The 115,343-nt window shown below is 37.9% G+C and carries 96 protein-coding genes (2 of these 96 cut by a window edge); 87 read left to right on the forward strand and 9 right to left on the reverse strand.

The genetic code is table 11. From position 1 onward, the window contains the following. Positions 1-945 carry the 5' portion of a citrate:proton symporter gene (locus tag ACWF5P_RS10220; RefSeq protein ID WP_402942134.1) on the reverse strand. 420 nt of this gene lie to the left of the window's left edge, so 945 of the gene's 1,365 nt are visible here — the first part of the coding sequence; the start codon lies at positions 943-945; its stop codon lies off the left edge, out of view. A 936-nt stretch (positions 946-1,881) separates the two neighbouring features. Here ACWF5P_RS10220 and ttdA point away from each other — a divergent pair. Continuing rightward, positions 1,882-2,793: a L(+)-tartrate dehydratase subunit alpha gene (gene ttdA, locus ACWF5P_RS10225; protein ID WP_230176523.1), complete on the forward strand. Its 912-nt coding sequence runs from the start codon at positions 1,882-1,884 to the stop codon at positions 2,791-2,793. Then, on the forward strand, positions 2,790-3,401 hold the full coding sequence (gene ttdB, locus ACWF5P_RS10230; RefSeq protein ID WP_101221665.1) for a L(+)-tartrate dehydratase subunit beta: 612 nt from the start codon (positions 2,790-2,792) through the stop codon (positions 3,399-3,401). Before ttdA ends, ttdB begins: the two co-directional genes overlap by 4 nt. 166 nt (positions 3,402-3,567) lie before the next feature. Here the strand turns inward: ttdB and ACWF5P_RS10235 are convergent, their stop codons facing one another. After that, positions 3,568-4,359 carry a GntR family transcriptional regulator gene (locus ACWF5P_RS10235; RefSeq protein WP_137024611.1) on the reverse strand — a complete coding sequence of 264 codons (792 nt, stop codon included), beginning with the start codon at positions 4,357-4,359 and terminating at the stop codon, positions 3,568-3,570. An 878-nt stretch (positions 4,360-5,237) separates the two neighbouring features. On the opposite strand from ACWF5P_RS10235, the gene ACWF5P_RS10240 reads away from it, so the two are divergent. The 7 genes from ACWF5P_RS10240 (at position 5,238) to ACWF5P_RS10270 (ending at position 14,168) form a co-directional block, all read left to right on the forward strand. Beyond that, the gene (locus tag ACWF5P_RS10240; protein WP_452444833.1) at positions 5,238-6,836 is read left to right on the forward strand and encodes a long-chain-fatty-acid--CoA ligase; all 1,599 of its coding nucleotides are present in this window, start codon (positions 5,238-5,240) and stop codon (positions 6,834-6,836) included. Between the two features lie 94 nt (positions 6,837-6,930). Further along, positions 6,931-8,199 carry an MFS transporter gene (locus tag ACWF5P_RS10245; protein WP_452444834.1) on the forward strand — a complete coding sequence of 423 codons (1,269 nt, stop codon included), beginning with the start codon at positions 6,931-6,933 and terminating at the stop codon, positions 8,197-8,199. Positions 8,200-8,294: 95 nt separating this feature from the next. After that, on the forward strand, positions 8,295-9,467 hold the full coding sequence (locus tag ACWF5P_RS10250) for an acetyl-CoA C-acyltransferase (protein ID WP_434169283.1): 1,173 nt from the start codon (positions 8,295-8,297) through the stop codon (positions 9,465-9,467). A gap of 137 nt (positions 9,468-9,604) precedes the next feature. Continuing rightward, positions 9,605-10,753 carry an acyl-CoA dehydrogenase family protein gene (locus ACWF5P_RS10255; RefSeq protein ID WP_230176518.1) on the forward strand — a complete coding sequence of 383 codons (1,149 nt, stop codon included), beginning with the start codon at positions 9,605-9,607 and terminating at the stop codon, positions 10,751-10,753. 69 nt (positions 10,754-10,822) lie between these two features. After that, positions 10,823-12,007 carry an acetyl-CoA C-acyltransferase gene (locus ACWF5P_RS10260; protein ID WP_434169284.1) on the forward strand — a complete coding sequence of 395 codons (1,185 nt, stop codon included), beginning with the start codon at positions 10,823-10,825 and terminating at the stop codon, positions 12,005-12,007. A gap of 86 nt (positions 12,008-12,093) precedes the next feature. Continuing rightward, entirely contained in the window at positions 12,094-12,498 is a 405-nt protein-coding gene (locus ACWF5P_RS10265; protein WP_434169285.1) for a hotdog fold thioesterase, read from the forward strand. A 62-nt stretch (positions 12,499-12,560) separates the two neighbouring features. Continuing rightward, on the forward strand, positions 12,561-14,168 hold the full coding sequence (locus tag ACWF5P_RS10270; protein WP_434169286.1) for an AMP-binding protein: 1,608 nt from the start codon (positions 12,561-12,563) through the stop codon (positions 14,166-14,168). A 92-nt stretch (positions 14,169-14,260) separates the two neighbouring features. Here ACWF5P_RS10270 and ACWF5P_RS10275 read toward each other — a convergent pair whose 3' ends face one another. Then, complete coding sequence (locus tag ACWF5P_RS10275; protein WP_434169287.1) at positions 14,261-15,013, reverse strand: hypothetical protein; 753 nt, start codon at positions 15,011-15,013, stop codon at positions 14,261-14,263. A gap of 435 nt (positions 15,014-15,448) precedes the next feature. On the opposite strand from ACWF5P_RS10275, the gene ACWF5P_RS10280 reads away from it, so the two are divergent. From ACWF5P_RS10280 to ACWF5P_RS10305, 6 genes are all read left to right on the forward strand, one after another. Further along, positions 15,449-16,471 carry a substrate-binding domain-containing protein gene (locus tag ACWF5P_RS10280; RefSeq protein ID WP_434169288.1) on the forward strand — a complete coding sequence of 341 codons (1,023 nt, stop codon included), beginning with the start codon at positions 15,449-15,451 and terminating at the stop codon, positions 16,469-16,471. A gap of 100 nt (positions 16,472-16,571) precedes the next feature. Beyond that, positions 16,572-17,237: a deoxyribose-phosphate aldolase gene (gene deoC, locus ACWF5P_RS10285; RefSeq protein ID WP_410200452.1), complete on the forward strand. Its 666-nt coding sequence runs from the start codon at positions 16,572-16,574 to the stop codon at positions 17,235-17,237. 60 nt (positions 17,238-17,297) lie between these two features. Beyond that, the gene (fucP, locus tag ACWF5P_RS10290) at positions 17,298-18,644 is read left to right on the forward strand and encodes an L-fucose:H+ symporter permease (RefSeq protein ID WP_137018013.1); all 1,347 of its coding nucleotides are present in this window, start codon (positions 17,298-17,300) and stop codon (positions 18,642-18,644) included. Positions 18,645-18,722: 78 nt separating this feature from the next. Next, on the forward strand, positions 18,723-19,736 hold the full coding sequence (locus tag ACWF5P_RS10295) for an aldose 1-epimerase family protein (RefSeq protein WP_434169289.1): 1,014 nt from the start codon (positions 18,723-18,725) through the stop codon (positions 19,734-19,736). 13 nt (positions 19,737-19,749) lie between these two features. Next, the gene (gene rbsK, locus ACWF5P_RS10300; protein WP_434169290.1) at positions 19,750-20,664 is read left to right on the forward strand and encodes a ribokinase; all 915 of its coding nucleotides are present in this window, start codon (positions 19,750-19,752) and stop codon (positions 20,662-20,664) included. A 549-nt stretch (positions 20,665-21,213) separates the two neighbouring features. Beyond that, positions 21,214-21,789: a hypothetical protein gene (locus tag ACWF5P_RS10305; protein WP_452444835.1), complete on the forward strand. Its 576-nt coding sequence runs from the start codon at positions 21,214-21,216 to the stop codon at positions 21,787-21,789. Between the two features lie 153 nt (positions 21,790-21,942). On the opposite strand, the gene ACWF5P_RS10310 is transcribed toward ACWF5P_RS10305, so the two are convergent. Continuing rightward, on the reverse strand, positions 21,943-22,359 hold the full coding sequence (locus tag ACWF5P_RS10310) for a PaaI family thioesterase (RefSeq protein WP_137018010.1): 417 nt from the start codon (positions 22,357-22,359) through the stop codon (positions 21,943-21,945). Between the two features lie 848 nt (positions 22,360-23,207). Here ACWF5P_RS10310 and ACWF5P_RS10315 point away from each other — a divergent pair. The 32 genes from ACWF5P_RS10315 (at position 23,208) to ACWF5P_RS10470 (ending at position 59,509) form a co-directional block, all read left to right on the forward strand. Further along, positions 23,208-24,062: a MurR/RpiR family transcriptional regulator gene (locus ACWF5P_RS10315; protein WP_427572883.1), complete on the forward strand. Its 855-nt coding sequence runs from the start codon at positions 23,208-23,210 to the stop codon at positions 24,060-24,062. Between the two features lie 34 nt (positions 24,063-24,096). After that, positions 24,097-25,227 (forward strand): amidohydrolase, encoded by a 1,131-nt coding sequence (locus tag ACWF5P_RS10320; protein ID WP_452444836.1) that lies wholly within the window; start codon positions 24,097-24,099, stop codon positions 25,225-25,227. 27 nt (positions 25,228-25,254) lie between these two features. Next, positions 25,255-26,739: an amino acid permease gene (locus ACWF5P_RS10325; protein ID WP_452444837.1), complete on the forward strand. Its 1,485-nt coding sequence runs from the start codon at positions 25,255-25,257 to the stop codon at positions 26,737-26,739. A gap of 143 nt (positions 26,740-26,882) precedes the next feature. Further along, positions 26,883-27,713 carry a GNAT family N-acetyltransferase gene (locus tag ACWF5P_RS10330; RefSeq protein ID WP_260357294.1) on the forward strand — a complete coding sequence of 277 codons (831 nt, stop codon included), beginning with the start codon at positions 26,883-26,885 and terminating at the stop codon, positions 27,711-27,713. Positions 27,714-27,809: 96 nt separating this feature from the next. Then, entirely contained in the window at positions 27,810-28,925 is a 1,116-nt protein-coding gene (gene menC, locus ACWF5P_RS10335; RefSeq protein WP_452444838.1) for an o-succinylbenzoate synthase, read from the forward strand. A 322-nt stretch (positions 28,926-29,247) separates the two neighbouring features. Beyond that, entirely contained in the window at positions 29,248-29,598 is a 351-nt protein-coding gene (locus ACWF5P_RS10340) for a YkvA family protein (RefSeq protein ID WP_452444839.1), read from the forward strand. A 221-nt stretch (positions 29,599-29,819) separates the two neighbouring features. Beyond that, complete coding sequence (locus ACWF5P_RS10345) at positions 29,820-31,874, forward strand: BglG family transcription antiterminator (protein ID WP_434169295.1); 2,055 nt, start codon at positions 29,820-29,822, stop codon at positions 31,872-31,874. 22 nt (positions 31,875-31,896) lie between these two features. Then, positions 31,897-32,361 (forward strand): PTS sugar transporter subunit IIA, encoded by a 465-nt coding sequence (locus tag ACWF5P_RS10350; RefSeq protein WP_157830959.1) that lies wholly within the window; start codon positions 31,897-31,899, stop codon positions 32,359-32,361. 25 nt (positions 32,362-32,386) lie between these two features. Continuing rightward, a complete protein-coding gene (locus tag ACWF5P_RS10355; RefSeq protein ID WP_072272825.1) occupies positions 32,387-32,668 on the forward strand; it encodes a PTS sugar transporter subunit IIB in 282 nt (93 codons plus the stop codon). Positions 32,669-32,724: 56 nt separating this feature from the next. Continuing rightward, positions 32,725-33,006 (forward strand): PTS sugar transporter subunit IIB, encoded by a 282-nt coding sequence (locus ACWF5P_RS10360; protein WP_101221691.1) that lies wholly within the window; start codon positions 32,725-32,727, stop codon positions 33,004-33,006. A gap of 5 nt (positions 33,007-33,011) precedes the next feature. Beyond that, positions 33,012-34,385 carry a PTS galactitol transporter subunit IIC gene (locus tag ACWF5P_RS10365; protein ID WP_101221692.1) on the forward strand — a complete coding sequence of 458 codons (1,374 nt, stop codon included), beginning with the start codon at positions 33,012-33,014 and terminating at the stop codon, positions 34,383-34,385. Between the two features lie 110 nt (positions 34,386-34,495). Further along, the gene (locus ACWF5P_RS10370) at positions 34,496-35,524 is read left to right on the forward strand and encodes an alcohol dehydrogenase catalytic domain-containing protein (RefSeq protein ID WP_452444840.1); all 1,029 of its coding nucleotides are present in this window, start codon (positions 34,496-34,498) and stop codon (positions 35,522-35,524) included. Between the two features lie 20 nt (positions 35,525-35,544). Continuing rightward, entirely contained in the window at positions 35,545-36,378 is an 834-nt protein-coding gene (locus ACWF5P_RS10375) for a class II aldolase (protein ID WP_427672805.1), read from the forward strand. Positions 36,379-36,402: 24 nt separating this feature from the next. Further along, positions 36,403-37,911 (forward strand): FGGY-family carbohydrate kinase, encoded by a 1,509-nt coding sequence (locus ACWF5P_RS10380; protein ID WP_202190539.1) that lies wholly within the window; start codon positions 36,403-36,405, stop codon positions 37,909-37,911. A gap of 87 nt (positions 37,912-37,998) precedes the next feature. Further along, positions 37,999-39,042, forward strand: a complete 1,044-nt coding sequence (locus ACWF5P_RS10385) for a galactitol-1-phosphate 5-dehydrogenase (RefSeq protein ID WP_101221696.1) — start codon at positions 37,999-38,001, stop codon at positions 39,040-39,042. A gap of 486 nt (positions 39,043-39,528) precedes the next feature. Next, on the forward strand, positions 39,529-40,560 hold the full coding sequence (locus ACWF5P_RS10390; RefSeq protein ID WP_434169297.1) for a zinc-binding dehydrogenase: 1,032 nt from the start codon (positions 39,529-39,531) through the stop codon (positions 40,558-40,560). A 223-nt stretch (positions 40,561-40,783) separates the two neighbouring features. Next, the gene (locus ACWF5P_RS10395; protein ID WP_434169298.1) at positions 40,784-41,050 is read left to right on the forward strand and encodes a phosphocarrier protein HPr; all 267 of its coding nucleotides are present in this window, start codon (positions 40,784-40,786) and stop codon (positions 41,048-41,050) included. A 472-nt stretch (positions 41,051-41,522) separates the two neighbouring features. Continuing rightward, positions 41,523-42,710 carry a hypothetical protein gene (locus ACWF5P_RS10400; RefSeq protein WP_095390129.1) on the forward strand — a complete coding sequence of 396 codons (1,188 nt, stop codon included), beginning with the start codon at positions 41,523-41,525 and terminating at the stop codon, positions 42,708-42,710. Between the two features lie 17 nt (positions 42,711-42,727). Then, positions 42,728-43,954, forward strand: a complete 1,227-nt coding sequence (locus tag ACWF5P_RS10405; RefSeq protein ID WP_434169299.1) for a Zn-dependent hydrolase — start codon at positions 42,728-42,730, stop codon at positions 43,952-43,954. Between the two features lie 2 nt (positions 43,955-43,956). Beyond that, positions 43,957-45,132, forward strand: a complete 1,176-nt coding sequence (locus tag ACWF5P_RS10410) for a M20 family metallopeptidase (RefSeq protein WP_434169300.1) — start codon at positions 43,957-43,959, stop codon at positions 45,130-45,132. 896 nt (positions 45,133-46,028) lie between these two features. Then, a complete protein-coding gene (locus tag ACWF5P_RS10415) occupies positions 46,029-46,802 on the forward strand; it encodes an electron transfer flavoprotein subunit beta/FixA family protein (protein WP_434169301.1) in 774 nt (257 codons plus the stop codon). 14 nt (positions 46,803-46,816) lie between these two features. After that, positions 46,817-47,794, forward strand: a complete 978-nt coding sequence (locus tag ACWF5P_RS10420) for an FAD-binding protein (protein ID WP_434169302.1) — start codon at positions 46,817-46,819, stop codon at positions 47,792-47,794. Between the two features lie 39 nt (positions 47,795-47,833). After that, the gene (locus ACWF5P_RS10425) at positions 47,834-49,921 is read left to right on the forward strand and encodes a heterodisulfide reductase-related iron-sulfur binding cluster (RefSeq protein WP_434169303.1); all 2,088 of its coding nucleotides are present in this window, start codon (positions 47,834-47,836) and stop codon (positions 49,919-49,921) included. Between the two features lie 64 nt (positions 49,922-49,985). Continuing rightward, positions 49,986-51,071, forward strand: coding sequence for a CoA transferase (locus ACWF5P_RS10430; RefSeq protein WP_434169304.1), 1,086 nt, complete (start codon positions 49,986-49,988; stop codon positions 51,069-51,071). 128 nt (positions 51,072-51,199) lie between these two features. Next, positions 51,200-52,612 carry an OB-fold domain-containing protein gene (locus ACWF5P_RS10435; RefSeq protein ID WP_434169305.1) on the forward strand — a complete coding sequence of 471 codons (1,413 nt, stop codon included), beginning with the start codon at positions 51,200-51,202 and terminating at the stop codon, positions 52,610-52,612. Position 52,613: 1 nt separating this feature from the next. Continuing rightward, positions 52,614-53,798 (forward strand): acetyl-CoA acetyltransferase, encoded by a 1,185-nt coding sequence (locus ACWF5P_RS10440; protein WP_101221706.1) that lies wholly within the window; start codon positions 52,614-52,616, stop codon positions 53,796-53,798. A gap of 21 nt (positions 53,799-53,819) precedes the next feature. Further along, positions 53,820-54,233, forward strand: coding sequence for an FAS1-like dehydratase domain-containing protein (locus ACWF5P_RS10445; RefSeq protein WP_452444841.1), 414 nt, complete (start codon positions 53,820-53,822; stop codon positions 54,231-54,233). An 11-nt stretch (positions 54,234-54,244) separates the two neighbouring features. Then, on the forward strand, positions 54,245-54,631 hold the full coding sequence (locus ACWF5P_RS10450) for a MaoC/PaaZ C-terminal domain-containing protein (protein ID WP_427572859.1): 387 nt from the start codon (positions 54,245-54,247) through the stop codon (positions 54,629-54,631). Positions 54,632-54,995: 364 nt separating this feature from the next. Then, positions 54,996-56,174: an acyl-CoA dehydrogenase family protein gene (locus ACWF5P_RS10455; protein ID WP_101221709.1), complete on the forward strand. Its 1,179-nt coding sequence runs from the start codon at positions 54,996-54,998 to the stop codon at positions 56,172-56,174. Positions 56,175-56,186: 12 nt separating this feature from the next. Next, the gene (locus tag ACWF5P_RS10460) at positions 56,187-57,002 is read left to right on the forward strand and encodes an SDR family NAD(P)-dependent oxidoreductase (RefSeq protein WP_101221710.1); all 816 of its coding nucleotides are present in this window, start codon (positions 56,187-56,189) and stop codon (positions 57,000-57,002) included. 345 nt (positions 57,003-57,347) lie between these two features. Then, positions 57,348-58,352 (forward strand): MBL fold metallo-hydrolase, encoded by a 1,005-nt coding sequence (locus ACWF5P_RS10465; RefSeq protein ID WP_434169307.1) that lies wholly within the window; start codon positions 57,348-57,350, stop codon positions 58,350-58,352. Positions 58,353-58,729: 377 nt separating this feature from the next. Beyond that, positions 58,730-59,509: an SDR family oxidoreductase gene (locus ACWF5P_RS10470; protein WP_434169308.1), complete on the forward strand. Its 780-nt coding sequence runs from the start codon at positions 58,730-58,732 to the stop codon at positions 59,507-59,509. A gap of 164 nt (positions 59,510-59,673) precedes the next feature. Here the strand turns inward: ACWF5P_RS10470 and ACWF5P_RS10475 are convergent, their stop codons facing one another. After that, positions 59,674-59,805 (reverse strand): hypothetical protein, encoded by a 132-nt coding sequence (locus ACWF5P_RS10475; RefSeq protein WP_421162147.1) that lies wholly within the window; start codon positions 59,803-59,805, stop codon positions 59,674-59,676. A 589-nt stretch (positions 59,806-60,394) separates the two neighbouring features. Here ACWF5P_RS10475 and ACWF5P_RS10480 point away from each other — a divergent pair. The 4 genes from ACWF5P_RS10480 to ACWF5P_RS10495 all read left to right on the forward strand — a co-directional run bounded on the left by ACWF5P_RS10480 (position 60,395) and on the right by ACWF5P_RS10495 (position 67,000). Further along, on the forward strand, positions 60,395-61,582 hold the full coding sequence (locus ACWF5P_RS10480; protein ID WP_318290850.1) for a CaiB/BaiF CoA transferase family protein: 1,188 nt from the start codon (positions 60,395-60,397) through the stop codon (positions 61,580-61,582). A 359-nt stretch (positions 61,583-61,941) separates the two neighbouring features. Next, positions 61,942-63,210, forward strand: coding sequence for an MFS transporter (locus tag ACWF5P_RS10485; protein WP_434169309.1), 1,269 nt, complete (start codon positions 61,942-61,944; stop codon positions 63,208-63,210). Between the two features lie 1,458 nt (positions 63,211-64,668). Further along, a complete protein-coding gene (locus ACWF5P_RS10490) occupies positions 64,669-65,940 on the forward strand; it encodes an MFS transporter (RefSeq protein WP_434169310.1) in 1,272 nt (423 codons plus the stop codon). A gap of 88 nt (positions 65,941-66,028) precedes the next feature. Next, a complete protein-coding gene (locus ACWF5P_RS10495) occupies positions 66,029-67,000 on the forward strand; it encodes an NAD(P)H-dependent flavin oxidoreductase (protein WP_318290852.1) in 972 nt (323 codons plus the stop codon). Between the two features lie 290 nt (positions 67,001-67,290). Here the strand turns inward: ACWF5P_RS10495 and ACWF5P_RS10500 are convergent, their stop codons facing one another. Further along, positions 67,291-67,419, reverse strand: a complete 129-nt coding sequence (locus ACWF5P_RS10500) for a hypothetical protein (RefSeq protein WP_286141254.1) — start codon at positions 67,417-67,419, stop codon at positions 67,291-67,293. Between the two features lie 318 nt (positions 67,420-67,737). Between ACWF5P_RS10500 and ACWF5P_RS10505 the strand changes: the two genes are divergently transcribed. Genes ACWF5P_RS10505 through ACWF5P_RS10515 form a run of 3 tightly spaced genes read left to right on the forward strand, consistent with a single transcriptional unit; the run spans position 67,738 to position 70,792 of the window. Next, a complete protein-coding gene (locus tag ACWF5P_RS10505) occupies positions 67,738-68,895 on the forward strand; it encodes an acyl-CoA dehydrogenase family protein (RefSeq protein ID WP_434169312.1) in 1,158 nt (385 codons plus the stop codon). Next, positions 68,888-69,979, forward strand: coding sequence for an acyl-CoA dehydrogenase family protein (locus ACWF5P_RS10510; protein WP_434169313.1), 1,092 nt, complete (start codon positions 68,888-68,890; stop codon positions 69,977-69,979). Before ACWF5P_RS10505 ends, ACWF5P_RS10510 begins: the two co-directional genes overlap by 8 nt. Continuing rightward, on the forward strand, positions 69,980-70,792 hold the full coding sequence (locus ACWF5P_RS10515; RefSeq protein WP_434169314.1) for an enoyl-CoA hydratase-related protein: 813 nt from the start codon (positions 69,980-69,982) through the stop codon (positions 70,790-70,792). Between the two features lie 87 nt (positions 70,793-70,879). Here the strand turns inward: ACWF5P_RS10515 and ACWF5P_RS10520 are convergent, their stop codons facing one another. After that, positions 70,880-73,039, reverse strand: a complete 2,160-nt coding sequence (locus ACWF5P_RS10520) for a sigma 54-interacting transcriptional regulator (RefSeq protein ID WP_452444842.1) — start codon at positions 73,037-73,039, stop codon at positions 70,880-70,882. A 777-nt stretch (positions 73,040-73,816) separates the two neighbouring features. On the opposite strand from ACWF5P_RS10520, the gene ACWF5P_RS10525 reads away from it, so the two are divergent. The 30 genes from ACWF5P_RS10525 (at position 73,817) to ACWF5P_RS10670 (ending at position 107,894) form a co-directional block, all read left to right on the forward strand. Then, on the forward strand, positions 73,817-74,404 hold the full coding sequence (locus ACWF5P_RS10525) for an enoyl-CoA hydratase-related protein (protein ID WP_434169317.1): 588 nt from the start codon (positions 73,817-73,819) through the stop codon (positions 74,402-74,404). A gap of 114 nt (positions 74,405-74,518) precedes the next feature. After that, the gene (locus tag ACWF5P_RS10530) at positions 74,519-74,923 is read left to right on the forward strand and encodes a hotdog fold thioesterase (RefSeq protein ID WP_434169318.1); all 405 of its coding nucleotides are present in this window, start codon (positions 74,519-74,521) and stop codon (positions 74,921-74,923) included. A gap of 178 nt (positions 74,924-75,101) precedes the next feature. After that, positions 75,102-76,682 carry a long-chain-fatty-acid--CoA ligase gene (locus tag ACWF5P_RS10535; protein ID WP_434169319.1) on the forward strand — a complete coding sequence of 527 codons (1,581 nt, stop codon included), beginning with the start codon at positions 75,102-75,104 and terminating at the stop codon, positions 76,680-76,682. Between the two features lie 152 nt (positions 76,683-76,834). Further along, on the forward strand, positions 76,835-78,040 hold the full coding sequence (locus tag ACWF5P_RS10540; RefSeq protein ID WP_434169320.1) for a CoA transferase: 1,206 nt from the start codon (positions 76,835-76,837) through the stop codon (positions 78,038-78,040). A gap of 1,865 nt (positions 78,041-79,905) precedes the next feature. After that, on the forward strand, positions 79,906-80,793 hold the full coding sequence (locus tag ACWF5P_RS10545) for an enoyl-CoA hydratase-related protein (protein ID WP_434169321.1): 888 nt from the start codon (positions 79,906-79,908) through the stop codon (positions 80,791-80,793). A gap of 41 nt (positions 80,794-80,834) precedes the next feature. Next, positions 80,835-81,632 carry an enoyl-CoA hydratase-related protein gene (locus ACWF5P_RS10550; protein ID WP_434169322.1) on the forward strand — a complete coding sequence of 266 codons (798 nt, stop codon included), beginning with the start codon at positions 80,835-80,837 and terminating at the stop codon, positions 81,630-81,632. 154 nt (positions 81,633-81,786) lie between these two features. Then, on the forward strand, positions 81,787-82,962 hold the full coding sequence (locus ACWF5P_RS10555; protein ID WP_434169323.1) for an acyl-CoA dehydrogenase family protein: 1,176 nt from the start codon (positions 81,787-81,789) through the stop codon (positions 82,960-82,962). 17 nt (positions 82,963-82,979) lie between these two features. Beyond that, positions 82,980-83,837: a hydroxymethylglutaryl-CoA lyase gene (locus tag ACWF5P_RS10560; protein ID WP_421162157.1), complete on the forward strand. Its 858-nt coding sequence runs from the start codon at positions 82,980-82,982 to the stop codon at positions 83,835-83,837. A gap of 30 nt (positions 83,838-83,867) precedes the next feature. Beyond that, complete coding sequence (locus tag ACWF5P_RS10565; protein ID WP_434169324.1) at positions 83,868-85,061, forward strand: acetyl-CoA C-acyltransferase; 1,194 nt, start codon at positions 83,868-83,870, stop codon at positions 85,059-85,061. Between the two features lie 102 nt (positions 85,062-85,163). Then, positions 85,164-86,450 carry an acetyl-CoA hydrolase/transferase C-terminal domain-containing protein gene (locus ACWF5P_RS10570; protein WP_434169325.1) on the forward strand — a complete coding sequence of 429 codons (1,287 nt, stop codon included), beginning with the start codon at positions 85,164-85,166 and terminating at the stop codon, positions 86,448-86,450. 164 nt (positions 86,451-86,614) lie between these two features. Further along, positions 86,615-87,526, forward strand: coding sequence for an SDR family NAD(P)-dependent oxidoreductase (locus ACWF5P_RS10575; protein WP_101221728.1), 912 nt, complete (start codon positions 86,615-86,617; stop codon positions 87,524-87,526). Between the two features lie 296 nt (positions 87,527-87,822). After that, entirely contained in the window at positions 87,823-89,385 is a 1,563-nt protein-coding gene (locus tag ACWF5P_RS10580) for an AMP-binding protein (protein ID WP_434169326.1), read from the forward strand. Positions 89,386-89,465: 80 nt separating this feature from the next. Beyond that, positions 89,466-90,638 carry an acyl-CoA dehydrogenase family protein gene (locus ACWF5P_RS10585; RefSeq protein WP_434169327.1) on the forward strand — a complete coding sequence of 391 codons (1,173 nt, stop codon included), beginning with the start codon at positions 89,466-89,468 and terminating at the stop codon, positions 90,636-90,638. Between the two features lie 1,491 nt (positions 90,639-92,129). Beyond that, the gene (locus tag ACWF5P_RS10590) at positions 92,130-92,957 is read left to right on the forward strand and encodes a MerR family transcriptional regulator (RefSeq protein ID WP_101221730.1); all 828 of its coding nucleotides are present in this window, start codon (positions 92,130-92,132) and stop codon (positions 92,955-92,957) included. Between the two features lie 129 nt (positions 92,958-93,086). Then, complete coding sequence (locus ACWF5P_RS10595) at positions 93,087-94,574, forward strand: UbiD family decarboxylase domain-containing protein (protein WP_434169328.1); 1,488 nt, start codon at positions 93,087-93,089, stop codon at positions 94,572-94,574. 47 nt (positions 94,575-94,621) lie between these two features. Beyond that, positions 94,622-95,197 (forward strand): non-oxidative hydroxyarylic acid decarboxylases subunit B, encoded by a 576-nt coding sequence (locus ACWF5P_RS10600; protein WP_101221732.1) that lies wholly within the window; start codon positions 94,622-94,624, stop codon positions 95,195-95,197. Between the two features lie 35 nt (positions 95,198-95,232). Then, on the forward strand, positions 95,233-95,694 hold the full coding sequence (locus tag ACWF5P_RS10605) for a pyridoxamine 5'-phosphate oxidase family protein (protein ID WP_434169329.1): 462 nt from the start codon (positions 95,233-95,235) through the stop codon (positions 95,692-95,694). A 276-nt stretch (positions 95,695-95,970) separates the two neighbouring features. Continuing rightward, positions 95,971-96,804, forward strand: a complete 834-nt coding sequence (locus ACWF5P_RS10610; protein ID WP_230176500.1) for an alpha/beta fold hydrolase — start codon at positions 95,971-95,973, stop codon at positions 96,802-96,804. Positions 96,805-97,045: 241 nt separating this feature from the next. Next, positions 97,046-97,732, forward strand: coding sequence for a cyclase family protein (locus tag ACWF5P_RS10615; protein ID WP_434169330.1), 687 nt, complete (start codon positions 97,046-97,048; stop codon positions 97,730-97,732). 14 nt (positions 97,733-97,746) lie between these two features. Next, the gene (locus ACWF5P_RS10620; protein WP_452444843.1) at positions 97,747-98,466 is read left to right on the forward strand and encodes a carboxymuconolactone decarboxylase family protein; all 720 of its coding nucleotides are present in this window, start codon (positions 97,747-97,749) and stop codon (positions 98,464-98,466) included. A gap of 21 nt (positions 98,467-98,487) precedes the next feature. Continuing rightward, on the forward strand, positions 98,488-99,177 hold the full coding sequence (locus ACWF5P_RS10625) for a 3-oxoacid CoA-transferase subunit A (RefSeq protein ID WP_434169332.1): 690 nt from the start codon (positions 98,488-98,490) through the stop codon (positions 99,175-99,177). Continuing rightward, entirely contained in the window at positions 99,170-99,802 is a 633-nt protein-coding gene (locus tag ACWF5P_RS10630; protein WP_101221736.1) for a 3-oxoacid CoA-transferase subunit B, read from the forward strand. The genes ACWF5P_RS10625 and ACWF5P_RS10630 overlap by 8 nt, the downstream gene beginning before the upstream one ends. Before the next feature lie 20 nt (positions 99,803-99,822). Then, on the forward strand, positions 99,823-100,938 hold the full coding sequence (locus tag ACWF5P_RS10635) for a muconate cycloisomerase family protein (protein ID WP_260357306.1): 1,116 nt from the start codon (positions 99,823-99,825) through the stop codon (positions 100,936-100,938). A gap of 75 nt (positions 100,939-101,013) precedes the next feature. Next, positions 101,014-101,352, forward strand: coding sequence for a DUF3870 domain-containing protein (locus tag ACWF5P_RS10640; RefSeq protein WP_048687694.1), 339 nt, complete (start codon positions 101,014-101,016; stop codon positions 101,350-101,352). Positions 101,353-101,356: 4 nt separating this feature from the next. Then, entirely contained in the window at positions 101,357-102,550 is a 1,194-nt protein-coding gene (locus ACWF5P_RS10645) for an acetyl-CoA C-acyltransferase (RefSeq protein ID WP_434169333.1), read from the forward strand. A gap of 27 nt (positions 102,551-102,577) precedes the next feature. Continuing rightward, positions 102,578-103,390, forward strand: coding sequence for a dioxygenase family protein (locus tag ACWF5P_RS10650; protein ID WP_434169334.1), 813 nt, complete (start codon positions 102,578-102,580; stop codon positions 103,388-103,390). Between the two features lie 195 nt (positions 103,391-103,585). Next, positions 103,586-104,953, forward strand: coding sequence for an MFS transporter (locus ACWF5P_RS10655; RefSeq protein ID WP_101221740.1), 1,368 nt, complete (start codon positions 103,586-103,588; stop codon positions 104,951-104,953). Positions 104,954-105,170: 217 nt separating this feature from the next. Further along, entirely contained in the window at positions 105,171-106,517 is a 1,347-nt protein-coding gene (locus ACWF5P_RS10660) for an MFS transporter (RefSeq protein ID WP_260357312.1), read from the forward strand. A gap of 21 nt (positions 106,518-106,538) precedes the next feature. After that, a complete protein-coding gene (locus ACWF5P_RS10665; protein WP_157830963.1) occupies positions 106,539-107,345 on the forward strand; it encodes a sugar phosphate isomerase/epimerase family protein in 807 nt (268 codons plus the stop codon). A 147-nt stretch (positions 107,346-107,492) separates the two neighbouring features. Then, positions 107,493-107,894 carry a YybH family protein gene (locus ACWF5P_RS10670; protein ID WP_434169335.1) on the forward strand — a complete coding sequence of 134 codons (402 nt, stop codon included), beginning with the start codon at positions 107,493-107,495 and terminating at the stop codon, positions 107,892-107,894. 227 nt (positions 107,895-108,121) lie between these two features. Here the strand turns inward: ACWF5P_RS10670 and ACWF5P_RS10675 are convergent, their stop codons facing one another. Continuing rightward, positions 108,122-109,555 (reverse strand): aldehyde dehydrogenase family protein, encoded by a 1,434-nt coding sequence (locus tag ACWF5P_RS10675; protein WP_434169336.1) that lies wholly within the window; start codon positions 109,553-109,555, stop codon positions 108,122-108,124. A gap of 28 nt (positions 109,556-109,583) precedes the next feature. Further along, positions 109,584-111,218 carry an acetolactate synthase large subunit gene (locus ACWF5P_RS10680; protein WP_434169337.1) on the reverse strand — a complete coding sequence of 545 codons (1,635 nt, stop codon included), beginning with the start codon at positions 111,216-111,218 and terminating at the stop codon, positions 109,584-109,586. A gap of 476 nt (positions 111,219-111,694) precedes the next feature. Here ACWF5P_RS10680 and ACWF5P_RS10685 point away from each other — a divergent pair, with 476 nt between their 5' ends. From ACWF5P_RS10685 to ACWF5P_RS10695, 3 genes are all read left to right on the forward strand, one after another. After that, positions 111,695-112,072, forward strand: coding sequence for a hypothetical protein (locus ACWF5P_RS10685; RefSeq protein ID WP_434169338.1), 378 nt, complete (start codon positions 111,695-111,697; stop codon positions 112,070-112,072). Between the two features lie 853 nt (positions 112,073-112,925). Then, on the forward strand, positions 112,926-113,849 hold the full coding sequence (locus ACWF5P_RS10690) for an alpha/beta hydrolase (RefSeq protein ID WP_427572812.1): 924 nt from the start codon (positions 112,926-112,928) through the stop codon (positions 113,847-113,849). A 77-nt stretch (positions 113,850-113,926) separates the two neighbouring features. Beyond that, a protein-coding gene (locus ACWF5P_RS10695; RefSeq protein ID WP_434169339.1) for a nitrilase-related carbon-nitrogen hydrolase crosses the window boundary here: on the forward strand, positions 113,927-115,343 show its 5' portion. It continues 353 nt past the right edge of the window; the window shows 1,417 of its 1,770 coding nt (coding positions 1-1,417); its start codon is at positions 113,927-113,929; its stop codon lies beyond the right edge, outside the window.

Genomic DNA, 115,343 nt, shown 5'->3' on the forward strand with positions numbered 1-115,343 from the left:
TGCCAAAGCTGGTGCTAAAGCATCTGCCGCTAAGTCATCAATTCGTTTATTAATAAGACTTGTAGACTTATAGTTTACCGTAAGGGCAATTGCTGCACCTATACCAAATAAAACACCGCCATGTGCAACATCCATCACAAGCATAACTAAAATAGCTAGCGTTAAAATCAAATTAAAAGCATATAGTTTAGGTCGCTTTAATTCAGGATCTTTTAGACGAATAGCGTTTAACATACTTTCCAATTGCTCTGGAGAAATATCTTTAGCTGTCTTAGGATCAAAGTTTAAGCGTTTTCTTTCTTTTATTCCGATAAAATAAGCCATAAAAATTGCAAATACTTCAGCAACTAGCATTCCTGGCAATAAATCTTTAAACAATTCGCTAATACTTACACCCATTGCTGTGCTTGCAGCAATTGTTGGGCCTCCCCATGGTAACTGATTAAAAATTCCAATAGGGGTAACGATAATTACTGCTAAATAAATTAGCTTAATATTCATTTGTTTATAAAGTTGAAGGAAAGCAGCAACACAAATGATAATAGTTGTAGTAGTATCACCATTCATAGTGACTACTGTCGCAGTTAAAACGGTTGCCATTGTAACTTTCAATGGGTCCCCTTTTGCTTTTTTTATAAAGAATTCACATAAAGGGTCAAACAAACCGACATTAAGCATTAAACCAAAATACAACACCGCAAATAAGATAACGATAGCAGGTGAAATAACCCCAGTAGAAACCTTTCCTGTTTCTTCATCTACACTAAATAAAATACCTTCTTTAATCCATTCAAACAGATCCAAAAAGGAAGCGCCCGTTACAAAGGTTGCAATTGCTCCAAAGACAAATGGAATAATTGTTAATGCCCCGAAAACAGATAATTTATTTTTTGAGAGAAGTACAATGAATACAATGATCATTAATAATGCTAGGAATGTTAACATACAAACCAGCTCCCGTATAAAGTATGAACCTAAGTTTTTTGTAATTTTAAATAGTTAAGTATATGACTACGAAATTAAGCTTTGAATATATTTATCTTTTATCCAGAACCTTATCAGAAGGGCCAACTTTAAATGAGGTTCTAGGTTCTTTTTCATTTATTTGATGAAACTAACTCGCTAGCAATGGAAGCGTATACAAAAATGTTCATCACTTATGATAATACGAAAAAACAAATCGTGGATGTAGGAGAATACATTGGTAGGGCAATGTTATTAAACGTTCTCTTTTTTTACGTACACCCCCATTTCTTTAATCTTTGAGTGACAGGACTTTTTTCTAAAATCTAAGTTCTCCAGATTAAGAATGATTACAAATGGAAATTTTGTTTAAAAGCGCAACCAATAATATCACTCCTTGTATTTCTAAATTTGATTGTATGTTAATGTATACGTTAATGTCAACTAAATTTTTAGAATATTCAACCTTTTTAATATGAGATTTATAAAATAATGTAGAAAATACATAATATATTGGAGAAGTTACGTTTTTACCCGGAAATTAATTTTAATAATATGAAATAAAAACATTGACTTTAATGTATACGTTATTTAATAATTAGCTCATAAGATATTTACATTACTCTGGTTCACATGCAAGAGATGTGAATAGTGGTAGGAGAGCTAGCAATGAAGGAAAAACCTTTTTTCGCATCTATCCCTGATGAAGAAATTTGATTCCTCCCTTTGAGGTTGTGGGTATATCGAAAATGGGCATATGGTGGATGCTAAGGGATTTAGAAAAGCTTTACTTAGCAATTGATATAGCTGGAGCCGGAGTTTTGATGTCGGAATATTCTTACATTGAGCTTTGAAGACAGTTACCGATTTTCTTCTCTTTCTACACAAAATATTAAAGATAAAAAAAGGAGAGTTATTATGAGTGTTATTATGGAAAAGTTACAGCAAAAAGAAAAGATGACTGATTTGATGGCAAGGTTTGTCTCCCTTGTCAGCTACAAACTTCCCGATGATGTGGAAAATAAACTGAAAGAACTAAGTGAAGAGGAAGATAATAAGCTTGCAAAAATCATTTACAAAACCATGTTTGATAATCAAAAGCTGGCTTATGAGTTAAAGAGACCTTCATGTCAGGATACAGGTGTTCTCCAGTTTTTTGTTAAGTGCGGACAGAACTTCCCCCTGATTGGACAGTTAGATAGTATTCTGAGGGATAGTGTGTATAAGTCAACTCAAGAAACTCCATTGCGACACAATTCTGTAGAAACATTTGATGAGTACAATACAGGAAAGAACATCGGTGACGGTTCACCAAGCATCTTCTGGGAAATTGCAGAAGACAGTGATAAAGTGGAAATCTATACTTATATGGCAGGAGGAGGTTGTACCCTTCCTGGAGTCGCGACGGTTCTAATGCCGGGTGAAGGCTATGAAGGTGTGGTAAAGTTTGTTCTCGATCGGATGACTAGTTATGGAATTAATGCCTGTCCTCCACTTCTTGTTGGTGTAGGCGTTGGTACTTCTGTAGAAACAGCAGCTATGAACTCTAAAAAAGCTCTTATGAGACCTGTTGGAAGTCGTAATGAAAATGAAAATGCTGCTAAGATGGAAAAGCTTCTTGAAGATGGAATTAACGCAATTGGCCTTGGACCTCAGGGGCTTAAGGGATCTAAATCTGTCATGGGTGTAAATGTTGTGAATACGGCAAGGCATCCTTCTACTATTGGTGTGGCAATTAATACAGGGTGCTGGTCCCATAGAAGAGGAAAGATCACCTTTGACAGTAATTTGAACTATGAAATTAGTACTCACGAGGGGGTAACACTATGAGTAAAAAAGTATTAACCACACCTATAAAAGATGAGGATCTTAAGGACATAAGAATTGGAGACATTATCTACCTATCAGGTACACTGGTTACTTGCAGAGATGTTGCCCACAGGAGACTTATAGAAGAGAAGATCCCTTTACCTGTAGATCTTAAGGGCAAAGCCATATTTCACGCAGGTCCCATTGTTAGAGATCTTGGAAAGGAACAGTACGAAATTGTTTCTATTGGTCCAACAACGAGTATGAGAATGGAAAAATTCGAAAAGGAATTTATCGAAGAAACAGGTGTTAAACTTATTGTTGGAAAAGGTGGAATGGGGAAGAACACTGAAGAAGGATGCAAGAATCATAAAGCGCTGCATCTCGTCTATCCAGCCGGAAATGCAGTTTATGCGGCAACAAAGGTTGAACAGATCAGAGAAGTACACTGGAAAGACCTTGGGATGCCAGAATCTCTTTGGGTATGTGAAGTGAATGAGTTCGGTCCTCTTATCGTTTCCATTGATACAGAAGGAAATAACATCTTTGAAGAAAATAAGGTGGAGTTCAATAAAAAGAAGGAAGAACAATATGAGTTAATCAGTAAACAAGTAAGATTCATCAAGTAAGTTATGGAGTAAAAATCTATCATTATTAATAAATTAAGGCTGTAGAGATTTCACAGAAATCAACTACAGCCTTTTTTAATATTATGGAATTTCCATAATGGGTTAGTTTATGATGATAAACCAAATATCAAAACTGATTTATCAATATTAAGTACGACTGTCTAAATCATGGAAAAGTCTCGTTATTTCCCGTTTCTTCCGGTAATGGAGGCATAGATTGAAGAGCATCTAGAATTTCGTTACGCGCTCTATAGCGATGAGATTGCAACATAGTTCGTACAGCTTCAGGCTCTCCTGCTCGCATTACTGCTAAAATCGCCTTATGTTCAGTCACTGATCGTGTTGGCTTTGGTCGAAGCCCAATTGTGTATAAGCGTGCGCGATAGAGTTGGTCAGACTGACTATCAACAATCCCTCTTAGGCGTGGGTTTTGAGCTAAATCAACAATATAATTATGAAATTGATCATCGAGTTCTGTCCATGCAAGTAGATCGTTTAGTTCTAGTGCCTTTTCTTGTTCTTCAATCAGATGTTCAAGTTGGTTTAACTCTTGGTGAGTAGCACGACCGGTAGCGAGTCTGCCAGCAACACCATCGAGCGCTTCCACCACTTCATAAATCTGTTGAAGATCATCTGCTACAAGTGGTGCAACAATAAAACCACGACGCGGTATGAGCCGTACCCAGCCTTCCGTTTCCAAACGGACAAGTGATTCACGTACAGGTGTCCTGCTCATGCCCAGGATTTCTGCCATTTCCCTCTCTAGTACAGTCTGTCCAGGCGGCAATTGAAGGTGGCGAATCGCATGTCGAACAGCTAGATAAGCACGTTGTGGCAATCGTGACTCTCCATTTACATCTAAATTAGATAAAAATGAACGAACAGCTAGAGAAAGGTCAGACTGATCCAGTCTTTTAACATTAGAATCAGGTGTTTGAGGTGTTTTTTGATTATTCATTTCCTTATCACTCATCCCGACAAATTTCAAATTTTATGTAATACATAACCAAATAATGTTGAGTAGGTTATGATTAACAAGGTTATATTATGACTTTACAAGTAAATCATAACAGAAAAACAATCACTCTCTCAATTGGTAAAATTGAAAAACAGATAATCTTGGTAAAGGTCATAAGTGATGATTATCTTATTATTCACAAAAAAACACTCTATATCCAGAGGATTTGAGGGAGCTTTCGTTAAACAACGGGGTTGCTGCGGCAGCCCCTTTACTTAATCGACACATAGTTTATATGAATTGTTCATCAAACATACGCTAAGAGAGATACTAAAAGTGAAAGAACGAGATATTAGGTCTTAACAGGATGGTCCGATCGATTGAACCAGTTATGTGGCTTGGGTGAGTCTTGGATTCAGCGCTGGAAAAATCAGTCTGCGAATGTGCATACGCTAAAAAGTCTTGGAATGGAGATTGAGTCTATAGATTTTTTTATTTAATACACTCGTAAGCAAAGTTTAAATAAATATTACACTTGCCCATCCTTAGCTGGATGGGCTTTTCATTTAATACAGCATGGATAAGGTCTAAATCACGATTTGTAAGTAGTTATAATCTATAATATGGAAAAAACCTACTTTTTAAAATCGTTAGAAAACCAATAAGAGCCTGTTAAAATTCAAAAATGAATTATTGGCATTTCGATGAATCCCCTATAGAAAGGCATTATATGCTAATAAAATTCATTAATGAATTGAATGTTTTTGATACTAAGCGATTTTACACAAAAGTAGGACTTGGCATGCAAGTTGCATAATCATATAAGTATAAAATAAACATGCACGATATGAAATTCGTTTATGTGTGGAGGGATAATGGTGCGAAAAACGATAAATAAACCATGGGAGCAATGGTATGTTGAAAGTATGAAATCTATGAAGCTACCGGAAATATCCGTCTATTCACTGCTTGATATAACAGCAAGTAAGTTTCCACACCATACAGCCATCATTTATGAAGACCAGTCAATGGATTATAAGAATTTAAAATTGCAGGTAGACAAACTTGCTGGTAAATGGAGAGAAATGGGCTTTGTTAAAGGTGAACGAATTGGTCTGATGATGGCCAACCATCCTTATTTCATTATCAGTTATTACGCTGCCCAGGCACTAGGCCTGTTGGTTGTACAAATTAATCCCATGTATAAACCGCGGGAACTATTGCAAATTTTAATAGACTCAAATACAAAGAATATCGTATTTGACAATACGGCCGCAGTTACAATCGAAGAAACGAAAGCGATATTTGAATTTGATGTTTGCATTGATACGGAAAAAGATCAAAACGGCTCTTATTCCCTTCAAACGATGATTAAGACCGGTGACGCCATTAAGAAGCCCGTAATGATAAACCCGCATGAAGATACTGCAGTCATCCAATATACTGGCGGCACCACTGGGAAAATGAAGGGTGTCATGCTCACTCACCATAATTTAACCTCCAATGTCGTGCAGAGCTTTGAAATGTATGGGGATTCCTTGAAACCTGGCGAAGAAATCGTTTTGGCAGCTACGCCCCTTTACCATGTTTATGCCATGACAAGTGCAATGAATCTAGGTATCTATATTGGAGCTGCCATCCTCTTATTTCCTAAATTCGAACTTGAAGAAGTACTTGCAAAAATAAAAAAGCATCGTCCGACATTCTTTCCAGGAGTTCCAAAAATGTATAATGCATTTGTCAATCATCCTGGAATTGAAAACTATGGACTGAATTGTTTAAAAAGTTGTTCTTGTGGATCGGCGCCCCTGCCAGTTGAAGTAATTAAGCGATTCGAGGAGCTGACCGGTGCCAAAATCGGAGAGGGTTTCGGTTTGTCGGAGGCCTCACCATCCACTCATCGTAATCCGCCTTTCGGAAAAAGGAAAATAGGAAGCATTGGCATCCCTTTTCCAGGCACTGACTGTATGATCATTGACGATGAAAATAATGAAGTGCCTAACACATGCGTTGGGGAGTTGCTCATAAAAGGTCCGCAAATCATGAAGGGTTATTGGAATAACGAAGCCGAAACCAAAAAGGCCTTACAGAATGACTGGTTATATACTGGCGATCTTGCTGTGATGGATGACGAAGGTTATTTCTATATTGTCGGCAGGAAAAAAGAAATGATCATCGTCGGCGGATTCAATATTTACCCGCAGGAGGTAGAAGGGGTTCTGTATGAACATCCGGCAGTTAAAGAGGCAGCTGTGGTGGGCATCCCCCATAAAGAAAAAGGCGAAATAGTAAAAGCATTCATCGTACCTAAAGAAAGCGCTTCCGTGGATCTTGAAGAAATAGAAGGATATTGTTATTCCCAATTGACGCCTTATAAGGTACCAAAAGTATTTGAATTGAGACAAGAACTTCCGCGAAATACAGTGGGAAAACTTTTAAAAAGATTGTTAGTTAAAGAGGAATTAGAAAAGGATTGAAAGGGGGGGGAATGTGGTTCCAACATATAAGTTGAAGCTTAAGTTGGAAGGCATGCCAGATTGTGAACAAAAATAATGAAGAGGAGGGATTCATATGCGTTGGGTTGTTCTCATTCTATTATTCTTTGGAGCCGTCATCAATTTTGCAGATAAATCGATCGTAGGTCTCGCAGCTGTTCCCATCATGAAGGAATTCGATCTTACCTATGCGGAGTGGGGTCTTGTTGGAAGCAGTTATTATTGGCTCTACCCAGTAACAGGGATTTTTGGGGCAGCATGGGCCGATCGGCTGGGGGCTAAAAAGGTACTGGGATTCATCATGCTGACATGGACCGTTTTGCAATTTGGGGTCTTAGCCATCACCGCACTTCCATTATTAATTCTATACAGGATTTTGCTGGGAGCATTCGAAGGGCCTTATAGCCCGATTGCTTACAGTCATGCCGATAAGTGGTTTCCGCCGAAACTGAAAGGCTTTGCCAATTCGGTGGTGGTTGGCGGAGGGACCGTTGGTGCGATGATCGTGGCACCGATCCTCGTTTCCTTAATTACGATATTCGGCTGGAAGGTTGCCTTTGCAGCACTTGGTGCAGCAAGCCTTGTTTGGTTCTTCTTCTTTCAATTTTTAACAAAGGAAAATCCAGTTGAAGTATATGAAAACGTACAAAAGAAAAAGAAACAAAAACTTGAAAAAATAAAAGTGAAAGACTTTTTACTGCTACTGGCCTCACCTACTGCTTTGTTTACTACACTAGCTTATTTTTCAACATATATTTTAGTTGTTTGGTTTTCAGTTTGGCTCCCGATTTATTTAGTGGAAGCCGTAAAAATGACTCCAGGTCAAATGGGAACAAGTGTTGCGGTAATCGGAATCGTTTCCGTATGTATTTATATGGGTGTTTCGATGGCGTCCGATCATTTATTCAAGAAGAATCAGAATTGGCGATCATCAAGGGTATTCGTCGTCGCGGGCGCCATGATTCTTGGTGCATTGTTCTTTTCCTCAATCATGGTATTTCAAAATCCAATCTGGGTGATAGTCGCCATGTGTTTAGCAAAGGGCCTTACATATGCCATTTTACCGATCGGACCAACGATCATGATCAATGAAATGCAGGAGCGGGGGGGATTGATGACAAGCATCTTAACATCATCAGGAAATCTAGCGGGAATTGTTGCACCTCTATTAACTGGCTATATCATAAGTCTAGCTGGAGGAAATCAACTATTGGGTTATAATCTATCGATATTGTTCATGGCCATCCTTGTCCTGGCTTTTGGCATCCTGTTTGCCATATTCGTTAAACCGGCCGGGAAACTTAAAAATAAAAGTTCTGATAATTTTGACCTTAAGTCCTCATAAGCAGGGTCGAACCTGCTTACATTCAATGAAACTAGTGAAGAGAAGGAATGCCTTCAAATAATGGAGTGAATAAAAGGAAAAGGAGCGGATGGGACATGAATAGAGAAGCCGTCATAGTTTCTGCAGTTCGAACAGCAATTGGAAAGCAGGGAGGTGCACTTGCATCGGTTCCTGCCCATGTATTTGGAGCAGAAGTGATGAAAGAAGCCTTGAAACGAGCGAATGTCGAACCTCGAATGATAGATGATGTAATCATGGGGAATGTGTTAAGCGGGGGTGGAAACATTGCCAGGTTAACTGCACTGGAAACTGGCCTCTCAATTCATCTTCCGGGACTGACTGTCGATCGTCAATGCGGCTCGGGAATAAATGCTGTCAACTTGGCTGCACAAGCGATCCGGGCTGGCGAAGGAGATGTCTATATCACCGGTGGGGTCGAGAGCATGAGCAGGGCGCCATACTTGATGGATCGTACGGAAAAAGCATACAGTGCAAAGCCGCCACAGTTCAGAAAGTCACGGTTGTCCCCGAAGGCGATCGGCGATCCCCCGATGGGAATCACTGCTGAAAACTTAGCGGAAAAATATGAGGTCAGCAGGGAAGAACAAGATGAATTCGCTCTACAAAGCCAAAAAAATATGGCCAGAGCCGTGGAAGAGGGCCGTTTCAATGAGCAAATTGCGCCTATTTACATTCCCGTCAGAAAAGGTGACGATATTGAATTTAAATTGGATGAACATCCACGACCGCAAATAACGAAAGAAGGGCTAGCCAAATTATCGCCTGCGTTTTTAGAAGGCGGGTCCGTGACTGCAGGCAATAGTTCGGGATTGAATGATGCAGCATCAGCATTGGTCATCATGTCGAGGGAAAAAGCGGTGGAATTGGGGATTAAGCCTTTAGCGACGATCAGGGCACAGGCCGTTGCAGGGGTAGATCCAAATTATATGGGAATAGGACCTGTTCCCGCTATAAGAAAGGTAATGGAGAAATCAGGGCTTTCCTTAAATGAAATGGACATCATTGAAATTAATGAAGCATTCGCTGCTCAAGTCATTGCTTGCAATCGGGAGCTTGATATGAATCCCGTCAGAGTGAATGTGAATGGGGGAGCCATAGCACATGGACACCCACTAGGTGCGACGGGTGCCATCCTCATTACGAAAGCGGTTTATGAATTGAAGCGTTCTGCCGGAAGGTTTGCTCTTATTACGGCTTGCATTGGAGGCGGACAGGGAATTGCTACGATAATTGAACGTGAAGCTTGATTTTGTAAGTGTGTTTAGCAGAATACATTGAATTCCGTTAAATGGTTAGATGACACAGCATTCAGCTCTATATGCCCTATTAAGAAAATTTGTACAATGGCTGCTATACATGAACAGACCTAAGGAGGAATAAACTCATGACAATCACTTTAACTAAGGAAATGCAGCAAATGAAGGAAATGATCCGTAATTTTGTTGAAAGGGAAGTGGAGCCCTACGCCTTACAAATTGAAGAAGAAGATGCCATCCCTGAGCATTTGGTGGAAAAAGCAAAAGACCTTGGCTTATTCGGGATAAGCATTCCCGAACAATACGGTGGAATTGGCTTAAATTCGGTGGGAAAAGCTACCGTATTAGAGCAGTTAGGAAGGACCCATAATGGTTTTGTTTCTTTAATAAGCGCTCACACCGGGATTGGAAGTACAGGTTTGGTTAAGCTTGCATCCGAACATTTGAAAAATAAATACTTGCCAGAAATGGCAGCAGGCACGAAAATTGGTGCCTTTGCTTTATCTGAACCCGGAGCGGGATCGGATGCAACCAATTTGGCAACAAGTGCAGAAAAGAAGGGTGATTACTGGGTGATGAACGGGACGAAACATTTCATCACGAATGGGCCGATTGCTGATGTTTATACAGTATTCGCTCTAACGGATAAAGATAAAGGGGCAAAGGGGGGGATTACCGCTTTTTTAGTAGAAAGAGATTTTCCCGGTTTGACTGTCGGCAAAAAGGACAAAAAAATGGGGTTGAGGGGATCATATACCTCACAGGTCATTTTCGAGGATTGTATCATACCTGAAGAAAATGTTATCGGCGAAGTCGGAATGGGATATATCTCTGCCCTGAAAATTTTAGGTGAAGGGCGTGTAGGTTTGGCTGCAAGAGCAGTGGGGTCAAGCGGTAAATTAATTGAATTATCAGCCAAATATGCAAAAGAGCGCATTCAATTCGGTAAACCAATCGCAGACAACCAAGCGATCCAATGGATGCTTGCTGATATGGCAACCGAAACGGAAGCCGCAAGGGCATTGACGATGATGGCGGCACAAAAGATTGATGAAGGAAAAAAAGTGATCAAGGAAGCATCAATGGCAAAATTGTTCGCTTCAGACGTTTTTAATCGGGTGGCGGATAAAGCGGTTCAAATTCATGGAGGAATGGGATATATGGCCGAATATCCAGTTGAACGTTTTTATAGGGATGCCCGCATTACGAAGATATATGAAGGAACGAATGAAATCCAACGTTTAATCATTGCTAGGAATGTCTTGGAAGAGTGTTAAGTGTTTACTGTTTTTTTCGGGCAGGTTCTCTTTTGCCCAGGTATCCGGATTTTAAGGGGGAGGAACGAAATGGGAGAAGATATCGTGATCGTGAGTGCTGTACGAACACCAATTGGAAGGTACGGTGGAGCATTTAAAGAGATCAGTTCCGGTCATTTGGCGAGCATTGCCATTAAAGAAGCGATCAAGAGGGCGAATATTGCAGCTGAACAAGTGGATGAAGTCATTTTCGGGGAGGTTAGGCAAACGACCGAATCCTCGAATGTAGCCAGAGTTGCAGCACTGCGCTCAGGAATTCCCGATTCGGCACCGGCTTTTACGGTAAACCGCTTATGTGCATCCGGAATGCAGGCCATCACCTCAGCAGCACAGCAAATAAGCTCAGGTCAAGCAAATATAGTCGTTGCCGGCGGTACGGAAAGCATGAGCCGCGCACCGCTTTATTTAAGAAGTGCCCGTTTTGGGGGAGACCGGACAAGGCTAGTGGATTCTAATACTGAAGCTGGACAGCAGCCTCAAGAAATTTATGGAAAAAGTTTAGGGATGGGAATTACCGCTGAAAATGTCGCACAGCGATACAACATTTCCAGGGAAGAACAAGATGCCTTTTCAGTGGAAAGTCAACGAAGAGCGGCGCAAGCGATAAAAGAAGGAAAGTTCAAGGATGAGATCGTTCCTGTCCAGGTCTCTGACAGGAAGGGTACGGTTACAATTGAAACGGATGAATATCCACGCCCCGATACCACAATGGAAAAGCTTGCAAGCTTAAAACCGGCATTCAGGGAAAACGGAACCGTCACTGCAGGGAATGCTTGTGGCCGTAATGACGGGGCAGCTGCATTGGTATTAATGAAGGCCAGTGAAGCGGAACGGTTGCAAGTACAGCCAATCGCAAAGATCGTCGATTGGGCGACTGCCGGAGTTTCTCCTGAAGTGATGGGAATTGGTCCAGTACCAGCCGTTGGAAAACTTATGGAGCGCACCGGGAAAAAAGTTGAAGAAATTGGGCTTTTCGAATTAAATGAAGCGTTCGCTTCACAAGCATTGGCAGTAATCAGGGATTTATCGCTAGATGAAAACAAGGTGAATGTAAACGGAGGCGCCATTGCACTTGGGCACCCAGTCGGATCGACGGGCGCAAGGATCGTGACAACGCTAATTCATGAACTGATTCGCAGGAAAGAAAGATATGGAGTTGCTACACTTTGTGTTGGCGGCGGACAGGGAATGGCTATCATGATTGAAACGATTTAGGCCAACGATAAAGGAGTGGAAACCCTATACGTTTCTGCTCCTTTCCGTATATAAGTTGTATCGCGCATAAGTGAGGGGGAGAAAGATTGCCAGTTGAAGTGGAGGATATTCGGAATCAATTCGAAAGTAGTGCATTCTTTTCACATATAGGGTTTGAAATCATTCAGTTTGAAGAAGGGAATGTAACAATAAAGCTAAACATTGAAGAACATTTACTTAATGTTAATGGATCACTGCACGGGGGCATTCATGCCACCATGCTGGATACCATTCTAGGAATGGTGACTCGTTCCGTTACCAAATCTAAAGTTGTGACGACAAGCTTAACTGTACATTATTTAGCCAGCATATCAAGCGGGGAACTATTCGCGGAAGCAAAAGTCCTTCAAAAAGGATACAAAATTGCCTTTACTGAAGGAGAAATAAAAGATACTGAAGGCAACATCATTGCAAAGGGCACAGGAATTTTTAAAATCATTCGTGATAAATGAGGCAAGGATATCAAGTCGGCTGATAAGTGACTATGCTCCATTTTACTAGAAAAGAATGAGGTGTGAAAAAATTGACTAGAGCTTGGCATGGATTTTATCCGAAAGAAACTCCTGCTGAAATTGATATTCCAACATTGTCATTATATGGACTCCTTGAACGTTCAGCCCAACTTTACCCAACCTGCAAAGCCGTAATAGATGGGGATCGGGAAATGACATATATGGAATTAAAGGATGCCTCAGATCGTTTTGCTGTGAATTTAGACAAACGAGGATTTCAAAAAGACGATCGCATAGCAATCATGCTGCCAAATTGTCTAGAATATATCATTGCCTATTATGCCATTCATCGTTTGGGAGGTATGGTCGTTCAAGTGAACCCGCTATATCGGTCTAGTGAATTGGATTATATATTACGGGATTCAGAAGCCAATTGGTTCATTGGGCGTGAGGAACAAAGGGGAAAATTAGTGCTAACAAGTTTTTCTGATAGATTAACGTTCATATCTGCCGAGGAATTAATAGAAACTGGAACGGATTTATCAAGGAAAGATAAGGAACTTCCTGCCCTGGCTATCGACCCCAAGGAGGCTGTGGCTGTTCTTCAATATACAGGAGGGACTACAGGGAAATCAAAAGGGGTCATGCTTACGCATTTTAATTTGATCTCGAATGTATTCCAAGACTATGCCTTCACGGCGAATGCACTTCATCTCCAAAGGCCTGGCGAACGGATGCTTGGCTTGACCCCATTATTCCATGTGTTTGGTAATGGACGATTGAATAGTGCCATATATGCCGGATCAACTTATATCACATTAGAGAGATTTGAAATAGATAAGGTAGTGGATTTGATTCGAACACATAGGCCAACCATTTTTCCTGGTGTCCCGACCATGTATATTGCTTTACTGAATCACCCGGATATAACGGCTGACGATTTAAGTTGCTTTAAGTACTGCAGCTGTGGCTCTGCGCCGCTCCCGATAGAAATCATTCATCAGTTCGAAAAAAAATTCCGGGTTACCATATTGGAAGGTTTTGGAATGTCAGAAACATCTCCCACTACCCACCGCAATCCAGTCATAGGACAGAAAAAACCAGGAAGTATCGGAATTCCGTATCCCAATACCGATGCTAAAATCGTCGATCTGAAATCAGGTGTTGATGAATTGCCAGCAGGAGAAACAGGCGAACTGATCATTAAAGGTCCGCAAGTAATGATGGGATATTGGAAAAATCCAGAGGAAACGGCAACAGCTTTGCGAGATGGATGGCTTTACACTGGGGATATCGCGACGATGGATGAAGACGGATATTTCTATATCGTAGGCAGGAAGAAAGATATGATCATTGCAAGTGGTTATAATGTTTATCCAATTGAAGTCGAGGATATTATTTATCAGCATCCAGCCGTAAAAGAGACTTGTGTGTATGGAGTACCGGATTCATACCGTGGGGAAACGATAAAAGCGGTTATAGTCTTAAAGAAAGGTAAGTCAGTCTCGGAGCAGGAAATCAGGGAGTTTTGCATGCAACGATTGGCCAGATATAAAGTGCCGCGAAGTTTTGAGTTCAGGGAGCAACTGCCAAAATCAGCTGTCGGGAAAATATTGCGCAGAATATTAATGGAGGAAGCAACGCAGAGTCCTATTGCCGGGGAGAGATAAGCATATCAGTTATCAGTGAGTTCAGATGAAACCTTAAATAAGTGAAACCTTTTTTCGAGGTTCCCCTTATTTAGGGTTTATAGACTATAAAACTACTTTTCTTTTAGGGGAATTTCAAATGAAGTCCCATCCACCAGTAATTCATGAGACTCACCATCCGCTATATCATCGGTAGTGAATGAAAAGGAATCGAGCCGATCTAATTTTGCCTCTGGATCAACCAATAAACCAATTGTGCCTTTTCTCAATTCTCCTGGTTGGTAATCTGATCGACTTACTTTTTTTGTCCCTATAAAAGTATCCCCGGAATGGATGAAATTTTTAGAAGGCACATCATATGTAAGGTCATCATTGAAAGTAACATTTTCCATGCTGAAGAACTGAAGTTCCTTCGAATCTTTATTTTCAATAGAATAAGTTATCTCTAGATAAGAAAACTCTTCATCGATATCCGTTTTAGACAACGCCGCCTGTTGATCGATTTCCTCCATGGATAAATTCTCTTTATAATATAACGAATAGGCCTCTTCAAAACTCAATCCTGTATAGGACTTGAGCTCCTCCTTTGCTTCATCTGTGAGTGATGATAATTGAATCCTGCGGATATCCTTGACTGTGATGACCATCGGTGCCAATTCAAATGACTCATTAATAGACTTCGATTCTAGTAATGTGAATGATCCCCAATTTTTTTGGCGAACCTTATCGCCGACTTTTTTAAGATGGATCCCGCCATATTCCTCCACCTCAGGAATTTTGGATTCCTTGGCTTCCGCATTTTTCCCTTTTTCAGTTTTATCGCTCCCGAAATAATTGTAGGCAATTACACTTATACAAATAAGCAATAACCCAACTATTGTTGAAATGATCCATCTTTTACGGATACTTCATCACTCCTTATCTTAAACCGTTGATGTCAAAGTATAATATACCATTTTCTTTGCAAAAGAAGGAAAGGGGAGTACCCAAAGGTCCATCTTGTGCGGATTAACTTAACCCATTATAAAAAAAAGAATGAAAATTAAAGGGCTAAGCGGAAAAAGGAAGTAACCTAGAAAAGGTAAAAAAGACGTGAAAGTAAATCATCCAAGTGACTTGGTAAAAAAATTCCATGTAACCGCATACAAAAAAACTTGCTATTACACAAACAACCTGGTAATCTAATTTCAAGAATAATCTAAACGTTTACATTTTAAATGTAATTAATTTTATGATTTTTACTTGTTTTATATTCATTTTTTTAAAAAAATCTAAACGTTTACATTTTGAGGTGTTAAAAGATGGAGTCAAAGCCAAATATTCAGGATGTTGCAAACCTTGCAAACGTTTCTATTGCAACTGTATCCCGGGTCATTAATAACCAAGGAGGCGTTCGGAAAGTAACGGAAGAGCGTATTCTAAAGGCCATTGAGGAACTGGGCTATATTCGCAGTGCTGCAGCAAGGACAATGAAGCGAAAAGAAACGAATACAATCGGGGTCATTGTACCTGATATTATGAACCCGTTCTTTCCGCTTGTTATGGCAGGGATTGAACAAAAAGCTCGTGAAAAAGAATACTTTACTATTTTAAGCAGTACAAATGAATCCCCAAAAATCGAGGAAGAGATTGTGAGAAATTTTATTGAGCGAGGTGTGGATGGTGTGATTATCACTACGGCCAATGAAGATGGTGAGCACCTAAAACTGCTTGAAGAACAGGGAATTCCTGTAGTAGCAGTTGATCGAAGCATCAAAAAATTTGAAGTGGATACTGTTCTTGTTGATAACAAGAAGGGGGCCTATCAGGCTGTCCAGCAATTGATTCTTCAGGGGCATGAAAAGATAGCGATTATATGCGGTCCACAGAACACGACCCCTGGGCTAGAACGGTTCTTGGGTTATAAACATGCCCTAGAGGACTACAACATTGAATTGGATGAACGATATGTCATTAATGGAGATTTCGGAGAGCAAAGTGGCTATCAGTGTACTGAAAAGCTGTTTGAGCTTGATGATAGGCCAACTGCTATTTTTTCTTCCAACAATATGATGACTATCGGCTGTATGAAAGCACTGGCCGATTTAAACTGGAGGCTTGGCAGCGAGGTGTCATTTATAGGTTTTGATGATGTGGATATAGCGACATTTTTGAGCCCGAAACTTAGTGTAGTTGCAAGGCCAATGAATGCTATAGGAGAGATTGCCTTTATGCTTTTGCATGAGCGGATTTGTTTCAAAGGAGAGCTTCCGAAGCGGGAGTATCTATTGTCTCCAGAGCTTAAAATCAGGGATTCTTGCCGGTCAGTGGATCATACATTCTGATTATATGAAAAGGGGACTAGGAGTTTAACCTCTGGTCGCCCGATACCTTTTTATATATTGAAAGCGTTTTATTTTAACTAGAGAAAGAGGAGAGATTAAAATGAGTACTGCAAAAATGATTGACCATACCTTTTTAAAGGCTGAGGCAACAAAAGAACAGATAGTGAATCTTTGTGAAGAAGCTAGAGAATATGGCTTTGCTTCCGTTTGTGTAAACCCAGTCTGGGTGAAAACGGCAGCAGAGAAGCTAAAAGGAAGCGATGTGAAGGTATGTACAGTCATTGGTTTTCCTCTAGGAGCGTCAACGACTGCAGTAAAAGTGATTGAATCAGAGAATGCTATTCAAAATGGCGCCGAAGAAGTGGATATGGTCATAGCGATTGGTTTATTGAAATCAGGCGAATATGAGGAGGTTGAAGCTGACATTCGTGCAGTGGTTGATGCTGTTAAAACAAGGGCACTTGTCAAAGTGATCATCGAAACATCACTGCTTACTGAAGAAGAGAAGGTTCTTGCTTGCGAAATTTCACTTCGTGCAGGCGCCGATTTCGTGAAAACATCTACTGGATTCTCAACAGGGGGAGCAACGGTAGAGGATGTTGCATTAATGCATAAGATTGTTAAGGATAAGGCTGGTGTAAAGGCATCCGGGGGAATTCGTGATTTAAAAGATTTGAAGTCGATGGCTGAGGCTGGCGCTACTCGTGTCGGTGCAAGCTCGGGCGTGAGGATTATGAAAGGTGAAGCAGTATTGGATGGATACTGATTCTGATTAAGAATTGCATAAGCGCTTAAAAAAACTATAGACACAAGGGGATGTTAGATAATGAAAAAACAAAACATAATTCAGCTGCCAGATGGTTATTTGAATCGTACACCTTTTTTTCAGTTTATCCTGTTGTCTTTGCTTTTTCCTTTATGGGCGGTAGCTGCCAGTTTGAACGATATTTTGATTGCACAGTTCAAACATGTGTTTGAGTTAAGTGATTTTGCGAGTGCTTTAGTACAGAGTGCTTTTTATGGAGGATATTTTCTGATAGCTATACCTGCTTCAATGGTAATAAAGAAAACTAATTATAAGTTTGCCATAATTACAGGCTTGCTTTTCTATATTGTGGGATGCTCATTGTTTTACCCAGCTTCGCATATGGCTACCTATACAATGTTTTTATTTGCTATTTTTTCCATCGCAATTGGCTTAGGTTTTCTTGAGACAGCTGCAAATACATATAGTTCCATGATTGGCCCGCGCAAGTATGCGATTCTTCGATTGAATATTAGCCAAACATTTTATCCAATTGGTGCGATTTCAGGAATTTTACTTGGGAAATACCTTGTTTTCCAGAAAGGAGCAAGTCTTGAGGCGCAATTGGCGACTATGTCTCCTGCGGAGGCACAGGCTTTTGGATTGAAAATGCTTGAAAATACTCTAGAACCCTACAGATATATGATTTTTGTCCTTATCGGTATACTTGTACTGTTTATTTTCACTAAGTTCCCGTCCTGTAAGCCGGAAGTGAATAGCAGCAAAGTTACAGGGAAAACACCTGGAATCATAGAAACACTGAAATACTTAGGTGGAAACAAACGCTTCCGGAACGGAATTGCTGCACAATTTTTATACGTCGGTATGCAAGTAACGGTTTGGTCATTTACCATTCGGCTTGCGCTCGATTTAAATCCTGACATCAACGAGCGTACAGCTTCAACCTTTATGGTATATAGCTTTAGTGCTTTCTTTGTAGGTAAGTTCATAGCCAATTTCTTGATGACCCGCTTTTCTCCATCTAAGGTATTGGTTAGCTACTCCATCATTGGTTCAGCTCTTCTTGCGTATGTGGCTTTTGTTCCGAACATGACGGCAGTGTACGCTGCAGTTGCTGTCAGCATGCTGTTTGGACCATGCTGGGCGACGATTTATGCTGAAACACTTGAAGTTATTAAAGAGAAGAAATATACAGAAACGGCAGGAGCAATCCTCGTCATGGCTATTGTAGGCGGAGCGGTCATCCCTGCAGTTCAAGGGTTTGTATCTGATTTCTTCGGTTCCATGCAATTAGCATTTCTTGTATCGATGGCATGCTTTATCTACGTCGGTTGCTATTTCTTCGGTGAAATGAAAAAGCAAAGTGCATCGGTCCAGCCTTCAGAAAAGCCAGTGGAATCAGTCTAATTTAGAAAATTGTCATCTGACCAGGACAGTTAAACTTTGCTGTCCTTTTTGGATATAATTAGGAAAGGGATGGAAAGCATGATGGGAACAATTGAACTGCAACGGGACTATTTTAAGGAGAACAAAACAGTCTTTTTTACCAACAATGAATTCGGTGTAAACTTATTCCGCTATCCATCAGGTATTGAAGCGATTGAGCTAACAAATTCACGAGGAAGAATGGTTGTCCTCCCATATATGGGTCAGATGATTTGGGATTTGGAATTTGACGGTGTAGATCTTAAAATGAAGAGCATGTTCTCTCAACCTAAAAAGGTTGAGAGGATCGTAGATACATATGGATGTTTTGCCTTTCATTCTGGATTAATCAGCAATGGCTGTCCGGGATCGAATGATGACCATGAAATGCATGGAGAAATGCCATGTGCCGAGATGGATAGAGCTTGGATTGATGTAACGGATATTGGTATAAAAGTAATTGGTCAGACAGAGTATGTCAAAGGGTTCGGTCACCATTATCTTGCCACTCCGAGTGTTGAAATGTTCAAAGAAAAAGGTTTTATTAAAATGAGCATGAATGTAAAAAATTTATCGGGTGCAGAAATGCCACTTCAGTATATGTGCCACACCAACTATTCATATTTAGAAAATGCCGTTATGAAGCAGAACATTCCAGACGGTGTTTTCAAGCTTAGAGAATCGATTCCAGGCCATGTAAAGCCGACAGAAAAATGGTTGGTTTATAATAAGAAGATGCTAAATGGCGAAGAATCGCTCACAGTATTAAACAATCCGGAAATGTATGATCCAGAGATCGTATTTTTTGGGGATGAGCTGAATTTATATCAGGAAGAAGTTGAGTTTGAAATGGCTTCTCCCGATGGAGTTACTTTCTTTACAAGTTTTTCAACAGCGGAATTGAATTATGCCACAAGGTGGGTATTACATAATGCAAATCAGCAAGTTGCATCATTCGTGCTGCCTGCAACATGCCGTCCAGAAGGCTTCAATGCGGCAGAAAAAGCTGGAACATTGATTACGCTCGGAGTAGGGGAAGAGAGGTCTTTCACAATTATAACCGGGAAGAAATAAGGGGGAAAAGGAAATGGATATAGCAGTAATTGGATCTAACATGGTTGATTTGATCTCATACATTGATAAGATGCCGAAAGAAGGAGAAACACTTGAGGCGCCTGACTTTAAGATTGGATGTGGGGGGAAAGGAGCAAATCAGGCAGTGGCAGCTGCCAAAATGGGCTCAAAAGTTATGTTGGTAACAAAGGTTGGCGATGATCTCTTTGCCGATAACACCATTCAAAACCTCGAAAACCACGGAATAGATACTGAGTTTACCAATAAAGTCAGCGGCATATCAAGCGGTGTTGCACCGATTTTTGTCGATCAAGAATCAAAAAATCGCATCCTGATTATTAAGGGAGCAAACCAACACCTGAAGCCGGCAGACGTGGAGCGAGCAACTGATAAACTTAAGACAGCCTCGTTAATTGTTCTTCAGCTGGAAATCCCGCTTCCAACCGTTTACCGTGCAATTGAATTTGGTTATGAGCATGGCATTCCGGTCATTTTGAATCCTGCACCGGCATCAAAAGAACTTGATTTTGATTATGTGTGCAAAAGTGACTTTTTTATTCCGAATGAGAGCGAATTGGAGATTTTAACAGGAATGCCTGTGGCCTCTGAGGCCCAAATTAGAGAAGCAGCGTCCGGGTTAATTAAAAAAGGAGTAAAAAATGTCATTGTGACAATGGGAAGCAAGGGTGTCATGTGGGTAACAAAGGAAAAAACTCAAACTGTCGAGTCACATAAAGTAACTGCGAATGATACTACTGGCGCTGGAGATGCATTTATAGGATGTTTTGCACATTTCTTTGTGAAAAATGGCGAAGTACTTCATGCTATAAAAATGGCTACAGCATATGCTGCTTTAAGTGTCACTAAACGTGGTACACAGTCTTCTTATCCAACTTCTGAAGAATTAGAAGAGTTTTTGAATAAGTGAGATAAATTAATGTATGTGATCAAAAATGCGCTTTTGTAAGCCGAACATAACCCTTGTGTGAACTCACAGCTTTAGGATTGAAGTATAAAGAGGATGTTTAAGTTTTTTAGTTGATCTTCATACGCACTTTTAAAAAAATTTAATTTTTATTAATTCTAAGTCGAAGTAAAGTATAGCTGGACAGATGGCAAACTATTTGTCATCTGTCTTTTCATATCTTTTGTTAAAGGAAAACGGACTTTACTATAATTCAGCTGCTCTTTCTTAAGGTATAGGAAGGTGAATCAACGGATGGGAAGAGTTGGACACATTGGGATACCAGGGCATTCTTGTTGTATGTTAATTTCTCAGTAATTGTACAAGCCATTTTTCATAAATATCATATCTTGTTACGAAGAGAGATTCGTAAGAAACTGGGTAATAGTGGTTTGTTTTCAGAAAATGTTCAAAACACAATCTTTTACTTATTATCGTATCTTCTTATTGTAACAGCTCACTGGAAACCCATCTCTCTAGTAATAAATCTTAAAAAAAGGAGACGTTTAGGGAATGTTGTGGCCAATTAACAATGGTAAGGAAAGGTTACATCAGCCGAATAAAAGTGCAATGCTGTCCATGCAAGAGATACAAGCCATTGAGTCATGGATATCTCAAATAGGGAAATTCCAAATTTATATAACCGCTGGACAATTAGTATCTACCGCCAGAAAAACGCTAAAGTTCAAGTATAAAATGATCGGGTATGGTTTTAATCGGGTCGTCTATGATTTAAATAATGGCTATATTTTAAAAATTGCATTGTCACAAGTAGGACTAATAAGCAATGCAAATGAAGCTTATATCTATAATAACTGTAATGAGGCAGTCAAAAAGGATATTTGTCCGGTTAAGGAGCATGGGACGGGCTGGATTATCATGAAGAAGGTAGACACGAAAGTGCCGTTTGCAATCAAGGAATATACGAAACTGATCAGTTTGGAATTAAAATTCCTGAGGCACGGTATTATCCCAATAGATTTGCGTTTAGATAATGTCGGATATAACGAGAATGATGAAATGGTCGTCATTGATTACGGTCTATTCACCATGGATCTCCAAAGCCCTGTGCTGCGATGGCTTGTTTGATGAGGTGTCTATCCAAAGAAAATATAAAATTGATTTACAATGAGGTGATTAGGCGAAGCGGTGAATCTTGTGCTCTCTTGATTTTATCGAATGTCTAAATGAAAGAAGCATGTTACGAAGGGCTTTTTTGTGCAACATGCTTTTTTTTATGGTTTAAAGGATCATAACTGATGACACAACGCTTGCCACTTTTTTATCATTTTGAAATAAATCTGCAAGTACATAAGCTGTTTTTTTTCCGATTCGGTCTACTTTTGCTTCAACTTGTACGTCTCCTAATCTTACTGGTCGATGAAAGGTAGTATGTAAATCAATCGATGCGAAGGATTGTCCGATGCTTAATTTAGATGATATCGCATAAGCCATCATAATATCTGCTGCAGAAGTGACAAATCCACCCATTGCTACACCAATTCCGTTAATAAACTTTTCATCTACTTTCCATACACCTCTCGCAATTCCATCCTGGGCATAATTTGCTTCAATCTGTAACGTTAAATCACAATTCGGAGGCTGTTTCCCTTCCGTTATAACTTGTAAAAGTTCGTGTCCTTTAGATGATTCCCCCATTAAATAGCCCCCCTTGAATAAGTTGAAACTACAGAATATTCTAACATATATCTTAATGTCAATGAAGTTATTGATTTTACAAATAAAGTAATTAGAGACCCGAACCAAGAAATGTAATATGGTGGTGGATTTGATTTCCACTTCAGGTACTCGCTTTCCGCGGGCGGTCTGGGGAGCCTCCTGGGGTCTCCCCTAGACACGTTTTTCCCGCAGGAGTCTCGCACCTTCCGATCCAATCAAATTTGTATAAAAAATTCAGATAGATACCCTTTGTCTAAAAAGGTGGTTCGGGAATGGTCACACCACCAACCAAGAAATGTAATTTGGTGGTGGATTCGATTTCGACTCCAGGTACTTGCTTTCCGCGGGAGGTCTGGGGAGTCTCCTCGGCTTCCGTCTGCGGGGTCTCTCCTTGACACGTTTTTCCCGCAGGAGTCTCGCACCTTCCGATCCAATCACCGGGAACGTTTTTTAAATAAAAACTGCCAGGCTGGTCCATTCCGAACCAAGTTTAAGACTGGATTATCCTTCATGTTTTTGTACAGTAATCCATATTAGGTTGAAGAAATTTGCGACACTCCTGCCGAAAAACTGGCTAGTCTAGACCCCACAGACGCTTGGGTCGAGGAGGCTTGGCAGACAGTCGGCGGAAAGGGAGCGGATTTGGGAAATCTACGGGAATATTATTTTATAAAAAACTGTAGGGAAGTTCGAAGTTAATAATTATCAAAAAAATCAAAAACTTCTTCTTTTTCTAATTAAATTGTGATAGTGTATAAAACAAAGAAGTATTAACTTCATTATTTTATTAAAAAGAAGTATTTGATTCACCAGAAAGGAGTGATATTGTGGAAAATCTACCATTTAAATTATTAGTGAAAGAAAGATTTGACCATCTATCGACAGGTCAAAAAAAGGTTGCCGCTTACCTGATTGAAAATTTGGATCAAGCTGCCTTTAAAACGGCTTTTCAAATTGGGCGGGAAGCTGAGGTTAGTGAAACAACGGTCATTCGGTTTTCCTATTCATTGGGATTTGAAGGGTTTAGTAAAATGCAGGATAGAATTCAAAAACAGCTGCTGCACCAAAACCAAACGGATATATCCAATAGTGATTCCACTCTTAGCATTGATGACAAGCAAGATCCATTTACCAAAGTGATAGAAAACGAAGTTCATATTTTAAGACATCTATTAGATCATACGAACGTTCAGGATATATGGAAAGCGGTCGATGTCTTGATCAAGGCTGACCAAATATTAATTGCAGGGCATCGTATTTCCCATGCCGCCGCCTATTGGTTCTCCTATACGTTAAGTTCATTAAGGGAAAATGTAAGTTTATGTTCACCAACAGGCGACTTCTATGAAAAGTTTTGTAACCTCACTAACAAATCTGTGATAGTTGTTTTTTCCCTTCCAAGATATGCGAATGAAACATTAAAAGTTGCGGAGTGTGCAAAAGAACAAGGAGTTTGTTTAATTTCAGTTACAGACCGCCTCCTGTCACCTGTTGGCCGTATCTCTGATATTGCACTGACAACTGAAGAAAACGCAGAAACCGGAACGAATTCAATCGCTTCCGTCATTAGCTTATTGGACTTGGTTATTGCAGGCATACATCAAAAAGACGCAAAACGGATATATACCCATCAGCAAAAATTAGAAAGGCTATATTCAAGTTATGAAGTGTTTAATGAATGAGTTTAAATTCATGTAAAGGGGGAGGTGCATCATTATGAACCCGATTCAATATATTGATCAGCATCAAGAATTATTATTGAAGTCCTATCATGACCTGCATTCCTTGGCTGAGCCAAGCTGGCAGGAGAAAAGAACGTCTAGCTATATTTTAAAATGTCTTAGGGACGCGGGAATAACCGTAAAAACATTTCAGAGCCATTTTGGAATTATTGCCGAGATTCCAGGCATCTCAAAAAAGATTGTGGCATTAAGGGCTGATATGGATGCGCTTGTTCAGGAAGTAGATGGAGTTGTAAAGGCAAATCATTCATGTGGACACGACGCACATAGCACAATGGTTTTATATACAGCATTGGCCATTGCCTCCTGCGGAATCCGGCCTAAACACACTCTCCGATTTATATTTCAGCCTGCGGAAGAAAAAGGGGAAGGCGCTCTTCAAATGATCAATGATGGCGCGTTGGAGAATGTTACATATTTATTCGGGATTCATGTAAGACCCAGTACGGAAGTTCCTTATATGAAGGCTTCCCCCGTCATTGTCCATGGCTCAGCCGAAACAATAAGGGGAACAATCAAAGGCATTCAGGCCCATGCTTCCCGTCCGCAAGATGGAATAAATGTAATCGAGGCAGCAGCTTTGCTTGTCCAAAAATTACAGCAGCTTAATCTGGAAACCGAAACTCCTTATTCCATCAAAATGACTCAATTTGAAACAAACAACAAAGCATCAAACGTCATCCCGGAAACAGCTTTCTTTGCTATTGATGCCAGAGCGCAGTCTAATGATGTAATGAATGAACTGAATCGCTTAACGAAGGATGCTATTGACCAGACAATGGAACAAACTGAAACATCCATCTCCTGGTCAGCCGAAGAATATGTCCCCGCTGCAACCTTGCATGAAAAAGCGATAAAGCTGGCTGAGGCCGTAATAGAAGATATCCTTGGGGCGGAAAATGTCGTTCCGGTCTGTGTTTCTCAAGGAGGCGAGGATTTTCATTTTTATACAGCCAAAAATCCTGAATTAACAGCAACCATGATAGGGTTAGGCTGCGATCTAACGCCTGGTCTGCACCATCCGGATATGATGTTCAATTTAAAAGCACTTATTTATGGAACGAAAATTTTAATTAACACAGTATTGATGACGGCAGGAGAATAACTTAGAAAATTAATGAAGGGGTGTTTTATGGAAAATACCGCACTATCATCACAAACCGGGGACCAAACGGCTGCTGAAGAAAAACAACTGGAGCGAAAACTCAAACCAAGGCATCTTTCAATGATCGCAATCGGCGGAACCATTGGAACAGGGCTATTTTTAGCAAGCGGTTCCATTATTCATACTGCGGGTCCGGGAGGAGCTGTAGCCGCCTATATAATTGCCGGAATCATGGTTTTCTTCCTGATGACAAGCTTAGCCGAAATGGCTGCCCTTATTCCTATTACAGGCTCTTTTAGTACATATACATCAAGGTTTGTCGATCCGGCTTTAGGATTTGCGATCGGCTGGAACTATTGGTATAACAATGCAATCGTAGTCGCATTGGAATTAGCAGCTTCCTCCCTTATTATGAAATATTGGCTGCCTTCTGTTCCGGGCATCATTTGGAGCGCATTATTTCTTGCACTCATATTTGGCCTTAATATTTTATCGGTAAAAGGATATGGAGAATCAGAATTCTGGTTTGCCATTATAAAGGTTTTGACGATTATCATCTTTATCGCAGTAGGGTTATTAATGATTGTAGGAATCATGGGAGGGGATGCTGTAGGTTTTGAAAATATCACCAAAGGGGAGGCACCGTTTAAAGGAGGCTTTTTATCCGTTATAAGTGTCTTTATGGTGGTCGGGTTTGCCTTTCAAGGCACCGAGTTAGTAGGAATTGCAGCCGGCGAGAGTGAAAACCCAAGAAAAAATATACCAAAGGCCATTAAGCAAATTTTCTGGAGACTGCTCTTGTTTTATGTATTGGCAATAATCGTGATTGGATTTTTAATAAGCTATAATGATCCGCGTTTGTTAAGCTCGAATATTGAAGATATTGCGGTAAGTCCCTTTACACTAGTTTTTCAAAACGCAGGGCTAGCCATCGCTGCCTCTGTTATGAATGTTGTCATTCTTACTTCCGTTCTTTCTGCGGGCAATTCGGCCATGTACGGAGCTTCTCGCGTGCTTTGGGTGCTGGCGAAAGAAGGCAAAGCTCCTTCGTTTCTAAAAAAGGTGAATTCAGGCGGCATTCCAGTGAATGCTGTGTACTTTTCTACCATCGTTGGGATGGCAGCTTTCCTGACCTCTTTCTTCGGTGAAGGTACGATTTACAATTGGTTACTGAATGCTGCAGGTTTATCCGGCTTTTTATCCTGGTTAGGAATTTCGATTACACATTATCGATTCCGGAAGGCATATATAGCACAAGGAAGAGATTTAAAAGATTTGCCGTATGTATCAAAATGGTATCCTTTTGGTCCGATATTAGCGACATTTTTATGTGTTACGGCTATCCTGGGGCAAAATTACTCTGCATTTTTCGGTCCTGAGATTGACTGGTATGGAATTTTAATTTCTTATATCGGGCTTCCTTTATTTTTCCTGGCTTTTCTAGGTTATAAAATCGTAAAGAGGACAAAAGTGATTCCATTGCAAGAGGCTGATTTCAGTAAAGTGGAATAACAAATAAGAGAGTATTTCGTAAACATAAAGTATTTAAAAGATAGCTCCAGCGCCTTGCAAGATAAGCCGTCAGCTGTGGAACTTACTTGTCCATCTTATGTTGGGCCGATCAAGGCGCTTGTGCTTTTCATAGGAGGTTTACCATGACGAATACACATGAAATTGCAATTCGTTCTCTTCATCGAATTGAAGAGCTAGAGGAAGTAAGAAAGCTAGAATCCGCCATTTGGGGAGAAACCGACTCAATCCCTTCACACCAAACCATAACTGCTGTGAAAAACGGAGGTTTGGTTATAGGAGCTTATTGCGAGGAGAAGCTGATTGGATTTCAATACAGCTTTCCGGGATTCAATGGGCAATCAGCCTATCTTTGTTCACATATTCTAGGAATTGATGAGCAATTTCGCAACAAAGGTATAGGGGAAAAGTTAAAGTCAGCACAACGTGACGAGGCGATAAAGCTCGGCTATTCCCTAATTACCTGGACATACGATCCATTAGAAAGTGTTAATGGGTATTTAAATATAGCCAAGCTTGGCGGGGTATGTTCCACCTATATACCAAACTGCTATGGTGAAATGGAAGATCTATTAAACAGCGGAATTCCTTCTGACCGCTTTCTTGTCGAATGGCATATTGGTAAAAAGGAGAAAACGGATTCTAACGGACAAGGATTACCGTTGGACTTTGTTATAGAAAACTCGCTTATCCAATGGGATGCCATTGATGAGGGAGTGCCTGTTCCTTCTTTCACTCTTCCGCTGCCTGAACAAGAATGTGATACAGCTTTTGTGGCCATTCCAAAGGACTTCCGAACAATAAGAGCCACAAATATTCAAGCGGCTAATGAATGGCGGATGAAAACGAGGGACATTTTTAGTGATTTATTTCAGCAAGGATGGCAGGTAACAGATTTTATGAAGAATTCCATGACGGAAATTCCCGTTCAGTTTTATGTGCTATCAAGGAAATAAGCAGGTTTATATTTAAATATGAATTAACAATATGCTGCTGTCAGCTATTAAAAAGACTGGGGCAAACAGTTTTATCCCCAAAAGGAGAATCTACTAGTGAAAATTAAACAAGTTATTTTAAGGCATCTGAAGCTTGACTTGCTTCACCCCTTTACAACTAGCTTTGGGACGGAATACAATCGGGATTTTATTCTTGTGGAAGCAAAAAGTGATGATGGCATTTCGGGTTGGGCTGAATCGGTTGCGATGCTCGACCCTTTGTATAATGAAGAGACTTTAAAAACGAACTGGCATATACTCGAAGATTATCTAATTCCAATTATCCTTAAAAATGAAATCAAGCATCCTGATGAAATTTCCGAAAAATATTTCACCCATATTCGCGGCAATTACATGGCAAAAGCCGCTTTAGAGGGTGCTGTTTGGGATCTGTATGCTAAAAAACAGGGTGCTTCTCTTTCAAATGCGTTAGGTGGAACAAAAAAGAAAATTGAAGTGGGGGTAAGCATCGGTATACAGGATTCGATTGATTCGACACTAGATATAATAGAAGCTCGACTCGGTGAAGGCTATAAACGCTTTAAACTAAAAATCAAACCCGGCTGGGATGTTGAATTAATAGACAAGGTCAGAAAAGTATATCCTGATATCCCGCTCATGGCAGATGCAAATTCAGCTTATACCTTACAAGATATAGACGGGTTATCCGCCTTGGATGATTTTAATTTAATGATGATTGAACAGCCGCTTGCCTATAATGATATCATTGACCATGCAGATTTACAGTCAAGGTTAAAAACACCTATTTGCCTGGATGAAAGCATTCACTCATTAGCGGATGCAAGGAAAGCTATTAAATTGGGCAGCTGTAAAATTATTAATATCAAAATTGGCCGTGTCGGAGGTTTGACTGAATCCAGGAAAATCCATGATTTATGTCTTGAACATGAAATTCCGCTTTGGTGTGGGGGTATGCTGGAATCAGGCATCGGAAGAGCACATAATATTGCAATCACTTCACTGCCTAACTTCACGCTTCCCGGCGATACCGCAGCTTCCTCCCTCTATTGGGCAGAAGATATTACTGACCCTGACGTAACAGTGGAAAACGGAATAATCAGTGTTCCAGAATTGCCCGGTATTGGCTTTGAACCAAGCATGGAAAAAATCAATAAGTATACTATACAAAGTCAAACCTATCATTTAATTTAGAATGTTGATAGAAAAGGCTAGTTACTTCCTGCAACATCTATTTTCCTTACATAAAGGCATGATTCCCGAAAAAGGGAGCATGCCTTTTTTTGAACACATAATGATTGGAATTACTTGCAATACATCTATAAAGGTAAAGACAGCGTTTCGATAAACAACTATCCTAGAGGAGTAATGCTGATCTTAAATAGATAATGGTTAATGAAATGGCTATCAATCGTAAGAATTCAAGAGCAAATCGTGATTAGTTTTTTGAGGGAGGTTAGTGTAAATCCTATTTGTTATAATGGAATTAAATTCTTAACTATAATTAGGAGATAAAATGTTTATGAAAATTAAGACTTGGACGGGAAATTTAAAAAGACAGATTTTTATCCTTTACTTTGCTTGTAAAGATGAACGGGTGCCTTGGTATGCAAAAGTTTTTACGGCTTGTGTTGTAGCTTATGCATTCAGTCCTATAGACCTAATACCTGATTTCATACCTATTCTTGGTTACTTAGACGATGTAATTCTTGTTCCATTAGGAATAATTATTGCATTAAAGATGATACCAAAGTCAGTATTAACCGAATGTGAAAGTAAGGCAGAAGAAATGATGAAAAACGATAAGCAGAAGTATTGGATAGTCGGTTCGATAATAGTCTTAATCATCTTTCAGGGATCTTACTAGCTTGCGTCAAATAACCAACTCATTCTGATTGTGATGTGAAAATTCTTCCGCAATACAAAACTAGTAATAGTTTTACTTGACGTAAAGTTTTTTAAAATAATTTAATATTAAAACAACATTTTTATGTGAATCAATGCACATACAAAAAGAGGGGATGAAATAGTGTATACCGACAATGATGCTAACGCTTACAATAAAGTCAAGGAGGAGGTGAGTATTAAGTGATTGATGAAAGAAGCATGAAATTATTACAAGAAATTTTAAATAATCAAAACACAACATTATCGGTTTTAGAGAGCAAACTTGGAATTAATCGGCGTCAGATTAATTATAGCTTTGAAAAGATCAATAATTGGTTAAGCAGTTTAGACCAAACAAAAATTGAAAGAACGAAAACTGGAAATTTCATTGTTTCTTCGTCATTAAAGCATATACTCCCAATTGATAATGATGATAATGATGTGGAGATATATATTTTTTCTGAGAATGAGCGTATTGCCGTTATACTTCTCATGCTACTTAGTAGAGACGAGGAATTGTCATTAATTCATTTGGTCTCAGCGCTTGGAGTTGGTAAGAATACTGTATTAAGGACAATAAAGGCAGCTCAATACGAGTTGGAAAAATATCAGCTTAAAATTATTTACTCACGCCAAAGCGGTTACAGAATTCAAGGTAAAGAGTTTGATAAACGACGATTACTAATTACGGTCATCCAGTCGATAGTCTCATTCTATAAAGGGGAAAAGGTTCTACTACAGTATTCCTCTTTTAAGGATAGAGAGGTGGAAACTCTTCGTAAAAAACTTGAGCAGATTGAAGTTCACTTAAGTATAAAATTTACGGACGAGAGGTTAGTGACACTACCTTATATTATTGCTGTTTGGATAAATAGAGTGAAACAAGGGAAAATCCTTGAGCCTAATTTTAATATTGATTTCTCTGATCTTAAAGAAACTAAAGAATATCATGCCGTAACAAAAGTTTTCTCTGAACTTGAGGTTATACCACCTAAGGAATTACTTTTTCTTACTTTGCAGCTTTTAACTATGAATATATCTTCATCTCAAGTTCTGAATGATAATAAGTTGTCAGACTTAAAGAGCTCACTATTTGAGATGGTTAAAATTATTGAAAATATTAGTGCTATTGATATTCCAAACAAACAGGAATTGATAGATAAGTTATTCCTTCATGTAAAGCCGGCCTATTATAGAATCAAATATAATTTAGGTTTGATGACGTCAATGTTTATTAAGTTCGATGAGAAATTAGAGGATCTACATGAGATTGTCAAGGTATCTGCTAGTCCTATCGAATCCTTAATGGGCTGTCCCATCCCTGAGAGTGAGAGTACCTTTTTAACCATGATTGTTGGTGGATGGTTGACTCAACATGGTGTTCAACTAAACCACAAGAAAATTGCAGCTGTTGTCTGTCCTAATGGTGTATCAGTATCAAAATTACTGCAAGTTAATTTAAAATCCCTATTTCCTGAGTTTATGTTCCTTGAGTCTATGTCCCACAGAGAGTTTTCTAATTATAAGGGAAAAATTGATGTCTTATTTACTACACAAAGATTACCTACTGATATTAAACAGTATATTGTTCCATCTTTAATAAATGAGAGAGAGCAAAACGAGATTAGGAAAACTATACTTCATGAAAAATATGGGCTTGTACCTAACAATGTAGATTTAAACGAACTTATACAAGTCATTAGTAAACATGCTGAGGTCAAAGATTCCAGTGGGTTATTGAAAGGTTTAAGTAGTTTTTTTAATAAAAATAGCTTTGTAAGTGCTACGAATGTTGAAACAAAATCAAAATTAACGCTTAAGGACCTGGTATATGATGAAACAATCAACATCCGAGATAAGGTGAAAGATTGGAAAGAAGCTTTATGGTTTGCTTCAGAACCTTTGTTAAAAAACAATTGTATTGGTCATAACTATGTGGAGGCAATGATCGAACAATATCAAAACGATAGTACATATATTATGTTAGCAAAAAATATTGCCATTCCCCATTCCAGACCAGAAAACGATGTTTATCAAGTAGGTATGAGCTTTTTAAAGTTGAATGAACCAGTGGAATTTGAAGGTGGGAATTTTGTAAAGCTTATTTGCGTTATTGCTGCAGTGGATAAGGAACAACATATTCGCCCTATATTACAGCTTAGAAGAATGGCAGAGAGCCAAAAAGATATACAAAAAATAAAAGATGCAGAAACAAAGAAAGAAATATTCTCGGTTATTGAGAAGTTTTCTAAATGAAAAAAGCGAAAGGAGCGAGAAAATGTCCAAAATTATTATCTCAGAAAAATCTATTTTCACTGATCTAGAAGTATCCAATAAAGAGGAGGCATTAAGGATACTGGCAGACTCACTTTTAGATCAAGGGTTTATCCATGATAGTTTCTATGAAAGCTTGATAAAAAGAGAAAAAAATTTTCCAACGGGCTTGGAAACCTATGACATGGGAATTGCCATTCCCCACACTGAACCCCAACATGTTAAGCAAGATTCTATTGCTGTAGCTGTTTTGGATAAACCAATATTATTTCAAGATATGGTGGATAAAAACAATAGTATTAATGTGAAAGTCATTTTTCTACTAGGTTTGTCGAAAAGTACAAAGCATTTAAATATTCTAAAACAAATTTTTGAGTTAATTAAAGAAGAAGGGTCTCTAGGTGAAATTTCGAGTATGTCTAAGACCCATCTTTATAGTTATCTAGAAGAGAAATTGACTGCAGAGTAAAATAATAAATCAGGAGGAATTCAAAATGAAAAAAAATGTTGTATTTGCGTGTTCGAGTGGGATTGCAACTTCAACGGTAGTAGCAGAGAAAGTAGTAGAACATTGTAAAGACCATGGGATTGAAGTCGTGTATCAACAGGCAATCATAGGGGAATTACCTTCACTAGATAACTCAGCTGATTTAATTGTAGTAACTTCACAAGTAGAAACAAAATTAAATACACCTCTTGTCAACGCATTACCTATTATTACAGGCGTTGGGGAAGAAGAATTGCTCGATAAAATTATTACATTGTTAAAAGGGTGAACTAAATCGGACAACAGATTTGCTGATCAATAAATAATAATTGGGGGATTTTCAAAATGAAAAAAAATATTGTATTTGCGTGTTCGAGTGGGATTGCAACTTCAACGGTAGTAGCAGAGAAAGTAGTAGAGCATTGTAAAGGCCATGGGATTGATGTCGTGTATCAACAGGCAATCATAGGGGAATTACCTTCACTAGATAACTCAGCTGATTTAATTGTAGTAACTTCACAAGTAGAAACAAAATTAAATACACCTCTTGTCAACGCATTACCTATTATTACAGGGGTTGGAGAAGAAGAGCTGCTTGATAAAATTATTAAACTGTTGAAGGGGTGAACTAAATGGGACAACAGATATTAGAAGCATTCCAGTACATTCTTAGTTTTGGACCTACGGTTATGTTGCCAATTGTTGTATTTATACTAGCGATCTGTTTTCGAGTTAAACCAGCGAAGGCTTTAAGATCCTCTGTAATTATAGGTATGGGTTTTGTTGGAATTTTCCTAATATTTAATCTACTGATTGAGAGCGTTGGACCTGCAGCTCAAGCTATGGTGGATAGAACAGGAATTGATTTACCAGTGGTCGACACTGGATGGCCGCCACTTGCTGCAATTGCTTTTGCATCACCAATCGCACCGTTTGTAATTCCTATGGTTGTTTTACTAAACATTGCCATGATAATGCTTCGTTGGACAAAAACTGTCGATATTGATTTATGGAACTACTGGCATTTTGCCTTTGCAGGGGCGCTAGTTTATAGTGCAACAGGTAACTTTTTCTTAGGATTGCTTGCTGCCGCCATAGCTACAGTCACAATTCTTAAAATGGCTGATTGGTCTGCTCCATATATACAGAAACGATTTAATTTGCCTGGTATTTCCCTTCCCACATTATCGGCAGTCATATTTTTTCCAGTTGGAGTATTAGGAAATAAAATTATTGGTTCCATACCTGGGGTAAGGAACTTAAAAGCTGATCCAGATTCAATTCAAAAACGCTTCGGAGTATTTGGTGAACCGATGATGATCGGTCTGATTTTGGGAATTATTATTGGAATTCTCGCAGGATACGATGCGGATGGAGTATTGAAATTAGGAATGAACTTGGGAGCAGTTATGCTTATTATGCCTCGTATGGTTCGTATCCTTATGGAGGGTTTAATCCCACTGTCTGATGCAATTCGTGCCTTGCTAAAAAAGAGATTCCCTGATCGGGATGATATTACCATCGGACTTGATATTGCAGTTGCGATTGGTAATCCGGCAGTTATTTCAACAGCCTTATTGATGACACCAATTACAATATTGCTAGCTGTTATTCTTCCAGGAAATAAGATTATTCCACTAGGTGATTTATCAACTTTAACTGTGCCAATGGCAATGATTGTTCTTGCTTGCGGAGGTAATATTATACGATCAATTATTATTGGTATACCAGTTATTATCGCAAACTTATACATCGCTTCTTATCTGGCTCCACTTGTTACGCAAGTAGCAAAAAGTATTAATTTCCAATTCCCAGAAGGGGCATCAGAATTGGTGAACAGCTTCTTAGACGGCGGTAATCCATTCCGCTATTGGATGGTCATGTTATCCCAAGGGAATATCTATGCTATTGGAGCCATTCCAGTTGTAGGTCTTGTTATTTGGTCGGCATATAAAATAACCAAAAAAGATTTTGATGAGAATGGTAAATTGAAGGATGTTTCTTAGACTATCTGAAGTTAGTTTATTAAAGATAAGGAGGTACTTGCTTGCTAACTAAAGGGACAATGCTTTTAGTAAGGTACCTCGCCTCTTATTCTTAAAAAGGAGATCTAATGATGAGAGCTATTGCATTTCACGATGTTAATGATTTTCGAATAGAAGAAGTTGAAGATCCAAAAATTGGTTTCGGAGAAGTACTCTTGAAGTTAAAAGCCTGTGGATTATGCGGGACGGATATTCACAAAGCAATTCATAAAACCGTTAATCCAGGGACTGTTCTTGGGCATGAATATGCAGGTGAGATTGTTAAGGTAGGGGAAGGTGTTACGAAATTTAAAATTGGAGACAGAGTTGTTGGTGCTATCCATGTTCCCTGTTTCACTTGTCATTATTGTCAACGACAGCATTATACACTTTGTCCTGAATTTAGAGAAACGAATATTGATCCTGGCGGCTTTGCAGAATATATCCGATTATCTGAAAAACATGTACGCCATTTACTTTTTGGAATTCCTGACAGTATGAGCTACCAGCACGCATCTTTAGCAGAACCAGTAGCTTGTTGTATTCATGGACAAAAAGCTGCAGAAATACGTCCTGGAGATAATGTTTTAATTATGGGGGCAGGACCGATCGGGGTGATTCATGGCCAACTCCTAAAACATAAGGATGTAAGTAATGTAATTATTTCTGACGTTTCTTCGTATAAGCTGTCAAAAGCTAAAGAGTTTGGTATCGATTACACAGTAAATATTAAAAATGATAGTCTCAAGGATGTTGTTGATAAGGTTACTGATAATCAAGGTGTAGATATTGTTATCATTGCTGCAGGTGTTTCCTCTCTGTTACCAGAAGCAGTACAACTGCTAAGACGCGGCGGACGAGTAATCTGTTTTTCTCCCTTTGAAAAGTATCCTGAAGTGACTATTGATGCAGGAAGATTCTTTAAGGACGAAATATCAATAGTCGGTACCTACAGTGTATCCCCATATGAATTTGAGGAAGCTATTTTAAACATATCAAATGGAACAATAGATGCAGAAAAATTGATTACACATGAAATGGCCATTGATCAAGTAGGCGAAGCGATTACATTTGCCGCAAGTCCTGATGAAGAAGTTATGAAAGTAGTTATTGTAGATTAAATTATAAGGAGAGATTTAGTATGCCATTAGTAAATATGAAATCGTTCTTACAATTATTAGAAGAGAAAAATCTTATTGCTCCAGCCTTTAATACTACCAATTTAGAAATGACACTGTCTATTATCAGGGGAGCAGAAGAGGCAGGGCTTCCAGTTATTGTCCAAATTGCTCCTACAAACGTTAAGCTGTCTGGATACGATTACATTGCCAATATTGTAAAATCTGCTGCGGAGAAAGTAGAAGTGCCTGTAACTTTACACTTAGATCATGGCATGACCTTTGAGGATGTAAAAAATGCCGTAGAAGCTGGTTTTAACTCTGTCATGATTGATGCTTCAAAATTACCGTATGAAGAAAATATTCAATTTACTAGAGAAGTTGTAGAGTATTGCCATGCTCGAGGAGTTTCGGTAGAAGCTGAATTAGGAGAATTAAGTGGCAAAGAAGATGATCACGAGAGTGATGATTCGGCACAAACAGATCCTAACCTTGCAAGAGAATTTGTAGAGCGTACAGGAATCGATCTTTTAGCTGTATCCGTAGGAAATATTCATGGTTTAGATGAACAACCAAAAATTAACCTGGAATTACTTCGTGAAATAGCAGATACTGTTGAGATTCCATTAGTCATTCATGGAGGCTCTGGAATTCCTGATGATATATTAAAGCAATTAAAAAATTACAATGTACGCAAAATAAATCTTGCGAGTGATCTTCGTAAACGATTTATTGCGTCTGTCGGTAAACGGTATGAACAAAACCCAAATGAATATAACCTTATTAGCGTATTGCTAGAAGCACAATCTGAGGTTAAAGAAGTAGTTATTAATAAATTTAGCACTTTAAATAGATAATGTTTCTAAAGGATGGGGTTGAAGATGTATGTAATTGGAATTGATATTGGAACAACTAACGTAAAACTTTGTCTATTTCAATTACCAAATTTCGAATTAGTGGAAGTGTATCGTTTTTCTACTCCTACTAAATGGAATGAAAAAGAATCAGAGTTTGAAATGGATAAAATTTGGGAGGGTGTGAAGGAAGGGCTTTACGTTCTCTCAAAAAAAATTAAAAACCCAAAAGAGATAAAAACTATTTCGATAGCCAGTGCAGCTCAAACTATCGTTTTATTAGACGAACATAATCAAATCTTAGAACCCACCATTACATGGTATGATCCTCGCTCTAAATCTGAAGCTGAACTAGTCAACAATATTGTTGGAAGGGAAGAAATATATAAGATTACTGGGATAGTCTCTCACAGTAATCATAGTCTTACCAAGCTACTTTGGATTAGAGATCATTTTCCTGATCAATATCTAAAATTTAAAAAATGGACATGCTTGTCAGGTTTTATTGCTTTTAAGCTATCTGGAATATACGCGACAGATGTGAGCCTTGCATCCAGAACGTTACTGCTAGATATGTCTACCCGAAAATGGTCAAAACATTTAATTGAAGACTTTGAACTGGAAGTTCAAACGTTTCCTACTATTGTTGAGTCTGGTACAGCTATTTCTTTTCTTAAAGATTCTCTGGCTATTGAGGTTGGATTAAGTCCCAATACAACTATTTCAATAGCTGGTCACGATCATATGGCAGGATCAATAATTACTAATTTGGATGTGGATAAGGAACTGCTAAACTCAACTGGAACAACAGAAGGATTACTTTTATTGAAAAAAGAATCATTTTTAAATAGTGACTTTCAGCAAAATGCTATTTCAAATGGTTTATATGTAAAAGACAATTTGTTCAGTCTCTATGGATCAATGCCAACAGCTGGTTATAGTATAAATTGGTTTACAAGAAATTTTTTATCCTCTCTTGATGAATTAACTCAAATGAGTGATGGATTATATAAAGAATACCAGAAAAACTCGAAGGAGTTTATAGAAAATTTGCTGGTTTTTATTCCACATTTAAGAGGAAGTGGTCCCCCTCATCGTGATTCTCATTCTAAAGGAATCTTATATGGAATACAGGACCAAACAGAAAAGAGAGATATTTTATACTCGATTTTTGCTGGCCTATGCTTCGAATTGAGAAATTTAAAAGACGCATATATAGATCTAACAGATCAAGATATCAAGAGTATTAAAGTTATTGGCCCGGCCACATTAAACCCATTATGGCTACAGTTAAAAGCAGATATTCTTAACTGCGAAGTACTTTCTTATAAAACAGAGGAAGCTGTTTCAAAAGGCGGCGCCATGTTAGCAGCATTAAAGCAAAACTTTATTGACCAGATACACGTTAATTCATTTGATAGGTATCTTCCATCACAAGAAAATTTTAAACTGTATGATGAGTACTTTAACAGGATGTATACTCCACTCTCAAAAATAAAAAGAGAATTTGATTTATATAAGTCGACGGAGATTTGATGCTTAACACATGAAAGCTTTAAGAAAAGCAGCTGATGCTGTAATTAAATTTTATGGGATGCAGTAAGTACGGAGGTGGTATTGGAAATGGAATCATTATGTTTCTATGGAATTCAGGATTTGAGATATGAAGAGTCTCCTCCGCCAACAATTGAACAGAACGATGAAGTTATTATTAGAGTAAGAAATGCAGGTATCTGTGGTTCAGATATTTCTCGTTATAAAAAATTGGGCCCTGTGACTCCCGGTAACATTTGGGGACACGAATATGCTGGTGAGGTAGTTGAATTTAGCGATAATGTAACGGATTTGCATGTGGGCGCTCGAGTGGCTGTATGTCCTGCGCTTTATTGTGGAAAGTGTGAGTATTGTCGTTCAGGCTACTTTGCAGCATGTCCTGAATTACTTGTAACAGGCGCAAAAGTCCCCGGCGGATTTGCTACATACGTGAAGGTTCCAAGAGAAAATGTTATCTGTATCCCAGATAGTGTTTCTTTTGAAGAAGCTGCCTTTGTCGAGCCATCTGCAGTTGCGCTTCATGGACTTTTTAAAACAAACATGCAGCCAGGATACTCTGTTGCTGTTATGGGATGTGGAACAATTGGATTACTTGTAATCCAATGGGCAAAAATTTTTGGTGCAGAAAGAGTATATGCTATTGATATTGAAAAAGAGAAATTAACCTTAGCTAAACAAGTTGGAGCCGATGTATTAATAAATCCGAAAGATAGAAATACATTTGAACAAATCATGACATTTACTAACGGGCATGGAGTTGATTTGGCAGTTGAATCTGCCGGATCTCCCATTACTTCTGCTCAAATATTCGCCTTACCAAAAAAAGGGGGAGAAGTAGTTTTTATGGGTATTCCGTATGCTGATGTGCCGATTGACCGTTTCTATTTTGAAAGAATAGTTCGTCGAGAGTTACATGTTTATGGGTCATGGAACGCCATATCCTCGCCTTTCCCCGGTAGGGAGTTTCATGCAACCATTCACTGTATGAATACAGGACAATTACAAGTAAAACCTCTTATATCTCATCGTGTTCCCCTTGAGATGGGACCAGAAATGTTTGAACGGATCATAAGTAATAAAGAGGTATTTACAAAGGTTATGTTCGAACTGTAAATTATTGAAATTGTTTACAAGAGTGTCTTATAAGGCGTAACATTGAAATTTTGTGTTTTTGAAAATTCTCACGCACAAAACGTGCTTTGTTCACCTAGCACGCACAATTGCCCATAAAGTAAGCGTTGACGACCGGGACGAGAAATATATTGCGACTTTAAAACGGTTTATTTATATCTCCAAAAAGAACTTAAACAACAATGGATGGAAAATGCTATTTTAAGCAAGCTCCATCCTCTCTGAGATCCCCTTCTAATAGACAGATAAAAAAGAACTTTATCTTCTAATCGAGAAGGGGATTTTCTATAGGTATATATCAAAAAACATAGAAAATTTACTTTTAAAAAAATGGAAGAATTAATCTTATAAAATTAATCTCTTATAGATAAAGACTCAAGGAACCCAGACAGTCTTCAAACAGGATTATTAGCCGTGAACAATCTTATGGCAAGGCGTAAATATTTGCAAGAGAGGAGTGAAGGTACAATGAAAGCAGTAGTGAAAGCAGAACCAGGTTATGACAATATGTCGCTAGTAGAAATTCCAGAACCAGAAGGAATAGGGGATTTAGTTAAAATTAAAGTTGCTTACACTGGAATTTGCGGTACGGACATTCATACATTTACCGGAGAATATAGAAATTCAAAAACTCCCGTTGTTTTGGGGCATGAATTTTCCGGAGTTGTTGTAGAAGTTGGAGACGCAGTAAAAAATATTAAGGTAGGGGACAGGGTTACAAGCGAAACCACATTCACAACATGCGGCTTGTGCGAATACTGCTTAGAAAAAGATTATAATTTATGCTTTTCCCGTAAAGGAATCGGAACTCAAGTAAATGGCAGTATGTCTGAATATGTAGTTTCTCGCGAAGAAAGTGTTCACGTTTTATCTGAGAATATAAGCCTTGAAGCAGCAGCCCTAACTGAGCCGTTAGCTTGTTGTGTACATGCGGCTTTAGAAAAAACAACTATTAATAAAGGCGACAAAGTTCTTATTTTTGGACCAGGACCAATTGGTCTACTCCAATGCCAAGTTGTGAAAGCACAAGGTGCGTTTGTCATTTTAGCAGGCATCACAAAGGATAAGCAGCGCTTAAAATTAGCTAAATCATTTGGTGTAGACGTAATTGTCGATGTTCAAGAAGAGAGTTTAGAAGAAGTTATCATGAAACATACCGATGGTTATGGAGTTGATATAGTGTTTGAATGCTCTGGTGCAGTGCCAGCGCTTAATCAAGGCTTGCCATTGGTAAGGAAAAAAGGAACATTTGTACAAGTGGGTATTTTTGCGAATAAAATGAACCAGCTGGATCAAGAATCGATTGTTCAGAGAGAATTAAAGTATCTTGGTACACGTTCCCAAAAACCTAGCTCATGGCACATAGCTTTACAACTTCTAGAAGAACAAAAGATTGATACAGACATAATGATTACAAAAATTGTTCCTTTAGAAGAATGGCGCGAAGGATTTGAGGCAGTAATGGCTGGAAGCCAAATTAAGGTTATTATTGCGTCATAATCTCATAATTTCTATGCTATGAACTGAATCATTTCGTACCCTTTTTGAATCCTAGTCTCTTTTCCGTTACTTAACAAAACATCCTTTCAAAGCATCTCGATTCATAGTTCAACTTATATAACATTCTAGGATATTAATTCGTGTACCACACATATAACCCTAACAAATAATAAAAATAGTTTAGCTTGATTTTAATTAATATTAGATAAAAGGAGATTTAAAAATGACAGAAAAAACATTTACCATAATTGAAAAAACGGGTATCCATGCCCGCCCAGCAACAACATTAGTTCAAAACGCTAGCAAATTTAACTCGGAAGTAAACCTTGAATACAATGGCAAAAAGGCCAATTTAAAGTCTATCATGGGGGTTATGTCACTTGGTATTGCCCATGGAGCTCAAATTAAAATCATAGCTGAAGGAACTGATGAAAAGGAAGCGATCCTGTCTCTTGAAGACACCATAATAAAAGAAAAACTGGGTGAATAAAAACACAATTGCCTATAAACTTTTAGACAGTTTTATTCTAAAAAAGTTGAACTAATTGATCTGGACCATCATTTTCGAGTATACACAAAGGAAAAACTTGCTAGAGGATGAATCCGAATGAAACAAGAACTGTTTTACAGTAAAAAGTAAACAGGATATTAATTACTAATTAATCTGAGCTGTCCTTAGACGGCTTTTTCTTTTTGAAATAATAGGTTTAGATTAGTTTGTGTTAGTTGTTTTAGTCACTATCGAGATAAAGAGGTATCCAAAGAAAAATTATTTTGATATACCCAACCATATAATTATTTGAGAATATTTGGTGTTTTAAATCAGAAATAAAACACTTACATTTCCTATTATCTGTGTACATTTACCTGAATATATTAAATTATCTTTAAATTTAGATTATTCAATGTTATTATTTTATAAGAATATTCAAACTATTAATTTGGAAGGTGAGGGAACTCATATGTCACAGATGTTGGCTTTGGTTATTGTTATTCTGATTTTATTTGTAGGGGACATAGTGGCGGTTCGAACAAAAGCCTGGGTACCTTCCGTTTTTATTTCGGCGATTCTATTTCTATGTGGTTATTGGACATTCTTTCCGCAAGACATCGTTTCAATAGCAGGTGTTCCACCGGTAGTGGCAACCATGATGATGTACCTATTGATCACGAATATGGGGACATTGCTTTCAATAAGGGAATTGGTGAATCAATGGAAGACGATTGTCATCTCCTTATCTGGCATTCTTGGAATTGTTGCACTATTATTCGGAATTGGCATCTTTATTTTTGATCTGCAAACTGTCCTTGTAGCGGTTCCACCTTTAGTGGGAGGTATGGTTTCTTCAATAATCATGTCAGAAGGAGCGGCAGATGCAGGACTTACGAGCTTGTCCGTTTTTGCCATTGTTATTTATGTAATGCAAGGCTTCGCTGGATATCCTTTAACTTCAATTGTCTTGAAGAAAGAAGGGAAGAAGCTTTTGGGGCAATACCGCAATGGAAAGTTAACGGTAAAAAAGGATGAAACTGCATCCGCTGCAGAAGGTATGACGGAACTTAAGCTGTTCAAGAAACTTCCTGAAAAATATAATACGGAATATTTCAAATTTTTAAGACTTGCAGTTGTTGCTTTACTTGCTTACCTAGTTTCGAGTGGATTAGAGCCGATTATATCTATAAATGCATTTGTTCTTTGCTTACTATTCGGGGTTATCGGAAAAAGTATCGGTTTCTTGGAAAGACAGACACTGCAAAAAGCAAATGGATTTGGATTTGCGATCATGGCTCTTATGCTTTTCGTCTTTGATGGATTGAAAAATGCAACACCAAGTATGATGATGGAGATTCTTTACCCACTTGTTGTTTGCATTATCTTAGCTGTGATAGGTATGTATATATTCTCATTCATAGCAGGGAAATTGTTAAAAGTCAGCAAAGAAATGGCCTTTGCTGTATCTTTAACAGCATTATACGGATTTCCAGCTGATTACATTATCACCAATGAAGTCGTAAATTCATTAACAAAAGATGAAAATGAAAAAGAAGCATTGCTAAGCCATATGCTGCCGCCGATGCTTGTTGGCGGATTTATATCGGTAACAATCGTGTCGGTTATTTTGGCAGGAATATTCGTACAATTCTTGTAAAATAGGAGGGATTCTAAGTGAGTCTTAGCGAACGTATAGAAAAGCAAATAAGTGATTTGGGCGAATTTACATCAACACCCGGAGAAGGGACTACCCGGCTTACGTATAGCAAGGAAGACTTGCTTACACGTAATTATATAAAAAATAAAATGATGGATTACGGCCTGAAAGTACAGGAAGATGGATTTGGAAATATTTTTGGAAAGCTTGAGGGTACTTTAAAAGATGCACCAAGCGTTCTGTTAGGTTCACATTTTGATTCCGTACCAAATGGCGGTGCGTATGACGGACCAGCAGGTGTAATTGTCGCACTTGAAGTGGCTGCCCTATTTTCAGAAAATCAATTAACACCTAAATATCCATTGGAAATCGTTGCCCTGATTGAAGAAGAAGGAGCTCGTTTTGGCGGAGGGCTAATGGGGTCGAGAGGAATAGTGGGAACGCTTAGTGAGGAAAGTTTTAAAAATTTAAAGGATAAAGATGGTATCACAACCATTGAAGCGATGTCAAAAGTTGGACTGGATTTCTCTCTTCCGAAAAGAAGAAATCCCAATAGCATTAAAGCATTTCTCGAATTGCATATAGAACAAGGACCAATCCTTGAAGAGAAGAATATCCCCATTGGTGTTGTAGAAGCTATTGTTGGTTTAACTCAATTTGAAGTAACCATTGAAGGAAAGGCAGGACATGCAGGCACAACCCCAATGGATCGCCGTACGGACGCATTGGTTGCTGCCGCTCAAATTATTTCTCAATTACCGAGCTTTGCAATTGAGGAAGGAGAAGGAACGGTTATAACGACAGGACGACTAGATGTTTTACCAAATGGAGCAAACGTCATACCGAATAAAGTGGTATTTTCGGTAGATATTCGATCAAGCAAGGAAGAACATATTAACAATGTCATCAGGCGGATGAAAGAATTAATCGAATCCTATCAGGTACAGGGGATCCATACAACGGCGGAACAGCTGTTGTATATGCCGCCAAAGATATTGAGTAATGAGATTAAGGATTTATTAAAAGATAAAAGTTCTGATTTGGAAATTCCATACTGTTCCATTGATAGTGGAGCAGGTCATGATGCGATGGTTTTTTCAGATGTGACTGATGTTGGCATGCTTTTTGTTCCAAGTAAAGCAGGACTAAGTCATTGTCCAGAGGAATGGTCTGATGCACGTCATTTGGCAAATGGAGTGCAAATATTTTACGAAGTGGCTAAATGTTTAACGGAGGTAGAATAAGAATGATTAATCAAACGATAAAAGAAGCGATTCAAAATTATAGTGATGAATTAACAGAAATACGCAGAAAACTTCATAGCGAACCTGAGTTATCATGGGAAGAAGAAAATACAACTGCCTTTGTTTGTGACTACCTTGAAAAATTAGGAATTACTTATCGAAAAGCGGAACCAACAGGTGTCATTGCAGAAATTAAAGGCGGTAAGGCAGGAAAGACGGTAGCATTAAGAGCAGATATGGACGCCCTTTCTGTTGAAGAATTAAATAAAGACTTGCCGTATGCTTCAAAAGAAGAAGGGAAAATGCATGCATGTGGTCATGATGCACACACATCAATGCTATTAATTGCAGCGAAGGCACTAAACGTAATAAAAGAAGAATTACCTGGGAATGTGAGATTAATATTTCAACCAGCTGAAGAAGTGGCAACAGGTGCAAGGGAAATGGTTAAACAAGGGGCTGTTGAGGGTGTTGATAATGTTTTTGGCATACATATTTGGTCGCAAATGCCAACAAACACGGTTGCTTGCACTCAAGGACCTTCATTCGCTTCAGCAGATATCTTTACAGTAACGTTTAAAGGAAGAGGGGGACATGGTGCAATGCCACAGGATTGTATCGATGCTACTATAGTTGCCTCTTCATTCGTCATGAACGTACAGTCTGTCGTATCAAGAACGGTCGACCCCCAAAATCCCGCTGTTTTGACAGTTGGAAAAATGGTCGTTGGCACACGATTTAATGTCATTGCAGAAAATGCCGTCATTGAAGGGACTGTCCGTTGCTTTGATCCTAAAACACGTGACCATATTGAAAAGCAGCTCCAGATTTATGCTGAAAATGTTGCGAACATTTACGGTGCGACCGCAAAGGTTGAGTACTACCGCGGAACACAAGCTGTCATCAATGATGAATACAGTGCAAAATTAGTGCAAAAAGTTGCCTCAAATGCGTTTGGCGATGACGCAATATATAATGAAAAGCCAACAATGGGTGGCGAAGACTTTAGCTTCTATTTAGATGAAGTACCTGGAAGCTTCGCTTTAGTTGGATCAGGAAATCCTGAAAAAGATACGGAATGGGCACACCATCACGGAAAGTTCAACATCGACGAAGAAGCGCTTGCTACCGGTGCAGAACTTTATGCCCAATATGCATGGGCATATTTGAACGTATAATTGTCTGAATAAAAGAGGGAATCCGGTATTACTAAAGGGTGTTTGAATGTCAGAAGGCCGCCAATTGGCGGCCTTCTGGCGTTAAGGGTTAAATTTCACTTATGCATCATATCAAGTGATCCGTCTAGAGGAAAAGAGAAGGATAATGTGTGATTGGAAATTCCTTAAGATCTTGTTCTGGACTCTCATTAATTTTAAAAAATTGTTATAGCTGTTAAGAAAAAGTATGTTTCCCATTGAACTTGAAATCCTGATTATGGTTATCAGCAGAATGAGCTTTTGTTAGAGAAAGAACAATATTAGGGAACAAATATAATAAATAAACAATGATATGATTGTATATCTGTATAAGTACGAAGCGGGCCCGGGAAAATGACTATAAGTCTAAATTCCTGGGTTATTTGCGATCCGGAACATTCGAAAGTTGATATTTCCATCAAAACCTCCTTTATTATTTCTCACAAGTATTGTTGTCTTGAGTTGGGCTTAGGAATAGATTCTATATCCAATCTCTATTTGCAAAGGAATCGATTGAGTGACTGAACACTAAATTGTCCATTGTAAAGTATTACTGTATCCAAATAGATACAGTTGTATTGTGTTTTTTCGATTGTATGTATGTAGAAACAATCAAGGGAAGCGCTTTAGCATGTGATTTCCTTAGTGGAATATAAATTGGCACAATAATTGCATTGTAAATTAGTAAGAGAAATACTTCTTTACATAAAAATAATGAAGGGGTGGGTGGGGATATTATACAAATATATGCTTTTTTAATCCTTATGGATTCTTGATAAATCATGAAGGATGAGGGGATAAGAATGCTTTAGGGGATTTTACTGTTTGATTTAAGAATCAATAAAACAATAAATTCTATAAAATGGGGAGAATTAACAATGAATATTTATGTCCTTTTAAAAAGAACGTTTGATACTGAGGAAAAAATAAACATAACAAATGGAGTAATTGATGAGGGAGGGGCAGAATTCATCATAAATCCGTATGATGAGTATGCAATCGAAGAGGCGATTCTATTAAAAGATAAACATGGTGGAACTGTTACAGTTGCCACAATTGGCAATGAAGAGGCTGAGAAACAATTGCGGACAGCACTTGCCATGGGGTGTGACCAAGCTGTTTTAATCAATACAGAAGATGACCTTGAAGAAAGTGATCCAGTTACAACCTCTAGCATTCTATCAAAATATTTTAATGAAAATGAATTTGACTTAATTTTAGGAGGAAATGTTTCAATTGATAAAAGTTCCGGTCAGGTCGGTCCGCGTCTGGCTGAATTGCTAGACATTCCATTTGTAACAACCATTACGAAAATTAATATTGATGGCAAAACAGTTGTCATCGAGCGTGATGTAGAAGGAGATAGTGAAGTAATTGAAACTGCGCTCCCATTACTTGTGACGGCACAACAAGGATTAAATGAACCACGTTATCCATCATTGCCTGGCATTATGAAGGCGAAGAAAAAGCCACTTGAAGAATTGGAACTAGATGACCTTGATCTTGAAGAAGCCGATGTAGCTCCTAAATCTAAAACGATTGAGGTTTATCTTCCACCGAAAAAGGAAGCAGGAAAAATTCTGGTAGGCGAGCTTGAAAATCAAATAAAAGAACTAATAAATCTACTTCATATAGAAGCTAAAGTAATTTAAGGGGAGGAATCATAATGACTAGAAAACTTTTAGTAATAGGTGAAATTCGTGATGGTATTCTTCGAAATGTATCATTTGAAGCGATTGCAGCAGCAAAAACAGTTTCTGAAGGCGGTGAAGTTGTCGGTGTGCTTCTAAATGCTAATGTCTCAGACCTTGCACATGAAATGATCGCATATGGTGCTGATCGAGTAGTTTTAGTTGAAAATGAAAAGTTGAAATCTTATACATCTGATGGCTTTGGACAGGCATTGCTTCAGGTCATTGAGGCTGAAAAGCCTGAAGGAATAATCATGGGGCATACGGCTTTTGGAAAAGATCTTTCACCAAAAATTGCCGCAAAAATCGATTCGGGATTAATTTCCGACACAATTGCTGTTGAAGTAATAGGTGATCAAGTCGTATTTACTCGCCCGATTTACTCCGGAAAAGCATTTGAGAAGAACGTCATTACCGATGGAATTACATTTGCAACCATTCGCCCAAACAATATTGCTGCACTCGAAAAAGACGAGACGCGCTCTGGTGAAGTAAGCTCGTTTGAAGCTGAAATAAAAGACCTTCGTACTGTTATTAAAGAGATCGTACGAAAATCCTCTGAAGGAGTGGATTTATCAGAAGCAAAAGTGATTGTTGCCGGGGGTCGAGGTGTTAAGAGCGAAGATGGATTCAAGCCTTTACAGGAACTTGCAAACGTATTGGGTGGTGCCGTAGGAGCATCACGTGGTGCTTGCGATGCTGATTATTGTGATTATTCACTGCAAATCGGTCAAACTGGAAAGGTTGTGACACCTGATTTATACATTGCTTGCGGAATTTCTGGAGCCATTCAACATTTGGCAGGAATGTCAAATTCAAAAGTCATTGTTGCCATTAACAAAGACCCAGAGGCTAACATTTTCCAAGTTGCAGACTATGGTATTGTGGGAGATATATTTGAGGTAGTTCCTCTTTTAACAGAAGAATTTAAAAAAGTTCTGGTTTCTGTTTAATATAGAATACTGAATTATTCACAATGGAGGAGGAACAAGATGCTATCACTGTTAAATTTACTAGCTTTTTTAGCACTGTCAGGATATGCAGTTTTCTTGTTTGTCCAGCTTTTATACACCCGCTATTTGTTTGTGAAACTGGGCAAAAAAGTTGAATTTGAACCAAGTTTTAAAGAGCGCATCAATGCTGTGTTAGTGAATGGATTCGGACAGCGAAAGTTGTTTAAAGACAAGAAAAGCGGGATGATGCACTTAATATTATTTTACACCTTCTTTATCATTCAAGTAGGACTTATTGAACTCATCATAAAAGGGTTTATTAAAGGGTATGAATTTCCTTTTGGTGATGGGCATAAATATTTTAGTCTTCTGCAGGAGTGGGCGACATTCCTTATGCTGTTGGCGGTCGTATATGGATTCTTCCGTCGCTATGGGGAAAAGTTAAATCGATTACAATGGAAGCGTGATGGCAAAGCTGCCTTTGTCTATATAGCTTTATGTACTTTAACTTTATCAATCCTGGTTACATTAGGATTCGAAGCGATTATGTTAGATCATAAACCTAATCTGACCTACGCCCCATTTTCTGGTGCTATTACGTTATTGTTTTCCGGTATTGGATCAACGGTAGGGACTGTGTTGTTCTATATATTTTGGTGGGTGCATATGATAACCGTCTTTTCTTTCATGGTATTTGTGCCACAGTCTAAACAAGCACACGAGCTATTCGCTATGTTCAATATCTTTTTTAAGAAAGTTGGTCCTATTGGGAAATTAAAGAAAATTGATTTTGAGGAAGAAGAAGTAGAGGAATATGGCGTCGGGAAAATACAAGATTTTAGCCAGCAGCAGCTGATTGATTTATATGCATGTGCAGAATGTGGACGATGTACAAATATGTGCCCGGCTTCGGTAACGGGGAAGATGCTTTCTCCGATGGATTTGATTGTTAAGCTGAGAGACCATTTAACGAATACAGGGGCTGCGGTTACGTCCAAATCGCCATGGGTGCCAGGATTTGCGTTTGCTGGCAAACAAGGGAATCAACTTGCAATGATGTCGAGATCTAGTGGTGCCAAAGAAGTTGCGGCAACTCTTGATTATTCTCCAAGTCTTATTGGCGATGTGATCACAGAAGAGGAAATTTGGGCATGTACAACTTGCCGTAATTGTGAAGATCAGTGTCCGGTTATGAATGAGCATGTGGACAAAATCATTGATCTTCGTCGTTACCTCGTATTAACAGAAGGTAAGATGGATGCAGATGCACAGCGTGCGATGCAAAATATTGAACGCCAAGGAAATCCATGGGGGCTTAACCGTAAAGAGAGAGAAAATTGGCGTGAGATACGAGAAGATGTCTCTATTCCTACTGTAAAGGAATTAAAGAAACAAGGAGAGGAATTTGACTATTTATTTTGGGTGGGTTCTATGGGTTCCTATGATAATCGAAGTCAAAAAATTGCCTTATCTTTTGCAAAACTTTTAAATGAAGCAGGCGTAAAGTTTGCCATTTTAGGAAGCAAAGAAAAGAACTCGGGGGATACAGCAAGGCGTCTAGGAAATGAATTTCTATTCCAAGAACTTGCAACGAAGAACATTGAAGAATTTGAAAAAAATGACGTGAAGAAAATTGTAACTATTGATCCTCATGCTTATAATACTTTCAAAAATGAGTATCCAGACTTTGGCTTTGAAGCGGAAGTGTACCATCATACTGAACTCCTTGCAGAGCTTATTAAAGAAGGTAGACTAGTGCCGAAAAACGAAGTGAATGAGACCATTACATTCCATGATTCATGCTATTTAGGAAGGTACAATGAGGTATATGATCCACCAAGGGAAATCTTAAAATCGATTCCAGGTGTAAAGCTTATTGAAATGGAACGCAGCCGTGATACGGCGATGTGCTGTGGTGCTGGTGGTGGGCGTATGTGGATGGAAGAAGATACGGGGACCCGCGTCAACGTGGCAAGAACTGAACAGGCCATTGCAACTAAGTCCTCTACCATCTCAAGTGGATGTCCATACTGTTTAACCATGCTTAGTGACGGAACGAAAGCAATGGAAGTGGAAGGTGACATTGAGACCATGGACATCGCCGAAATTTTAGAATTAGCGATCTAATTAAGAATTTTACAGTGAAGCTTATTAATGATAATGGATAGGGTTAAGAAAGGAGAAATTATTAATGCTTGAAGGAATGCGTGTCATTGACTTTTCCCAATATCTCCCTGCACCCCATACAACATTACGTTTAGCCGATTTAGGAGCCGAGGTTATAAAAGTAGAATCACCAATGGGGGATCCCTCGCGTGTATCATATAGAAAAGAAATGATGGGATTTGTTTTTCAAGCCCAGAACCGTAATAAAAAAAGTATAGTACTTAATTTAAAGAAACCAACAGATAAGCAGACTGCTTTAGAATTAATTGCCTCTGCTGACATAGTGATTGAAAGTTACCGACCTGGTGTAGCAAATCGTCTAGGCATAGGTTATGAAGAAGCCGCTAAAGAAAAACAAGACATCATTTATTGTTCGCTTTCAGGTTATGGGCAAACAGAAGCTATGCGCCATTTAGGAGGGCATGACCTCAACTATATGTCAATTAGCGGTTTACTTTCTCAATTAAAAGATGAGAAGGGGCGACCTATTCATCCTAGCGCACAAATTGCTGATTTTATCGGTGGAATAACAGCAAGTGAAGCGATATTAGGAGCGGTGGTGAAGAGAGAAAGAACTGGAGAAGGGACATTCCTTGATGTCTCAATTACGGATTCACTATTGCCATTAATGTCTAACCATATTCTAATTGAGGGTATCACAGGGGAGCAGTATGGTATAGCAAAGTTACAAAGTAAGCACGTTTGCTATTTTATTTATGAAACCAAAGATAGCCGGTTTGTGAGTTTAGGAGCATTAGAGCCGAAGTTTTGGAGGAATTTCTGCAATGCATTAAAAAGGGAAAATTGGATTTCAGAACATTTTTCGCCTGCTCAGAATGAAAATCCAGTTTTCTTAGAAATGAAAGAGTTATTTGCTAGCCGAACAATGGCAGATTGGACTCAGTTTTCGTTGGAAATTGACTGCTGTCTAGCTCCCGTACTTGAAACAGGTGAATTGTTTAATCATCCATTAATTAAGAATAGAGGTTACATTATTGAAAAAGAAGGTATCCGCTACACAGCAACAAGGTATGATGATAATATCCAAAGTTGTATCGAACCCCCACCAGAACTTGGACAACATTCGAATGTATTCAAGCAACTAAAATGAAAAACTATTTTTAGGAAATAGTACCTAATTTGGAAAATATTTTCTATCTAATTATATAAATATGAATCTAGTTTCATCAAAAATGACTTGTTACATCATAATGATTGAAATTGAGAGGAGGAAAAAGTATGAAAGGAATTATTTCTTACGGAGCTTATATTCCATATAATCGGCTCCAAAGAAAAAAAATCGGAGAGTTTTTTGGCAAACCTACGTTTGGTGGTGAAAAAGCTGTTGTTGGGTATGATGAAGACAGTGTTTCTATGGGAGTTGAAGCAGCACTTGATTGCTTACAAGGAGTTAATACCCAAAATGTTGATGCTATTTATTTTGCTACAACAAGCGCTCCATACAAAGAAAAAGGATCGGTTCCAACGATAGCCACTGCATTAAATTTAAATGAAAGTGTACGGGGAATCGAAGTAACCTCTTCACTAAGAAGCGGAACCTCCGCTATTTTAGCTGCTAACGAAAAGGAACAAACACTTATCATTACCTCAGATTGTCGGACGGGTGCGCCAACTGGACAAAATGAACAATGGTTTGGTGATGGGGCGGCTTCTATCTTAGTCGGCAGCGGAGCGGATGTCATTGCAAATATCATTGATGGAGGAAGTGTCCAGGGTGAAATCCTCAGTCATTGGCGTAGCCAATCTGACCTATTCACCCAAAACTGGGATGAACGATTTGGATCCTTTGTATTTATAAAACAAGTAAAGAATGCAATTGCTCCTTTTCTGGAAAAAAATGATTGTACTGCTGACTCGATTACTAAGGTTATTATTTCGGGACTTGGAACACGTTCCCATTTAGAAGCTGCCCGTTTACTAGGATTCCAAAGTAATCAAGTGCAAAATCCTTTGTTTGATATGGTTGGTTCAACAGGAACTGCTCATGCACCCATGATGCTCGTCTCTGCGTTGGAAGATGCCAAACCTGGAGATAGATTGCTAGTCGCTGCGTTTGCAGAAGGGATAGATTTCATGTTGTTTGAAGTAACAGAGGCAATTTCCGAACTTGGTAAACGCAAAGGAGTTCAGGGCTATTTGAATGTAAAAAACGATCAAATTTCTTACAGTGACTATCTGAAATGGAGAAATTTAATAAAAACTGAAGCGCCAAGAAGACCAGAAACAGATCGACCATCAGCTCCTGCATTATATAGAAACTATCATCAAAACCTTGGATTTACTGGTTCAAAATGCCGTAATTGTGGCACACCCCAATTTCCAAAACAACGTGTATGTGTACAGTGTCAAGCCAAAGATGAGATGGATGATTATCGCTTTGTTGGTCAATCTGCCAAAGTGACTACCTTTACACTAGATTATCTAGCAGCATCTCCTGCGCCTCCAATGATTGTAGCTGTTGTTGACTTTGAAGAAGGAGGACGAATTATATGTGAGGTAACCGATTGTAATATGAAGGAAATTGAAATTGGCATGAATGTAGAAATGACATTCAGACGCCTGTATGAAGCAGGGGGCATCAGTAATTATTTCTGGAAAGCGCGGCCTATTAGGGACAAGGAGAGTGACTGATTTGAGCAAAAAAGGAATTTGTGATCAAGTTGCCGTTATTGGAATGGGATGTACAAGGTTTACTGAGCATTGGGATAAAAGTGTAGATGATTTATTAGTAGACGCAGCCTATGAAGCATTCGCTGATGCAGGGATTGAACCAACGGATGTTGAAGCTGCTTGGCTTGGAACGATGATTTCCGGGTATGCAGGTATCACGTTATCAGGTCCATTAAAAACACAGTTTATTCCAGTCACAAGAGTCGAGAATATGTGTGCGACAGGATCTGAAGCATTTCGTAACGCCTGTTATGCAGTGGCTTCAGGTGCCTATGATATTGTCCTTGCAATTGGAGTGGAAAAACTAAAGGATTCAGGATTTAGTGGTCTAAATTCACCAAAACCACCAAGTGATGGGACAGCACCAAATTATTCTGCACCCGCTTCCTTTTCATTCCTGGCACCGGCATACTATAAAAAATATGGATTAACCCCTGAACAAGGAAGAGAAGTATTATCACGAATCGCCTGGAAAAATCACTATAATGGCTCTTTGAATCCAAAAGCCCAATATCGAAGTGAAGTTTCGATGGATAAGATTTCTAAATCTCCAATGGTAGCAGCACCGCTTGGAATCATGGATTGTTCAGGAGTCGCAGATGGGGCAGCAGCTGCAATTATTGTGCGTACAGAAGATGCTCATAAATATAGAAAAGACCCTATGTATGTGAAAGCGTTATCTATTGCTGCAGGCCCTGGAGATGGGCGATTACGCCAGGACTATGACTTTACGACCTTTAAAGAGAATGTAGCAGCCTCCCAGGCAGCCTATCGACAAGCAGGTATAAAAAACCCAAGAAAAGAAATCAGTATGGCCGAAGTACATGATTGTTTTACTCCTACAGAATTAGTTATATATGAAGATTTAGGATTCAGCGAACGTGGGCAAGGGTGGAAGGACGTCTTAAATGGTGTGTTCGAATTAGGAGGTGAATTACCAGTTAATCCAGATGGAGGATTGAAGTCTTTTGGACATCCTATTGGGGCAAGTGGTTTGAGAATGCTTTATGAAATGTATTTACAATTCCAAGGTCGTGCAGGGAAAAGGCAATTGGATAATCCTAAGATCGGTTTAACCCATAATCTTGGTGGAACTCCTATGCAGTGTGTCTCTTTCATATCAATTGTAGGGAAAGAAATTTCGTAAAAGATCGAAAAATGGGGAGTGATGATTTTGAGTACAGCATTAGAAGAAAAAATCGGTATGAAATTAGAATCCTTTACCTTCAAAGTTGAAAAAGGGAAAATAAAAGAACTTGCATTAGCGATTAGTGATCTTGAAGAAGATTACCTAAAAGGAGAAATGATTTTACCCACTTTTCCGACTGTTATAGACTTCTGGGGTGGGGGAGCTTCCACATCTGAGCTTTTAGGATTAAACGTTAAGAAAGTACTTCATGGAGAACAAGAGTACGAATATATAGGAGAAATTAAGCCAGGTGATGTGATTACTGTAAACAGTGAAGTTGAAAATGTATATACGAAATCATCCATGAATTTTGTGGTTCTAAAAAAAGAATATCTAAACCAAAATGGCAAAACGGTATTAATTAGCCGTTCAACCGTTATTGAAAGACACTAGGGGGGAATAGGATGGAAGTTGGTTATCGTTTTGAGCCGTTGCAAAAAGAAGAAATTACTCATTCACAGCTCGTTCAATATGCAGGAGCATCGGGAGATTTTAATCCTATACACACGGTTGTACCATTTGCGGAGTCAGCGGGATTAGGTGGAGTGATTGCGCATGGCATGTTGATTATGGGGTTTGTTGGTCAGGCAATTGGTCAATGGTTCTCCGTAAAAGACCTTGCAAAATTTTCTGTTAGATTTCGAGCTATGACAAGACCTGGAGAAAAAATCACAGTTAAAGGCAGCATTGTAAATGAAACCAAAGATCGATGGATTTGTGAAGCTTCAGCTATTAACGAAGAAGGGCAGGTAAAAGTAAAGGCTAAATTTGAAGTCAAAAAAACTAAATAATTTTAAATGGACTAATGTTTAAGAAAGCGCGTAAAGTCGCTAGATTACTACAATTTAAATATAACATACAGACATATAATATCATTCAGTTTAACTGTTTCGGTAAGTGATCGAGGTTTTGCCATAATTAAATAATCAAGTTAAAGGCGAGAATTTACTTAATGAAGATTATTCGATATTTGAGAATTTTCAATTGGAGCGGGCAGAGCCGGCGGATTAACCAACTGTGGAATAAATCTTCTAGATGTTATGAATCAGAGGCTGTTGCTGATTGATTTTGCTTTGAGACAAAAATTTAAAAAAGGAGTTGTATCCTTATTTTTAAATGAAAGTTCCCAGTTTTTATAAAAATGGAGGTATTAAAATGACAAAAACTGCAGTATATGATGTCCAAAAATCAGAACGTCCTTATTTTTCCGAAGAGCATTTAATGTTTCGAGATTCGCTAAGAAAATTTTTGGAAAAGGAGGCAATCCCTTACTTTGAACAATGGGAAGAAGATCGATTGGTTCCCCGCTCATTTTGGACAAAATTAGGTCAAAATGGCTTCCTATGTCCCTATGTATGCGAGGAGTATGGTGGAGTGAATGGAGATTTTGGTTTATCTATTATTCTGACTGAAGAATTAGGCAGGGTTGGGGCAGGACTTGCAGGACCAGGAACACATAGTAATGTCATCGTTCCTTATTTAGATTCATTTGGTACAGAAGAGCAAAAAAGAAAATACCTTCCTGGATGTGTTAGTGGGGACATTATTACAGCTATTGCCATGACAGAACCAGGAACAGGTTCGGATTTAGCTAATATTCGTACAACAGCTATTAAGGATGGCGATTCTTACATTATTAATGGCCAAAAAACATTTATTACAAATGGTATACATTCTGATTTAATTGTAGTGGCCTGCAAAACAGATCCAACGGCTAATCCTCCTCATAAAGGAGTCAGTCTATTACTGGTAGAAAAAGACACACCAGGTTTCTCGAGAGGAAGAAAACTGAAAAAAGTTGGAATGCATGCTCAGGATACCTCCGAACTTATATTTGAAGATGTCAAAGTGCCGGCTACCAATCTACTTGGTGAAGAAGGCCAAGGCTTTAAATATTTGATGTCTAAGCTCCAACAAGAACGAATATTAGCAGCAATTGGTGGTCAAGTTGCTGCAGAGGATATGCTTGATATTACGCTTCAATATGTTAAGGAAAGAGAAGCTTTTGGCCAGTCTATTAGCAAATTTCAGAATACTCAATTTACTATAGCGGAAATTGCAACGGAGGTTCAGCTTGGACGTACATTTATAGATCAGTTAATAGTAAGGCATCAAAATGAAGAGGAAATCGTTACAGAGGTTTCGATGGCAAAATGGTGGATTACTGATATGGCTAGAAGGATTTCCTCTAAATGTATGCAACTCCATGGAGGTTATGGTTATATGGAGGAATATAAAATTGCCCGCCGTTATAGAGATATTGCAATCTCACCAATTTTTGCGGGCACGAATGAAATTATGAAAGTTATTATTGCAAAAAAACTGGGAATGTGAGGATGGAAGGTGATGAGTGAAATGTTAAAAAATCAAGTTGCAATTGTTACTGGATCTGCTCGAGGTATTGGACGGGAAGTTGCTCAAATGTTCGTTGATCATGGTGCAAAAGTGGTCATCACGGATAAGGATGAAGCCCCTGCTGCAGAAGCGGTTACAGCCATACGGGAAGCAGGTGGTGAAGCCATTTCTTTCTGCGGAGATGTAACGGCACCCGATTTTGCAAAAAATATTATCCATACAACCATAAAGAATTTTGGGAGATTAGATATTCTTGTGAATAATGCCGGATATACAGCTGATAATTTAGTTCATCGATTAACGGATGAACAATTTCAGGAGATGCTTGACATACATTTAATTGCTCCATTTCGATTAATTCGTGAGGCAACTCCATACATGCGTGACGTTGCAAAAAAAGAAATTGAAAACGGGGTAACTAATTACCGGAAAATAGTTAATGTTTCCTCTATGTCGGGAGTTAAAGGAAATGTTGGCCAGGCAAATTACGCAGCAGCTAAAGCTGGTTTACTAGGATTAACCAAGACAATTGCTTTAGAATGGGGACAATTTAATATTAACTGTAACTCTGTTGCTTTTGGATTTATTGATACACGTCTAACTCGACCGAAAGAGGAAGGAGGAAGCGTGAATGGAGCTCAGGTTGGAATTCCAACTAAAGTGAGAGATGCGATTATCAACAAAATCCCGCAAAGAAGGGCTGGAGAAGCTAAAGAAGCAGCCTCTTCAATTTTTTACCTTTCCTCTCCACTTTCAAACTATATAAACGGACAGGTACACTTGGTAAACGGGGGCTCATATAGTTAATATTCGAGAATAAATCATCAGCGACTAGACACTATATTTACCTATATTTTGGCAATTTCGTGAATATGATCGATCCTTTCTGTTAAAAAAGGATCGATCTTAACAATATTGTCTAGTCCCAATCAACTCCCTTCATATGTGACATTTCTACTAAGGCGATACACTTATTCACCTCATTCTTTACTCTTTCCTCCAGTTGTTTTCAATACTGGATTATGAAAGAAGGAGTAAATGGAACACCTCCTGGAAAGGTGTAGAGATATGGGTTTATGGACTATTTGACGCTGCTGAAAATTCTGGTGATACAGAAGCCCCAATAAGTAGATTAAGAGAGTAGGAATGAGAATGAACTACCGAAAAATAGGTCCTGTGGAAATTATCATGGGTGAAAATAATAGCCATGTTCCATTCTCAACATCACTAATTATCAGGGGACAAGAACATTCAACCCTTATAGATTGTGGTGCAGGCCGAAAAGCATTTAATTACTTGCAAAAAGAACACAATGTGAAGCAAATTTACTTGACCCACCATCATGTTGATCATATTTGGGGGGCACAACTATTTACCGAAGCTGAAAAATTTATTAACCCATTTGATATCAAAAAGGTATCTGATATACATGAGATCTTAAAGTCTGAAGGTTTTTATGCTGTTTTTGGTAAAGAAGACATTAAAGAATTGGTTCAGAAACAGCAGAATAGAGAATATCAAGATCATATTATTGGTAAGAGAACGCTAGATGTTCATAGTACTTATTCATATGATTTAAATATGAAGTTGTCGGATACCAATGTTATTATGATACATTCTCCTGGCCATACAGAAGGGTACTGTTGTCCTTATCTCACCGACTACGGAATCCTTTTTGTAGGAGACTTTGATTTAAGCTCTTTTGGACCCTTTTACTGTGATGCGGAAAGTAATATTGACAACTTTATAGAGTCCGCACGAAAAACATTAGATCTTGAAGCAAAATATTTCGTCACTTCACATCATAAAGGAATTTTTCTTAAAGATGAATATAAAAAAGAACTGAACCATTATTTGGATATTATTGAAAGAAGGGAAGAAAAAATTAAGCGCTTTATAAAAGCAGGATATTTACCTCGGGAGTTAGCGAATCAAGAAATTTTTTATTACAAGAATCAATACAAACGAAGTCCATTATTTATAAAGAGTGAAAAAATAGGAATAGTCAAACATTTAGTTCGGCTTATCAAGAACGGAGAACCATTTAAAGATTTTTTAACGGACTTTATTCTCGCTTTCAACATGAGTATGGAAAACACTGAGTATAAATCTGAAATTAATGACTCCACTCCTTGCCGTAACTATTATTGTGGTTGATTGTATGTTTAATTGAAAATAACGACTCCTATCGTATGTAAATCTATACTTGGTTATTATTTAAGTAAAACATTGTGACCATGTGTAACCTGCGTTAAACGATGGGAACCGTTCGTTCGTTAAAGACACAAACGATATACTTAATGATGAACAAGGGAAAACAAGCAGTGAGTGGGGGATATACCCAATATTTCATTTTTAAAAATTCATATCACCTGTCTTATAAAAAATAACATTATAGTCAGCTAGTGTCTTTTATTATTGACAACCTCTATACAGGGTAGCGTCAGGTAAATGCAGATTTACAACGATAAGCATTTTGATAAGTACAGAATAATACAATTTTTAATATTATTATTTTAAGAAAGGAGCTTATTATGGAATTAGGGTTAAACGGAAAGGTTGCGCTAATCACTGGTTCAAGTAGAGGGATTGGCTTAGAAACGGCACTATATTTAGTAAAAGAAGGAGCCGAGGTAACCATTTGTGCAAGAAATAAAAACCGTTTAAAAGAGGCCGCTGCTTATATTTTTGAACAAACAGGTAAAGAAGTATTTTTTATAGAAACGGATGTTACAAACGAAGAGGAGTGTCAAAAGATAGTTTCTGCTACAGTTGAAAAATATGGGCGTTTAGACATTTTAGTCAATAATGCTGGTACATCTCAAGCCCATCCATTTGAAGAAGTAGGAACTGAACTTTGGCGGAAAGATCTTGATTTAAAACTATTCGGTGCCATTCATTGTTCTCGTTATGCCATACCACATATGCGACAAGTTGGTGGAGGCGCGATCATCAACGTAACAGCTGCAGTTGGAAAGACACCTCCTGCAGCATCATTACCTACTTCAGTCAGCAGAGCAGCAGGTATGGCCTTAACAAAAGCAATGAGTAAAGACTTTGGCCCAGACAATATTCGTGTGAATACCGTATGTATTGGTTGGATTCGAAGTGAACAGATTGAAAAAAGGTGGAAAAATCAGAACCCAGGACTATCATGGGAACAATTTTCTAGTAAAGAACGTCAAATTCCACTTGGACGTATTGGAAATACGGATGAGGCAGCTAAAGTGATTACATTCCTTGTTTCAGATGCTGCTTCTTATGTTACAGGTACATCAGTTAATATTGACGGTGGTATGGTAGGCACTTTATAAAATTGTTAATTGAATAAAGGTTTTTTATCAAGAGAGAGTCTGATGGTATGCCCAATGATTCTTAAGCAGGAATTGGTTTATGTTAAACAGTTAAAGTGTAAAAGAGATTATGAAGTTTTCTACTTAAACTATATCGTGCGTTAGTAAAAAAATAAACCCAAATTTTATCTTTGTATCTCATAGATAAAATTTGGGTTTTTATAATAGGGAATTCTTAACGTTGTAAATCCGCATTTTCCTGAACCTGCCCCTAAATATAAAGGTTTATTTTGTGCAGTAGAATCTTTATATATCATTCCCTACCCCCTTTATCAAAATCTTCTTCCAGTTAATAGTAAAATAACAATTTATAGATAAAAAAGATAACCTCGCTTTTACCTCATTAGTTGATAATCATGGCATGATTCTTGCATTTAATTTTAATAACTCTCTAAGTGAAAAGTTTAAAGAATTTTGTAGAACATCCGAACAGGAAGTAACCAATTAATTAGAGTCAATCAAATATTTTGATTGATGCATCAGAGAATATATTCCTCGTGTAGTAAGTTTATAATCCTTACCTGAAGGGGGGTGAGTTTAATCCGTGCTTTATCACTGGAATTCGCGAAATGTAACAATAAATGTATTTCTCAAAGTTTAATTGAAATTCCCTAGACTTGTGATGTTCATGGACGTTTAATGAAGGAACAGACAACCCTAATCATTAGAACAGCCTATGAATTTGTAAATTCTGTTTTGTTTTTTCTAAGGAGGAAGCTCGAAATACTATTGGGCAAGAGATTCACTTAGATGGTGGTAAAAGCTTAGGAGCAAGAAAGGTACTAATCTATAGAATGAAAAAAAACGCTAATTACCAAAAATTAGACTGATAAGGAGAAGATAAAAATGCAATCATCCTTGGAAGGTATTAAAGTACTTGATTTATCAAGAACACTAGCTGGTCCATTTTGCACCATGTTGCTTGGAGACATGGGAGCAGATGTGATAAAGGTAGAGCAGCCTGGGATGGGAGATGAGTCAAGACGCTTCACTCCTCCAACATGGAACGGTGAAAGCTGCTATTATCTTACATCAAACCGAAACAAACGAAGTATTACGGTTGATCTAAAAAGTACAGAGGGAAGGGAAATCATATATAAATTAGCAAAAGATGCGGATATTTTAGTAGAAAACTATAGAACAGGAACACTTGAAAAGCTCGGTTTAGGTTATGAAACATTAAAAGAAATAAATCCCCGTTTGGTGTACTGTTCAATATCGGGATTCGGTAGAACAGGCCCAGAAAGGTTTAGAGCGGGCTATGACCTTCTGTTGCAAGGGTTTGGAGGACTAATGAGTATTACAGGTGATGCTGACAGGGCACCCGCAAAAGCAGGGATGTCCATAGTGGATTTGACAACGGGTATGTTTGCTGTTTATGGAATTCTAAGTGCATTATTCTCTACACAAAAAACAGGAAAGGGACAGTTTGTCGATGTAAGTTTGCTTGATGGGCAAATTGTTTTGTTAAATCATTTGGCAACCGGATTCATGGCAACAGGCAGCCCTGCTGGAAGAATGGGATCCGCTCATCCTTCAATTGTTCCTTATCAATCGTTCAGGACTAAGGACATGGATATCATATTGGCAGTAGCCAATGATGGGTTATGGACTAAATGTTGCCATGCTTTAGAGTGGATGGATTTACTGGCAGATTCCCGTTTTACAACAAATGTCAATCGAGTTACCCATCGCACAGAACTCGTAAAAATCATTTCTGAGAGAATGATTACGATGGAAAGCAAAGAGGTTTTTGAAAGGCTAAACAGAGCCGGGGTTCCGTGCGGTCCTATACACACCATAGAACAAATTCTCAATCACCCTCATGTTCATTCAAGGGAAATGTTGATTGAAATTGAACATCCTATTGTGAAAAATTTGAAAGTTCCCGGATTCCCGGTTAAATTATCAAATACACCTGCTAACCTTCGACGTTACCCGCCTTTGCTCGGGGAACATACAGAAGAAGTATTGGATGAACTTGGATACTCTACAACCCAAATTAAAAAACTAAAAAGCGGGAAGGTGATTTGACTTAGAATTCAAAACTAAAGTCGGTATATCTTGTCTAGACAAGATAGATTTTGTGGCTGAATTGGTAGAGATTCAAAACTCCAAATTACTTTATTGATATGGATTTCTTATATACAACTCATCGAAACCCGTCAGTTAATAAATCTAAAATGTTAAATGCATGTATGGTAGCCATCTTTGTGAGCACGGATTTGAGCCGAGGTCCACATTTCCGTAACCTTCCGTATTTGGGTGTAATGGAAGTGGTACAGGCAGGTTGCATTACGCCCCAATACCTAGCCTTGGACAGAAACCATTCGACTTTGAAACTAATAAGGTGTATCAAATAAATTTAGTGTGTAAAAAAGGAGGGTGTTTTTATGGAAAAAGCTCAATCAAATCGCAAATGGATTGTTGTGTTCATCGCCTGTTTTCTAGGTTTAGTGGTAGATGGAATGGATTTACAAATCCTATCTTTAACTCTTCCTGCTTTAATGGAAGAATTCCAAATTTCTAAAACACAAGCGGGAATCATCAGCACATGGTCTTTAATTGGCATGGCAACTGGCGGAATCATAGGTGGCTGGTTATCTGACCGATTTGGTCGGGTACGGATGGCAACCTATATGATGGTACTTTTCTCTGTTGGTACTGCTTTACTTGGCCTAGTGCAAACCTACGAGCAATTTATCCTCATTCGTTTTATATCTGCTATTGGGATAGGAGCAGAATATTCTATAGTCACGATGCTTATGGCTGAATATGTACCAACGAAAAAACGAACGACTATTTTGGGTTCATTACAAGCGGCTTATTCAGTTGGATACTTAGTAGCAGCCTTATTGGCAGGAGCGATCTTGCCGATTTTCGGATGGCGACCTCTTTATTTTATATCTATTGTTCCTGTAATTTTGGCAATTTATATTAGATTAAAGATACCAGAACCAAAAGGATGGATAGAAGCAAAGCAACAACCTAAAAAAATCAAGAAAAATGAATGGTTTACAATCTTCAACGATCCGAAAACAAGAGTGGTTTTCCTGTTCTGGATCCTTACTTCAACCTTTTTACAGTTTGGTTATTACGGTGTAGGGACTTGGTTACCTACCTATATTGTAGATGAATTAGGATTCGATTTTAAAAAGATGACAGGGTATCTTGTAGGAAGCTATGCAGCAATGATCTTAGGTAAAATTCTTGCTGGTTGGTTAGCAGATCGATTTGGGCGTCGAAATGTGTATATTATGGGAGGTATATCTACAGCAATTTTCTTACCGGTCATTTATTTGTATAACACACCAGCTAATATCATTGTATTACTTACAATTCTTGGGTTCCTCTATGGGGCACAATATGGCATAAATTCAACGTACATGAGTGAAAGTTTCCCAACACATATTCGAGGTACCGCTGTAGGAGGAGCATATAATATCGGGCGATTTGGTGCAGCGATTGCACCTATTACAATAGGGATAATCGCGGAATCCCAATCAATCGGATTAGGCTTAGCAATGCTTGGTATAGCTTATGCATTGTCCGGAATAATTCCTTGGTTGTTTATCCGAGAAAAAATGTATGATCCGTTCGAAAATAAAGTAAATGCAACTTTTGAACAAAAAGAAAGCGCTTCTAAAAACCATACTATTTGAGTGTATATTCAGTCCTTCAATTTTTGCACTTTGCAAAGAGTGATTCTATATAAGTAATAAATTTCTATGAATTGAGAAGTCGAAATGTTCTGAATCGAAGGAAGGTTTAGTATGCCAAGTGGAGTTAAAGTTTTGGATCTGTCCCGTATACATCCTTGACCTGTCTTGTTGTTCTCTTATATCTGTAATTACAGGGCAGAAGTGATTGAGATTGAGGAGCTGGAAATCGCGAATTAGTCTCGAGGGAATCAGAAATTTATAAAAGAATTGAAACCATGCATTTTAATCGATATAAGAACTAATTGTAGGGTTTACAAGTAAGTGGCATATTAAGGGAACAGATTTATAAAGTATAGAAGTTTATCTTGTTGTCTGAATTATGACACTCTTGTGTTTAATTAAACACAGTCAAGTGTACATTTTTTATTATGTTTAGCTGTGATTAATGTAAAGTAATCTTCATAGAACCATATTTTCACTTCGCCGTATTGGCATAATAATTGCATCTATATATAGTAGTCAAATGATAGTCATCATTTCTCAATTAGATAACTACATTAACTCCAATACAGACTTTGGCTATTATTTGACAGTAAAAACTATTTTTCCACCATGATCAATGACTGTTAACCAATTTTATATTCGTTTTTTTGAAAGCGGTATCAGTGGAATGGGAAATCCATAGGAGGTGAGAAAAAATCCTTTTTTTTACAATTGGAAAAGTGTCGGTATAAAACAGTAGTGAAATTTTGAAAGATGGATTTTTTACTGAATAAGAAAGGGGAATAGAACTTATGAAAAGAGTATTTAAAATTCGTTCCTGCTATCGGTAGATCCATTCTAATTTAAATTGAAAGTTATCTGAATAAGGAACAGGCAGGACTGGATGAAATCACGAAATAAATTTTTTTAGATAAACAGATTATGACATTGTTAAGAAATGGGATGGGTACGATAGGGCCAAATCTAAATGATGATTATACAAAACAATTCCAGAAAGAGTAATCGTTTTGAACTCATATAACCAAGGGATTTTTTTCTAAAGGTGTTCCTGAACCCTTTACGGAAAAAGGATTGATAGAAAAATTCAAGACTTTGTGGCATGGAGTATCTATAGAAGAAAACCAAAATCTAAAAAGACAAACATGGAAGTTAAAAAGAAGTTTCTTCCATAGATAAATCACACCTTTTAGTATTAATAACATTTTGTATTGTAAAGAACACTAAATAAACTGAATGCAAACATGTAATTTAATTAATTCTAACGAACTCATTTGAATATTGCCTTCATCATGTGAATGATGTAAATCCTCTAATTAGAAGGTTGAGTATGAGTATGTTGGAAATAAATTACTGGTTTTTACTAAAGCATTCTGAAAGGTTAATATCATTCACTTTTAACTTAATTACGTGGTGGTAAATAAAATATAATGTTAATAGCTGAGGAGTGATTTTATTATGCGTTGGGCTATCCTTGCTTTTATGTTTTTTCTTTATGTAATTAATTTCGCAGATAAGGCAATTGCTGGGTATGCTGCTGTATCTATTACAGAAGAATTTGGACTTACACCCTTACAGTGGGGATTAGTAGGGAGTAGCTTTTTCTGGTCATTTGTTATATCGAATATATTTGGCAGTACTCTATCGGACAGGTTTGGAACTAGGAAAATGATCACGATTATGGCGATTTCTTGGACAATTCTACAGTTTGGAGCATTCGCTATAACAAATCTACAATTACTTATAGCCTATCGAATTTTATTAGGTATTTTCGAAGGCCCTTTTTTTGCAACTGCAATTGCCCAATTAAATCATTGGTTTCCAGCAAAGTCACGAGGAATGGCCACTTCCATTCTTAATTTTGGAGGGGTTGTAGGCGGGCTTGTATGTGCACCCATACTGGTTTATTTGATTGAAACTTTCGGTTGGAAAATATCCTTTGGGTCATTAGGTTTTGTAAGTCTCCTCTGGACAATTTTATGGGTCTGGCTAGGTAAAGAACGGCCGGATGAAAGTAGTGAAGAGGTTGCTAAAGCACCTACTATTAAGGAAAAAGAGAATTTAAAGACCATCCTTTCAAGTATGTTTTCTTTAACATTTTTAGTCACTCTTTTTGCTGGGTTTACAGTTTATTGGTACCTCTCTTGGATTCAAGTTTGGATGCCTTCTTTCCTTATTAAAGCAAAGGCACTTTCAACATCTGAAATGAGTTATGTAGCTTCGTTGACTGGACTTTTAGCAGGGTTAGTTACCATATCTATTTCCATTTTTTCAGATTACTTATTTAAGAAAAATTCCAGTTATCGAAAATCTCGTGTGTTAGTTGCTGGATTTACATTTTTTATTGGAGCAGCCCTTTTTTATTCTATGACTGAAATTCATTCTATTGCTTGGACGATCGCTGTTCTTATTTTAGGGAAAGGTTGTCTTTCTGCTGTATTTGTTATGGGACCACATATATCAAGCAGCCTACTTCCCCAGCGTACATCTTTAATGATTGGAACATTTGCAGGGGTTTCTACAATTGCGGGTGTTGTCGGGCCTATTGTCAGTGGTAATTTAGTACAGGCGGCAGGTAAAGATATTGTTCAGGGATATGATAATACTATTCTAATGGTTGTAGGCCTATCGATAATCGCCGGCATCTTACTCATTGCTTTTGCTAAACCAGACAATGAAGTTAAAAAGAAACAAAAAATTATTGATGAAACAGAACAACAAGCATTGTAAATGATTGAAATTGGGAAGGGACCAATTCTATTATTAACTTCTGTGGTACTTGTGGATTTAAAATCTATCAAAAGAGAGGGTAAAAATCATGACAAATGCTAAATTAGATTTACTTTTGGACAATACAAGGTTGCCTGTTATTTGTGCACCAATGTTTCTTGTTTCAGGTACAGAATTAGTTATTGAAGCTTGTAAATCAGGAATAATCGGTTCGTTCCCTTTATTAAATGCTAGGACTGGGGAAATTTTAGAAGGGTGGATGAAACAAATAAAAAGAGATCTGGAAGAAGCACAAACTTTAAACCCTGACAAGATAATTGCCCCATGGGCTGTAAACCTTAATGTTCATAAATCAAATAAACGGTATGAAGCAGATTTAGAATTAATTAAACAATACAAACCACCGATTGTCATTACTTCATTAGGAAAGCCAGAAGCAATTGTTAGTATTGTTCATGAATATGGTGGGCTTGTTTTCGCTGATGTAGCCACACTTGCTCATGCCAAAAAAGCAGCTGAAACAGGTGTTGATGGATTAGTACTAGTGTGTAATGGTGCTGGAGGACATGGAGGGACGATCAATCCAATTGCATTTATAGGTGCAGTTAAAAAGTTCTGGAATGGAATTACTCTTCTTTCAGGCTGTATCACTAACGGTCAAGACATACTAGCAGCCAAAGCATTAGGAGCAGATTTTGCTTATATGGGTACTAGATTTATTGCAACGGAAGAAAGTAACGCTAAAGAAGAATATCAAAAGATGGTGACTGATTCAACAGTCGAAGATATTATTTATACAGATGCTTTTAGCGGAGTAAATGCAAATTATCTTGTTCCTAGTATTAAAAAGGCAGGCCTTGATCCAAAACGACTTAAGAGTAAAGAGACTGTTGATGTATCTCATTCCGATGCTAAAGCATGGAAAGACATTTGGTCTGCTGGTCAGGGAGTAGGTATGATTGAGGAAATTCTACCAATCGCTCAAATAGTCAATGAACTCGAGGAGGAGTATGAAAAAGCATTATCTACACTAATTTCAACTAAAAAAATTCAGTGTTAAATATCGTTACATTAAATCGGTGGGATATGGAAAAAGAGGGGAATGTAATCTGTATTTTTAGAAAGTAAATGAATTCAAGTTAGTTATGATCTGCCAAGTATTTCCTGGTGGAAAAGAAAAAGTAGTTTGGTCTAACAAAAACACATTTACAACAATTTTAAAATATTAATAATATGAAAAATATTCCGAATATTGAGTTCTTTTAAAAAAGTCCAATATTCGGTTTTTTTCTGTATTCTTTCGCTCAAGCGTTGTTCATCTATGTCTTTCTATTAGGATAGGGGATTTCTTTAGGGATCAATGGCACTTCCTTGGAACAACTGATTTTTATTCCGTACTTTAACAAATACTTCTACAATTAAATCTCTTTCTTTTGATATTAAATTATTTTTATACTCAATTAATTCAATATCTTCCAATTAAGTTCTACATCCAACACCAATTACTTCAATAGAGTGCCATAACCTATTTGCAATTGTGTAATTTTTGGGGAGTTTTGCGAAATGATTGATTTTTAGCTAGGTTTACTCGGAATTATTGGTATCATTCTTGCATGTTTAATATGTGTATTCCTTAAGAAAACTTGTTATTACTTATTTCGCCTCCCTTTACCCTGTTGTTATTGGTCAGGAAATTGATGTTTGTATTAAACGTGTATATCAAAAAGTTATTACAAGCAATGTACTCTTATTCAGATGAAAAAAGATCTAAAAAATTACGAATGAGGTGGTAAATGAATGAAAGGTTTGCATATACCAGTTGTTCAACTTCCTGAAAAGATAGAAGATTTAAGAAAAGAAATCAGACAGTTTATAAGTAATGAAATAGATAGTGGAGCAATCGAGCCCAGATGTGATAGCTGGCTGAGTGGGTTTTCGTCAGAGTTTTCAAAGAAAATAGGAGAACGAGGCTGGATTGGAATGACTTGGCCAACTAAATATGGTGGAAAGGAACGATCATCCATTGAAAGATTTATTGTTACAGAGGAATTACTAGCAGCAGGGGCACCGGTTTCTGGTCACTGGATTGCAGATAGACAGTCTGGACCGCTCTTTCTTAAATGTGGAACAGAAGAGCAAAAGCTGTTTTTTTTACCTAGAATTGCAAAAGGAGAATGTTACTTTTCAATAGGGTTGAGTGAACCTAATGCTGGTTCAGATTTAGCTGGAATACAATCAAGAGCAGTCAGAGTCGACAAAGGATGGTTATTAAATGGTAGTAAGATTTGGACAAGTGGGGCACATGTTTCTCATTACATGATCACCCTTTGTCGCACCTCTCCTCAAACTCAGGAAAATCGTCATGCAGGAATGAGTCAATTAGTTGTAGATTTGTCAGCCCCGGGAGTTACCATACGACCCATTCATTTAATGACAGGTGAACATCATTTTAATGAAGTGTTTTTTGAAAATGTCTTTATACCAGATGAAATGGTTGTAGGTGAAATTGGAAATGGATGGGCACAAGGGATGGCTGAATTAGCATATGAAAGAAGTGGTCCTGAACGGATTCTAAGTACTTATCCTCTTCTAAACGAACTAACGAATGAATTAATAGAAAAAGGGGATAAGAAAGGTTTAAATGAGGTTAGTAGAGTGATCTCTAGACTGTGGACATTACGAAATATGTCACTTGGAATTGCCAAAATGTTAGAAGAAGGAGTTCCTTCAAATATCATTGCGTCTTTAGTAAAAGATATGGGAACAAAATTAGAACAAGAAATTGCAGAAATCACCAGATTGGTTGTAACAGTAATGCCTTCCATTGATTCTGTATACCGATTAGAAAAGTTAATGGCTCAATCCATACTACAATCACCAGGTTTTACTTTACGTGGTGGTACAACAGAAATACTCCGAGGAATTGTTGCTAAGGGGGTAATCAATAATGAGTGATATACAAGAAATGATTATCGAGTCAACAACAAAAATTATGGAAAAATATTCAACAAAAGATGTAATTAACAAGGCTGAAAATGGCATTTGGGCAGGTGGGTTATGGAGAAAATTGGTGGATTTAGGAGTAATAACAGTTGCAATTCCTGAAGGCTTAGGGGGAAATGGTGGGGATTTTTCTGATGCATTAAGCATCCTGCATTTAGCAGGAAAATACTCAGCACCTATTCCTCTTGCTGAAACATATATCGCTAATTGGTTATTATCTGGGATAGGAGAACCTGTAACAGACGAAATATTAACGGTTTTTTACACAAAAGATATGCAACCTCTTCAATTTAAAAAAAGTGGCAATGGTTGGATTGTATCCGGAAAAGCAAAAAATGTTCCTTGGGCTCGTTTTGCTCAAAAATTGTTAGTCTTTGGGGAAACTACTGCAGGCCCAACCCTCTCACTCGTAAAATTAGAAAAGGCTGAAATAATACACGGGCAAAATCTTGCTGGAGAAGCAAGGGATGTGGTGATCTTTGAAAACGTCTTTATAGAAGATTGTAAGCAATTTGAAGTAAACCAAGATGAACAGGTGAAAAAAGTGCTTTATAGTGGTGCACTTACACGATGTGCCATGATGGCGGGTGCATTAGAAAACATTCTAAACTTAACTATAAATCATACTTCAGAACGTTCCCAATTTGGAAGACCTATCCACCGATTTCAAGCAATTCAGCAACAACTAGCACTGCTTGCTGGAGAAGTTGCAGCTGCTAGCGTTGCTACAAATTGTGCGGTTGAATCATATAATAAAGGCAAATTTTCAAAAGAAATAGCATTTGCAAAAATACGGGTTAACGAAGCGGCAGGTAAGGCAAATCAAATTGCTCATCAAGTACTAGCAGCTATTGGGTTTACTTATGAGCATACTTTACATCAGAGTACAAGACGGCTTTGGTCATGGCGGGACGAATTTGGTACAGAATCAGACTGGGAACAAATCGTAACTGAAGAACTAATAAAATTACAGAAAAATCAACTTTGGTCTATGATTACTTGTGTAGAAGATAATAGAAAAAAGGTGGGGAAATAAATGAAAGACTTAATCTTTACAGTTGAAAACAATGTAGCAAAAATTACTTTAAATCGTCCGAGTAGTTTAAATGCTTTCAGTGCAGAAATGATTGAGCTATGGATTGATGCATTGGAAACAGTTCGTAATTCTGAAGATATTCGAGTAGTTGTACTATCTGGAAATGGCCGAGGATTTTGTTCTGGTGGGGACATTAAATCGATGGCAGAAGGGCAAGGGTTTTTAAATAATGATGGAACAGAAGATTTAACATCAACTGCACTAGTACGAAAGAATTCGCTGTGGAAAAAAGTTCAAAGAGTTCCTCTTTTATTACAAGAAATTGATAAACCGGTTATCGCTGCTCTACATGGATTTGCATTTGGTGCAGGATTTGATATGACTTTGGCTTGTGATATTCGAATTGCAGCAGAAAGCACGAAAATTTCAGAAAGCTATGTAAAATCAGGAATCGTTCCTGGGGATGGTGCAGCTTGGTTTTTACCAAGATTAATTGGAACTGATAAAGCATTAGAGTTACTATGGACTGGCACCGTATTAACTGCACTAGAAGCAAAAGACATGGGATTAGTTACTCATGTTGTAGAGGATGAAAAGTTAGCAGAATTTGTTGATTGTTATGTTGAAAAATTAGTTCAAGGCCCACAAGCAACAATGCGTTTTACAAAAAGAGCTGTTTATCAAGGGCTGGATATGAATCTACGGACCTCTCTCGATATGATTTCGTCAGCAATGGGAATCGTTACAGAACTTGAAGATTATCATGAAGGTGTTAATGCAGCAGTTGCAAAAAGAAAACCAAACTTCAAATAATTTTATAACGTTTATGAAATCTTAATCTCTTCAAAATTAGCAAAAAGACTGAAAGCTATGTTTAAGCATTTTCAGTCCTTTTTGCTATTAATTAGAATTAGATTTCTTGAATTTTTTGTAAAATTGCGACCTGCTTATCCCCAAAAGTTTTGCTGCTGCTGTACGATTGCCTCCTGTTTGTTTAAGTGCCAAATCAATAGCATCTTTCTCTGCCTTATCTATATTGTTTTTATAAAAATCGGAGATTAAAGCTTCTTGAGATACTTCCTGTGTGGTGGACTCAAGATGTGATGGAGAATCTAAATTTCTAATACCTTTTGTTTTTTGTATATATTCAGGAAGATGCTCTATATCTATAATATCAGTCCTTATGCAATTCATCGCTCTTTCAATAGCATTTTCTAGTTCTCTGACATTTCCAGGCCAGGTGTGTAACGATAGTAACTTCATAGCTCCCTCAGTAATATTAACTTCTCCTAACCCCATGAGATGACTGAATTTTTTTGTAATAGATTTAGTAAGAATAGGGATATCCTCACTTCGATCTTTAAGAGGGGGTATATTAATGACAATAACATTTAGCCGATAATACAGATCTTCCCTAAATTCATTATTAGCAACCATTTGCTTTAAGTCTTTATTAGTTGCAGCAATGATTCGAACATTCACTCTTATAGTATCATTTCCTCCGACACGTTCAAATTCTCTTTCTTGAAGTACGCGGAGTAATTTCACTTGCATTGAAAGAGGCATATCTCCAATCTCATCTAAAAATAATGTACCATTATTGGCTAATTCAAATTTCCCAGGTTTTCCACCTCTTTTTGCGCCTGTAAATGCCCCATCGGCATAACCAAAAAATTCAGATTCCCATAACTCCTCAGGTATAGCAGCACAGTTTATCTTAATAAATTTACCGGTTCGATTAGATGCATTATGGATACCTCGTGCAAACAGCTCCTTGCCAGTTCCACTATCGCCCAAAAGAAGAACATTAGAAAATCCTGTTGCGGATTGTCGTGCGAAATGCTTTATCCTTCCCATTTCTTCATTTTGTGTTAGAATATCATCTAAATCAAAGGGCTTACCACCAATGAGAGATAGCTCACCCCGGTAAAATGAGACTTCTTTTTCTAAATCATTTAAAATCTTCACCACGTTTTTCCACTTGTTTAGGTCTTTGTAAATAATTTTAGCTATAGCCCCTACAAGCTGTTTTTCCTTATAAATTGGTGTTTTCTGAATAAAACAACGATGTTTACCAATTATCATGGCTTCAAGTTTTTCACTTTGAAAACCCTGGGCTAGAGCTTCTTCTAATTTTATTTCTGGGATAATTCGAGTAACTGGATGGCCTACAAGGTCATTTTTTGTTTTTCTCACAAATTCACAAGCTGCATCGTTGAACATTTCAATTATTCCGCTTTGATTAATGACTATATAGCCGTCATAAGTAGTATCCAGAACCGTTTGCAATGTGCGTTCTAACTTTTTGGTAATTTCGAGTTCGTTTGCTATTTGTTCATAATCGGTTAAATCTTGTATTAAGATAATCCCCCCCCAATCATTACTTTCATTAGAAAGGGATTTGTATGTAATAAGGAGCCTTTTGTCTTTAATTGAAATTCGGTGAAGCTGAATATCTATTACAGTGAGATCTCCGCTTGAAATATTAGTTAATTGTGGTAATACCTCGGTATAATGAAATCCGATACTCTGTTCTTTAGATAGATTGCACAATGATTCTGCTGCGTGATTTGTAATGAGAATCGTCCCATTATGATCTAAAGCCATGATGCCAGTTTGCATATGCTGAAAAAGAGATTCCAAAGAGTTTCCAAGAGATTCATATTTAGATTGATAAGCTTGTATAATGTTTTTCGTATCTAGAACTCCGGCAACTTGATTATCATCCGAGAGAACAACAGCCTGTCCAACCTTTTTTTGTTTTAAAAATAGGCGTACTTTGGTTAAATTATCATTTTCATTCACTGTAACTGCATCTTTAATAATAAAAGGAAGCATGTTTTCATCAATGGAAGCGTTTTCTGAAAATGCCTTGAAAATAGAGGAAGGTGTCATGATCCCAATGAAAGAATTTTTTTTGTCCATAACAGGCAATATCATTATTTTATCTTTTCGAAATATTTCCACTGCATCACGTATTGTATTATCTATGTACAATTTAGGAACATTTTTATTCATATAATTCTTAACTGTTTGAATAAAAGAATTTTTAACGAGCATGCTATCACTCACTCCCTAATAACTTAATTCTCAATAAGGCGCTAAAACTCTCAATTGTCGGAATATTGTAATTATAACATAAGTTTCTTCAAGGAATCTTGAAGAAACTTAATTTAGTCAATTGGGAGTATTTCGGTATGTTAGTGTTTTTTGTCATGGAAGTAGAACCTTATCATTAGTAAAAATAATGATTATGAGACTGAAGAGTAATCCGAGTAAACCTATTCCATTATAAGTTTAGTAAATGAAGATGTTATGCTTTATAGATTTGAGCGACCTTTTTAGAGAACAAATTTTAAGTGGGAATATAAGATAGTAATGATTGAAATTTTGAAAGAGAAACATATTTATCAATAAAATCAAGATTTCTACTAATCGAAGAAGAGGCACAACAATACCTCACGTTTAATTTTTTTTAAACACTTTACATATTTAATTTCTAGAAGACCTGTAGGATAAGGGAAAGTTTAGTAAAACAATTGAATTTTGCATTTTATGATAAATCGTTTTTCAAAAAGCATTTTTAATTTAACAATAGTTGTCTCAAAATAGAAACACTGTGCATTTTATTAAACAAATGTTGACATTGGCGTACAGTGGACACACAACTTAAATCTACATATGGTCAATAAACCCTGGAATTATAGTTGGCATGAAAATTGCAATAAAAAAGGTGCCTACGAAGTTTTGGTTTAGGGAAGCGAAACGACAATCCAATTTTACGAACTATGGTGGTACTCAGGCAATCAATAAATTTATTGTCAAGGGGGAAACAATTTGTCAAGAAAAGTTCTATGGGAAACTCAAGGACGTGTGGCAATCATTCAACTTTCAAATTCTCCTTACAACTGTGTAGACGATCAATTTTTACAAGATTTTGATCGAACCCTGGATGAAATCGAGCTGTCTAAGGACATTCGAGGATTGGTGATTTTAAGTTCAAATAATAAATTTTTTGCAATTGGAAAGAATGGAGGGAGGAAATCTGATGAAGACCATGAGGAAGACCTGCTTTATAAGATTTTGAAAAAATTAACGCTGTATTCATTGCCAACAATCAGTATTATTTCTGGTACTGCAATTGGAACCGGATTGGAAATTGCGTTAGCATGTGATTTGCGAATTTCCAGTGAATTTTCAAAAATTGGTTTTTATAGCCATATTAGTCCCTCATCTATTGGCAAGGAATGCTTAATCGAATTGACGAGCCCTTCTAAAGCAAAAGAACTAATATGGCTTGGACAATTAATCGGGGCACAAGAAGCAGTTGATATTGGTATTATAAATCGCATATTCCCTGATTCACGTTTAATAAACGAGGGGGTAGAAATGGTCAATTCAATTATTCAACAAAAAAATTATTAAATTCACAATATATTCTGCATTAAATTGGTTGATTAATATATTTAAAAATAAATGTAGTATTTGGTGAATCAGTGTTAATTATATTTCAAAGTGAAGAAAAAGAGGTGAAAAGTCATGCCATTAGACAATATTACGAATATCTTTGAGAATAGCCCCTATAACAAACATTTAGGAATCAAATTTGAAAAATTTGAAGAAGATTCCATAGTTTGTTCCATTAAGATCACAACTTCTCATTTAAATGTAAATAAAGCTGTTCATGGTGGAGTGTTCTTTAGCATCCTCGATTCAGTAATGGGTGCAACGATACGAACAGTGGTTAACCAGCCTATTGTGACAGTGAATATGAGTATCAATTATTTTGCTCCTCTTATGAATGGAGAAGAAATGATGGCAACAGCTAAAATCTTACAACAAGGAAATAGTATTGTAACCGCTGAAGGTTTGGTGAATGACTCTAAGGGGAGTGTAGTAGCAAAGTCAATTGGTACCTTTAAAATAATGCAAATGAATAGGTAAGGATATTGACATAGCCGCAATTCAATAAGTATGGATGTTAGAAATGAAATTGGTGTTTTTTGCATGCTTTAGTCAAATCTGAAGTCATGGCTTTAAAATCCCAGCAATTAAAGCTTTAAAAAGGTTGGCAAATTAAGGGTGAAAAACCTTCATTAAATTCCTTTAGAAGGGAGTAAATATGAAAATGATCAGGAAGCTCATGGCAAAACAATTACTTATTGGAGAAGCTTTAAAATCTGCTGCACATAATGTTCCGGACAAGGAGGCATTTGTATTTGAAGATCAACGATTAACCTATCAAGAACTCCTTAAACGTACCCTTCATTTATCAGAATGGCTGCAAGGAAGAGGAATCGGTAAAGATGAAAAAGTAGGTTGCTTATTCAAAAACGGATTGCCCTTTGTTGAATTATACTTTGGAGTTAGTTTGGCAGGCGGAGTATTTGTTCCAGTTAACTTCCGTTTGGTCTCGAATGAAGTAGATTATATTCTAAATCACTCAGATGTAAAAATATTATTTATAGAAGAAGAATTTATTGAGACCATCCGCGATGTAGTAGAAAAACTCACACAAATCCAGACGATCGTTATAGTAGGATCCCCGGATAAGGATTTAGGGAAGGATGTAATTTCATATCATTCTATATACGATACACCTACTATTAATCAATCTAGAGAACAACTGAGTGACGATGATGCTCACGCAATCATTTACACCTCTGGAACAACTGGAAGACCAAAGGGAGCAGTATTAACTCATAAGAATCTTTATATGAATGGAATGAATAAGCTCTATCATTCGCAAACCAAAAAGGGAAGCAAGCATTTGCTGATTCCTCCACTTTTTCACGTAGCGGCTTTATCACTTTTAGTACAGAACTGCTTGTTGGAAGGGACAATGTTCATTCACAGAGAATTCCAACCTGTAAAAGTTCTCAAAACCCTTCATTTAGAAAAAATCAACTCGATGTTCTTAGTCCCATCTATGTGGAACTTTCTTTTCCAAGTACCTAACCTATTAGAATATAACCTAAGTTCAATGACCAGTTGCTCGACAGGAGGGGCTATTTGTCCGGTAGAAATTAAGAAAAAAATAATGACTGTTTTTAAGAATGCAAAAATACATGAAGCATTTGGACAAACAGAAATGAGTCCGTCTACGACCTATTTATCTGGTGAAGATTCACTAAGATATAATAAAACAGCTTCTGTTGGAAAACCGTCTATAAATGTTCGTGTTCGGATTGTCGATGATGAAATGAAGGACGTACCTCTTGGTGAAGTAGGAGAAATTGTATACCAGGGTCCAACAATGATGAAGGAATACTATAAAAATATAGAAGCTACGAAGGAAGCCTTTAAAGGTGGCTGGTTCCACAGTGGCGACTTAGTCCGGATGGATGAAGATGGATATATTTATGTGGTAGATCGAAAGAAAGATATGATTATTAGCGGTGGTGAAAATATTTATCCAAAAGAACTAGAAGAGGTTCTCTATAGCCATCCTGACATTTTGGAAGCAGCAGTAATTGGAGTTCCAGATGTAGAATGGGGTGAAAGTGTAAAAGTATGCATTGTATTGAAGCCTGGAAAACAATTAACGAAAGATCAAGTTATTAAATTTTGTCAAAGTAGGATAGCATCTTATAAAAAACCGCGTTTCGTACAATTTATGGACTCGCTTCCAAGGAATGCATCCGGTAAAGTCTTAAAAACAGTTTTACGCTCATATGGTCACGAAACAAACTTCATTAACTAAATGAGTCCGTTTTGAGAGATTTAAACAATAAAAGCAACTGGGGTGTATGATTTCCAGATGAAATTAGTGTAATAGTTAGAATTTTTTACCTTAAGCAAACGAGTGGAATTTCGTAAACTAACAAATTAATTTTAATAAAAGGAGTAGAGAATGTGGGAGCACTTAGTGGAATTAAGGTATTAGATTTATCAAGATTACTTCCTGGACCTTACTGCTCACTTATGATGGCAGACTACGGAGCAGAAGTAATAAAAATTGAAGAGCCAGAGCGAGGTGACTATATACGTTGGAGAAAACCAGCTATTGAAGAAATAGGTGCTAGACATTTAACAATAAATCGAAATAAAAAAAGTGTTGAATTGAACCTTAAGACAGAAGAAGGGAAAGAAATTTTTAAAAAAATGGCGGAAAGTGCTGACGTCATTTTGGAAAGCTTCCGTCCTGGGGTAATGAGTCGTCTAGGGATAGGTTTTGATGAAATCTCAAAGATTAATAGAGGAATCGTTTATTGTTCATTAACTGGATATGGGCAAACTGGACCTTATCGCGATTTACCAGGACATGATATTAATTATATCGGCTACAGTGGAATATTAGGCTTAATTGGCGAAAAAAATGGAAAACCAGTCGTTCCTGGTGTACAAATTGCAGATATAGGTGGAGGTGCATTGATGGCTCTATCTGGGATCTGTATGGCACTATTAAACAAAGAAAGAACTGGAAAAGGGCAATATATTGATATTTCAATGATGGATGGTGCCGTTACCTGGTTATATGCTTCAGCATCAGATTACTTTGCTTCAGGAAAAGTTCCAGAAAGAGGGGGAAATCGATTAGATGGTCAATATGCATTTTATCAAGTATATGAAACAAAAGATAATAAATATCTTTCTGTTGGAGCTTCCGAAGAGAAATTCTGGAAGAAAATTTGTGAATTAATAGGGAAACCTGAATGGATTGAACTTCATGGAGGTAATGATGATGTTCAAGAACAATTAAAGCTAGAAATGTCAGAGGTATTCAAGAAAAAAAATCAGCAAGAATGGTTAGACTTATTAGCTTTAGAAGAGACATGCGTAGGACCTGTCAATGATATAGAGCAAATCTTTTCGGATCCTCAAATTATCGAAAGAGAATTATTTACCGAAATGAAACATCCAGTTGCCGGTAACATCAAGCAAATTGGATTTCCAATCAAATTTTCGGAGACACCAGGAAAAATACATGCTCACGCACCGATACTCGGAGAGCACACAGAGGAGATTCTTCAGCAATTAGATTATTCAAGTGATACCATTGAAAATCTCAGAATTAGCGGGGTAATTGGTAAGAAGGTATCAGGATCCGTCGTTAAATGATTGGCAGGGATAATTTATGGGTTATCACAATTTGATAAAGGAGAACATTTATATGGGCACTCTGTTTTAACTAAAGTTTGATATGGTTTTTCCGATGAAATTCAGGAGCTTCTCAGATAACCATCCGCACTAGAAGTATATGGGTTAATGGCCCATCACAAAGCGCATAACAAGGTGGAAAAACGCTTCCATTTTTAGTGAAGTCTTTTTAAAAGATTGTTGTTTTTTGAGATTTGGTGCTTGGCTAATCTAATATAAATGTTATTAAAGTGAGGGAGAGGAATCTATTTTAAATATCTTTGAAAGGTATATAAATTAAACGTTAATCGAAGCACGCAAATAAAAAGGCATGCCTTTTTGTTTGCATTCCATGTGGAAGAGTGAATTGAAAGACATTTTAAGTATTTATGTAGAATGTTAATTATTACATTTAAATAATACAGCAGTTAGTTGAAAAAATGATTAAATTTTGGGTTGACTATTCGTTAAATAAAATTGAAAAAATTATAAAAATCAAGTAATTTAAAACACCTTGATTTGGATTATTAAGGAATATTCGTCATTTAAAAAGCTGTCGGTTGGTTAAGGGGAGTCGATGACCTCCTCAACTCGCCCCAGGAGTGGTAAGACTGATATGTATGTCTTAACGGTTGACAACGATAAAGTCTTTGTTTGTATCTTTTAAGGCAACAATGTAATTTAAAGCTTTATCCTCATTGTCTCAACACAACTTGAATCATAAAAAGACGTAATACTACAATTAAGTAGTATTATCGGCATTATAAAGGGAAATTAGTGTTTGTTTCTAGAGTAGAGTCGACATTTTAGTCATCGATGAATTAGGGACTTTTATTGCTTTGTTATACTTGTGATCAGGAGTTTTGTGGAAATAGGCGAGATAGACTAATTTATAAGTGGTCCCCGATTAATAAACTTGATGATATCTTGTTCTATCCCGAATACCTAAATACCCACTTGGGAAATTGCCATAAACAACTGAACATTTTATTATCGGAGTTTTATTGGGTTACTTTTCCTTAATAGTGTGTCTTCCACAATCGGGCGCTTTAATGGCATAAGGATTACTGAAATGATCAAACTTTTTTATAAAAGAATGATTCAATTGAATATTGTAAGGGCGTGTTTGATCAATCTTATTTTCAAAACACGCTCTTTCATTTTGTTCGTTTATCAAGTTTCTAACTAGCAATTTGATCAAACTTTATTTCAAAGCAACATAAAGCTCTTTTACTCTTGGGCATATGTCCAATTCCCTTGAGTTCCTATTATCGAGACAGGTTAAGTTACTAAACACTAAATTGTCTATTGTAATGTATTGCTGTCTCCCAATTGATACATTTGTATCATGTTATTCGTTTGTATTTATGTACAAACATCAAGAGAAGTACATTATTTCGTGATTTTATAGTGAAATATAAATTGGAACGATTCTTGCGTTGTAAATAGTCAGAGAAGTACTTCCCAAAAAAAATACCCGAAAAAAGAATTCAATATTTAGTTTAATGGTAGCTTTATAATGCTGCGATTAAACTATTTACTTCAATGGGTCGTCTAGCCTTTTTCTTTTAAAATAGGATTTTAATTGTATCAGAATAAAAACACTGTCCGATTTATCGAACAACTTTAGCCAAAAGGTACAAGCTGTATAACTATCTAGTTTTGGGTTTTGGGTGGATAACACCTTAACTAGTTGATGGACTCTCTGGTACGGATACAGTGAGGTTAATCCACATCAAACGGATTTATTGACATATTTTATTAAAGGTTTAAATAATTTGGCATAAAAATTGCATACATATAATTGAAAACCTTATGAAAGGTATAGTAAATGAAAGTGAGGTTAATTGAGGGAAAGCAATAGCGGGGTATTTGGTAAAAAGGCATCAAAATATGACATGAATATTTTGAATTTTATAATAACAAAGGTGGTAAATGGAGGCGAACAAATTATGGCGTTTGTTGAATGGAACCGAGTTGGAAAAGAAGGAGTTATAGCAGAAATTGTATTAAATCGTCCAGAAGCCAGAAATGCATTTACGACAAAGATGGCTGAAGAGATTCTTGAGATTTGTCAAACAATAGACAAAAGTAATATTAGGGCTGTTTTGATGACATCCTCTAACGATACATCATTTTGTTCCGGAGCAGATTTAAAAGAGCGAAATAATATGACTGAAACAGAATGGAAGGAACAGCATGAACTATTTCAGAAAATGTTTAATAGCATTCAAGATATGAGGCAGCCGGTTATTGCAGTAGTAGATGGGTACGCATTAGCTGGAGGTTTTGAAATTGTTTTAAATTGCGACATGATTGTAGCAGCAGAAACCGCAATATTCGGGTTGCCCGAAGTAACAAGAGGAATTATGCCTGGCGGTGGAGGTACAAGATTATTGGCTAAACGAATTGGTGTTCATCGTGCAAAAGAATGGGTTTGTACAGGAAGTATGGTTTCCGGTGAAGAAGCTGATCGAGCAGGACTTTTAAATATCCTTGCGAAATCAAATGAATTACGAGAAAAAGCGCTAGAATTGGCTGGGAAAATTGCTGTTAATGCTCCTTTAGCTGTTCAAAATTGTAAAGCATCTATAGATGAATTATTTGGAATGCCAAATAAAGAAGCTAGGAAAATAGAAATAAGTTATTACAATCGATGTATCAATACCGAGGATCGTTTAGAAGGAGTCCGCGCTTTTGTCGAAAAGCGTTTACCACAGTTTTCTGGTAAATAAATTAGCATATTCATATAAAAGAAAAGGGTGTGAATAAAAAGGTGACGTATAAAAATTTGCAAATTACAACGCATAACGGAGTTTGTACTGTTAAATTAAATCGTCCAGAAGTCAGAAATGCTCTCGGTTTAGAAATGAGGGAAGAGCTAAGAGATTTTTTCACCCAAATGAAAAATAATAATGAAGTAAAAGTCATTGTTTTAACAGGTGAGGGGAAAGCTTTTTCAGCTGGTGGTGATTTAAGTGCTTTAAAAGAAATTGATGCTTTTACAGGAAGAAAACGGTTACAGTCTGGTCATGAAATGATTCATTCAATCTTAAATTTAGAAAAGCCTGTAATAGCGGCAATAAACGGTACGGCTGCCGGGGCTGGTGTTAGCCTTGCGTTAGCTTGCGATATGATTGTAGCTAGTCGTTCATCCGCTTTGATACAGAGCTTTGTAAAGGTAGGGTTAATCCCGGATCTCGGTTCTATTCACTTTTTACCAAGATTAATAGGCCGTCACCGTGCACTAGAGTTAATGTTTTTAGGGGAAAAAATTACTGCAGAACAGGCACAAAATATTGGAATCATTAATCGTGTTGTTGAAGATGATTTTCTAATGGGAGAAGTAAACTCTATAGCATTAAAGCTTGCTGAAGGACCTGATATGGCATTAGGTTTAATGAAAAAGTTAGTAAACAAAAGTGTTCTGACAGACATTAACGATACTCTTGAATTAGAGGGGTTTGCTCAAGGGATGTGTTTTGAATCAGATCATTTTAAAGAAGGTGTCAAGGCTTTCTTTGAAAAACGCAAACCTCAATTTCAAAAAACAAAAGCGCAAGCGCCTAGCTAAGGCTAGGGATTGCAGTCAAAAACCGCGACTTCCGGTCGCAACGGCTGCACATGCACGTCCTACCCTTCGGAGCTGTATGTCGTGCACTCTAAAGTAAGCATTTTATAATTTCCTAATCGAAAATCAATAAACTATTTAATAGGAGGAATTCTTTATGACAGCATCAACTGTAAAAGTAAATACTCAATTCCATGATGAATTAAGACAAAGCGTTCGCAATGTTTGCAGCAAATACTCTGACTCTTATTGGAGAGAATTAGACGCAAAATTAGCATATCCAGATGAATTTGTTAATGAGATTACTAGAAACGGATTTTTAGCTGCTCTTATTCCAGAAGAGTATGGTGGATCTGGTCTTGGAATAACAGAAGCTTCTATTATTTTAGAAGAAATTAATCGTTCAGGTGGAAATGCAGGAGCTTGTCACGCTCAAATGTACACAATGGGTACACTGCTTCGACATGGTAATATTGAACAAAAGGAGAAATATTTACCGAAAATTGCTGATGGCTCATTAAGATTGCAAGCATTTGGTGTAACTGAACCAAATACTGGTACAGATACGACGAAATTAACCACTTTCGCCGAGCGTAGAGGAGATAAGTATATTGTAAATGGACAAAAGGTATTTATTTCACGGACAGAACATTCAGACTTAATGATCTTACTTGTCCGGACGACTCCACTTGAGCAAGTGAAGAAAAAGACAGAAGGGCTTTCTGTTTTGCTAGTCGATCTTAGGGAAGCAATTGGTAATGGCCTATCCATTAAACCTATCCGTACGATGATGAACCATGCAACTACTGAGTTATTTATTGAGGATTTAGAAGTACCGGTTGAAAATCTTATCGGAGAAGAAGGGCAAGGTTTTAAGTATATTTTAGATGGTATGAATGCAGAACGTATTCTGATTGCTGCAGAATGTATTGGAGATGGTCGGTGGTTCATAGAGCGAGCTACAAATTATGCAAAAGAAAGAGTTGTTTTCAATCGACCTATCGGACAAAATCAAGGGATTCAATTTCCGATTGCTCGTGCACATGTAAATATAGAAGCAGCAGATCTTATGCGTTTTAAGGCAGCTCAATTATTTGACTCTGGTCAAAAATGTGGGGCGGAGGCTAATATGGCTAAGCTTCTTGCTGCAGATGCTTCATGGGAAGCAGCAAATTCTGCCCTACAAACACATGGCGGTTTTGGATTTGCAGAAGAGTATGATGTAGAACGAAAATTCAAAGAAACGAGATTATATCAAGTTGCACCTATTTCTACAAATCTAATTCTTTCTTTTGTAGCTGAACATGTTCTAGGATTACCGAGATCGTATTAATTCAGGGGGATGGTCCAGTGTTTATTCCTAAGGAAATTGAAATTATTGAAGTAGGGCCTCGTGATGGTTTACAAAATGAGCCCGAAGCGATATCGACAGAACAGAAGAAAGAATTAATTACCCAGCTAGCAAAAGCAGGATTTTCACGTATGGAAACCACATCTTTTGTTCATCCGAAGTGGGTACCGCAAATGGCTGATTCTGAGGAAATTGCACGTTTCTGTAATGAACTTGGAATTAATTATATTGCGTTAACACCCAACTACAAGGCCTTGGAACGCGCAATTGAAGCAAAATCCCCTCAAATTGCAGTATTTGTAGGGGCAAGTTCTGAATTCAATAAAAAGAATATTAATAAAACAACTTCAGAATCATTAGAAGAGTGTAAGCCAATGTTCGCCAGAGCAAAAAAAGAAGGAATGTTTATTCGAGCTTATATTTCAATGGCTTTCACTTGTCCTTTTCAAGGGCCTGTAATATTTGATGAAGTGAAAAATGTTTGTGAGCGCTTTATTGAGTTTGGAGCAGATGAAATAGATGTAGGAGATACAAACGGGCAGGCTGATCCCAAAATGGTGTATGAGCGATTTTCTAGATTACGGGACCAATATCCGGATACTACCTTTGTAGGACATTTTCATAATACAAAAAAAATGGCGTTAGCAAATGTAATCGCCTCTATGCAGGCAGGTATATCGAAGTTTGATAGCTCTGTTGGAGGTCTTGGGGGTTGTCCGTATACTCCCGGGGCAACGGGCAATGTTTCAACAGAGGAATTATTAAACATGGTCTCACGTATGGGGTGTCAAACAGGAATTGATTATAACGAACTAATAAAAGTAGGACCTTTAGCCAAAAGTCTTTCAACAAGGTAATAAATAACATATAAGTTAGGAGAGGTTAAGATGAGAAATGCAGTCATTATTGATTCTGTTCGTACTGCAGTCGGTCGAATGGGTGGAACATTAAAAGATGTAGAGGTTGATTATTTAGCTGCAAAAGTACTGGACGAAATTTTGATCCGTACGGGTATCGATAAAAGGGACATTGATGAAGTGATTATCGGTCAGGCAAAACAAAGTACAGATTCACCTAATTTGGCTCGCTTAGCACTTTTACGCGCTGAATTCCCAATTGAAATTACAGGGTATACTGTCCATCGTCAATGTGGATCCGGTATACAAGCTATGAATAGCGGGGCTCAGCAAATAATGTGTGGATTATCAGATGTAATAATTGCGGGTGGAGCAGAAAGTATGAGTACAGCACCGTTCTATCTCCGAAATGCACGTTTTGGATATAGAGCAGGAAATGGTGAAATTTTGGACCCTAATACTGAAAGTCAGCCACGGGCACAGCCTATTGAAACATACGGACATTTAACAATGGGTATGACAGCAGAAAACTTAGCAGAAAAATACTCCATTTCTCGTACAGAACAAGATGAATTTGCTCTTAGAAGTCAAGAAAATGCCCAAAGAGCTATATCGACAGGATTGTTTACCGATCAAATTGTTCCCTTTGAAGTAAAGACAAAAAAAGGATTGGTCCCATTTAAAGTTGACGAACATCCAAGAGAAACAAACATGGAAAAATTATCTCAGTTAAAGCCGGTTTTTAAAGAAAACGGTACGGTTACTGCAGGCAATACAAGCGGACGTAATGATGGGGCAGGAGTTGTATTGTTGATGTCTGACGAAGCGGCAGAACGCTTTGGTAAAAAACCGAAAGCGAAAATTATTGCTCAAGCGGCAGCAGGTGTATCACCAGAGATTATGGGAATTGGCCCTGCTCCTGCAACACGAAAAGCATTGAAACAAGTAGGATTAACAATCGATGATATCGGACTTATTGAGTTAAACGAGGCGTTTGCAGCACAGTCTCTTGCTGTTATTAAAGAACTAGGACTTAATATTGACCGTGTTAACGTTAATGGTGGTGCAATTGCTTTAGGTCATCCAATCGGTGGAACTGGTGGCGTTTTAATGACAAAATTGCTTCATGAAATGGAAAGACGTGGAGAAAAGTATGGATTAGTCACATTTTGCATTGGCGGTGGCTTAGGAATAACTACTGTAGTCGAGAATATGCAAGTTTGAAATATTTAATGGCGTTTTAAAAAAAATCTTAATAATCAAGTGCACGTTTGTTTAAAAGGCAATTCATTGATTTATTACAATAACGGCGGAGGTGAAATAATCATGACAATCAAAAAGTGGGCTACTCTATATAACACGCGACAAACAAGCGCTGAACAGGCGATTTCTACTATCCAGTCTTTTCAAAAGGTCTTTCTTGCACCTTTTTGCAATGAACCGCAAACACTAGTAGAGGAACTGGTTCGCCAAAAGGCACGTTTACAGAATGTTTATCTATATAATGCAGTTATTGGCAGTCCATGTATATATGCTGATCAAACGTGTCACTCACACTTTAAAATTCGTACTTTTTTGGGGTCTTCTCTCTTAAAAAGTGCATATATGAATTACGCATGTGACTATTTACCGGTTAATCTCTCAGAAATACCTCGCTGGGTAGACCAAGAAAAAATAGACGTAGCCCTTATACAAGTATCATCCCCAAACGATGAAGGCTATTGTAATTTAGGGTTGTCCGTAGATACAGTACAAACCTTAATTAAAAGAGCAGCAACAGTTATTGCACAAGTAAACAATGAACTACCTCTCACATATGGAGAGACACTTGTACATGTATCAGAGATTGATCAATTTGTGCTTTCCGATCGGCCATTACTTTCTATTCCGAATGGAAAACCGTCAGAAGATGATATGAAAATAGGAAGATACGTTGCAGAATTGATACCTGATCATGCTACCATTCAAGTAGGGCTTGGGAAGATTGCGGATAGTGTCTTAATATCTCTTAAATCGAAAAAAGGCCTTGGTATTCATTCAGGATCGATCACAGATCCTGTTACAGAGTTAATCGATCTAGGCGTTATTACGAATGAGCATAAAGAGATTAATCAGTATAAAACAGTATGTACAACTTTAACTGGAACAAAAGAATTATATAAATATTCCCACATGAATAAAGAAATTCAATTATACCCCTCAGATTATACACACAATCCTGCAGTTATATCAAAAATGCGTAATTTTCATTCTATCAATTCGGCATTAGAAGTTGATCTATCGGGTCAAATAAATGCTGAGCAAGTGGGCGATTTCCCAGTAGCAGGAGTTGGCGGACAAATGGATTTTATTCATGGAGCAAGACTTTCAAAAGGTGGCAAGGCTATTATTGCTCTTCCTTCCACAGCCAAAAAAGGGGCTCAATCACGAATAAAAGTTAAAATTCCATATGTTACATCTATTAAATCTGAAATTGATTACGTTGTAACGGAGTTTGGAATTGCATCTCTGTTTGGAAAATCACTCAGTGAGAGGGCACAAGCTTTAATAGCAATTGCTCACCCTGATTTCCGTGATGAACTTCATTCAGATTTTGAAAAAAATATGAGATAGGTTTTAAAAAAAATATAAACTTCACTTCTTAATGATACAAGAAGTGGCTAGAATCACCTCAATTACCAAGTATTTTAGAGTTTATTAGACAAATTTCAAATTATTAAATACCTAATTACTGGAAGGCAAATGCAGAAAGTAAAAAAATGAAGGGGTGGATAATTATGAAAAAATTAGAAAATAAAGTTGCGATTGTTACAGGCGCTGGACGGGGAATCGGAAGAGAAATATCCTTACTACTTGCTAATGAAGGAGCAAAAGTAGTCGTCAATGATTTAGGAGGCAGTTCTGATGGTAAGGGTAATGATACAAAAGTAGCAGACGAAGTTGTTCAGGAAATTAGAGAGTTAGGTGGAGAAGCAGTAGCTAATTACGAATCAGTTGCAGAATATGATAGCGCAAACAAAATTGTGGAAACGGCAATTACTGACTTTGGTCGTATTGATATTGTGGTAAATAATGCAGGAATTTTAAGGGATCGTATGCTTTTTAAAATGAGTGAAGAAGAATGGGATGCAGTCATCTCGGTTCATTTAAAAGGTTCCTTTAATATGACAAGAGCAGCTGCACCCTATTTCAAGGAACAAAAAAGCGGGCGATTTATTAACTTCACTTCAACATCAGGCTTAATTGGTAATGTTGGTCAAGCTAACTATGCTGCTGCAAAATTAGGGATTGCTGGTCTTAACAAAATAACAGCTTTAGACATGGCTCGCTATAATGTAACCGCTAATGCTGTAGCTCCATTTGCTTGGAGTAGGTTAATTGGCTCCATTCCAACTGATACAGATAAGGAAAAAGCTAGAGTGGATAAACTAAAACAGCTATCACCAGCTCACATTGCACCGTTAGTAGCCTTTTTATGTTCAGATGAAGCTTCTGATGTTTCAGGACAAATATTTGGTGTTAGAGGCAAGGAGATCATGGTCTTTTCTCAACCTCGTCCGGTTCGGTCAGTTTATAATGCAGAAGGATGGACGATTGATAGTCTAAATTCTATTATAGGATCTTTACAATCGAGCTTTACACCACTTGAAGTAAGTGCTGATGTATTCCCGTATGAACCGTTAGTTTGATGATTATTAATCAATTAGGTGCTTAATAAATAGTTTCACCAGCAGGATTTGCAAATTAGGAACGGTATTTATTAGTTGTAGATTGCTTTGTGAATTGTGCTTGAAACCGGGAAATAACCTATTAACAAACATTTAAAGATTATGCTGTATAGTAAAAAAGAAGGCTTTCTCTATACATCAACAGTAAATCTTAAAAAAGAAAGATATCTCAAACTATCAAATATCAGCTCCAGAGTTTGGTCAGCATATGAATGATAATAATCTGAAAGAACATTCATACTAGGGGGGAAGTGATTGTGATAAATATTGATAATATATCTCGACTATCAATCTACGAGATGTTAAAACAAACGGCGTTAGAATATCCTGATCAATTAGCTGTGATAGATGGTCGAATTAAGTTGAATTATACTCAGTTAAAGGAATTCGTAGATACTTTTGCCTCGGTCTTATATAAGAAAGGGTTTCAAAAAGGGGATCGAGTCGGTTTAATGGTACCAAATAGTATTCATTATATAATTTCTTATTATGCTACTCTGCGTTTAGGTGGAATTGTGGTGCAAGTTAATCCTTTATATCAAACATCTGAGCTCGAGTATATGCTAGATGACGCAAATCCAAAATGGTTCATTTGCGAACGGCATCAATCTGAAAAGTTCAAATTAATAAAGCGATTTGAAAACGTTAAGGTACTTTTCACTAAGGATGAGAACAACCTTGATCAAATATTATTAAAAGAAAATAATTCTGAACTTCCTCCACTAAATATTGATCCAAAAGAAGATTTGGCTGTATTACAGTATACGGGTGGAACAACGGGCAAATCTAAAGGAGTTATGCTGACACATTTTAATATAATTTGCAATATTCATCAATCTGGGGAAGTTATCTCAACGGTAATGAAAAAAGGTGAAGAGCGAATATTAGGTGTTGCACCTCTAACCCATGCTATGGCCATGACGAATATGAATAATACTGTACGAATTGCAGCTACATATATTATTCTAGATAAATTCGAAGTAAACAAGGTATTGCAGGCTATTAGTATATACAGACCAACTATGATGACAGGCTCACCTACTATGTATATTGCTTTATTGAACCATCCAGATCTAGGAAAGTATGACTTATCTTGCTTTAAAATCTGTGTTTCCGGTTCTGCCCCCCTTCCTGTAGAAGTCTTAAAAGAATTAGAACGAAAATCTGGAGCGCGTATTTTTGAAGGATATGGTTTATCAGAAGCAACAACATCAACTCATCGAACTCCAGTAAAAGGAGAACGGAAGATTGGTAGCGTGGGAGTCCCAATACCTTTAACAGAATCTAAAATAGTAAATGTAGAAACAGGTACTAAAGAGTTGGCGCCTGGCGAGAGTGGTGAGCTTATTATAAAAGGGCCGCAAGTAATGAAGGGTTACTGGAATAAACCTGAAGAAACCGCTCTTACGATTCGTGATGGCTGGCTATATACAGGAGATATAGCAATGCGTGATGAAGATGATTATTACTTTATAGTAGGTAGAAAAAAAGATATGGTCATTGCGGGTGGGTTGAATATTTATCCAGCTGAAGTCGAGGAAGTACTGTATCAAAATCCTGAAGTTGCTGAAGCGTGTACGTTTGGTGTGCCTGATTCGTACCTTGGTGAAAAATTATTAGCAATCGTGGTATTGAAAAAGGATGCAAGTATTACCGGAGAAGATTTAATAAGCTGGTGTGAAGGTCGATTGGCAAGATATAAAATACCACGAGTAATTGAATTTCGTGACGAGCTTCCTAAGACATCAGTGGGAAAAATTTTAAGACGCAAACTTGTAGAAGAGTTCAAAGAGAAGGTAGATTCACTGCCAAAAAAATAAATTTGATCCTTAAAAAATATAAACTTGGAATTTTACTTTATGTTTAAAACTACTAGTTAAATTAAAAGGAGTGTCTTTATATGAATTTTACATTATCATCCGAATTAATAGAAATGAAAAATACAATCAGAGATTTTGTTGATAATACAGTGGATCCCCTTGCTGATCAGATTGAAAGGGACGATAGAATACCAGATCATATAATGAAAATGAGTAAGGAACTAGGATTATTTGGGCTTAGCATTCCAGAGGAGTATGGTGGTTTAGGAATTGATATGGTAGGAAAATGTGCGATTTACGAAGAAATTGGTCGTACATCAAATGGATATACAACTGTTATTGGTGCTCATACTGGTATTGGTTCAGTTGGGATTGTTGAGATGGGTAATGAAGATCAAAAAATAAAGTATTTACCAAGGATGGCAACTGGAGACCTTATTGGAGCATTCGCATTAACTGAACCGAGTGCCGGTTCAAATGCCGTTGCCTTAAAGACAAAAGCAATCCGAAAAGGTGATAAATATATTCTTAATGGCTCTAAACATTATATCACGAACGGTCCTATTGCCGATGTATTTACGGTTATGGCTGTTACTGATCCTAATAAAGGAGCAAAAGGAATCACCTCCTTTATCGTTGAAAAAGATTGTAAAGGATTAGTGATCGGGAAAACTGAAGAAAAAATGGGACTAAGAGGCTCTCATTCTTCTGAAATCTTTTTTGAGGATTGTGAAGTTCCGGTAGAAAATGTACTTGGTGAAGAAGGACTAGGATATGTAAATGCTTTAAAAATTCTTGCGAATGGTCGTGCAGGTCTAGCGGCCCGAAACCTTGGCTCCTGTCAAAAGTTATACGAATTATCTGTCAAGTATGCACATGAAAGAGAGCAGTTCGGCAAACCAATCTTTGATCAGCAAATTATTCAGCATTACTTAGCTGAAATAGCATTAGACGTTGAAACATTAAGGTCTGTTACCTATAGAGTCGCTTGGATGGTTGATCAAAAAATGAACGTGATCAAAGAAGCAGCAATGGCAAAACTTCTTGGTTCCGAAATATATAATCGAATCGCGGACAAGGCTGTACAAATTCATGGCGGTATTGGATACATTAAAGATTTTCCGATTGAAAGATATTATCGTGATGCACGCATCACAAAAATCTATGAGGGAACTTCAGAAATTCAAAAGAATATTATTGCGGCTCAAATACACAGGGAATACTTAAAAACGGCACCATCCGTTTATGTTTAATTAAGGCTTACTAAACAAAAAGTCTAATAGTTAACAGCGAAGGCGCTTGGAACTTTAAAATTGGGATATTGAGGAAAGATATGAATCAAAAAACTGTTATTATTACAGGCGGTGGCAGTGGTATTGGAAAAGCATGGCTAAAATTCGAATAAGAGGTAGCTATTCCCATTCAAAATGCAAGTACCAGCATCTCAGTACCAGCAAAAGATGCATCTGGAAAAATATCCGTTACAAAAGTTACGCCAAACATGCCGACTATTAATCCAGTTGAATACTACACAACTAAAGGGAAAATGGAGAAGTATGCAAAAGTAACAGGGAAAATTGGAACAAAAATCTATTCAGCCAATGCTAATGCCTACGGAACATGAAATGTAAATTTTTCCAAATCCAAAAGTTGGTACTAAAATCATTTTAAATGAAACAGACACAAAAGGTCGTGTGAGTGTCAAAAGATCTGTCACAGTATCAAAGAATTTTGATAAAAAAAGAGCAGAGGTAAATTTATAGACTCTGCTTTTTTTTGTGTCAATGTAAGAGTTAAACTAAAACTCTTTTAGAAGGGCATTAACTTCGAATTTCAGAAAATAACGCGGTTTCAGCTGGAAATAGTGTAGAACGAAAAGAAGCAGGATATGTTTTGTGAATCACATTTGAAAAAATATTCATGAAAAACGATCGCCCAAGAGGTGCTCGTTTTTTAGTAGATAGATTGACGAAGTTCTTATTTAAGTCATGAATGCAAAAATTGACCTTTATAAAGAAATTGGAGGTAGTTTTGTAATAGCCTCCCCTCAACCGTCTGGGGTAGGATATTTTTTATTGGTAGCAGGCGATCCTAATAATCCGGCAGTCGGATTAACAATCGATGGTCCATCTTTTACCTTCCAGGGCAATCGTGTGTATTCTACTCGTTTTACTTCTCCTTCTTCTCCACCAGTTCCGAGTGTTTTTAAAATTTAGTTTCATTTGAGTTGACAAATTACCTGATTCAACCTATTTATTCTTCTAATCCCTCCGGTTTTTACAATCCAGAAGGATACAATTTATTATCGATATCTAGGGTGCGCAAGCTAGCTGTTTAGAATCTCCACCAATAGCCAATCAATCATTTATGTAAATAAAGCTGGTAATGATGTTACTGCTGACTATAGTGAAAAAATCCATTAATCCTTAAGCGACGGAACCCCCTGTCTTAGTATTTTTTATACTCAATTTAAAATTTAATCTATTGAATTTCACTTTCTCACCTATTGCCTAATTAATGAAGATGCTGATGTGATCCATTTTTTCGATAGGCAGGACCTTTAAAATCCATTCATTTTAAATGGAAAAATGGTAAAGTTAGAGGGGATTGAAGATTTCTTTAGAATACTGACCCTCTCCAAGCGGTTGTAGCTGCCGAATGGAAGGAGGGAAATTAAAAAATTAATATATGATATAAGACTTAGAAGGAAATTCACAAAAAGTATTTGCAGAGGAGTAGCGCATATGGACAATTACTTATCAATCAGTGAAATGGCTTCCATTCACAGTATCTCAAGGCAAACACTCATTTATTACGATAAGATCGGTTTATTTAAACCGGTACATATAGATGAACATGGTTATCGATATTATAGTGCCATTCAGATTCCGTTTCTAAGGGAAATTTGCTTTTTGAAGTCGATTGGCATCAAACTGAATGATATTAAGGACCATATAGGAAATCGGAATTTAACCACTGCCATGTCACTTTTGGAATTTCATCAAGAATTCATTGATAAAGAAATAAATGCCTTGATGAATACCCGTACATTTATTCAACAGAGATTAATGAAATATTCAGAAGCCAAAAATATTAAAAGTGAATTGGATAAACCTATTATAGAAGAATTTCCTGAAAGGCATGTCTTATTTATACCATTTGAAAATGATTTGTGCCGTGAAGAATTACATTTAACGCTTATGAAAGCTTGGAATGTATTAAGTAAACATGAAATGCTTCCGTCTGAGGGATTTGGCACGGTTATTTTAAAGGATAAACTTGGAATGGATGATGTTTTCGAGGGTGCGGGAATATATACTGCATTACCTTTTATAGATCCTGATATGGATAACATGATGACGTTGCCTGCTGGGCAATATGCCTGTGTATATAAATATGGAATGCCATATAACATTGAGTTTTTAAATGAATTGGTTCAATGGATCAGTGAAAATCACTATAGAATTATTGGGGACGTTGTGGACGCTTGCTTATTGGATACGACCTTTTACGAGAATGATAGTAGTGTTGATTTTTGTCAGCTGCAAATCCCTGTAGAGAAAATTACTTGAATTTTCAAATATCCATTGACTGTATAGTAGAAATACACTTTAGAATATCAATTGTAACCGATAACATATAGGTTATTTGAATGTGACTATACATAGGATACTGATCTTAAAGTGACAGGGGGATTTATTATGTCTGAAAAAATGAATAAAGTGACAGATTTACGTTCTGCGCTGGAACTACTGAAGTCGATTCCAGGACAATTGATTGAAACGGATGAACCAGTCAATCCTCATGCTGAATTATCTGGCGTGTATCGTCATATCGGTGCTGGCGGGACAGTGATGCGTCCAACAAAAATCGGTCCTGCCATGGTTTTCAATCATGTTTTGGGTCATGAAGATTCAAGCGTGGTAATCGGACTTTTAGCCAGCCGGGAAAGAGTCGGCCACATGCTGGATACAAAACCCGAGCGGCTCGGGTTCCTTTTAAATGAAGCTGTAAAAAACCCAATTGATCCAATCACCATTTCGAATGATAAAGCGAAAGCTCAAGAAGTGGTTCACTATGCAGAAGATCCCGGTTTCGATATTAGAAAATTAATACCTGCGCCTACGAATACAGAGGAAGATGCAGGTCCGTATATCACCATAGGAATGTGCTATGCCTCTGATTCAGAAACCGGTGAATCTGATATAACGATACACCGATTATGTTTACAAAGTAAAGATGAGATGTCCATGTATTTTGTTCCTGGCCGTCATTTAGAAGTTTTTCGTGAAAAGGCTGAAAAAGCAGGAAAACCGTTACCAATTTCCATTAGTATCGGTGTTGACCCTGCTATTGAAGTCGCTGCTTGTTTTGAAGCACCTACGACTCCCCTTGGCTTTAATGAGCTGAGTGTTGCAGGGGCGATCAGGAAAGAAGCGGTAGAGTTGGTCCAATGCTTGACAATTGATGAAAAAGCTATCGCGAATGCTGAATATGTAATAGAAGGGGAATTGGTTCCCGGAGTGCGCGTTCGGGAAGATCAAAACACCAATACTGGAAAAGCAATGCCGGAATTCCCTGGTTATACAGGTTCAGCTGTTGCGGATCTGCCTCTAATCAAAGTGAAAGCCGTAACGCACCGAGTCAATCCAATCATGCAAACAGTTATTGGTCCAAGTGAGGAGCATGTTAATATGGCTGGCATTCCAACTGAAGCAAGCATTCTGCAAATGGTGGAAAAGTCCATGCCAGGCAAATTATTGAATGTTTATGCCCATACTTCAGGAGGAGGTAAATACATGGCTGTTCTTCAATTCAAGAAAAGTCAGCCAAGTGATGAAGGGCGCCAAAGACAAGCTGCACTATTGGCATTCTCTGCCTTTTCTGAACTTAAGCATGTATTCATCGTGGATGAAGATGTGGATCCCTTCGATAGCAATGATGTTTTATGGGCGTTAAATACTCGTTACCAAGGTGATGTTGATACGGTTTTCATTCCTGGAGTGCGCTGTCACCCGTTAGATCCTACACAAGATCCCGCATACAGCCCTACCATTCAGGAAAAGGGAATTTCCTGTAAAACCATTTTTGACTGCACAGTACCATTTCATTTAAAAGATGAATTTAAAAGGTCCGAATTTAAAGAGGTGGATCCAAGTCGATTCATTCCTGGATTTTCCAATGCATAAGTTTCCATAAAGTTTCGATTCGATGACTAATGTAAGGAGGGGAATTAATGAAAATCATTGTTGGAATAACAGGAGCGACTGGAGCCATTTTCGGAATTAGGATTCTTCAGATGCTTAAAAGCAGTGAAGTGGAGACCCATTTAATCATGTCCCCGTGGGCACATGCCACCATTCAACATGAAACATCATATTCTGTTAAAGAAGTGGAGGGATTAGCTGATCATTCCTATTCTTACAAAGATCAAGCAGCAAGAATTTCAAGTGGATCGTACCGGGTTGATGGCATGATCGTAGCACCTTGCAGTATGAAAACACTAGCTTCCATTCGCATGGGGCTAGCGGATAATTTATTAACGCGATCTGCTGACGTCATGTTGAAAGAAAGAAAAAAATTATTACTAATGACTAGAGAAACCCCTCTGAATACGATTCATTTGGAGAATATGACGGCGCTTTCCAAAATGGGGACCATTATATTCCCTCCGATGCCAGCCTTTTATAATCATCCTGAGAATGTTAACGATATCATTGATCATCTGGCTTATCGTGCGTTAGATCAATTTGAAATCGATACTCTCGGTGCGAAACGGTGGGACGGAATGAAATATCGCACCAAAATATAACAGATTACTAGGGAATTAAAGAAAAAGGTGAAAAAATGAATGGGATGAAAATGCCAGAAGAGATATTCGACTTGTTAAATGGTAAAGAACTTGTCGATAAGCAGCATGAAGCCATGATGCTGTTAACGATAAGTGAAGAAGGATGGCCGCATACTGCAATGATTAGCGTAGGTGAGATCGTAGCGGTAAGCCGGAAGGAATTAAGGATTGGCCTATGGCCGGATACTTCGACTACAGCCAATGTCATTCGTACCCATAAAGCTACACTGGTTTTGTTTTGGAAAGGTAAAGCACAATATATTCGCCTTTCATTAGAGAGATTAAAAGAACTGCCATATGTCCAATATAAAAGAGTAAGATTCCACGCCCAAATAGTAGAGGCACGGGAGGATATGGCTAAGTATGCTGAAATACGCTCTGGAATTAAAATCGACTTGAAAAACCCTAAAGAAGTTGTTGAACGTTGGAGTGAGACCATAGGGGATCTCCTTCAATAAAATTCCCAGGTACCGACTTTAAGTTACTGAGAAATCTAAATTATCAAATAATAATTGTAAAAATCAGAACTTCATGTAAAATGGAATCATTACATGTATTTATAACTTGCCTATTCATTAACCATTAAAAAAAGCCCTTTTTTAATGAAAATTAATGAACTGACTGGCTATCTTAATTTCTCGATCAAGTTACCTTGATGGTGAAGTTAAGATAGCTTTTTTTATTAAATATGCTGGCTGATTTATGTTAATAACCATGAAATGGGGAATGTCACTATGGAAATGTATGTAAAGGAATTGGGGAACAAAAGGATTCAAATTGCAGATTATCCTGGAGAGAAAGGGCCAATCATCGCCATACATGGTTTAACGGGTAATCATAAGCAAATGCATTATTATGCAGAAATGTTAAAAGGCGAGTACAGAGTCATCTCGATTGACCTAAGAGGGAGGGGAAATAGTTCGAGGGCAGATGTACAGTCTTCACTTTTTAAACATGCAGAAGATGTAATTGAGTTAATTCAAGAATTAAAGGTTGAAAATCCGATTTTGATAGGGTATTCAATGGGAGCCTTCATCTCAAGCGTTGTAGCAAGCAAATTAACCTCGGTACAGGCCTTGATATTATTGGATGGTGCGGCCATTTCCTCTCAACAACAAAGGGACATCGTACAACCATCACTAGGCCGATTAAGTAAAGAATATGAATCTCAGGAAAGTTATATTGCTGAAATTAAGGAAATCTATAGCCGTTTGGGTATCAAATGGACGGATCACCTGCAAAGTGTGGCGGAGTATGAGGTTCATGAAGTGGATGGTCACTGGGAGAATAAATCATCAGAAGATAGCATTCTTAGGGATTTTGATAGTTTTTATTCTTTTGTCCCTAAAGAGATTTGTAGACAAATTTCCTGTAAAACGTTATTGGTGTATGCCAGTGGGAAAATAGGGGAATTTCCTCCATTATTTTATGAAGAAGCCTATGCTGATACGAAGAAATATACGCCTGATATCGAAATGATCGTTTCTACATGTAATCACTATACAATGGTGTTTGAAAATAGAGTGGAGATTAATGAAGGAATAAAATCTTTTTTAAAACGAATTTGATTTTTTGCAGTTATTTTTAAAAAAAGATATTGAAATTAACAGAAAATAGTGTAATATTAAGAATATATAAAAAACTTAATTATTGCCTATTCATTAGCTATTAAAAAATAACCTTTTTTAATAACAACTAGTGAACAACTGGCTACCTTAAACACCTGCTGTCATTTATTGATAGTAATGTTTAGGGTAGCCATTTTTGTCGTGATAATGTAAACGCTTAATGAATTTGGGGGTTTTATGGTTGAAAATCATTGATTTAACATTGGAACTTTACGATGGTCTAGTTACAAATATTGATTTACCTGCAATAGGCATTAAAGATGAACCTCTTGAACAAAAGGGGAAATCTGATTCACTTCCTAGAGGATACCGTTCCAAGTTGATTTCTTTTTCTGACCATAGTGGGACTCATGTCGATGTGCCTTCACATTACTTTGAAAACGGGGAGTCGGTTGAAAACATCAATCTGAAGAATATGTTTGGTGATGCCCTCATACTGGATGTAAGCATGTTAAAAGCGACACATGAACCGGTTACGAAAGCTTTACTTGAAGAGGCGGAACGCAGGCAGGGGGTGTATGTAGAAAAAAACGATATCGTCCTCATCAGGACATGGGGGAAATCATGGGGGGAAGAAGGCTTTTTTGAAGCGCAGGCCTTAGATGATAGTGTGGCCCAATGGTTTATTGAAAAGCAAATACATATTGTCGGTTTGGATTTGCCCAATGCCGATTTGAACCAGGACTCAGAAAGCGGAATTCATCAAAAATTACTGAACCATGATATATATATCGTTGAAAATCTAGTGAATCTTGAAAAATTACCTAAGCATTCTCGCTTTCTTTTTTTCGGGATCCCTTTAAAACTAAAAAATGCAACAGCCTCACCTATAAGGGCACTTTCGATACTTGATTCACAATTAATATAAAGAGGTGCAGACGAATGAGCGAGGGATTATTGTATTTCAAAGAAGTTTATGATGTTGTACCAGGCTGGGTGAAAAAAATGCACGATTATAGCCCCTATGCACTTGATCACTATACCAACTTACGCAGTAACATCATGCAAGAGGGAGCCTTGACGAAGAAGGAGAAAGATATATTACTGGTAGGCATGAATGCTGCGAGGTTGTATGAACGAAGTATGGTTTACCATACAAAAGGGGCAATCGATGGCGGGGCAACATTACCTGAACTGGTGGAATATCTAATAGTTTCATACTTATATAACGGAACAGAAGCATTAAAAACAGGAATGAAGTCTTTGGAGTATGCTCTTACACTTAAAGGCATTCGATATCCCGAAATAAGTGGCCATCAAGGAACAGCAGAAGAAATCCTGCTTTATATGATTGAACTATTAGGGGATGAGGAGACGGGATTCGTCTCGAATGTTTTGAAACTGGTTAAATCGGAAGACCAAAACTCCCTCAAAGATTATATATTAAGTGATTCAGTGGTTTCAAAAAGGCTAAAACATCTCCTGATGACAGGAATATTCATTACAGAATTAAAAGGGGAACAGGTTGGGGAATGGATGGAGGCGGCAAGGTTAAATGGAGCCTCGGAAGAACAATTAGCTGAAGTGGGTCTAATTTGCTTATTGACTGCTGGAATACCTGCTTGGTTTGAGGCAAGTGATTCATTGATTGAAAATAAGTAACGTGAGATTGGTGGGGAAAACATGACGAAAGTACATCAAGATATAGAAGCAGCTTTATCTTGTGTGAAGAACGGTCATACATTAATGGTAGGTGGATTTGGCTTGATCGGTGCCCCTCTTACATTAATAGATGGTTTGGCCAAAAAGGATGTAGCAGGCTTGACGGTAATCAGTAACAATTTAGGCGAGAAAGGAAAAGGGCTGGGAGTTCTCCTAAGCCAGAAGAAAATAAAAAAGGCGATTGGTTCTTATTTTACAAGCAATCGTGAAATTGGGGAGTTTTACCAACGTGGGGAAATTGAATTAGAACTATTACCACAGGGGACATTAGCGGAATCCATTCGTGCTGGCGGTGCTGGCATAGGCGGTTACTATACGAAAACGGGTGTAGGGACCGATTTAGCTAAAGGAAAAGAAGAAAGGGAAATAAATGGGGCTACATATATTTTTGAACCTGCCATAAGAGCAAATGTAGCTTTGATCAGGGCATGGAAGGCAGATACACTTGGTAATCTTGTTTATTATAAAACGGCTCGAAACTTTAATCCGGGAATGGCAACAGCTGCAGATGTCGTAATTGCGGAAGTGGATGAGATAGTTGAACCTGGAGAACTCTCGCCAGAAGAGATTGTAACACCGCATCTATTCGTCGATGGAATTATTAAGGCAAAGAAAATCCTGACGAAGGAAGGTGTCAAAGTTTATGAGTGACAAAGAATTAATGCAAAATATGATAGCAAGACGCGCGGCAAAAGAATTGACGGGTCCTTGTATAGTGAACCTTGGAATCGGGATTCCGACCTTGGTTGCAAAGTACATTGATGATGAAAATGTTTTTTTCCATACGGAAAATGGATTATTGGGAGTTGCTGATGTAGAGGAAGATGAAATCGATCCCAATTTAGTTAATGCAGGCAAGTTGCCAGTAGGGGAATCGATTGGTGCATCATTCTTTAATAGTGCTGAATCGTTTGCAATGATCCGTGGAGGGCACATTGATGTTGCCATCTTAGGTGTTTTGCAGGTAGGTCAAACCGGGGAAATTGCAAATTGGGCGGTACCAGGCAAGAATATCATGGGTGTTGGAGGAGCGATGGACCTGTTGGTTGGCGCCAAAAAAGTGATCGTGACCATGACACATACAAGTAAGGAAGGTAAAAGTAAAGTTTTAAATGAATGTACCTACCCGATTACTTCCACTAGAAGCGTTGACTTGATCATCACCGAGTTGGCAGTCTTTGAAGTAATTGAAAAACAGTTGAAATTGATTGAATTAATGCCAGGTATAACGATCGAAGAAGTAAGAGCAAAAACAGAAGCGGATTTTATCTATTAAATGTTAAAAAGGTGGATTAAATGAAAATACGTTCAGTTGATGTATACATTATTGATTTACCCACAATTCGTCCTCATCAGCTTGCCATGCATACGATCGTGGAACAAACGATCATTCTTGCCCGTGTCATGGATGAAGAGGGTGCGGAAGGTTGGGCGGAAGTGGCGACAATAGGCGGGGCTTCATATGGTGAGGGGACGCCTGAGGCGATCAAAGTGAATATTGATACATATATCGCCCCGCTTATCATTGGAAAAAACCCCGTCCATTACGACAAAATCATGCATGAAGTTTCACTAAATGTTAGAGGAAACAATTTTGCGAAGGCTGTCGTTGAATCAGCCATGGTGGATTTAGTAGCCAGAAGGAGAAACATCCCCGCTTATGAATTATTCGGAGGACAAATTCATAAATCATTGCCAGTGGCATGGACTTTGGCAAGTGGGGATACGAGTAAAGATATCGAAGAAGCGAAAGAATCCTTACACCAAAAACGTCATAATATCTTTAAATTGAAAATTGGCAAAGGTAATCCATATAAGAATGTGGAGCATGTATTGAAAATTATTGAAGCCGTGGGAGATCAAGCACGCATTACTGTTGATGTTAATCAAGCATGGGATGAAACAACGGCTATTTATTGCATTGAAGCTTTACAGGAAGGCGGGGTTTCCATGGTCGAACAGCCGCTGCCAGCTTGGGATAATGAAGGGATGTCAAGATTGACCAATCGTTTTAAGGTCCCGATCATGGCCGATGAATCATTGAATTCATTACAAGATTCATTCCAAATAGCTAAACATAGGGCAGGTAATTCCTTCGCCTTGAAAATATGTAAACATGGAGGGATGACCCAAACGAAAAAGGTGGCTGCGATTGCTGAAGGTGTAGGCTTTGGTTTGTATGGAGGAACGATGATTGAATCATCATTAGGAACGGCCATTTGTGCACAACTTTATTCAACCATTCCAAAATTTGAATTCGGTACAGAATTATTTGGACCGTTACTTTTCAAAGAAAATATTACGCTAAACGAAATAAAATATGAGAATTATGAAATAATCATCCCGGATGGTCCAGGATTTGGCATGGAGATGGATATGGAAAAGGTAAAACATTTTTCAAGAGGTCTTTAATTAATATAAACTGGAATGGGGATTATGTAACACCCACTGGTTTATGCAAGTAATCTTGAGAGGATGTAGTTTTATATGGGACAGCCAACATTATTAATCACGGCCTATGCGAAGGCACCGCAAAATACGAGCATGTATGAAAATTATAAATACGCTGGGATGGTACTGGAAATTCACAAAGAAAGTCACATAATCATTAATGCAGAATTTACGTTTTTAACAACTTTGGCCCAGGATTTTTTTAAGCGAATGATAGTTGGTTTTGATTTTAGTAAAGATATTGATTCTTTAATAGAGAATATTAAAACGGACTTTTTAGCTCCATCGCAGCAGTCTGTGATTGTTGCCCTGAAAATAGCTCACCAAAGATATAAGGATAGTTTAGAAGAAAGAAATAAAAATAGCAGGAGGTAGAAAATTGAGCAATGTAGTAATAATAGACTCGGTTCGCACCGCTATAGGGAAATTAGGGGGAGCATTGGAGAATGTTCCTGCCGATTTCCTGGCAGCTGCTGTCCTTGATGAAGTTATCAAGAGAGCGGATATTCCTAAAGAGAGTATTGATGAAGTGATTATGGGACAAGCCAAACAAAGTTCAGACGCGTCAAATTTGGCAAGAGTTGCATCACTCCGGGCAGGTTTTCCTGTAGAAGTACCAGGTTATACCGTACACAGACAATGCGGATCCGGCATTCAAGCGATCAATTCTGCCAGTCAACAAATTCAATGCGGATTTGGGGATGTAATCATTGCAGGCGGAGCGGAATCAATGAGCACGGCCCCATACTATATGAGAAATATCCGTTTTGGATTGAAATCAGGGAATGGACAGTTATTGGATCCGAATACGGAAAGCCAGCCAGGTTCACAGCCCGTTGAAGATTACGGGATGTTAACGATGGGAATGACAGCAGAAAATCTGGCTGAAAAATATTCCATTTCAAGGACTGAACAAGATGAATTTGCTTTAAGGAGCCAAGAAAATGCAAAACGGGCAATTTCTACTGAAATATTTACGAAAGAAATCGTTCCGTATCAAATTAAAACGAAAAAAGGGTTAATGGAATTTAATGTGGATGAGCACCCAAGAGAAACCAGTCTGGAAAAGCTGGCTAATTTAGAACCGGTTTTCAAGAAGAATGGAACGGTAACCGCTGGAAATAGTAGTGGAAGAAATGATGGTGCATCCGCTCTGATACTTATGTCGGAAGAAGCAGCAAAAAGGCGTGGTAAAAAGCCGAAAGCAAGAGTGATTGCTCAAGCGGCAGCAGGCGTATCACCAAATTTCATGGGGCTTGGGCCTGTCAACTCCACCTTGAAAGCGCTTCAAATGTCAGGGTTGAAACTGAATGATATTGATTTAATTGAACTGAACGAAGCCTTTTCTGCACAAGCTTTGGCAGTAATCAAAGAATTGAAGCTTGATATGAATAAGGTGAATCCTAATGGCGGTGCCATTGCCATGGGACATCCAATTGGTGCCACTGGAGCAATTTTAGCAACCAAATTGATACATGAGTTAGAAAGAACCGGAAAAAGATATGGGCTAATCACATTATGTATAGCAGGTGGATTAGGAATCAGTACCATCATTGAAAATCAACAAATATAAAAACTTTAAAAAATTGGAGGAAGTATTATGAAGAATCAAAAAGTAATCGACGTTTATAATGGATTGGTAGTTAAATTCAAGGAATTAGTTAGCGAATACGAAATTGATCACAATGAATATCAAGCTCTTGTTGATTGGATGGATCAATTAGGCAGGGCAGGGGAAATTCCGTTATTTATGGATGTTTTCTTTGAAACTCATGCACTTCAGGAAATGTATAAAAGTGTAAAAGGAACGGAACCTACTATTCTAGGACCTTATTACATAGAAAATACGCCAGTCGTTCAAAATCCCGGAGTGTTGCCACAACGTGAAAATGAACCAGGTGACGTCCTTTACTTTTCAGGATCTGTTAAAGATGTTAATGGAAATCCGTTGTCAAATACCAAAATAGATATGTGGCAGGCTGATACAAACGGTGAATACTCATACTTCGCTGAAGGTATTCCAGATGATAATTTACGTGGTGCTTTTTATACGGATGCGAATGGTAATTTTGAAATAAAAACAGTTGTACCAGGTAATTATTCAATTCCAACAGATGGACCTTCTGGTCAATTCTTAAAGTGGATTGATCATCATTCATTTCGTCCAGCACATTTGCATCTCTTATTCCAACCGGAAAATGGCGATAGATTAGTAACACAAATATATTTTGAAGGCGATGAATATTTAGAAAATGATGTTGCACAAGGTGTTCGCGGAAGCTTAATTACAAAGTTAGAAAAACATTCCGGTGCAGAAAAAGGATTGAAAAATGATTATTATACGGCTCATTTAGATTTTGAACTTAGATTACAAGATAAACCTGTTTTCAATAAGGCTGTCGTGAAAAACTAATCATCGATAAGAATATACATGTGAAGATTTTCTAAGAAGGATTTTGTTCCCTTAGGTAATAAGAATACTAAAGATGCTTTGTTAATGGGCAATTCCAATGAATATTATCTGATTCTTCCGATTATTTTCCGGGTTTCTATTTTAGAACTCGGAAAATACATTCGAAACCGATATTTTTATGATGGGAGGCGGAAAATGCGTAGTGTAGTAGCTTCGGATATCATTGCTGTCAGTAAATTTAACCGCTTTCATTTACTTGTTTTTCTTTGGTGTTTTTATGCCATCGCTTTCGACGGGTATGAAATAGCCATGTATGGTGTGGGTTTGCCTTGGATGATGGAAGAGTGGGATTTAACTTCCATTCAGGCGGGGGCAGTCGGCAGTTATTCCTTATTCGGCATGATGATTGGCGCCCTGATTTTAGCACCGATCGCAGATAAATATGGCCGGAAGAATGTTCTCGTCATTTGTATGATTTTGTTCAGCGTATTTACCTTGGGGGCAGGGATTGCACCCAACCTCACATGGTTCACAGTAATGCGTTTCATTGCTGCAATTGGAATGGGAGCATTAATGCCCAATGTTATATCGCTAATGACTGAATATTCCCCAAAACAAAATCGGGCCATCATTGTAGCTGCGATGTATTGTGGCTATTCAATCGGTGGAATCATGGCATCATTAGTGGGTATGTATATCATTCCTTATACGGATTGGCGTGTATTATACTTTATTGGAATTTTGCCATTACTTACACTTCCAATATTCATGAAGCAGTTTCCTGAATCCCTTTCCTACTATTTAGCAAAGAAGGAAATTGGGAAGGTTGTTGAAATCCTCAATAAAGTCAAACCAGAAGGGGATTTTAAAGAAACAGACGATTTCAGGCTTAGTGAAGCTGAACAGAGGGGAAAAGGATCTCCAGTAAAAAAACTATTCACGAACAAACGGGCATTCAGTACGGTTTCCATATGGGTGGCTGTGTTCTGTACATTGATGATGGCTTACGGATTAAATACATGGCTTCCAAAAATGATGCAGGATTCCGGATTCAGTATCACCTCAAGCCTTTCATTTAACCTGGTTTTGTGCCTTGGTCAAATTGGAGGTTCCTTAGTAGGCGGTTATTATGCTGGAAAAATGGGACATCGTAAAATTCTTGTTACACTATTCTTATTAGGGGCCGTTACCTTTGTCGCATTGAGCGCTACGACTAATAACATCGGGGTATATTTACTGATTTTTATGGGGGGTGCCTGTACTGTTGGTGCCATGAACTTAGCCAATCCGTATATCACAGAATATTACCCCCGTGAAATCCGTACGACGGGTATGGGCTATTCGCAAGCTATCGGCAGGATTGGCTCAATTCTCGCTCCCACTTTAATTGCCTTTCTTTTGTCAACAGGCATGGATCCGAAGGTGGCTTTTGCTACATTTGCCCTGCCAAGTATCATCGCAGCGGTCGGTTATATTCTGGTCCAAGAAAAACATGGATCTTTTGACAGGGTAGTCAAGGAGGACAATGAAGAGGTAGAATCAGAGAAGACTGTAACTATTTAAAGAAATGATTCACAATTCGGAATATAATCCCCTTAGTTGTTTAACATTGCAGCAAGGGGATCTGCAATTCAATGGTTCTAGGGGCTGCTCTTGAAAATATTAAACTCATGTTGTAAGTAAAGGAAGGAAACATATTGGCATTTATAAAATTTCAATAAAATTAAAATTTAGTAGAACGATGTACTAATATTGGGCATTAGGTTAAGGGGGAAAAATATTGAGCTCAGAATTAAAGGCAATAATAGAAGATCGCACATCGGAACCGGTAACTGACAGATCAAAAAAAGGAAAACAGAAAACTGTTCGATGGTTCATCTTATTTCTAATTGCTTTAGTCACGTGTATTAATTACATCGACCGTGCCATCATTTCGCTTGCTGCTCCGAATATTCAAGCCGATTTACATATTGATCCGGCTATGATGGGAATCATATTTTCCGTATTTGGCTGGAGCTATACCTTCTCCATGCTATTTAGCGGCTACTTTCTTGATAGATTCGGTCCTCGAAAGGTATACACGGTTTCCCTCGTTTTATGGTCTGTATTTACATTCATGGTAGGAACCGCGAAAAATATATCGTCACTTATTACATATCGCATAGGACTGGGTGCCTTTGAATCTCCCTCCATACCTACTAATGCCTGGTGTGTATCCGAGTGGTTTCCTAAAAAAGAACGTGCTACTGCTGTAGGGATTTATACGGGTACCCAATATATTGGGTTAGCCTTCCTGACTCCAGTTTTTACTTGGATCATCATAACCTTCGGATGGAATTACCTTTTTTATATCGCCGGAATCATAGGGATTCTTATTGGATTTGTTTGGTATGGATTCTATCGGAACCCTAGGGAACATATGCGGATTTCCCAGGAAGAGCTAAACTATATCAAAGAAGGCGGAGGGATGATCGGAACTGAAGAGAAGCATCCTTTCTCCTGGAACCGAATAGGCCAACTGCTTAAACACCGTCAAATTTGGGGAATGTTCATCGGGCAATTTTCCATTCAAACTACTTTGTTTTTCTTTATGACTTGGTTTCCATCCTACTTGATCGATGAAAAGGGAATGACGATGTTGAAAACTGGAATTTATGCGAGTATTCCTTACATCGTAGCCATATTAGGAACCCTCATTGGCGGCCGATGTTCCGATTGGATGCTGACACGCGGGGTATCAACAGGAATGGCACGTAAACTTCCCATCATTGTCGGATTGTTACTGTCTTGTTTGATTCTTGGAGGGAATTATACGGATTCACCAAACATAGTCATCACCTTTATGGCGATAGCATTCTTTGGACAGGGGATGGCATCAACAGTTACCGGAGCACTTTTAGCTGATATTGCCCCGAAAGGAATGGTAGGCCTAACGGGTTCCTCACTATATTTTGTAGCAAACATTGGAGGGGCATTATCTCCGTTAATCGTCGGTTTAATCATTAGTGCGACACATTCTTATGCAGCAGCGTTAACCTTTATATCCGTAGTGGCCCTAATTGGCGCTTTTGCTTATATCTTCCTTCTCGGAAAAGTACAGCGTATAGAAATCACAATGAAAAAATAAAAAGAGAAAGGCGGAATTACATTGAAACTGAGTTTATGCACTACAGGATTTAAAGAATGGGACATAGAGGAAATAATAAATTGGCTGCTTCCGTTGCAAGCGGATGTTAAAGGACTTGAATTATGGAATAAACATATAGAACGATTTCAGGAGAAGCATGGACCACTGGACAAGTTAGCCAAATTACTTGAAAATAATGATTTACAAATACCATCCATTAGTGGATATACGACTTTTTCGAAACTCTGGAACCAAAAAGAACATCAAAACGAAATCAATCAAGCAAGAAAATTGTTAGATATGGCCCATCAATTGAACTGCCCATTAATACGGACTTTCGCAGGACATATAGCATCAAGGAATGCCTCACCGGAGCAATGGTCGGAAACGGCTACCGAATTAAATAAATTAGGGCAAATGGCCGATCTCTATGGAGTGGATGTAGCAATAGAAATTCACTATGACTCTTTTGCTGATAACCTCGAAGCCATTCAAAAGCTTTTAGAAGATATTGACCATCCACGGATAAAACTGATTTTCGATGGTGCTAACTTATACGTTGATCAATTGAATCCGAAGGAGGTATTGGAATCCATCTTCCCCCATGTCAGCCATGTACATTTAAAAAATTATCACTACAATCATAAAGAGCGATATAAAAACAAACCAGCCCCCATTTTTAGTGGGGATGTTGACAATATTCGCTTACTCGAAGAATTGAGAAAGCGGAATTATACAGGCTTTGTTTCTCTGGAATATTTCGGTCAGGAAGGAATGCCTAACTTGCTTGCCTCATTAGAACAATGGAAACAGCAACTGACATATTGATTTCTTTACGTTTTTTAGCTGAAAGATATACGATTGGATATCAACTTTTATTTAAAATCTTCTTGAGCAGGATATTCCATCATGACAGTCGAACATCAATTGGTATAAGAGCGGTCCAATTAAAAGAAGCTGAATAGGATGGTGAATATGCAGAATCATGAGCTGGAACAAATCATAAAAAATGCGGACAGGGCAATAAATAATGAGAATTTCGATCATTTAATGGAGTTCTATTCAGAGGATGCAACTTTAGTTGTCAAACCTGGAACATTTGCAAAAGGGAAAGCGGAAATCCGTCGGGCATTCATTGCTATCGCTGAATACTTTAACCATAGTTTAATCGTCAATCAAGATAAGATGGCAATAATCGAAACGGGTGATACGGCATTGGTTGTGGCAAAAGCCCAGCTAAGTGCCAATCAAAAGGAAGATTCCGAATTCTCTATGGAAAGAACCGCGACATATGTATTTAAAAAAGATTCCACCGGTACATGGCGCTGTATAATCGACAACTCTTATGGTGCTGAAATAATTGAAGAATTGAAGTAATAAGTGAAAGCTGCCGTATTTGGTGGCTTTTTATCTTTTACAACTAGATTACATCTGTATGTAAAAAATCGCCTATGTATAGAAGTGATGATGAAATGAAGAAATGACTGTACCCAATAAAAAGAACAACGGCTACAATCAAAACATAAATTTACGACAAAAAAAGAAGACGAAATCTTTAAGATATCGCCGTCTCATATAATAAGGGTTTATAATTTTCCCTATGTTCAATTGTCGCTTATTTTAAAGCTGATAAACTTCTGCTCCATCATTTCTTGCATCGCATATTTGACGCCTTCTCGGCCAACTCCGCTGTCCTTCCAGCCACCATAAGGCATATTATCAATTCGGTAAGTTGGGATATCATTGATTACGACTCCACCTGTTTCCAAGCGTTCCGCCGCATAAAAAGCTCGTTCTATACTCGGAGTCATCACTCCTGAGTTCAATCCGTAACGCGAATCATTTGCATCATTGATGGCATCATCCAGCGTATCGAATGGGAAAATGCAGACAATTGGACCAAATACTTCGAAACGAAATACCTTTGAGTCACGATTTACATTGGTTAAAACGGTAGGCAAAAGTACATTGCCTTCCACTGTACCGCCGCACTCAATTTTTGCTCCTTCCTGTACTGCCTCGTCAATCCAACTTTGTAATCGTTCCAATGATTTTTTTGAAATAACCGCTGTAATATTTGTATTTTCGTCCAGTGGGGAACCGATGACAAGCTGTTTTGTTGTACTTACGAATCGATTTAAAAATTGTTGGTATAGTGATTTGTGGACATAAATTCGTTGAATCGAGATACACACCTGACCATTATTCGTAAATGAACCCATCACACTTCTTTGAATGATTTTATCGATGTCGACTCCTTCATCAATGATGAACGGCGAATTAGATCCGAGTTCAAGGGTAAGCTTACGGAAGCCTGCCTGCTGCTGGATAAGGTGTCCGACCTCTACACTGCCTGTAAAAGTCACTTTTTTTACATGTGGATGGGTCGTCAATGCTTCACTTAAAACATCCCCTTTGCCCGGTATGATGTTCAATACTCCATCTGGCAACCCTGCTTCTTTAAAAATATCGGCAAGAACCAGTGAACTCAACGGGGTTTGTTCGGCAGGTTTTAACACAATCGAGTTTCCAGCCGCAATAGCTGGACCAACTTTATGTGCGACCAGATTAAAGGGAAAGTTAAATGGGGTAATCGCAGTAACGACGCCAATCGGGGTGCGAACCGTGAAGCCAAAACGGTTTACCCCGCCAACTGCCGCATCCATCGGGATTTGTTCTCCATAATTGTTCTTGGACGCTTCTGCAGCAAAACGATAGGTCTGAACCGTACGATTCATTTCTTCACGAGCATTTCGAATCGTTTTCGCCGCCTCTAGAGAAATGATTTTCGCAAGCTCTTCACTGCGTTCTTCCATGATTGCTGCAGCTTTAAATAAAATTTCTGCTCGTTCATGAGCCGGGTAGGATCGGTATTTCTGAAAAGCGGCATTTGCCTCAACAATCGCTTCAATGGCATCCGCTGGTTCAGCCTGTCCGATTTGTGCAATTTCTTCATTTGTATGGGGATTGAATAAAGGCTCATACGATTTAGCCTCCCGCCATTTGCCACCGATCCACAATTGCCACTTTTTCTTCATTTGACATTCCTCCAATAATACATGCTCTTTATAATTTACAAATATAATCACCTAGTGTTTTCGATAACTTTACATTTTCCGAATAATCGACATCCACATCAATCAAGACAATTTCCTGACTCGAAATCGCTTCTTCTAATGCATGAAGCAATTCATCGGAGTGGGTTACTTTCACTCCTTTAACCCCAAAACTTTTTGCGAATCCTAAAAAGTCTGGATCTGTAAATTCAATCGCATTCGTACGATCAAATTTATTCAATTGCTTCCACTCGATAAGGCCAAATTTTGAATCATGGAAAATGACAATAACGAAGGCAAGACCCAGACGTTTGGCAGTTGCCAATTCAACCCCATTCATCAGAAATCCACCATCCCCTGTAACCGCAATGACAGGTTTATCAGGCTTTGCCAATTTGGCCGCAATGGCACCGGGAACCGCAATACCCATTGATGCAAAGCCATTAGAAATGATAGTGTGATTAGGCTTTTCCGGCTGATACATCCTGGCAATCCATAATTTATGGGCGCCCACATCCGAAATGACAATGGCATTCCCTTTTTCCGCCTTTTTTATATCGGCAATAATTCGCTGAGGGATGATAGGGCTTCCTGATACATCATCAGAAGAATGAAATTTTTCAATGATTTGAGACCTTAACTTTTTCACTTCTGGCCAAAGCTCCTTTTTTGCTACACCAGTAGTCAGGGCTTCAAGTGCCTCAGTAACATTTCCGATTAATTCAGCTTGAACGGGGTAATAGGCATCAATCTCAGCCGGTCGGGCATCAATATGAATAATCGGATTCATTGCCTCTACGTTCCAATATTTTGGCAAATACTCGACAAAATCATAGCCGACGGTGATAATAAGATCGGCCAAATCAAACCCGCATAGAACATAATCCCTTGCTTGCATCCCTACTGTAAAAAGGGTCAATGGATGGTCAGAAGGTAAAACTCCTTTGGCCATGAACGAATTAACAACGGGAATCTGCTTCTCTTCTGCAAATTTCCGTAAGGACTCAGCAGCTTCATCACGGACTACGCCATTACCAGCTAGAATAATAGGTCTTTTAGCGCGATTTATCAATTCGACAGCTTTTTTGATTTCTTCCTCGGCTGGGCGGGATCTAGGCGTTGGTGTAACCGGAAGTGGTTCACCTTCTGTATCCATCAGCGCCACATCTTCCGGGAGTTCTATATGAACAGCTCCTGGCTTTTCTATGACTGCAGTCTTAAATGCTTTACGGATAATTTCCGGAATCGTATGCGGCACCTTAATTTGTTGATTCCATTTCGTTACTTCCTCAAAAACCCCAATAATGTCCACATATTGATGTGACTCTTTATGAATTCGATCAAGGCCAGCCTGACCTGTAATCGCGACAACAGGGGAATAATCCAGATAAGCATTTCCTATACCTGTCAATAAATTAGTTGCACCCGGTCCCAATGTGCCCAAGCAGACGCCAGGCTTTCCAGTTAGCCGGCCATAGATGTCTGCCATAAAAGCTGCAGCTTGTTCATGATGAACCAAGATAAATTCAATGTCAGAATCTATTAGAGAATCAATAAGATCCGTATTTTCCTCACCAGGTATCCCAAAAATATACTGAACCCCTTCATTCTCTAAACACCTTACAAACAAATCAGATGCCTTCAAATTATTTCCACCTCGACTATTTCAATTTTATCTCCCTATATGTTGGCTTTGCCCACTAGAAATTATGTACTTGCGTATTATAAATAAATTCAGGATCATGTAAATTAACCTCAATAGTCATAATTAGGAGGGGGAATATGGAAGTCGTTTCTAATCTTTTTAATAAAATTTGACCGAAATCAGAAGCATCACGCCATACTACGAGGCGCTATTTTTTAGAAAAAGTCGTCCCGAATGTTTGGAAGTTTCGGTTGTAATCAAAATAGATAGTGGGAGAGCAAATGATTAGCTTTGAGGTTAATCATGAGCTGTTTGAGACGCTTTACATTCAGAGGGTAGAAGAACACCTAAAGTTGCACTGCTTCATTCATTTTCGATTAAAGGATTCTAAGTGATTTTTAATCAAACTTTTTTCAAAGAAACATATTATATGGATTATAGTTTTTTCAAGTCTAAACGGGAAAGGAAGAATGAGCATGAAAAAGTTTTTAATGAGTGTCGTAGCATTGGTAGCTGCGTTGTTGGTTCCTTCTTCTACATTTGCAAGTGGCTGGGATTACTTAGGAGAAGAAACTCTTTATTCTAATGGTGCTGAAAGTCATGTGTATACCTCTACTGGTGGAGATTATAAGATTTGTCGCGATCCTTACGTGGGTCCAGCAGGAAAGTTAAAAGTTGAATTATGGGAGTACGATCCTGATAGTTATAATGATCATGTAGGAACAAGATATATAGAACGAGGAAAATGTGGGTATTTCTGGGGTATTGGTAATTTTGTTGATGGTGGAAATGAAGCGGAATTTTTTACGAAATCAAGGACTGACAGTGATTTGCATTTAATCTTTTTTGATTAAATCACTAACTGAATGAAAAAAAACAGGTTGTACACTTGATTCCACTGGCTATCTAGAGTTAGCTTTTTGTGGATTTGAAAAAAGTTGTACTGTTTATAAAAAAGTCGTATTGTTTTGAAAAGAGTTTAACCGTATATTAATAAGAAAAACCGAAATGATCTAATTTCGGTTTATCTTAATGAACTAAAGGGGCAGGTTAGTTAAAAAAACGCTATTCTTTTTGTAGAAATATACAGAAAGGATGGCGTTTTTTATGAGTTTTTCTGTCACGAAATGAATCTTTATTTTCAAGAACTTCACGCCTATTTCTCTCTATCTTCTCTACAACAATTAGCTAAAGAAGTTGATTTTGTTCAACAAAGTAAATATCAAACGCAAGAATTTTCTATGGAAAGAACTGCGACATATGTATATAAAAAGGATTCCAAGGGTACATGGCGCTGTATAATCGACAACTCTTGTGGTGCTGAAATAATTAAAGAATTGAAGTAATAAGTGAAGGCTGCCGTATATGGTGGCTTTTTATTTTAAATTGTTATAACTTGCTTAGAAATATGAAAACTAGAATGGATAGTTGATGATGTTTAATTTAATAAGCAATTGAAGCTAATAAGAGTATTTGTATGCATGTTAGATTCAATAGACGGCTCATAACTCTATTTGTCATAAAAATAATTTTCCATGTAAAAAAATTTTAACACATTTTCTGGTTTAATAGATCTTTGCTATGACAATTTTGAGATTTCCCTTTTATTTTCTCCATTTTTCTTATCCTAATGTTCAAATTCCAATCTGGCACGCTGCTTGCAATTACTAGTAACGAAAGCTAATTAAAATTATTGGAGGTAGGGAAATGATAGAGCGTCAAATTCAATTTTATAGTGAAGGTTACAAATTAGATGGCACAGTGTATCTTCCAGACGATTATAAAAAAGGAGAAAAAAGACCGGCTATTATTCCGAATTCTGGATATCAAGGGTTTAATGAATTTTATCCAAAGTTATTTGCGAAAAATTTAACAGCGGCAGGTTATGTCTGCTTAGGATTTGATTATCGGAGCTTCGCAAAAAGTGAAGGTGAAGAAGGTCGCGTTATTTTGGATGAGCAGGTAGAAGATATTCAAAATGCGATAACATTCCTCTCCCTCCAGGAAGAAGTAGATTCAGATAGAATAGGATTAATAGGATGGGGTATGGGCGGTTCGAATGTGGTCCGTGTGGCCGCAAGAGACAAACGGGTTAAGGCAGTTGCAGCACTAAATGGTTTTTATAATGGCCAAAGATGGTTACGCTCTATTCATTCCTATGTTGAATGGAATGAAATCTTGAAAACGATTGAAAAAGATCGAGAACAACGGGTATTAACTGGGAAGTCCCAACTTGCAAGTACGTTTATTCATTATCCACTTGATCCGGCCACAGCGGATTATGTAGAAAAGGAACTGGCCGTTCTGTCCCCATTTGGTAAGCAGACAGTATTACAGTTTACAGACTCAATAATTAGCATGAACGCAGAAGAAGAAGTGAAAAATGTAACGGTGCCGCTTTTCATTGCCCATGGAAAAGAAAACTTATTACATCCACTTGATGAGGCAAATGAACTGTACGAAGCAGCAAATGAACCGAAAAAACTTTATATAATAAATGGTAAGCATAATGATTTCATGTATCATGAGCATGAAGTTTTCCAAGATTTAATTGAAACGCTTAAAGCTTTCTTTGGTGAAATTCTAATAAAAAAGGAAGAAAATATTAAAGTCATCCAAATGCAAGGGTAAAATAGATAATCGCGTGACAGGTGGCAAATTATTTTGTCATCTGTCTTTTCATATTTTGAATCAAAAGGAGCAACTTTATGGATAATAAGCATCCTTTCAAAGCAGCCATTATTGAGTTTAATCCACTATTAAATCAATTGGACAACAATATTGATCATTTGCTTGAGGCGGTAACAGAAGCAGCGAAGAATGGAGCCAAATTGATTGTCACACCGGAAATGGCTACAACAGGCTATCATTACGAGAATCGTCAGTCTATACTTCCATTTGCAGATACGATCCCGGGGAAAACCACTAAACGTTTTGAAGAAGTCGCAAAATTTTACGATACACATATTATCATAGGAATGGCGGAGGTAGATGAAGAAGACGGACTTTGCTATAATTCGGCTGCGCTTGTGGGTCCTATGGGATATATCGGAAAATACAGGAAAGTGCATCAATGGGCAACAGAAGATAGCTGGGCACATTGGGGGGACATGGGCATTCCGGTATACGAAACGTCTATTGGGAGGATTGCAGTCATTATTTGTATGGATTCAAGCTATTTTGAATCGGCCCGGATCGTTGCTGTGAAGGGAGCGGATATTCTTTGCTTTCCGACGAATTCAACAGGTGGATCGCTTTCGATGCTGCAGGCATGGGCTGAAATGAACGGTCTGTACGTCATTGGTGCGAATCGTTCCAATACCGAAACCGATTACCATATGATCGGTGCAAGTGCCATTTGGTCACCTTTAGGTAGGAAACTTGCTGAAACCCCATACGTAGAAAAAAGTCACGCGAGAGATGAGACAGTCATTTTATATGCGGATATTGACCCTGCTTTATATGAAAATCCCGCAAAAAAAAGAATGGAAAAACGAAAGCCAGACCTATATTCTGATTTAATGTTACACGTCGGACCTTGGGAGTATAAAAAATCACCATCAAAGCAAATGGATACCGGGACTTATGAAAAAAAGACTTCTACTGCTTTATTGCAGTATGAACCGGTAATAGGAGATAAAAAAGAAAATCTTAAGAAAATAAAAAACCTCCTGGCGGATGCTAGCTTCAAGGCTAAAAAACAAAAAAGCTTGTTATCACTAGTTATTTGCCCGGAACTTTCCTTAACAGGTCCCGTTAATTCACTTAGCCCTGAGGAAATCCGGAAACTTGCTGAACCCATATATGGAGAAACCATAAGAGAAATGAGAATGCTTTCAACTGAATATCAAATTAATATCATTTTTGGTATGATAGAGGAAGAAAAGAATCTCCTTTATAATACAGTGGTTCTTCTGACGCCAGAGGACGATAGGGTTACCAAAGCCCGTAAAATTCATTTGTCAGAATCGGACGAACGCTGGGCCTCTGCCGGTTGGGAAATGGTAGTAGCAAATGTAACGGATATAGGGCGTGTGGGCCTTATAGTCGGTAGTGATGCTGCATATCCTGAGGTAGCGGGCATTATTGCCGTAAAACGTGCCGATTTTATTACCATCCCCTCAT

The organism is Peribacillus sp. NPDC055009 (assembly GCF_053608705.1).

Excerpts from the sequence above, each read along its gene's own strand:
- ttdA (WP_230176523.1), top strand. The coding sequence starts at position 1,882 with ATGAGTGTTATTATGGAAAAGTTACAGCAAAAAGAAAAGATGACTGAT.
- ttdB (WP_101221665.1), top strand. The coding sequence starts at position 2,790 with ATGAGTAAAAAAGTATTAACCACACCTATAAAAGATGAGGATCTTAAG.
- ACWF5P_RS10235 (WP_137024611.1), bottom strand. The coding sequence starts at position 4,359 with ATGAATAATCAAAAAACACCTCAAACACCTGATTCTAATGTTAAAAGA.
- ACWF5P_RS10245 (WP_452444834.1), top strand. The coding sequence starts at position 6,931 with ATGCGTTGGGTTGTTCTCATTCTATTATTCTTTGGAGCCGTCATCAAT.
- ACWF5P_RS10250 (WP_434169283.1), top strand. The coding sequence starts at position 8,295 with ATGAATAGAGAAGCCGTCATAGTTTCTGCAGTTCGAACAGCAATTGGA.
- ACWF5P_RS10255 (WP_230176518.1), top strand. The coding sequence starts at position 9,605 with ATGACAATCACTTTAACTAAGGAAATGCAGCAAATGAAGGAAATGATC.
- ACWF5P_RS10260 (WP_434169284.1), top strand. The coding sequence starts at position 10,823 with ATGGGAGAAGATATCGTGATCGTGAGTGCTGTACGAACACCAATTGGA.
- ACWF5P_RS10280 (WP_434169288.1), top strand. The coding sequence starts at position 15,449 with ATGGAGTCAAAGCCAAATATTCAGGATGTTGCAAACCTTGCAAACGTT.
- deoC (WP_410200452.1), top strand. The coding sequence starts at position 16,572 with ATGAGTACTGCAAAAATGATTGACCATACCTTTTTAAAGGCTGAGGCA.
- fucP (WP_137018013.1), top strand. The coding sequence starts at position 17,298 with ATGAAAAAACAAAACATAATTCAGCTGCCAGATGGTTATTTGAATCGT.
- ACWF5P_RS10295 (WP_434169289.1), top strand. The coding sequence starts at position 18,723 with ATGATGGGAACAATTGAACTGCAACGGGACTATTTTAAGGAGAACAAA.
- rbsK (WP_434169290.1), top strand. The coding sequence starts at position 19,750 with ATGGATATAGCAGTAATTGGATCTAACATGGTTGATTTGATCTCATAC.
- ACWF5P_RS10305 (WP_452444835.1), top strand. The coding sequence starts at position 21,214 with ATGTTGTGGCCAATTAACAATGGTAAGGAAAGGTTACATCAGCCGAAT.
- ACWF5P_RS10310 (WP_137018010.1), bottom strand. The coding sequence starts at position 22,359 with ATGGGGGAATCATCTAAAGGACACGAACTTTTACAAGTTATAACGGAA.
- ACWF5P_RS10320 (WP_452444836.1), top strand. The coding sequence starts at position 24,097 with ATGAACCCGATTCAATATATTGATCAGCATCAAGAATTATTATTGAAG.
- ACWF5P_RS10325 (WP_452444837.1), top strand. The coding sequence starts at position 25,255 with ATGGAAAATACCGCACTATCATCACAAACCGGGGACCAAACGGCTGCT.
- ACWF5P_RS10330 (WP_260357294.1), top strand. The coding sequence starts at position 26,883 with ATGACGAATACACATGAAATTGCAATTCGTTCTCTTCATCGAATTGAA.
- ACWF5P_RS10340 (WP_452444839.1), top strand. The coding sequence starts at position 29,248 with ATGTTTATGAAAATTAAGACTTGGACGGGAAATTTAAAAAGACAGATT.
- ACWF5P_RS10350 (WP_157830959.1), top strand. The coding sequence starts at position 31,897 with ATGTCCAAAATTATTATCTCAGAAAAATCTATTTTCACTGATCTAGAA.
- ACWF5P_RS10355 (WP_072272825.1), top strand. The coding sequence starts at position 32,387 with ATGAAAAAAAATGTTGTATTTGCGTGTTCGAGTGGGATTGCAACTTCA.
- ACWF5P_RS10360 (WP_101221691.1), top strand. The coding sequence starts at position 32,725 with ATGAAAAAAAATATTGTATTTGCGTGTTCGAGTGGGATTGCAACTTCA.
- ACWF5P_RS10365 (WP_101221692.1), top strand. The coding sequence starts at position 33,012 with ATGGGACAACAGATATTAGAAGCATTCCAGTACATTCTTAGTTTTGGA.
- ACWF5P_RS10370 (WP_452444840.1), top strand. The coding sequence starts at position 34,496 with ATGAGAGCTATTGCATTTCACGATGTTAATGATTTTCGAATAGAAGAA.
- ACWF5P_RS10375 (WP_427672805.1), top strand. The coding sequence starts at position 35,545 with ATGCCATTAGTAAATATGAAATCGTTCTTACAATTATTAGAAGAGAAA.
- ACWF5P_RS10380 (WP_202190539.1), top strand. The coding sequence starts at position 36,403 with ATGTATGTAATTGGAATTGATATTGGAACAACTAACGTAAAACTTTGT.
- ACWF5P_RS10385 (WP_101221696.1), top strand. The coding sequence starts at position 37,999 with ATGGAATCATTATGTTTCTATGGAATTCAGGATTTGAGATATGAAGAG.
- ACWF5P_RS10390 (WP_434169297.1), top strand. The coding sequence starts at position 39,529 with ATGAAAGCAGTAGTGAAAGCAGAACCAGGTTATGACAATATGTCGCTA.
- ACWF5P_RS10395 (WP_434169298.1), top strand. The coding sequence starts at position 40,784 with ATGACAGAAAAAACATTTACCATAATTGAAAAAACGGGTATCCATGCC.
- ACWF5P_RS10400 (WP_095390129.1), top strand. The coding sequence starts at position 41,523 with ATGTCACAGATGTTGGCTTTGGTTATTGTTATTCTGATTTTATTTGTA.
- ACWF5P_RS10410 (WP_434169300.1), top strand. The coding sequence starts at position 43,957 with ATGATTAATCAAACGATAAAAGAAGCGATTCAAAATTATAGTGATGAA.
- ACWF5P_RS10415 (WP_434169301.1), top strand. The coding sequence starts at position 46,029 with ATGAATATTTATGTCCTTTTAAAAAGAACGTTTGATACTGAGGAAAAA.
- ACWF5P_RS10420 (WP_434169302.1), top strand. The coding sequence starts at position 46,817 with ATGACTAGAAAACTTTTAGTAATAGGTGAAATTCGTGATGGTATTCTT.
- ACWF5P_RS10425 (WP_434169303.1), top strand. The coding sequence starts at position 47,834 with ATGCTATCACTGTTAAATTTACTAGCTTTTTTAGCACTGTCAGGATAT.
- ACWF5P_RS10430 (WP_434169304.1), top strand. The coding sequence starts at position 49,986 with ATGCTTGAAGGAATGCGTGTCATTGACTTTTCCCAATATCTCCCTGCA.
- ACWF5P_RS10435 (WP_434169305.1), top strand. The coding sequence starts at position 51,200 with ATGAAAGGAATTATTTCTTACGGAGCTTATATTCCATATAATCGGCTC.
- ACWF5P_RS10445 (WP_452444841.1), top strand. The coding sequence starts at position 53,820 with ATGATTTTGAGTACAGCATTAGAAGAAAAAATCGGTATGAAATTAGAA.
- ACWF5P_RS10450 (WP_427572859.1), top strand. The coding sequence starts at position 54,245 with ATGGAAGTTGGTTATCGTTTTGAGCCGTTGCAAAAAGAAGAAATTACT.
- ACWF5P_RS10455 (WP_101221709.1), top strand. The coding sequence starts at position 54,996 with ATGACAAAAACTGCAGTATATGATGTCCAAAAATCAGAACGTCCTTAT.
- ACWF5P_RS10460 (WP_101221710.1), top strand. The coding sequence starts at position 56,187 with ATGAGTGAAATGTTAAAAAATCAAGTTGCAATTGTTACTGGATCTGCT.
- ACWF5P_RS10465 (WP_434169307.1), top strand. The coding sequence starts at position 57,348 with ATGAACTACCGAAAAATAGGTCCTGTGGAAATTATCATGGGTGAAAAT.
- ACWF5P_RS10470 (WP_434169308.1), top strand. The coding sequence starts at position 58,730 with ATGGAATTAGGGTTAAACGGAAAGGTTGCGCTAATCACTGGTTCAAGT.
- ACWF5P_RS10475 (WP_421162147.1), bottom strand. The coding sequence starts at position 59,805 with ATGATATATAAAGATTCTACTGCACAAAATAAACCTTTATATTTAGGG.
- ACWF5P_RS10480 (WP_318290850.1), top strand. The coding sequence starts at position 60,395 with ATGCAATCATCCTTGGAAGGTATTAAAGTACTTGATTTATCAAGAACA.
- ACWF5P_RS10485 (WP_434169309.1), top strand. The coding sequence starts at position 61,942 with ATGGAAAAAGCTCAATCAAATCGCAAATGGATTGTTGTGTTCATCGCC.
- ACWF5P_RS10490 (WP_434169310.1), top strand. The coding sequence starts at position 64,669 with ATGCGTTGGGCTATCCTTGCTTTTATGTTTTTTCTTTATGTAATTAAT.
- ACWF5P_RS10495 (WP_318290852.1), top strand. The coding sequence starts at position 66,029 with ATGACAAATGCTAAATTAGATTTACTTTTGGACAATACAAGGTTGCCT.
- ACWF5P_RS10505 (WP_434169312.1), top strand. The coding sequence starts at position 67,738 with ATGAAAGGTTTGCATATACCAGTTGTTCAACTTCCTGAAAAGATAGAA.
- ACWF5P_RS10510 (WP_434169313.1), top strand. The coding sequence starts at position 68,888 with ATGAGTGATATACAAGAAATGATTATCGAGTCAACAACAAAAATTATG.
- ACWF5P_RS10515 (WP_434169314.1), top strand. The coding sequence starts at position 69,980 with ATGAAAGACTTAATCTTTACAGTTGAAAACAATGTAGCAAAAATTACT.
- ACWF5P_RS10520 (WP_452444842.1), bottom strand. The coding sequence starts at position 73,039 with ATGCTCGTTAAAAATTCTTTTATTCAAACAGTTAAGAATTATATGAAT.
- ACWF5P_RS10530 (WP_434169318.1), top strand. The coding sequence starts at position 74,519 with ATGCCATTAGACAATATTACGAATATCTTTGAGAATAGCCCCTATAAC.
- ACWF5P_RS10535 (WP_434169319.1), top strand. The coding sequence starts at position 75,102 with ATGAAAATGATCAGGAAGCTCATGGCAAAACAATTACTTATTGGAGAA.
- ACWF5P_RS10555 (WP_434169323.1), top strand. The coding sequence starts at position 81,787 with ATGACAGCATCAACTGTAAAAGTAAATACTCAATTCCATGATGAATTA.
- ACWF5P_RS10565 (WP_434169324.1), top strand. The coding sequence starts at position 83,868 with ATGAGAAATGCAGTCATTATTGATTCTGTTCGTACTGCAGTCGGTCGA.
- ACWF5P_RS10570 (WP_434169325.1), top strand. The coding sequence starts at position 85,164 with ATGACAATCAAAAAGTGGGCTACTCTATATAACACGCGACAAACAAGC.
- ACWF5P_RS10575 (WP_101221728.1), top strand. The coding sequence starts at position 86,615 with ATGAAAAAATTAGAAAATAAAGTTGCGATTGTTACAGGCGCTGGACGG.
- ACWF5P_RS10585 (WP_434169327.1), top strand. The coding sequence starts at position 89,466 with ATGAATTTTACATTATCATCCGAATTAATAGAAATGAAAAATACAATC.
- ACWF5P_RS10590 (WP_101221730.1), top strand. The coding sequence starts at position 92,130 with ATGGACAATTACTTATCAATCAGTGAAATGGCTTCCATTCACAGTATC.
- ACWF5P_RS10595 (WP_434169328.1), top strand. The coding sequence starts at position 93,087 with ATGTCTGAAAAAATGAATAAAGTGACAGATTTACGTTCTGCGCTGGAA.
- ACWF5P_RS10600 (WP_101221732.1), top strand. The coding sequence starts at position 94,622 with ATGAAAATCATTGTTGGAATAACAGGAGCGACTGGAGCCATTTTCGGA.
- ACWF5P_RS10605 (WP_434169329.1), top strand. The coding sequence starts at position 95,233 with ATGAATGGGATGAAAATGCCAGAAGAGATATTCGACTTGTTAAATGGT.
- ACWF5P_RS10610 (WP_230176500.1), top strand. The coding sequence starts at position 95,971 with ATGGAAATGTATGTAAAGGAATTGGGGAACAAAAGGATTCAAATTGCA.
- ACWF5P_RS10620 (WP_452444843.1), top strand. The coding sequence starts at position 97,747 with ATGAGCGAGGGATTATTGTATTTCAAAGAAGTTTATGATGTTGTACCA.
- ACWF5P_RS10625 (WP_434169332.1), top strand. The coding sequence starts at position 98,488 with ATGACGAAAGTACATCAAGATATAGAAGCAGCTTTATCTTGTGTGAAG.
- ACWF5P_RS10630 (WP_101221736.1), top strand. The coding sequence starts at position 99,170 with ATGAGTGACAAAGAATTAATGCAAAATATGATAGCAAGACGCGCGGCA.
- ACWF5P_RS10635 (WP_260357306.1), top strand. The coding sequence starts at position 99,823 with ATGAAAATACGTTCAGTTGATGTATACATTATTGATTTACCCACAATT.
- ACWF5P_RS10640 (WP_048687694.1), top strand. The coding sequence starts at position 101,014 with ATGGGACAGCCAACATTATTAATCACGGCCTATGCGAAGGCACCGCAA.
- ACWF5P_RS10650 (WP_434169334.1), top strand. The coding sequence starts at position 102,578 with ATGAAGAATCAAAAAGTAATCGACGTTTATAATGGATTGGTAGTTAAA.
- ACWF5P_RS10655 (WP_101221740.1), top strand. The coding sequence starts at position 103,586 with ATGCGTAGTGTAGTAGCTTCGGATATCATTGCTGTCAGTAAATTTAAC.
- ACWF5P_RS10670 (WP_434169335.1), top strand. The coding sequence starts at position 107,493 with ATGCAGAATCATGAGCTGGAACAAATCATAAAAAATGCGGACAGGGCA.
- ACWF5P_RS10675 (WP_434169336.1), bottom strand. The coding sequence starts at position 109,555 with ATGAAGAAAAAGTGGCAATTGTGGATCGGTGGCAAATGGCGGGAGGCT.
- ACWF5P_RS10685 (WP_434169338.1), top strand. The coding sequence starts at position 111,695 with ATGAAAAAGTTTTTAATGAGTGTCGTAGCATTGGTAGCTGCGTTGTTG.
- ACWF5P_RS10690 (WP_427572812.1), top strand. The coding sequence starts at position 112,926 with ATGATAGAGCGTCAAATTCAATTTTATAGTGAAGGTTACAAATTAGAT.